The organism is Pseudomonas sp. HR1, assembly GCF_030175875.1.
Classification (GTDB): Bacteria; Pseudomonadota; Gammaproteobacteria; order Pseudomonadales; family Pseudomonadaceae; genus Chryseomonas; species Chryseomonas oryzihabitans.
The window spans coordinates 1-111,752 of sequence record NZ_JASNRF010000004.1 but is presented as its reverse complement, the minus strand read 5'-3'; the positions used below and the strand labels follow the sequence as shown (position 1 = coordinate 111,752).

102 protein-coding genes and 2 pseudogenes (1 of these 104 running past the window's edge) are annotated in these 111,752 nt (G+C 67.4%); 29 read left to right on the top strand and 75 right to left on the bottom strand.

Annotation, left to right across the window (positions count from 1 at the left end; translation table 11 throughout):
• From hscA to trmJ, 7 genes are all read right to left on the bottom strand, one after another.
• Positions 1 to 1,572: the 5' portion of a Fe-S protein assembly chaperone HscA gene (gene hscA, locus QKY98_RS15805; protein WP_284671219.1), read on the bottom strand. It extends 288 nt beyond the left edge of the window; 1,572 of the gene's 1,860 nt are visible here — the first part of the coding sequence; it begins with the start codon at positions 1,570 to 1,572; the stop codon falls past the left edge of the window.
• A gap of 45 nt (positions 1,573 to 1,617) precedes the next feature.
• Positions 1,618 to 2,139: a co-chaperone HscB gene (gene hscB / locus QKY98_RS15800; protein WP_007162421.1), complete on the bottom strand. Its 522-nt coding sequence runs from the start codon at positions 2,137 to 2,139 to the stop codon at positions 1,618 to 1,620.
• A gap of 8 nt (positions 2,140 to 2,147) precedes the next feature.
• Positions 2,148 to 2,471: an iron-sulfur cluster assembly protein IscA gene (iscA, locus tag QKY98_RS15795; protein WP_007162420.1), complete on the bottom strand. Its 324-nt coding sequence runs from the start codon at positions 2,469 to 2,471 to the stop codon at positions 2,148 to 2,150.
• A 9-nt stretch (positions 2,472 to 2,480) separates the two neighbouring features.
• The gene (gene iscU, locus QKY98_RS15790) at positions 2,481 to 2,867 is read right to left on the bottom strand and encodes a Fe-S cluster assembly scaffold IscU (protein WP_007162419.1); all 387 of its coding nucleotides are present in this window, start codon (positions 2,865 to 2,867) and stop codon (positions 2,481 to 2,483) included.
• A gap of 29 nt (positions 2,868 to 2,896) precedes the next feature.
• Positions 2,897 to 4,111 carry an IscS subfamily cysteine desulfurase gene (locus QKY98_RS15785; protein WP_144948228.1) on the bottom strand — a complete coding sequence of 405 codons (1,215 nt, stop codon included), beginning with the start codon at positions 4,109 to 4,111 and terminating at the stop codon, positions 2,897 to 2,899.
• A gap of 31 nt (positions 4,112 to 4,142) precedes the next feature.
• A complete protein-coding gene (iscR, locus tag QKY98_RS15780) occupies positions 4,143 to 4,640 on the bottom strand; it encodes a Fe-S cluster assembly transcriptional regulator IscR (protein WP_027598345.1) in 498 nt (165 codons plus the stop codon).
• A gap of 84 nt (positions 4,641 to 4,724) precedes the next feature.
• Entirely contained in the window at positions 4,725 to 5,513 is a 789-nt protein-coding gene (trmJ, locus tag QKY98_RS15775) for a tRNA (cytosine(32)/uridine(32)-2'-O)-methyltransferase TrmJ (RefSeq protein WP_027598346.1), read from the bottom strand.
• A gap of 140 nt (positions 5,514 to 5,653) precedes the next feature.
• Here trmJ and suhB point away from each other — a divergent pair, with 140 nt between their 5' ends.
• On the top strand, positions 5,654 to 6,469 hold the full coding sequence (gene suhB, locus QKY98_RS15770; RefSeq protein WP_027598347.1) for a type III secretion system regulator SuhB: 816 nt from the start codon (positions 5,654 to 5,656) through the stop codon (positions 6,467 to 6,469).
• A 94-nt stretch (positions 6,470 to 6,563) separates the two neighbouring features.
• Here suhB and QKY98_RS15765 read toward each other — a convergent pair whose 3' ends face one another.
• The 16 genes from QKY98_RS15765 to QKY98_RS15690 all read right to left on the bottom strand — a co-directional run bounded on the left by QKY98_RS15765 (position 6,564) and on the right by QKY98_RS15690 (position 20,338).
• Positions 6,564 to 6,968, bottom strand: a complete 405-nt coding sequence (locus QKY98_RS15765) for a ClpXP protease specificity-enhancing factor (RefSeq protein WP_007162414.1) — start codon at positions 6,966 to 6,968, stop codon at positions 6,564 to 6,566.
• Between the two features lie 11 nt (positions 6,969 to 6,979).
• The gene (locus QKY98_RS15760) at positions 6,980 to 7,594 is read right to left on the bottom strand and encodes a glutathione S-transferase N-terminal domain-containing protein (protein ID WP_027598348.1); all 615 of its coding nucleotides are present in this window, start codon (positions 7,592 to 7,594) and stop codon (positions 6,980 to 6,982) included.
• A gap of 72 nt (positions 7,595 to 7,666) precedes the next feature.
• Entirely contained in the window at positions 7,667 to 8,329 is a 663-nt protein-coding gene (locus tag QKY98_RS15755; RefSeq protein ID WP_284671218.1) for a cytochrome c1, read from the bottom strand.
• Entirely contained in the window at positions 8,326 to 9,519 is a 1,194-nt protein-coding gene (locus QKY98_RS15750; RefSeq protein WP_284671217.1) for a cytochrome b, read from the bottom strand. The genes QKY98_RS15755 and QKY98_RS15750 overlap by 4 nt, the downstream gene beginning before the upstream one ends.
• Complete coding sequence (gene petA, locus QKY98_RS15745) at positions 9,516 to 10,088, bottom strand: ubiquinol-cytochrome c reductase iron-sulfur subunit (protein ID WP_145248565.1); 573 nt, start codon at positions 10,086 to 10,088, stop codon at positions 9,516 to 9,518. Before petA ends, QKY98_RS15750 begins: the two co-directional genes overlap by 4 nt.
• Complete coding sequence (murB, locus tag QKY98_RS15740; RefSeq protein ID WP_042138173.1) at positions 10,085 to 11,107, bottom strand: UDP-N-acetylmuramate dehydrogenase; 1,023 nt, start codon at positions 11,105 to 11,107, stop codon at positions 10,085 to 10,087. The genes petA and murB overlap by 4 nt, the downstream gene beginning before the upstream one ends.
• Positions 11,097 to 11,564: a low molecular weight protein-tyrosine-phosphatase gene (locus QKY98_RS15735; protein ID WP_284671333.1), complete on the bottom strand. Its 468-nt coding sequence runs from the start codon at positions 11,562 to 11,564 to the stop codon at positions 11,097 to 11,099. The genes murB and QKY98_RS15735 overlap by 11 nt, the downstream gene beginning before the upstream one ends.
• Before the next feature lie 6 nt (positions 11,565 to 11,570).
• Positions 11,571 to 12,335 (bottom strand): 3-deoxy-manno-octulosonate cytidylyltransferase, encoded by a 765-nt coding sequence (gene kdsB, locus QKY98_RS15730; protein ID WP_284671216.1) that lies wholly within the window; start codon positions 12,333 to 12,335, stop codon positions 11,571 to 11,573.
• Positions 12,332 to 12,517 (bottom strand): Trm112 family protein, encoded by a 186-nt coding sequence (locus QKY98_RS15725; protein ID WP_007162406.1) that lies wholly within the window; start codon positions 12,515 to 12,517, stop codon positions 12,332 to 12,334. Before QKY98_RS15725 ends, kdsB begins: the two co-directional genes overlap by 4 nt.
• A 14-nt stretch (positions 12,518 to 12,531) precedes the next feature.
• Positions 12,532 to 13,539, bottom strand: a complete 1,008-nt coding sequence (lpxK, locus tag QKY98_RS15720; protein WP_284671215.1) for a tetraacyldisaccharide 4'-kinase — start codon at positions 13,537 to 13,539, stop codon at positions 12,532 to 12,534.
• Entirely contained in the window at positions 13,536 to 13,976 is a 441-nt protein-coding gene (gene pocB / locus QKY98_RS15715) for a flagellar polar localization protein PocB (protein WP_027601470.1), read from the bottom strand. Before pocB ends, lpxK begins: the two co-directional genes overlap by 4 nt.
• A complete protein-coding gene (gene pocA, locus QKY98_RS15710) occupies positions 13,973 to 14,608 on the bottom strand; it encodes a flagellar polar localization protein PocA (RefSeq protein ID WP_007162403.1) in 636 nt (211 codons plus the stop codon). Before pocA ends, pocB begins: the two co-directional genes overlap by 4 nt.
• 191 nt (positions 14,609 to 14,799) lie before the next feature.
• The gene (locus QKY98_RS15705; protein ID WP_284671214.1) at positions 14,800 to 17,040 is read right to left on the bottom strand and encodes a DNA internalization-related competence protein ComEC/Rec2; all 2,241 of its coding nucleotides are present in this window, start codon (positions 17,038 to 17,040) and stop codon (positions 14,800 to 14,802) included.
• Positions 17,041 to 17,144: 104 nt separating this feature from the next.
• A complete protein-coding gene (locus tag QKY98_RS15700) occupies positions 17,145 to 18,386 on the bottom strand; it encodes a lipoprotein-releasing ABC transporter permease subunit (protein ID WP_027601468.1) in 1,242 nt (413 codons plus the stop codon).
• A gap of 7 nt (positions 18,387 to 18,393) precedes the next feature.
• Positions 18,394 to 19,095: a lipoprotein-releasing ABC transporter ATP-binding protein LolD gene (lolD, locus tag QKY98_RS15695; RefSeq protein WP_026083696.1), complete on the bottom strand. Its 702-nt coding sequence runs from the start codon at positions 19,093 to 19,095 to the stop codon at positions 18,394 to 18,396.
• Positions 19,088 to 20,338, bottom strand: a complete 1,251-nt coding sequence (locus QKY98_RS15690) for a lipoprotein-releasing ABC transporter permease subunit (RefSeq protein ID WP_284671213.1) — start codon at positions 20,336 to 20,338, stop codon at positions 19,088 to 19,090. Before QKY98_RS15690 ends, lolD begins: the two co-directional genes overlap by 8 nt.
• A gap of 107 nt (positions 20,339 to 20,445) precedes the next feature.
• Here QKY98_RS15690 and QKY98_RS15685 point away from each other — a divergent pair, with 107 nt between their 5' ends.
• The 3 genes from QKY98_RS15685 to QKY98_RS15675 are packed head-to-tail and all read left to right on the top strand — an operon-like array spanning position 20,446 to position 22,016.
• On the top strand, positions 20,446 to 20,997 hold the full coding sequence (locus QKY98_RS15685; RefSeq protein ID WP_027598360.1) for a PilZ domain-containing protein: 552 nt from the start codon (positions 20,446 to 20,448) through the stop codon (positions 20,995 to 20,997).
• Complete coding sequence (locus tag QKY98_RS15680) at positions 20,994 to 21,284, top strand: phosphodiesterase (protein ID WP_042138153.1); 291 nt, start codon at positions 20,994 to 20,996, stop codon at positions 21,282 to 21,284. Before QKY98_RS15685 ends, QKY98_RS15680 begins: the two co-directional genes overlap by 4 nt.
• Before the next feature lie 15 nt (positions 21,285 to 21,299).
• The gene (locus QKY98_RS15675; protein ID WP_042138151.1) at positions 21,300 to 22,016 is read left to right on the top strand and encodes a glycerophosphodiester phosphodiesterase; all 717 of its coding nucleotides are present in this window, start codon (positions 21,300 to 21,302) and stop codon (positions 22,014 to 22,016) included.
• 358 nt (positions 22,017 to 22,374) lie between these two features.
• Here QKY98_RS15675 and sthA read toward each other — a convergent pair whose 3' ends face one another.
• A complete protein-coding gene (gene sthA, locus QKY98_RS15670; RefSeq protein WP_027598363.1) occupies positions 22,375 to 23,769 on the bottom strand; it encodes a Si-specific NAD(P)(+) transhydrogenase in 1,395 nt (464 codons plus the stop codon).
• A gap of 209 nt (positions 23,770 to 23,978) precedes the next feature.
• Positions 23,979 to 25,421, bottom strand: a complete 1,443-nt coding sequence (locus tag QKY98_RS15665; protein WP_007162394.1) for a glyceraldehyde-3-phosphate dehydrogenase — start codon at positions 25,419 to 25,421, stop codon at positions 23,979 to 23,981.
• Positions 25,422 to 25,575: 154 nt separating this feature from the next.
• Here QKY98_RS15665 and mfd point away from each other — a divergent pair, with 154 nt between their 5' ends.
• On the top strand, positions 25,576 to 29,025 hold the full coding sequence (gene mfd, locus QKY98_RS15660; protein WP_284671212.1) for a transcription-repair coupling factor: 3,450 nt from the start codon (positions 25,576 to 25,578) through the stop codon (positions 29,023 to 29,025).
• Positions 29,026 to 29,070: 45 nt separating this feature from the next.
• Here the strand turns inward: mfd and QKY98_RS15655 are convergent, their stop codons facing one another.
• The 3 genes from QKY98_RS15655 to QKY98_RS15645 all read right to left on the bottom strand — a co-directional run bounded on the left by QKY98_RS15655 (position 29,071) and on the right by QKY98_RS15645 (position 31,606).
• Positions 29,071 to 29,811, bottom strand: coding sequence for an S-methyl-5'-thioinosine phosphorylase (locus tag QKY98_RS15655; protein WP_284671211.1), 741 nt, complete (start codon positions 29,809 to 29,811; stop codon positions 29,071 to 29,073).
• Positions 29,812 to 29,822: 11 nt separating this feature from the next.
• Positions 29,823 to 30,815: a beta-N-acetylhexosaminidase gene (gene nagZ, locus QKY98_RS15650; protein ID WP_284671210.1), complete on the bottom strand. Its 993-nt coding sequence runs from the start codon at positions 30,813 to 30,815 to the stop codon at positions 29,823 to 29,825.
• A gap of 80 nt (positions 30,816 to 30,895) precedes the next feature.
• Entirely contained in the window at positions 30,896 to 31,606 is a 711-nt protein-coding gene (locus QKY98_RS15645; RefSeq protein ID WP_007162390.1) for a TetR/AcrR family transcriptional regulator, read from the bottom strand.
• 235 nt (positions 31,607 to 31,841) lie between these two features.
• On the opposite strand from QKY98_RS15645, the gene lexA reads away from it, so the two are divergent.
• Positions 31,842 to 32,453 carry a transcriptional repressor LexA gene (gene lexA / locus QKY98_RS15640; RefSeq protein WP_007162389.1) on the top strand — a complete coding sequence of 204 codons (612 nt, stop codon included), beginning with the start codon at positions 31,842 to 31,844 and terminating at the stop codon, positions 32,451 to 32,453.
• 182 nt (positions 32,454 to 32,635) lie between these two features.
• Positions 32,636 to 33,136 (top strand): SOS-induced cell division inhibitor SulA, encoded by a 501-nt coding sequence (sulA, locus tag QKY98_RS15635; protein WP_284671209.1) that lies wholly within the window; start codon positions 32,636 to 32,638, stop codon positions 33,134 to 33,136.
• 66 nt (positions 33,137 to 33,202) lie between these two features.
• Here sulA and QKY98_RS15630 read toward each other — a convergent pair whose 3' ends face one another.
• The 6 genes from QKY98_RS15630 to fadB all read right to left on the bottom strand — a co-directional run bounded on the left by QKY98_RS15630 (position 33,203) and on the right by fadB (position 40,568).
• Positions 33,203 to 33,439, bottom strand: a complete 237-nt coding sequence (locus QKY98_RS15630) for a hypothetical protein (protein ID WP_007162387.1) — start codon at positions 33,437 to 33,439, stop codon at positions 33,203 to 33,205.
• Between the two features lie 130 nt (positions 33,440 to 33,569).
• Entirely contained in the window at positions 33,570 to 34,088 is a 519-nt protein-coding gene (locus tag QKY98_RS15625) for a DUF6586 family protein (RefSeq protein WP_007162386.1), read from the bottom strand.
• A 58-nt stretch (positions 34,089 to 34,146) separates the two neighbouring features.
• Positions 34,147 to 36,753, bottom strand: coding sequence for a type I DNA topoisomerase (topA, locus tag QKY98_RS15620; protein WP_027598369.1), 2,607 nt, complete (start codon positions 36,751 to 36,753; stop codon positions 34,147 to 34,149).
• Positions 36,754 to 36,902: 149 nt separating this feature from the next.
• Positions 36,903 to 37,154 carry a DUF1653 domain-containing protein gene (locus tag QKY98_RS15615; protein ID WP_027598370.1) on the bottom strand — a complete coding sequence of 84 codons (252 nt, stop codon included), beginning with the start codon at positions 37,152 to 37,154 and terminating at the stop codon, positions 36,903 to 36,905.
• A gap of 72 nt (positions 37,155 to 37,226) precedes the next feature.
• On the bottom strand, positions 37,227 to 38,405 hold the full coding sequence (fadA, locus tag QKY98_RS15610; protein ID WP_007162383.1) for an acetyl-CoA C-acyltransferase FadA: 1,179 nt from the start codon (positions 38,403 to 38,405) through the stop codon (positions 37,227 to 37,229).
• Between the two features lie 15 nt (positions 38,406 to 38,420).
• Positions 38,421 to 40,568, bottom strand: coding sequence for a fatty acid oxidation complex subunit alpha FadB (gene fadB, locus QKY98_RS15605; RefSeq protein WP_284671208.1), 2,148 nt, complete (start codon positions 40,566 to 40,568; stop codon positions 38,421 to 38,423).
• Between the two features lie 359 nt (positions 40,569 to 40,927).
• On the opposite strand from fadB, the gene QKY98_RS15600 reads away from it, so the two are divergent.
• A complete protein-coding gene (locus QKY98_RS15600) occupies positions 40,928 to 41,368 on the top strand; it encodes a universal stress protein (RefSeq protein ID WP_007162381.1) in 441 nt (146 codons plus the stop codon).
• Positions 41,369 to 41,527: 159 nt separating this feature from the next.
• Here QKY98_RS15600 and QKY98_RS15595 read toward each other — a convergent pair whose 3' ends face one another.
• Entirely contained in the window at positions 41,528 to 43,438 is a 1,911-nt protein-coding gene (locus tag QKY98_RS15595; protein WP_284671207.1) for an ATP-binding cassette domain-containing protein, read from the bottom strand.
• Between the two features lie 220 nt (positions 43,439 to 43,658).
• Between QKY98_RS15595 and QKY98_RS15590 the strand changes: the two genes are divergently transcribed.
• The 5 genes and pseudogenes from QKY98_RS15590 (at position 43,659) to phnE (ending at position 49,035) form a co-directional block, all read left to right on the top strand.
• A complete protein-coding gene (locus QKY98_RS15590; RefSeq protein ID WP_027598374.1) occupies positions 43,659 to 45,587 on the top strand; it encodes a transglycosylase SLT domain-containing protein in 1,929 nt (642 codons plus the stop codon).
• A 198-nt stretch (positions 45,588 to 45,785) separates the two neighbouring features.
• Complete coding sequence (locus QKY98_RS15585; RefSeq protein WP_007162378.1) at positions 45,786 to 46,634, top strand: putative selenate ABC transporter substrate-binding protein; 849 nt, start codon at positions 45,786 to 45,788, stop codon at positions 46,632 to 46,634.
• On the top strand, positions 46,631 to 47,446 hold the full coding sequence (locus QKY98_RS15580; protein WP_284671206.1) for a phosphonate ABC transporter ATP-binding protein: 816 nt from the start codon (positions 46,631 to 46,633) through the stop codon (positions 47,444 to 47,446). The genes QKY98_RS15585 and QKY98_RS15580 overlap by 4 nt, the downstream gene beginning before the upstream one ends.
• A pseudogene (locus QKY98_RS15575) lies at positions 47,440 to 48,252 on the top strand (PhnE/PtxC family ABC transporter permease); the annotation flags it as partial. The gene QKY98_RS15580 and the pseudogene QKY98_RS15575, both read left to right, overlap by 7 nt.
• A 51-nt stretch (positions 48,253 to 48,303) precedes the next feature.
• Positions 48,304 to 49,035, top strand: a complete 732-nt coding sequence (gene phnE / locus QKY98_RS15570) for a phosphonate ABC transporter, permease protein PhnE (protein ID WP_284671332.1) — start codon at positions 48,304 to 48,306, stop codon at positions 49,033 to 49,035.
• Here the strand turns inward: phnE and selA are convergent.
• Complete coding sequence (gene selA / locus QKY98_RS15565) at positions 49,032 to 50,441, bottom strand: L-seryl-tRNA(Sec) selenium transferase (RefSeq protein WP_284671205.1); 1,410 nt, start codon at positions 50,439 to 50,441, stop codon at positions 49,032 to 49,034. The genes phnE and selA overlap by 4 nt on opposite strands.
• 276 nt (positions 50,442 to 50,717) lie before the next feature.
• On the opposite strand from selA, the gene QKY98_RS15560 reads away from it, so the two are divergent.
• Both QKY98_RS15560 and QKY98_RS15555 read left to right on the top strand, forming a co-directional pair.
• The gene (locus QKY98_RS15560) at positions 50,718 to 51,809 is read left to right on the top strand and encodes a hypothetical protein (RefSeq protein WP_145248582.1); all 1,092 of its coding nucleotides are present in this window, start codon (positions 50,718 to 50,720) and stop codon (positions 51,807 to 51,809) included.
• Positions 51,810 to 51,926: 117 nt separating this feature from the next.
• On the top strand, positions 51,927 to 52,451 hold the full coding sequence (locus QKY98_RS15555) for an ankyrin repeat domain-containing protein (RefSeq protein ID WP_007162373.1): 525 nt from the start codon (positions 51,927 to 51,929) through the stop codon (positions 52,449 to 52,451).
• Here the strand turns inward: QKY98_RS15555 and QKY98_RS15550 are convergent, their stop codons facing one another.
• The 7 genes from QKY98_RS15550 to fdnG form a co-directional block, all read right to left on the bottom strand.
• Positions 52,452 to 53,375, bottom strand: a complete 924-nt coding sequence (locus QKY98_RS15550; RefSeq protein ID WP_042138130.1) for an SdiA-regulated domain-containing protein — start codon at positions 53,373 to 53,375, stop codon at positions 52,452 to 52,454. It lies immediately after the preceding gene.
• Between the two features lie 67 nt (positions 53,376 to 53,442).
• Positions 53,443 to 57,438 (bottom strand): Pls/PosA family non-ribosomal peptide synthetase, encoded by a 3,996-nt coding sequence (locus QKY98_RS15545; protein WP_284671204.1) that lies wholly within the window; start codon positions 57,436 to 57,438, stop codon positions 53,443 to 53,445.
• Between the two features lie 231 nt (positions 57,439 to 57,669).
• Positions 57,670 to 59,931, bottom strand: a complete 2,262-nt coding sequence (katG, locus tag QKY98_RS15540) for a catalase/peroxidase HPI (RefSeq protein WP_027598381.1) — start codon at positions 59,929 to 59,931, stop codon at positions 57,670 to 57,672.
• A gap of 495 nt (positions 59,932 to 60,426) precedes the next feature.
• The gene (fdhE, locus tag QKY98_RS15535; RefSeq protein WP_144962251.1) at positions 60,427 to 61,344 is read right to left on the bottom strand and encodes a formate dehydrogenase accessory protein FdhE; all 918 of its coding nucleotides are present in this window, start codon (positions 61,342 to 61,344) and stop codon (positions 60,427 to 60,429) included.
• A 174-nt stretch (positions 61,345 to 61,518) separates the two neighbouring features.
• Complete coding sequence (locus QKY98_RS15530) at positions 61,519 to 62,142, bottom strand: formate dehydrogenase subunit gamma (RefSeq protein ID WP_007162369.1); 624 nt, start codon at positions 62,140 to 62,142, stop codon at positions 61,519 to 61,521.
• 46 nt (positions 62,143 to 62,188) lie between these two features.
• Positions 62,189 to 63,148 (bottom strand): formate dehydrogenase subunit beta, encoded by a 960-nt coding sequence (gene fdxH, locus QKY98_RS15525; protein WP_007162368.1) that lies wholly within the window; start codon positions 63,146 to 63,148, stop codon positions 62,189 to 62,191.
• On the bottom strand, positions 63,148 to 66,228 hold the full coding sequence (fdnG, locus tag QKY98_RS15520) for a formate dehydrogenase-N subunit alpha (RefSeq protein ID WP_284671203.1): 3,081 nt from the start codon (positions 66,226 to 66,228) through the stop codon (positions 63,148 to 63,150). The genes fdxH and fdnG overlap by 1 nt, the downstream gene beginning before the upstream one ends.
• A gap of 459 nt (positions 66,229 to 66,687) precedes the next feature.
• Here fdnG and QKY98_RS15515 point away from each other — a divergent pair, with 459 nt between their 5' ends.
• Positions 66,688 to 68,148 (top strand): SulP family inorganic anion transporter, encoded by a 1,461-nt coding sequence (locus QKY98_RS15515; RefSeq protein ID WP_007162365.1) that lies wholly within the window; start codon positions 66,688 to 66,690, stop codon positions 68,146 to 68,148.
• Positions 68,149 to 68,208: 60 nt separating this feature from the next.
• A complete protein-coding gene (locus QKY98_RS15510) occupies positions 68,209 to 69,054 on the top strand; it encodes a universal stress protein (RefSeq protein ID WP_027598385.1) in 846 nt (281 codons plus the stop codon).
• Positions 69,055 to 69,072: 18 nt separating this feature from the next.
• On the opposite strand, the gene arfB is transcribed toward QKY98_RS15510, so the two are convergent.
• From arfB to QKY98_RS15485, 5 genes are all read right to left on the bottom strand, one after another.
• Entirely contained in the window at positions 69,073 to 69,483 is a 411-nt protein-coding gene (gene arfB / locus QKY98_RS15505) for an alternative ribosome rescue aminoacyl-tRNA hydrolase ArfB (RefSeq protein ID WP_037007065.1), read from the bottom strand.
• A 2-nt stretch (positions 69,484 to 69,485) separates the two neighbouring features.
• Positions 69,486 to 70,121, bottom strand: a complete 636-nt coding sequence (locus QKY98_RS15500; protein WP_042138117.1) for a DsbA family protein — start codon at positions 70,119 to 70,121, stop codon at positions 69,486 to 69,488.
• Position 70,122: 1 nt separating this feature from the next.
• Positions 70,123 to 71,076: an oxygen-dependent tRNA uridine(34) hydroxylase TrhO gene (gene trhO / locus QKY98_RS15495; RefSeq protein ID WP_058792193.1), complete on the bottom strand. Its 954-nt coding sequence runs from the start codon at positions 71,074 to 71,076 to the stop codon at positions 70,123 to 70,125.
• 123 nt (positions 71,077 to 71,199) lie between these two features.
• Positions 71,200 to 71,511, bottom strand: coding sequence for a BolA family protein (locus QKY98_RS15490; RefSeq protein WP_007162358.1), 312 nt, complete (start codon positions 71,509 to 71,511; stop codon positions 71,200 to 71,202).
• Between the two features lie 122 nt (positions 71,512 to 71,633).
• Positions 71,634 to 72,170 (bottom strand): DUF2059 domain-containing protein, encoded by a 537-nt coding sequence (locus QKY98_RS15485; RefSeq protein ID WP_037006907.1) that lies wholly within the window; start codon positions 72,168 to 72,170, stop codon positions 71,634 to 71,636.
• 171 nt (positions 72,171 to 72,341) lie between these two features.
• Here QKY98_RS15485 and QKY98_RS15480 point away from each other — a divergent pair, with 171 nt between their 5' ends.
• From QKY98_RS15480 to QKY98_RS15470, 3 genes are all read left to right on the top strand, one after another.
• On the top strand, positions 72,342 to 73,736 hold the full coding sequence (locus QKY98_RS15480; protein ID WP_007162356.1) for a class II fumarate hydratase: 1,395 nt from the start codon (positions 72,342 to 72,344) through the stop codon (positions 73,734 to 73,736).
• A complete protein-coding gene (locus QKY98_RS15475; RefSeq protein ID WP_007162355.1) occupies positions 73,723 to 74,343 on the top strand; it encodes an NAD(P)H-dependent oxidoreductase in 621 nt (206 codons plus the stop codon). Before QKY98_RS15480 ends, QKY98_RS15475 begins: the two co-directional genes overlap by 14 nt.
• Positions 74,344 to 74,561: 218 nt before the next feature.
• Positions 74,562 to 75,122, top strand: coding sequence for an RBBP9/YdeN family alpha/beta hydrolase (locus QKY98_RS15470; protein ID WP_267401426.1), 561 nt, complete (start codon positions 74,562 to 74,564; stop codon positions 75,120 to 75,122).
• A 17-nt stretch (positions 75,123 to 75,139) separates the two neighbouring features.
• Here QKY98_RS15470 and QKY98_RS15465 read toward each other — a convergent pair whose 3' ends face one another.
• The 12 genes and pseudogenes from QKY98_RS15465 to QKY98_RS15410 form a co-directional block, all read right to left on the bottom strand.
• Positions 75,140 to 75,832, bottom strand: a complete 693-nt coding sequence (locus tag QKY98_RS15465; RefSeq protein WP_284671202.1) for a hypothetical protein — start codon at positions 75,830 to 75,832, stop codon at positions 75,140 to 75,142.
• Entirely contained in the window at positions 75,829 to 76,251 is a 423-nt protein-coding gene (locus QKY98_RS15460; protein ID WP_044342617.1) for a hypothetical protein, read from the bottom strand. Before QKY98_RS15460 ends, QKY98_RS15465 begins: the two co-directional genes overlap by 4 nt.
• Positions 76,248 to 77,285 carry a type II secretion system protein GspL gene (locus QKY98_RS15455; RefSeq protein ID WP_284671201.1) on the bottom strand — a complete coding sequence of 346 codons (1,038 nt, stop codon included), beginning with the start codon at positions 77,283 to 77,285 and terminating at the stop codon, positions 76,248 to 76,250. The genes QKY98_RS15460 and QKY98_RS15455 overlap by 4 nt, the downstream gene beginning before the upstream one ends.
• A gap of 649 nt (positions 77,286 to 77,934) precedes the next feature.
• A pseudogene (locus tag QKY98_RS15450) lies at positions 77,935 to 78,006 on the bottom strand (prepilin-type N-terminal cleavage/methylation domain-containing protein); the annotation flags it as partial.
• Complete coding sequence (locus tag QKY98_RS15445; RefSeq protein ID WP_007162349.1) at positions 78,003 to 78,344, bottom strand: prepilin-type N-terminal cleavage/methylation domain-containing protein; 342 nt, start codon at positions 78,342 to 78,344, stop codon at positions 78,003 to 78,005. The gene QKY98_RS15445 and the pseudogene QKY98_RS15450, both read right to left, overlap by 4 nt.
• On the bottom strand, positions 78,341 to 78,799 hold the full coding sequence (locus QKY98_RS15440) for a GspH/FimT family pseudopilin (protein WP_284671200.1): 459 nt from the start codon (positions 78,797 to 78,799) through the stop codon (positions 78,341 to 78,343). Before QKY98_RS15440 ends, QKY98_RS15445 begins: the two co-directional genes overlap by 4 nt.
• Positions 78,800 to 78,805: 6 nt before the next feature.
• On the bottom strand, positions 78,806 to 79,246 hold the full coding sequence (gene gspG, locus QKY98_RS15435) for a type II secretion system major pseudopilin GspG (protein ID WP_007162347.1): 441 nt from the start codon (positions 79,244 to 79,246) through the stop codon (positions 78,806 to 78,808).
• Positions 79,247 to 79,269: 23 nt separating this feature from the next.
• Entirely contained in the window at positions 79,270 to 80,475 is a 1,206-nt protein-coding gene (gene gspF, locus QKY98_RS15430) for a type II secretion system inner membrane protein GspF (RefSeq protein WP_145248596.1), read from the bottom strand.
• Between the two features lie 24 nt (positions 80,476 to 80,499).
• On the bottom strand, positions 80,500 to 81,957 hold the full coding sequence (locus tag QKY98_RS15425) for a GspE/PulE family protein (protein WP_284671199.1): 1,458 nt from the start codon (positions 81,955 to 81,957) through the stop codon (positions 80,500 to 80,502).
• Positions 81,957 to 83,963 carry a type II secretion system secretin GspD gene (gene gspD / locus QKY98_RS15420; protein WP_284671198.1) on the bottom strand — a complete coding sequence of 669 codons (2,007 nt, stop codon included), beginning with the start codon at positions 83,961 to 83,963 and terminating at the stop codon, positions 81,957 to 81,959. The genes QKY98_RS15425 and gspD overlap by 1 nt, the downstream gene beginning before the upstream one ends.
• Positions 83,960 to 84,727 carry a hypothetical protein gene (locus QKY98_RS15415; RefSeq protein ID WP_052382688.1) on the bottom strand — a complete coding sequence of 256 codons (768 nt, stop codon included), beginning with the start codon at positions 84,725 to 84,727 and terminating at the stop codon, positions 83,960 to 83,962. The genes gspD and QKY98_RS15415 overlap by 4 nt, the downstream gene beginning before the upstream one ends.
• Entirely contained in the window at positions 84,727 to 86,397 is a 1,671-nt protein-coding gene (locus QKY98_RS15410) for a bifunctional UDP-sugar hydrolase/5'-nucleotidase (protein WP_042138099.1), read from the bottom strand. Before QKY98_RS15410 ends, QKY98_RS15415 begins: the two co-directional genes overlap by 1 nt.
• Before the next feature lie 199 nt (positions 86,398 to 86,596).
• Here QKY98_RS15410 and QKY98_RS15405 point away from each other — a divergent pair, with 199 nt between their 5' ends.
• Positions 86,597 to 88,633, top strand: a complete 2,037-nt coding sequence (locus QKY98_RS15405; protein ID WP_007162340.1) for a PhoX family protein — start codon at positions 86,597 to 86,599, stop codon at positions 88,631 to 88,633.
• A 524-nt stretch (positions 88,634 to 89,157) separates the two neighbouring features.
• On the opposite strand, the gene gspK is transcribed toward QKY98_RS15405, so the two are convergent.
• From gspK to QKY98_RS15365, 8 genes are all read right to left on the bottom strand, one after another.
• Positions 89,158 to 90,177 carry a type II secretion system minor pseudopilin GspK gene (gspK, locus tag QKY98_RS15400; RefSeq protein ID WP_284671197.1) on the bottom strand — a complete coding sequence of 340 codons (1,020 nt, stop codon included), beginning with the start codon at positions 90,175 to 90,177 and terminating at the stop codon, positions 89,158 to 89,160.
• A 134-nt stretch (positions 90,178 to 90,311) separates the two neighbouring features.
• The gene (locus QKY98_RS15395; RefSeq protein WP_007163030.1) at positions 90,312 to 90,527 is read right to left on the bottom strand and encodes a TOBE domain-containing protein; all 216 of its coding nucleotides are present in this window, start codon (positions 90,525 to 90,527) and stop codon (positions 90,312 to 90,314) included.
• A gap of 23 nt (positions 90,528 to 90,550) precedes the next feature.
• Positions 90,551 to 91,360: an aliphatic sulfonates ABC transporter ATP-binding protein gene (gene ssuB / locus QKY98_RS15390; protein ID WP_027598405.1), complete on the bottom strand. Its 810-nt coding sequence runs from the start codon at positions 91,358 to 91,360 to the stop codon at positions 90,551 to 90,553.
• The gene (gene ssuC, locus QKY98_RS15385; RefSeq protein ID WP_017639828.1) at positions 91,357 to 92,145 is read right to left on the bottom strand and encodes an aliphatic sulfonate ABC transporter permease SsuC; all 789 of its coding nucleotides are present in this window, start codon (positions 92,143 to 92,145) and stop codon (positions 91,357 to 91,359) included. The genes ssuB and ssuC overlap by 4 nt, the downstream gene beginning before the upstream one ends.
• Before the next feature lie 10 nt (positions 92,146 to 92,155).
• On the bottom strand, positions 92,156 to 93,304 hold the full coding sequence (gene ssuD / locus QKY98_RS15380) for an FMNH2-dependent alkanesulfonate monooxygenase (RefSeq protein WP_064309466.1): 1,149 nt from the start codon (positions 93,302 to 93,304) through the stop codon (positions 92,156 to 92,158).
• A 24-nt stretch (positions 93,305 to 93,328) separates the two neighbouring features.
• Positions 93,329 to 94,294 carry a sulfonate ABC transporter substrate-binding protein gene (locus QKY98_RS15375; RefSeq protein WP_007163026.1) on the bottom strand — a complete coding sequence of 322 codons (966 nt, stop codon included), beginning with the start codon at positions 94,292 to 94,294 and terminating at the stop codon, positions 93,329 to 93,331.
• Positions 94,295 to 94,309: 15 nt separating this feature from the next.
• Positions 94,310 to 94,897: an NADPH-dependent FMN reductase gene (gene ssuE / locus QKY98_RS15370; RefSeq protein WP_027598408.1), complete on the bottom strand. Its 588-nt coding sequence runs from the start codon at positions 94,895 to 94,897 to the stop codon at positions 94,310 to 94,312.
• A 163-nt stretch (positions 94,898 to 95,060) separates the two neighbouring features.
• The gene (locus QKY98_RS15365; RefSeq protein ID WP_027598409.1) at positions 95,061 to 95,699 is read right to left on the bottom strand and encodes a peroxiredoxin; all 639 of its coding nucleotides are present in this window, start codon (positions 95,697 to 95,699) and stop codon (positions 95,061 to 95,063) included.
• A 297-nt stretch (positions 95,700 to 95,996) separates the two neighbouring features.
• On the opposite strand from QKY98_RS15365, the gene QKY98_RS15360 reads away from it, so the two are divergent.
• Both QKY98_RS15360 and mnmC read left to right on the top strand, forming a co-directional pair.
• Positions 95,997 to 96,212 carry a DUF6316 family protein gene (locus QKY98_RS15360; protein ID WP_007163023.1) on the top strand — a complete coding sequence of 72 codons (216 nt, stop codon included), beginning with the start codon at positions 95,997 to 95,999 and terminating at the stop codon, positions 96,210 to 96,212.
• 55 nt (positions 96,213 to 96,267) lie between these two features.
• Positions 96,268 to 98,205, top strand: coding sequence for a bifunctional tRNA (5-methylaminomethyl-2-thiouridine)(34)-methyltransferase MnmC2/FAD-dependent 5-carboxymethylaminomethyl-2-thiouridine(34) oxidoreductase MnmC1 (mnmC, locus tag QKY98_RS15355; RefSeq protein WP_284671196.1), 1,938 nt, complete (start codon positions 96,268 to 96,270; stop codon positions 98,203 to 98,205).
• Here the strand turns inward: mnmC and QKY98_RS15350 are convergent.
• Positions 98,202 to 99,035, bottom strand: a complete 834-nt coding sequence (locus QKY98_RS15350; protein ID WP_027601428.1) for an aldo/keto reductase — start codon at positions 99,033 to 99,035, stop codon at positions 98,202 to 98,204. The two genes, mnmC and QKY98_RS15350, sit on opposite strands and share 4 nt — an antisense overlap.
• A 166-nt stretch (positions 99,036 to 99,201) precedes the next feature.
• On the opposite strand from QKY98_RS15350, the gene QKY98_RS15345 reads away from it, so the two are divergent.
• Positions 99,202 to 100,185: a DctP family TRAP transporter solute-binding subunit gene (locus tag QKY98_RS15345; protein WP_027598412.1), complete on the top strand. Its 984-nt coding sequence runs from the start codon at positions 99,202 to 99,204 to the stop codon at positions 100,183 to 100,185.
• On the opposite strand, the gene QKY98_RS15340 is transcribed toward QKY98_RS15345, so the two are convergent.
• Positions 100,182 to 100,382, bottom strand: coding sequence for a hypothetical protein (locus tag QKY98_RS15340; protein WP_007163019.1), 201 nt, complete (start codon positions 100,380 to 100,382; stop codon positions 100,182 to 100,184). The two genes, QKY98_RS15345 and QKY98_RS15340, sit on opposite strands and share 4 nt — an antisense overlap.
• A gap of 109 nt (positions 100,383 to 100,491) precedes the next feature.
• Here QKY98_RS15340 and QKY98_RS15335 point away from each other — a divergent pair, with 109 nt between their 5' ends.
• The gene (locus QKY98_RS15335; protein WP_027598414.1) at positions 100,492 to 101,598 is read left to right on the top strand and encodes an alpha/beta hydrolase; all 1,107 of its coding nucleotides are present in this window, start codon (positions 100,492 to 100,494) and stop codon (positions 101,596 to 101,598) included.
• A gap of 51 nt (positions 101,599 to 101,649) precedes the next feature.
• On the opposite strand, the gene QKY98_RS15330 is transcribed toward QKY98_RS15335, so the two are convergent.
• The 5 genes from QKY98_RS15330 to QKY98_RS15310 form a co-directional block, all read right to left on the bottom strand.
• Positions 101,650 to 102,087, bottom strand: coding sequence for an HhH-GDP family DNA glycosylase (locus QKY98_RS15330; RefSeq protein ID WP_058792857.1), 438 nt, complete (start codon positions 102,085 to 102,087; stop codon positions 101,650 to 101,652).
• Positions 102,088 to 102,165: 78 nt separating this feature from the next.
• The gene (locus QKY98_RS15325; RefSeq protein ID WP_284671195.1) at positions 102,166 to 102,591 is read right to left on the bottom strand and encodes a group I truncated hemoglobin; all 426 of its coding nucleotides are present in this window, start codon (positions 102,589 to 102,591) and stop codon (positions 102,166 to 102,168) included.
• Positions 102,591 to 103,442, bottom strand: coding sequence for a DUF3034 family protein (locus QKY98_RS15320; protein WP_058792856.1), 852 nt, complete (start codon positions 103,440 to 103,442; stop codon positions 102,591 to 102,593). The genes QKY98_RS15325 and QKY98_RS15320 overlap by 1 nt, the downstream gene beginning before the upstream one ends.
• The gene (locus QKY98_RS15315) at positions 103,439 to 105,757 is read right to left on the bottom strand and encodes a putative bifunctional diguanylate cyclase/phosphodiesterase (RefSeq protein WP_058792855.1); all 2,319 of its coding nucleotides are present in this window, start codon (positions 105,755 to 105,757) and stop codon (positions 103,439 to 103,441) included. The genes QKY98_RS15320 and QKY98_RS15315 overlap by 4 nt, the downstream gene beginning before the upstream one ends.
• Positions 105,741 to 106,406, bottom strand: a complete 666-nt coding sequence (locus QKY98_RS15310; protein ID WP_027601421.1) for a methylamine utilization protein — start codon at positions 106,404 to 106,406, stop codon at positions 105,741 to 105,743. Before QKY98_RS15310 ends, QKY98_RS15315 begins: the two co-directional genes overlap by 17 nt.
• A 228-nt stretch (positions 106,407 to 106,634) precedes the next feature.
• Between QKY98_RS15310 and lon the strand changes: the two genes are divergently transcribed.
• The 4 genes from lon to cmoB all read left to right on the top strand — a co-directional run bounded on the left by lon (position 106,635) and on the right by cmoB (position 111,245).
• The gene (lon, locus tag QKY98_RS15305; protein WP_027601420.1) at positions 106,635 to 109,025 is read left to right on the top strand and encodes an endopeptidase La; all 2,391 of its coding nucleotides are present in this window, start codon (positions 106,635 to 106,637) and stop codon (positions 109,023 to 109,025) included.
• Between the two features lie 61 nt (positions 109,026 to 109,086).
• The gene (locus tag QKY98_RS15300; RefSeq protein ID WP_284671194.1) at positions 109,087 to 109,479 is read left to right on the top strand and encodes a protease inhibitor I42 family protein; all 393 of its coding nucleotides are present in this window, start codon (positions 109,087 to 109,089) and stop codon (positions 109,477 to 109,479) included.
• A 63-nt stretch (positions 109,480 to 109,542) separates the two neighbouring features.
• Positions 109,543 to 110,280 (top strand): carboxy-S-adenosyl-L-methionine synthase CmoA, encoded by a 738-nt coding sequence (gene cmoA, locus QKY98_RS15295; protein WP_027598420.1) that lies wholly within the window; start codon positions 109,543 to 109,545, stop codon positions 110,278 to 110,280.
• The gene (cmoB, locus tag QKY98_RS15290) at positions 110,277 to 111,245 is read left to right on the top strand and encodes a tRNA 5-methoxyuridine(34)/uridine 5-oxyacetic acid(34) synthase CmoB (protein WP_284671193.1); all 969 of its coding nucleotides are present in this window, start codon (positions 110,277 to 110,279) and stop codon (positions 111,243 to 111,245) included. Before cmoA ends, cmoB begins: the two co-directional genes overlap by 4 nt.
• Positions 111,246 to 111,752 lie beyond the last annotated feature (507 nt).

Below are 111,752 nucleotides of genomic sequence, written 5' to 3'. Positions count from 1 at the left end.
CATGTCGTCTCCGGCATGGCGGAAGGAGTCCTGCAGCATGTTGGCGATCTCGCCATCGGTCAGGCCATAGGACGGCTTGACCTGGACGCTGGCTTCCACGCCGCTGGACAGCTCGCGGGCGCTAACGCCGAGCAGGCCGTCGGCATCGACCTGGAAGGTGACGCGGATCTTGGCGGCCCCGGCGACCATGGGCGGAAAGCCACGCAGCTCGAAGCGCGCCAGGGAACGGGCGTCCTTGACCAGTTCGCGCTCGCCCTGCAGCACATGCACCAGCATGGCGGTCTGGCCGTCGCGATAGGTGGTGAAGTCCTGACCCCGCGCCACCGGAATGGTGGTGTTGCGCGGAATGATCTTTTCCATCAGGCCGCCCATGGTCTCGAGTCCCAGGGACAGCGGGATGACGTCCAGCAGCAGCAATTCTTCGCCCGCGCGGTTGCCGGCCAGGGAATCGGCCTGCAGGGCGGCGCCGATGGCGACCACGCGATCCGGATCGATGTCGGTGAGCGGGGTGCAGTCGAACAGCTCGCCCACGGCTTCACGGACATAGGGCACGCGGGTGGAACCGCCGACCATGACCACGGCGCGGATATCCGCTGGCTCCACGTCCGCATCGCGCAGGGCACGGCGACAGGCCTTGAGGCTGCGCGCGACCAGGGGTGCGATGAGGTCCTGGAAGGTGCTGCGGTCCAGCACGCCCGACCAGTCGCCGTGACTCACCTCGACGCGCTCGGCGGCCGACAGGGCTTCCTTGGCGGCGCAGGCGCTCTGCAGCAGGCGGCGCTGGGTGCCCGGATCCAGATCGCTGGACAACCCGGCCTGCTGGACGATCCAGCCGGCGATGGCGTGATCGAAGTCGTCACCGCCCAGGGCACTGTCGCCACCGGTGGCCATGACTTCGAAGACGCCGCGAGTCAGGCGCAGGATGGAGATGTCGAAGGTGCCGCCCCCCAGGTCGTAGATGGCGACCACGCCCTCCTCGCCCCGGTCCAGCCCATAGGCCACGGCCGCCGCGGTGGGTTCGTTGAGCAGGCGCAGGACATTCAGGCCGGCGAAGCGGGCCGCGTCCTTGGTCGCCTGGCGCTGGGCATCGTCGAAGTAGGCCGGCACGGTGATGACGGCGCCGACCAGCTCGCCACCCAAGGTGGCTTCGGCGCGCTCGCGCAGCACCCGCAGGATGTCGGCGGAGACCTCTACCGGACTTTTGCGCCCGGCAGCGGTATCGATGAAGGGCATTTCCGATTCACCGGCGACGAAGCGATAAGGCAACTGCTCGCCCAGCTGCTTGACGTCGGCGATGCCACGCCCCATGAGGCGCTTGACGGAAAGAATGGTATTGAAGGGGTCCTGGGCGGCAGCGGCCTTGGCGCCCGCCCCCACCTCCACGCCAGCGGCGGCGTAGCGCACGGCGGACGGCAGGATCACCTCGCCCTGCATATCGGGCAGGGTCTCGGCCACGCCACTGCGGACGGCGGCCACGAGGGAATTGGTGGTGCCCAGATCGATGCCCACCGCCAGCTTGCGCTGGTGCGGCTTGGGCGCCATTCCGGGTTCGGCTATCTGCAATAGAGCCATTGGCTAGTCGGCTTATGGTTGTCGGTGCCGGAGCGACACCTGTGATTAATCGTCCAGACGCTCTTCGAGCTGGCGGATCTCGCTGGCCAGCTTGTCGAGAAACTGCATGCGACGGACCAGGCGCTCGGCAGACTCGCGTTGGGCGGGATCCTGCCAGATCGCGGCGAAGGCCTGCTCGATGTCACGCTGCGCATCCTTGAGGCGCTGGCGGAAGGCGGGAATGCCCGCGCTGTCGCCGGCGTCCTGCAGGTCTTCCAACTCCTCGCGCCACTGCAATTGCTGCATGAGGAAGTCGGTGTCCTGGATGGTCGCCTCGAGCGGCATCTCGTGCCCTTCGAGCTCCAGCAGATAGCGCGCGCGGCGCGACGGAGCGCGCAGCACGTGATAGGCCTCGTTGAGCTCGGCCGACCGCTCCAGCGCCTGGCGTCTTTCGCGCTCCGGCGCATCGGCGAAGCGATCCGGATGGACCGTGCGGGCCAGATCGCGATAGCGCGAGGCCAGACCCGCCTGATCGATCTCGAAGGCGGGCTTGATCTCGAACAGGGCGAAGTGACAGGGCTTACCCATGGCGGGCCTCAGATGTTGAAGCTTTCGCCGCAGCCACACTCGCCACGCACGTTGGGATTGTTGAACTTGAAGCCCTCGTTGAGGCCTTCACGCACGAAATCCAGCTCGGTGCCGTCCAGGTAGACCAGGCTCTTGGGGTCGATGATGACCTTGACGCCATGGCTTTCGAACACCTGGTCCTCGGCCGCGAATTCATCGACGAACTCGAGTACGTAGGCCAGTCCCGAGCAGCCCGTGGTACGAACGCCCAGGCGGATGCCTTCACCCTTGCCGCGTCCGTCGAGGGAACGCTGCACGTGGCGGGCGGCGGACTCGGTCATGCTGATCGCCATGGTTCCTCCTCAGAGCAGGCCTTTCTTCTGCTTGTAGTCGCTGACCGCCGCCTTGATGGCGTCTTCGGCGAGTACCGAGCAGTGGATCTTCACCGGCGGCAGGGCCAGTTCTTCGGCGATCATGCTGTTCTTGATCGACGCCGCTTCCTCGATGCTCTTGCCCTTCATCCACTCGGTGGCCAGGGAGCTGGAGGCGATGGCGGAGCCGCAGCCGTAGGTCTTGAACTTGGCATCTTCGATGATGCCCTGCTCGTTGACCTTGATCTGCAGGCGCATCACGTCGCCGCACGCGGGAGCGCCGACCATGCCGGTGCCGACATCCGGATCAGCCGCGTCGAACTTGCCGACGTTGCGCGGATTTTCGTAGTGGTCGATGACCTTTTCACTGTATGCCATGGTTCAATCCTCACTCATCAGGGGGTGGGTCAGTGGGCTTGCCACTCGACCTGACTCAGGTCTACGCCTTCTTTGAACATGTCCCACAGCGGAGACAATTCACGCAACTTGTTGACGGCTTCGGTGACCTTGCTCGCGGCATAGTCGACGTCTTCTTCGGTGGTGAAGCGACCGAAGGTGAAGCGGATGGAGCTGTGCGCCAGCTCGTCGTTGCGGCCCAGGGCGCGCAGGACGTAGGACGGCTCCAGGGAGGCCGAGGTACAGGCCGAACCGGACGAGACCGCCAGGTCCTTGAGCGCCATGATCAGCGACTCGCCTTCGACGTAGTTGAAGCTCAGGTTCAGGTTGTGCGGCACACGGTGGATCAGGCTGCCGTTCAGGTAGACCTCTTCCAGGCCTTCGAACTGCCGGTAGAAGCGATCGCTCAGGGCCTTGATGCGGGCATTTTCCTGGACCATCTCTTCCTTGGCGATGCGGAAGGCTTCGCCCATGCCGACGATCTGGTGGGTCGCCAGGGTACCCGAACGCATGCCACGCTCATGACCGCCACCATGGGTCTGGGCCTCGATACGCACGCGCGGCTTGCGGCGGACGTAGAGAGCGCCGATGCCCTTGGGACCGTAGGTCTTGTGCGCCGAGAAGGACATCATGTCGACCTTGAGCTTTTCCAGATCGATCTCGACCTTGCCGGTGGACTGGGCGGCATCGACGTGGAAGAGCACGCCACGGGAACGGGTCAGCTCGCCGATGGCGGCGATGTCGTTGACGGTACCGATCTCGTTGTTGACGTGCATGATGGACACCAGGGTCGTGTCGTCACGCAGGGCCGCCGCGACCATCTCGGGGGTGATCAGGCCGTCTTCGCCCGGCTCGAGATAGGTGACCTCGAAGCCTTCGCGTTCGAGCTGGCGGGTGGTGTCCAGCACCGCCTTGTGCTCGATCTTGGAGGTGATCAGGTGCTTGCCCTTGTTCTGGTAGAAGTGCGCGGCGCCCTTGATGGCCAGGTTGTCGGACTCGGTGGCACCGGAGGTCCAGACGATCTCGCGCGGGTCGGCGTTGACCAGTTCGGCCACCTGACGACGGGCGTTTTCCACGGCTTCCTCGGCCTTCCAGCCGAACAGGTGGGAGCGCGATGCGGGGTTGCCAAAGTTGCCGTCCACCAGCAGGCACTCGCTCATCTTCTGAGCGACGCGCGGATCGACGGGTGTGGTGGCGGAATAGTCTAGGTAGATCGGCAATTTCATCGGTTACTCCTAATCAGACGGGCGTCTCTGCTCAGTCGATGGTGGACGCTTCGATTTTTTCGACCGCTAAAGGCGATTGCTTGCTGGCACAGACCTTGGTGTCCTGACGCTTGGCAACCTGCTGGATCTCGTTGCGGGCGACCAGGTCGGCCAGGGTGATGCCACTGAGGAAGGTGTGGATCTGATCGCTCAGGTCGCACCAGAGGTGGTGGGTCAGGCAGGTATCACCCTGGTGACAACCCCCACTGCCCTGGCAGCGGGTGGCATCCACGGATTCGTTGACGGCATCGATCACCTGGGCGACATGGATACCGCCCATGTCGCGCGCCAGCTGGTAGCCGCCGCCGGGACCGCGCACGCTGTTGACCAGCGAGCCGCGGCGCAGCCGGGCAAACAGCTGCTCCAGATAGGACAGCGAAATGCCCTGCCGCTCGGAAATGTCGGCCAGCGACACCGGGCCCCGCTGGGCATGCAGCGCCAGGTCGAGCATGGCGGTTACGGCATAGCGGCCTTTGGTGGTCAGTCTCATGACGAACTCGAGCGGGTTGCATCGGATGACCCCGATTATCGGATTCCCGACAAAAAAGGTCAACTTTAAAACCGACCAAATCACTCAGGCATTATCTATCGGGGGGATAGTCCGCGGATGGGATTCGCCCCGGGCGGCCTTCTGGGTTTCGGTGAGGATGCCGCGCAGGATGTTCATTTCCAGCTTGCTGATGCCGGCCCGGCCATAGAGGCGGCGGAGGCGACTCATCAGGTGACGCGGCTTGGCAGGATCGAGGAAGCCGATCTCCACCAGGGTCTGCTCCAGGTGCTCGTAATAGAGCTCCAGCTCCTCCACCGTCACCGGCTGAGTGTTGAGCATGGCGGTGGCCTCGACCTTGTTCATCTTGGTCGGCTGGTTCTGCGCCGCGAGCCAGGCCATGCGCACCTCGTACACCAGCACCTGGACCGCTGCGGCGAGGTTGAGCGAGCCGAAGGCCGGGTCCGAGGGGATGTGCACATGGTAGTGGCAGCGCTGCAGCTCCTCGTTGGTGAGGCCGGCGTATTCGCGACCGAACACCAGGGCTACCTCGCCACCCTGCTCCACCTGGGCCAGGGAGGTGGTGGCGCATTCGCGCGGATCCAGCAGCGGCCAGGGGATGCGGCGATCGCGGGCGCTGGTGCCCAGCACCAGACTGCAGCCGGTCAGGGCCTCTTCCAGGGTGTCGACGACGATGGCGGCGTCGAGCACGTCGTTGGCCCCGGAGGCGCGGGCATTGGCCTCGCCGCTGGGAAAGTCCTCGGGATCGACCAGATAGAGGCGCGACAGCCCCATGTTCTTCATTGCCCGGGCGGCACCGCCGATGTTGCCGGGATGGCTGGTATTGACCAGAACGACGCGGATGTTGTTCAGCACGTGGCTATCCTCGAGCGGACGCGGGAAATCGGCGCCGTATACTACGCCCACACGCGCCCGCTTGCCACGAATACCCCTTCCAGCGCCGCGAAGTCTGCTATCATTGCCGGCTTTCCTTATACAACCCAGGTGATTTATCCATGCAGCCCATGCTGAACATCGCACTGCGCGCGGCCCGCAGCGCCGGTGAACTGATTTTCCGTTCGATTGAGCGCCTGGACGTGATCGCCGTCGACGAAAAAGGCGCCAACGACTTCGTCTCCGAAGTCGACCGGGCCGCCGAGCAGACCATCCTCGCCACCCTGCGCAAGGCCTACCCCACCCATGGTTTCTACGGTGAGGAATCCGGCTACCTGGCGGGCGAAGGCGAAGGCGCCGACTACGTCTGGATCGTCGACCCGCTGGACGGCACCACCAACTTCCTCCGTGGCGTCCCGCACTTCTCGGTGAGCATCGCCTGCAAGTACAAGGGCCGCCTGGAGCACGCCGTGGTCCTGGATCCGGTGCGTCAGGAAGAATTCACCGCCAGCCGTGGCCGCGGTGCCGCCCTGAACGGTCGCCGCATCCGCGTCACCAACCGGCGCAGCCTGGAAGGTGCCCTGCTGGGTACCGGCTTCCCCTTCCGTGCCAATGACGTCGATCACCTGGACAACTACCTGGGCATGTTCCGCAGCCTGATCGGTCAGACCGCCGGCATCCGCCGCGCCGGCTCCGCCGCCCTGGACCTGGCCTATGTCGCCGCCGGTCGTTTCGACGCCTTCTGGGAAATGGGTCTGTCGGAGTGGGACATGGCCGCAGGCGCCCTGCTGGTGCAGGAAGCCGGTGGCCTGATCGGTGACTTCAACGGCGGCCACGACTTCCTCGAGAAGGGCCACATCGTCGCCGGCAACCCCAAGTGCTTCCGCGGCCTGCTGACCCAGATCCAGCCGCACCTGCCGGCCTCGCTCAAGCGCTGAGTCCGCCTGGCTTACGAAAAAGCCCCTGCCGGCCATGCCGACAGGGGCTTTTTCTTGCCTGCCGCAAAGAGACTTCGCAGCAGGCCGGCGGGGATCACTTGACCACTTTCAGACTCGGCCGCGCCGGTGCCGGCTTGGGCGCCTCGGGCTTGCTGCCGCCAGTGTCCGGACCCTGGTCATCCGGCGGGCTGGGCTCGCTGTCGAAGACCATACCCTGGCCGTTCTCCCGGGCGTAGATGGCCAGGATGGCGCCGATCGGGACGTAGAGGTTGTAGGCCACGCCGCCGAAGCGGCCATTGAAGCTCACCGCCTCGTTGTCCATGTGCAGGTCGCGCACGGCACTGGGCGAGGCGTTCAGCACGATCTGGCCGTCGTTGGCATAGCCCGGCGGCACGCGCACCTCGGCGTAGTCGGCATTGACCAGCAGATGGGGCGTGCAGTCGTTGTCCACGATCCACTCGTAGAGCGCGCGGACCAGGTAGGGGCGACTGGAATTCATGGGGTTCTCCTCTAGCGCATCTCACGCTCGGTGACCGAAAGACTGGATCGGAAACTGTCGCGCGCGAACATGCGATCCATGTAGTCCTGCAGCGGCTTGGCGGCCCGGGGCAATTCGACGCCCAGGCGCGGCAGGCGCCACAGGAGGGGGAGCAGGCAACAGTCCACCAGGGAAAAGTCGTCGCTCAGGAAAAAGGGTTTTTCCGCGAAGATCGGCGCCACGCCGGTCAGGCTCTCCCGCAATTCCTTGCGTGCGGTGGCGAGGTCGGCGCCCGGCGCGGCCTGCAGGATGGCGTCCACCAGGCTGCACCAGTCACGGCCGATGCGGTGCATCAGCAGTCGCGACTGGCCGCGGGTGACCGGATAGGCCGGCAGCAGCGGCGGATGCGGATAGCGTTCCTCGAGGTACTCCATGAGCACCTCAGTGCCATAGAGCACCAGGTCGCGATCCATCAGCGTCGGCACGGTGCCATAGGGATTGTGCTCGGCCAGCTGCCGCGGACACTCGCCCCGGCGCACGGCGATCAGCTCGCACTCGACGTTCTTTTCCGCCAGGATCAGACGGATCCGGTGGCTGTAGTGATCCTCGGGATCATGGAAACAGGTCAGGCGGGTTATGGCGCCCATGGGTCCCTCCCCGGTTGGGGGCGAAGCTGCAAAGGAGGGATTATCTCGCACCTTGCCGCCCGCCACCTAGTCTCATCGCTCACTGTCGGGCAATCGCCGCCAGAATTCGCGCTTGAGCCAGAAGGCCAGGACGGCGAACAGCAGCAGATAGCCCAGCACCCAGGGCGCGAGGCGCCAGGCCAGGCTGCGCTCGGGCGCGGCGGAATAACCGAGGTAGGCGACCAGATCGTCGACGGTACGCGCGAACTGCTCGGGCGTTTGGGCGCCGCTGCCGGGTTCCAGGCGCAGCACGCAACGCCCCGCGCTGCAGTCGCGCACCTGGCGGCCGCGCAGGGCGGCCAGGACATCGGGCATGCGCGTGCCGGGTGCCCTGAGGTTGTCGACCCCGAGTGGCCGCCCGGGCGCCACGTAGAATTCCTGCAGGAAGGCGCGCAGCCAGGCCTCGCCGCGTACCGCGGCGATCAGGGTGAGATCCGGCGGCACGCTGCCAAAGGCACGCCGGGCATCCTCGGGCTTGAGCAGGCCGAGCATGGGCGCGCTGGGGGTGCGTCCGGGCGCCCAGCTGGCGAGGTCGAGGTGAAGATCGGCGGCGACCCGGTCGAAGCGCTGGTACTCCTGGCCATGGCAGGCCAGGCAATAGCGGCCGAAGCTGATGGCACCGGCCCGGGGATCACCTTCGGTGCCCATGGCCAGACCACTGCACAGCAGCAGGACCAGCAGCAGAACGCGATTCATGACCGGGACTCCGCTGGCGTACGCGGACGACCCAGCCTGCTGTACCAGGGCATGCCCAGCAGGCCGATGAAATAGACACCCGCCGCCAGACGCGCCAGCAGCAGGCGCCCATCGGTCAGGGCGACTACGCCCAGCACGCCCAGGGCGACAAAGGCCAGGCAGGCCAGGTACAGCCCCAGTCGCGCCGGCCAGGCCTTGTGGCGGACCGAGCGGACCGGACTGCGATCCAGCCAGGGCAGCACGAACAGCAGGGCGATGGCCAGGGCCGCCAGGCCGAGACCGCCGGCCTTGCTCGGCACCGCGCGCAGCAGCGCATAGAAGGGTGCCAGGTACCAGGGCGGCGCGATATGTGCGGGAGTCACCAGCGGATCGGCCGGTTGCTGGTTGGCCGGTTCCAGCACCAGTCCGCCCAGGTCAGGCGCCAGCAGCACCACGGCGAGAAAGACCAGCAGGAAGACCGCCAGGCCGCAGAGGTCCTTGAGCGTCAGATAGGGATGGAAAGGCACCCCGGCGGCACCGCTGACATCGCGCTCGTCACCCTCGGGATTGTTCGAGCCGGTCTGGCGCAGGGCGACGACGTGCAGGCTCACCAGTGCAAGGATCAGCAGTGGCAGCCCGACCACATGCAGGGCCTGGAAGCGGCGCAGGCTGGCATCGGACAGCACTATCCCGCCGCGCAGCAGGTCGGCCAGTGTCGGGCCGATCAGGGGCACGGCCTCGACGGCACTGAGGGACACCTGGGCGCCCCAGTAGGAAAGTTGTCCCCAGGGCAGCAGATAGCCGAAGAAGGCCTGGGCCAGCAGCAGCACATAGAGCAGCACGCCGAAGCTCCAGACCAGCTCGCGCGGGGCGCGGTAGGAGCCGTACAGCAGGCCGCGCAGCATGTGCAGATAGAGGCAGACGAACAGCGCCGAGGCGCCCACCGCATGCAGATAGCGGATCAGCCAGCCGAAGGGCACCTCGCGCATGAACAGCTGGACCGAGGCGAAGGCACCCTTCACGGTGGGTTCATAGCCGAACAGTAGCCAGAGTCCGGTCAGCACCTGCAGCGCCAGGATGAAGAGCAATAGCGAGCCGAACAGATAGAAGACGTTGAGGTTGCGCGGCACCCGGTAGTCGCTGAGGTGTCGGCGCCAGAAGGCGCCGATCGGCAGCCGTCGCTCCAGCCAGCCGGGCTCCCTGTCCCTCATGCCACGCCCTCCCCGTCGCTGCCGATCACCAGCAGGCTCTCGCCTTTGAAGTGATAGGGAGGCACGGCCAGATTCAGGGGTGCCGGCTGGTCGCGATAGACCCGCCCAGCGAGATCGAAATGGGAGCCATGGCAGGGACAGAGATAGCCTTGGTTCGTCGTTGCGGTGTCCAGGGAGGGAATACAGCCCAGGTGGGTGCAGATAGCGGTGACCACGAAGATGTCCGGCCGCCGCGATCTCAGCCGTGGATCGACATAGGGTGGCTGGCTGGATTCCCGGGAATCCGGGTCGGCGAGGCCGGCCTGGTCGGCCAACAGCCGGGCCTGGTCCGCCGCGCTGCGGCGCAGCACGCAAACCGGCTGGCCGCGCCACTGCACCGTGAGTTGCTCGCCTTCGCGCAGGGTTTTGAGATCCACCTCGACCGGCGCCGCCGCCACCTCCGCCGAACGACTGGGCCGCAGGGCGCAGACGAAGGGCACGCTACCCGCCACCAGTCCCAGGCCGCCGACGGCGGAGGTGGTGGCGATCAGCAGGCGGCGGCGTTGGGCATCGGGGGCGTCGTCGGTCACGTCAGGCTTCCCGGCTCCATCTCCAGCGTCACGCCGAAGCGCTCGCGCACCGAGGCGCGGATGCGCTCGGCCAGGGCCAGGACGTCGCGACTGCGGGCGCCGCCGAAGTTGACCAGCACCAGCGCCTGGGCGGCATGCACCCCCACGGCGCCATCGCGATGACCGCGCCAGCCGGCCTGGTCGATCAGCCAGCCGGCGGCCAGCTTGACGCTGCCATCGGCCTGCGGATAGGTCGGCAGACCTGGATAGCGGCCCTGCAGCGCGGCGGCTTCGGCAGCGGTCACCACCGGATTCTTGAAGAAGCTGCCGGCATTGCCCAGCACCGCCGGGTCGGGCAGTTTGCTCTGGCGGATGCTGCAGATGGCCGCGCTGACGGCCTCGGGGGTCGGCTGCGTGACGCCCGCCTCGGTCAGGGCCTGGCGCACCGGACCGTAGTCCAGCACTAGCTGCGGGCGCCGACTGAGATGGAAGCGCACCCGCAGCACGATCCAGCGTCCGGCCTCGGCCTTGAAGCGACTCTCGCGGTAGGCGAAGGCGCAATCGGCCGGACTGAGGTCATGGAGTTCGCCGCTGTGGCGATCGAGCGCCGTGACGCCCGCACATCTGTCCTTCAATTCGACGCCATAGGCGCCGATGTTCTGGATCGGCGAGGCGCCCACGGTGCCCGGGATCAGGCTGAGATTTTCCAGGCCGTACCAGCCGTTGGCCAGGGTGGCCATGACGAAGGGGTGCCAGGGCTCGCCGGCTTCGGCTTCCACCAGCAGGGCATCGCCCTCCTCCGCCAGCAGACGGATACCGCGCGAGGTCAGCCGCAGCACCAGGCCCTCGACCCGTTCGGGCAGGACCAGATTGCTGCCACCGCCCAGCACCCGCAGGGGTACGCCCAGCTGCCGGGCCAGCGCCAGGGCCGCGCGGACCTCGGCGTCACTGGCGGCTTCCAGATAGCGATCGGCTTCTGCCACCAGACCGAAGGTATTGAGGCCCTGCAGCGGAACCAGCTGTTGCAGCTCAGCGACCATGACGGGCAGCCACCTCGGCGACCAGGCCATCGCAGGCGCTTTCCAGCAGGTCGAGGACCCGCTCGAAGCCAGCTGCGCCGCCGTAATAGGGATCGGGCACCTCGTCCACCGCCAGGCCCTGGCGCGCCAGGAAGAGTTCGGGCACGGCGCCCTCGTCCGGACGCAACTGTTCCAGCCAGGCGAGGTTGTCCTGGTCCATGGCCAGGATCAGGTCGAAGCGCTGGAAATCGTCCTCAGCGACCTGGCGCGCGCGCAGGTTGGCGATGTCATAGCCGCGACCGGCCGCGGCCTGGATGGCCCGGGAATCCGGTGCCTTGCCGACATGCCAGTCGCCGGTGCCGGCCGAGTCCAGCTCCACCGCCTCGGCAAGGCCGGCGGCGTCCAGCTTGGCCCTGAGGATGCCTTCGGCGGTGGGCGAGCGGCAGATGTTGCCCATGCAGACGAACAGGATGCGCAGGGTCATCTAGGCTCCCAGCAGGCGACGGACGCGTTCGAGATCTTCCAGGGTATCCACGCCGGCCTGGGGCGCTTCCAGGGCATCGGCGACATGGATGCGCACGCCGTGCCAGAGAGCGCGCAATTGCTCCAGGGCTTCGGTCTCTTCCAGGGCGCAGGGGCCCCAGCTGACGAAATCGGCAAGGAAGCCGGCGCGGTAGGCGTAGATGCCGATGTGGCGACGATAGGGAAAGCCCTGGGGCAGCTGCGCGCGATCGCTGGCGAAGGCGTTGCGCGCCCAGGGCAGCGGTGCCCGGCTGAAGGTCAGCGCCAGGCCGTTCACGTCGGTGCTCACCTTGACCACATTGGGATTGAACAGGCTATCGACGTCACTGATCGGCTCAGCCAGGGTGGCTACCCCGGCTTCGGGATGGGCGGCGAGGTTGGCCGCCACCTGGTCGATCACCGCCGGCGGAATCAGCGGCTCGTCGCCCTGGACGTTGACCACCAGGGCGTCGCTGGCCAGGCCGAGCAGCTCGGCCACCTCGGCCAGGCGATCGGTGCCCGAGGCATGGTCGGCGCGGGTCAGCAGGACCCGGGCGCCAAAGCCTTCGCAGGCACGCAGGATGTCGTCGTGGTCGGTCGCCACCACCACCTGCTCGGCGCCGCTGCGGCGGGCCTGCTCCCAGACGTGCTGGATCATCGGCTTGCCGGCGATGTCGAGCAGCGGCTTGTTGGGCAGCCGGGTGCTGGCCATTCGCGCCGGAATGACGACGGTGAAGGCGGCGCTCATTTATCCAGACGCTCGTCCGTGGTGATGATGCGCGCCTCGCTTTCCAGCATCACCGGGATGCCGTCGCGAATCGGGAAGGCCAGGCCGGCGGCCTTGCTGATGAGCTCGGTCTTGTCGTCGCTCAAGATCAGCGGGCTCTTGGTCAGGGGGCAGGCGAGGATGTCCAGCAGCTTGAGATCCATGGGCAGAGGTTCCGTCAGTGAGAGTGTTCGGGCAGGAGTCGGTCGAGACGCCCGTCCAGCCAGGCGACGAAGGCGGCCGAGGGCTGGGCGTCCACCGCCAGGTACCACCAGTCGGCGGCGGCGAAGGACCGGCACTTGACCGCGTCCTTCTCGGTCATCACCAGCGGCAGCGCGGGGGTGAAGGTCAGGTCCGCGGCGCTGTAGGTGGCGTGATCGGCGAAGGCATGGGGCAACGGCTGCCAGTGTAGTCCTTCGAGGGTGGCGAAGAAACGCCCGGGGTTGCCGATGCCGGCCAGGGCGTGCAGGCGCTGCCCCGGCGGAAAGAAATCCAGCGGTCGCGTCTCGCCGCTGTGCAGATTGACCAGGGCACTGGGCTGCAGGGTCAAGCCGAAGCCGTCGGCCGGATCGACCGCGGCGCCGTTGTGGATCACGGCGTCCACCTCGGCCAGGCGCTCCAGGGGTTCGCGCAGGGGGCCGGCCGGCAGGCAGCGACCGTTGCCGAAGCCGCGCGCCGCATCGACCATCACCAGCTCCAGGTCGCGGGCCAGGCGATAGTGCTGCAGGCCGTCGTCGCTGAGGATGACGTCGAGCGATTCTTCGGCGAGCAGGCGTTCGACGGCGCGACCGCGGTCGGGATCCGTCACCAGCGCCACCCCGGTGCGCTGCACGATCAGCAGCGGCTCGTCGCCGGCGACGGCGGCGGTGTCGCTGGCCCGCACCCGCCAGGGCAGACTCGGCGGCGTGGCGCCATAGCCGCGGCTGACCACCCCGACCTTGAGCCCACGGGCGCGCAGGTGGCCGATCAGCCAGAGGATCATGGGCGTCTTGCCGGTACCGCCCACGGTGAGATTGCCCACCACGATGACCGGTACCGGCGCGCGATGGATGCTGCCCTGCCCCGCCAGGAAACGCTGGCGCTTGCGCCGGGCGACCTGGCGATAGAGGGCTTCGAGCGGCGCCAGCAGGCCCAGGGCCGGATGCCCCTGGTACCAGGCGCGGACCAGGCGCTCGCCCAGGCTCACGGCCGTTTCGCCTGGGCCTCGAGGGTGGTGATGCGCAACTGGCTGAAACCCAGCTTGCCGGCGGCGTCCATGGCCATGACCACCGCCTGGTGGGTGGCGCGGCCATCGGCGGTGATCACCAGCGGCAGGCTGTTGTCGCCGCCGGATTCCCGCTGCAGCGCGGTGGTCAGGCCGGTCAGGTCGTTGCGCGCCAGGGTCTGGCCGTTGAGCGCCATCTGGCCTTCGGCGGTGATGCTGATTTCCAGGATCCTGCCCTGGTTGGCGGCCGCGGCGGCGCTATCGGCCTCGGGCAATTCGATCTTCAGCTGGCTGGGCTTGCTGAAGGTGGCGGTCACCACGAAGAACAGCAGCAGGACGAAGATGACGTCGATGAAGGACGCCAGGTTGATATAGACCTCTTCGCGAGCGGCGCCCCCGGCGCGGCGACGGAATTTCACGCCGGGGCTCCTTCGCGGACGTCCACCTCGCGATCGCCGTGAAGGATGTCCACCAGCTTGACCGCTTCCTGCTCCATGCCCACCACCAGCTCATCGACCCGGCGCAGCAGGTAGCGATGGAAGAACACCGCGGGAATCGCCACCAGCAGGCCGGTGGCGGTGGTGACCAGGGCCTTGGAGATGCCACCGGCGAGGATGGGCGCATTGGCCATGCCGTCGTTCATGAAGGCGCTGAAGATGTCGATCATGCCGAACACCGTACCCAGCAGACCCATCAGGGGCGCCAGGGCGGCGATGCTGCCGAGGGTGTTGAGGTAGCGCTCGAGGTCGTGGACCACGCGGCTGCCGGCTTCCTCGATGGCTTCCTTCATGATGTCGCGGCCATGGCGGGAATTGGCCAGGCCCGCGGCGAGGATGTCGCCCAAGGGCGATCCGGCGCGCAATTCGCGCAGCCGCTCGGCATTGAGCTGCTTGTCCTGGATCCAGCGCCAGACCTGGGCGAGCAGCGTCGGCGGTGCGACCCGGCTGCGCCTGAGGGTCCACAGCCGCTCGGCGATGATGGCCGTGGCCAGGATGGAACTGAGAATGATCGGCAGCATCATCCAGCCGCCCGCTTTGACCATTTCGAACACGAGACCGTTACCCCTGCCGCAAAATGCGGCCACTCTAGCACGAACGCCGGAGAGCCTGTTCAAGGGCTCGCGAGCTAGAGACAAACAAGGCGACAAGACCTGAGGAAGCGGAGTTTACGAATGGTAAATGAGCATTCCGAAGGTCTTTTCAACGCGGTTTGGCCGACGCGCAGCAGCCTTTGAATAGGCTATCAGGGTGTCGGCGGGCCTATCCGCCACCAATGCCGCACCTGGCGTTGCCCGCGTGGTGCCTCCCAGCGACCCAGGGTCCAGCTCAGGGCGCCCCGCTCGGCGGTGTCGTAGGGCAGCACGCCGCGCTCGCGATAGCGCGCCAGTACCTGGGGATGGGGATGGCCATAGCGATTGTTCAGCCCTCGGGAGATGAGCACGCCACGTGGCTGGACGGCGTCGATGAAGGCGGCGCTGGAGCCGCTGCGACTGCCGTGGTGCGGCGCGACCAGCCATTCCGCCGCCACGGGCACACCGCTGGCCAGCAGTTCGGCTTCACGGCGGGCGTCGATGTCGCCGGTCAGCAGCAGGCGCTCGCCCCTGGCCACGACGCTGAGCACGCAGGAGGACGCGTTGGAATCCGCCGCGGGGTGCCACCAGGTGGTGAAGGCGACCTCGTTCCAGCGCCACTCGGCCCCATCCGTGCAGTCCCGGGCGTGCAGTTCCGGCGTGAGGCGTCCCGCCTCGCCACTGAGCACCTGTCCTGGCGGCAGTCCCCTGGCCACGGCCGGCGCACCACCGGCGTGGTCGGCATCGGCATGACTGAGCAGCATGACGTCCAGGGCGCCGATGCCGAAGGCCTTCAGGTTGGGCAGGACGACCCGGGCGCCGCTGTCGTAGCTGCCCTGGCGCGGACCGGCATCATAGAGCAGCGCATGGTCACGGGTGCGCACCAGCACCGCCAGGCCCTGCCCCACGTCCAGCACGGTGATCCGTGCCAGGCCCTCCGCGGGTAGCGGTGGCGGGGGAAACAGCCCCGGCAGCATCAGCAGCGCGCCGAAGACTCGCAGCGGCACCCCCGCGGGCAGCAGGGCCAGCAGCGCGCCCAGCCCCGCCAGCCATAGCGCCCAGGTCGGTGCCAATACCGGTTGCCAGGCCGCCCCCAGGTGCGCCAAGCCGCCCAGCAGCCAGAGCAGTCCCTGCAGCAGGCCACCCGCCAGCAGCAAGGCCGGAGTTCCCAGCGGCGACCAGAGCAGGGACAGCAGCGTCCCCGCCAGGGCCAGGGGCACGATGGCCAGGTCCATCAGCGGCACGGCCAGGGCATTGGCCAGCGGGCCGCTCAGACTCAGGGGCAGGCCCAGCGCCAGCAGCAGCGGCGCCAGGCCCACGGCCATGCACCACTGGGCGCGTCCGAGGGTGAGCCACCAGGGCAGGCGGCCCAGGCGGCCAGCAAAGCTCCACAGCAGCAACAGTACGGCGCCAAAGGACAGCCAGAAGCCGGGCAGCAGACTGACCAGCGGATTGGCGGCCAGCACCAGCACCAAGGCCAGCAGCACGGCATCCGCCAGCCGCACCTGCTGGCGCCCGAGTTGCCAGACCAGGCCCAGGGTGACCATGACGCAGGCCCGCTGCACCGGCACCTCGAAGCCGGCCAGCAGTCCGTAGCCCAGCGCAGTGGCGATGGTCAGCACCGCCGCGGACAGGCGCCAGGGTAGCCGGCGCGGCCAGCAGCCATGCCGCGCCAGGAGGACCACTCCGGCATAGACGCCCAGGGCGATCAGGCCGATGTGCTGCCCGGAGATGACCATCAGGTGCACGGTGCCGGTGTCCTGGAACAGCTGCCACTGGGCATCGGTGATGCCCGAGCCGTCACCCACCACCAGGGCGGCGAGCAGGCCGCCCTGCCCGGCCGGATCGCGCCTCTGCAGGTATTGCCGGATGCCGTCGCGCCAGGTCGCCAGGCCACTGGCGGCGGCCAGGCGCTGGCCATCCTTGACGCTGCCGGTGGCGCCTATGCCCTGGGCCAGCAGCCAGGCTTCGCGGTCCTGGCCGAGGGGGTTGACCAGGCCCGCAGGGCCGCGCAGCTCCGCGGCCAGGCGCCAGCGTTCGCCGGCCAGCGGGCGCGGCCCGCCGTGCCAGCTCAGGCGGATCCGCGCCGGCAGCTCAAGCGCGCGGCGGCTGGTCGCCCCGGCGAGCACGAAACTCACCGAATCGGCGTCCACCGTGGGCAGCCCGCTGATCTGGCCGTCGATCCACAGCACCCGCTGTTCCAGCGCCGGATCCAGGCGATCGTCCAGCGCCCAGTGGCCATTGAGCAGCGCCCAGGCCAGACCCAGCCCGAGGGCACCGAGCGCCAGGAAGCGGGTGAACAGCAGTGCCAGGGCCACGGCCGCGAGGGCCGCCAGCAGCGGTAGCGACGGCAGCGTGGCGAAGGCGCGCAGGAGCAGCACGCCCAGGGCGAAGGACAGCAGAGCGGCGCGCATCAGGACTCCATCCATGGAGAGCCGAAAGGGCTTCAGAAGCGCGGATTAGAGCAGTTTGGACGCCACAGGACCAGGGGCATGGCGCCCCCTGGCCCGGCAGGAGATCAGTCGTAGCGCAGGGCTTCGGCCGGTGAGGTGCGCGAGGCGCGCCAGGCGGGATAGAGGGTTGCCAGGAAACTCATGCTCAGGGCGGCCACGGCGATGAGCACCACGTCTTCCAGCTCCAGCCGCGACGGCAGGTTGCTGATGAAGTACATGTCGCCGCCAAACAGCTTGTGGCCGACCAGGCGCTCCAGGGCGGCGATCCAGCTGCTGACGTTGAGCGCCGCGATGACGCCCAGCACGCCGCCGATCAGGGTACCGACCAGGCCGATCACCGTGCCCTGCACCATGAACACCGCCATGATCTGCCCGGGCGTGGCGCCCAGGGTGCGCAGGATGGCGATGTCGGCCTTCTTGTCGGCCACCACCATGATCAGGGTGGCGATGATGTTGAAGGCGGCCACGGCGACGATCAGCAAGAGCAGCAGGCCGATCATGGTCTTTTCCATCTGCATGGCCTGGAACAGGCTGCCCTGGGAGATCGTCCAGTCGCGCGCCTGGTAGCCGTCGCCGAGGGCCTTGGCCACGTCGCGGGAAATGCGCGGCGCCTGGAACAGATCGTCCAGCGCCAGGCGGATGCTTTCCACCTGGCCCGGCTGCCAGCCCTTGAGCGGCGCGGCATCGGCGACGTTGATCAGCGCCAGGGAGGCATCCAGTTCGGCGCCGACCTTGAAGGTGCCGACCACGGTGAAGCGCCGCAGCCGCGGGGTGATGCTGCCGGTGGCGCCGACCTCGGGGATGATCACCGTGACCTGGCTGCCCAGCTCCAGCTGGAAGCGCCGCGCGGCGATCTCGCCCAGCACGATGCCGAATTCGCCAGGCTTGAGGGCGTCGAGACTGCCCTGGGTCATGCGCTCGCCGACGATGGACACGCGTTTTTCCTGGGCGGGATCGATGCCGTCCACCAGCAGCGGCTGCATGCGCCCCCGTACCGAGAGCATGCCCTGCAACTGGGTATAGGGCACCGCCGCCAGCACATGGGGCTGCTGCTCGGCCTTGGTTGCCAGCGGGCGCCAGTCGTCCAGCGGCTGGGCCGCGCTGATGAAGGCATGGGGCACCATGCCGAGGATGCGGCCACGCATTTCCTCCTGGAAGCCGTTCATCACCGACAGCACCAGGATCATGGCCAGCACGCCCAGCGCCAGGCCGAACATGGAGACCAGCGAGAAGAAGGAGATGAACGACTTGCGCCGCTTGGCGCGGGTGTATCTCAGGCCGATGAACAGCGAAAGCGGTCTGAACATGGCGACCTCAGACCTGCCGGGCCGGCGTGGCGTCGACCAGATGGCCTTCGTCCAGGCGCAGCATCCGGTCCATCTGGCCGGCCAGCACCTGGTCGTGGGTCACCACCAGGAAGGCGGTGCGCAGCGAGGTGGACAGCTCCAGCATCAGATCCTGGATGCCGTGGGCGGTGTGCTGGTCGAGGTTGCCGGTGGGTTCGTCGAGCAGCACCAGCTTGGGCTGGTTGACCAGCGCCCGGGCGATGGCCACGCGCTGGCGCTCGCCACCGGACAGCTCGGCCGGCTTGTGGCCCAGGCGATGGCCGAGACCGACCCGCTCCAGCAGCTTGGCGGCGCGCTCGCGGGCCTCGCCGATGGAGGCCTTGCCGATCAACAGAGGCATGCAGACGTTTTCCAGGGCGCTGAATTCGGGCAGCAGGTGGTGGAACTGGTAGACGAAGCCCATGGCGCGATTGCGCAGGAGGCCGCGGGCCTTCTCGTTGAGCGCCGACAGCTCCTCGCCGTCGAGCCAGACACTGCCGCTGCTGGGGGTATCCAGGCCGCCGAGCAGGTTCAACAGGGTGGTCTTGCCCGACCCCGAACTGCCGACGATGGACACCCGCTCGCCCGGTTGCAGGGTCAGCTGGACGTTGCTCAGCACCTCGACGGTCTGGGGGCCTTCCTCGTAGCGCTTGCCCAGGTCCTGGCAACGCAAAACGGCTCGATCATTCATAACGCAGGGCCTCGGCGGGTTGGGTACGGGCGGCGCTCCAGGAGGGATAGAGCGTGGCCAGGAAGCTCAGGGCAAAGGACGCGCCGCAGACCAGCAGGACGTCGTGCAGCTGCAGCTGCGCCGGCAGGTAGTCGATGAAGTACACCTCGGCGTTGAGGAACTGGTGCCCGGTGACCCGCTGCACCCAGGCCAGGGCGGCGCTGACGTTGAGCGCGGCGAGCACGCCCAGCAGGCAGCCGATGGCGGTGCCGATGACGCCGATGAAGGTCCCCTGGACCATGAACACCGCCATGATCTGCCGGGGCGTGGCGCCCAGGGTGCGCAGGATGGCGATGTCGGATTTCTTGTCGGTCACCACCATCACCAGGGTGGAGACGATGTTGAAGGCGGCCACGGCGACGATCAGCAGCAGGAGCAGGCCGATCATGGTCTTTTCCATGCCGATGGCCTGGTAGAGATTGCCGTGGGTGCGGGTCCAGTCGCGGGCGTACCAGTCGTTGCCCGGCAGCTGGCGAGCGATGTTCCAGGACACGTCCGGCGCCTGGAACAGGTCGTGCAGCTTGAGGCGCACGCCCTGCACCGCGTTCGCCGGCCAGCGCTGCAGCCGCGCGGCGTCCTCGATGTCGATCAGGCCCACCGAGCCGTCCAGCTCGCCGGCGCCGACGCTGAAGATGCCCACCACGGTGAATCTCTTCATGCGCGGAAACATGCCGGCCGGGGTCACGGCCACTTCCGGGGCGATATAGGTGAGCTTGTCGCCGACCTTGACGCCCAGTTTCTCGGCGGCCAGAGAGCCGATGATGATGCCGAATTCGCCCGGCTTGAGGTCGTCGAGCCGGCCCTCGCGCATGAAGCTGGGGATGATCGAGACCTTGGGCTCCTCGGCCGGATCGATGGCGTTGAGCAATACCGTCTGCACCGCCTTGTCGTGGGCCAGCATGCCCTGCAACTGGGTGAAGGGCGCCACCGCGGTCACCTGGCTGTTCTGCAGCGCCAATTCGCGCACGCTGCGCCAGTCGTTGACCGGCTGGTAGGACTCCACCGTCGCATGGGGAATCATGCCGAGGACACGATCGCGCATCTCGCGGTCGAAGCCGTTCATGACCGACAGCACCACGATCATCACGACCACGCCGAGGGCCAGGCCGATCATGGAAGTGAGCGAGATGAAGGAGACGAAATGGTTGCGGCGCTTGGCGCGGACGTAACGCAGGCCAAGGTAGATCGGCAGGGGTCTGAACATAGGCTCGCTTGCACGGCGGAAAGACGTAGGCGCCCTGCGGGTTGGACGGCGACACCGTGCCGGCTCGCCGGCTACACTCGGGGCCATCACCCACGGAGCGGCCCGACATGACCACCCCAGACGCGCGTGAACGGCGGGAATACTATCGCATCACCGACCGTATCGCACTGCAAATCAGCCCTGCCGACGGGGTCCCCGGCGAGACCGCGCCGCTGTTCGCACTCCTGAGCGAACTGCATCAGCTGGAATTCGAATCCCGTCACCTGCTGCGCAATCTGGACGAGCGCGACCGCGCCGTCACCGCCTGCCTGCGCCTGGTGCACAAGCGCCTGGACCTGCTCGGCCAGGCCTTTACCTGGAATCTCCTGCACGACAGCGGCGCCACCCGCGACGTGGTGCTGTCCGAAGGCGGCCTGGCCTTCGTCGATGCCGAGCCCTATGCCCTGGGCACCCGGCTCGACCTGCGCATGGCACTGCCGCCCCAGGGCCTGGGCCTGCAGGTGCTGGCCGAGGTGACCGGCTGCCAGGCCGTCAAGGGCGGGTACGAGATCGGCACCAGTTTCATCGACCTGGAAGACGCCCAGCGCCAGCTGCTGGCGCGCCACGTCTTGCGTCAGCAGGCCCGGGTGCGCCGCGCCGACCGTGGAGACGAGGCGTGAAACGCCCCTGGCTGGCGCTCCTGCTGCTCGGCGCCGCCCTGCCCGGCTGGGCCGAGACCCTGCAGATCCCGCTGGGCCAGCAGGGCGATGGCAGTACCCCGCTGCCTCTGCGTGGCGACAGTCGCAGCCAGGTCCTGGAGCGCTTCGGCCTGCCCGATCAGGAGCACCCGCCGGTCGGTCGGCCAGCCATCCGCCGCTGGGACTACAGAGATTTCAGCGTCTATTTCGAAAACGACCGGGTGCTGGATGCGGTTCGCGAACCGCGGCGTCCGGTCCCCTCACCCTAGCGCCTAGGAGCCCTCATGACCCTTATTTACGGACACCGCGGCGCCCGCGGCGAAGCCCCGGAAAACACCCTGGCCGGTTTCGAGCTGTGCCTGGAACTGGGCGTCACGCGCTGCGAGCTGGACCTGCACCTCTCCCGGGACGGCGAGCTGGTGGTGATCCACGACCCGACCCTGAAACGCACCACCGGGCGTGGCGGCAAGGTCAGCGAAAAGGCGGTCGCCGATCTGGTCGCCCTGGATGCCCGCCAGGGGGGGCCGGTGTGGCCGCGCCCCTGCCCCATCCCGACCCTGCGCGAGCTGTTCGAGAAGTGTTCCTTCGAACACTGGCAGCTGGAGGTGAAGAGCGCCTCGCGAGTGCGGGCGGCGCAGACCGTGAGGGCCATCGCCCAGCTGGTCGAGGAATTCGGCCTGCAGAACAAGGTGACCGTCACCAGCTCCTCGCGCGAGGTCCTGCGCGCCCTGCAGCGCGACACCCCACAGCTGGCGCGTGGACTGGTGGCGGAATACGCCTGGCTGGATCCGCTCAAGGTGGCCGCTCACTACGACTGCCACCTGCTGGCGCTGAACTGGACGCTGTGCACCCCGGAACGGCTGCTCAAGGCTCAGCGCCAGGGCCTGCACGTCTCGGTCTGGACGGTGAACGACGCCAGCCTGATGCGCCGCCTGGCCGACTTCGGCGCGGACAGCCTGATCACCGATTTTCCGAGTCTGGCGCGACGGACGCTGGGGTAGGCTCCTGCCTGCCCCAGCAGTCGCGGCCATGGGGTCCGTCGCTGCGGCCGCCTCTGCGGGACTCTGATGCTTCACTGATCGCGGCCATGGGCCGCTCCTACAGGCTCGATGTAACCGTAGGAGCGGCCCATGGCCGCGATAAAGACAGCGCTCCTACCTCTAGGCAAACACCCGTAGGAGCGGCCGCAGCGGTGGACCGCCATGGCCGTGATGCGAGCCGACTCCGTAGCGTGGAAAACGGCGCAGCCTTTTCCACTGGAGACTGCTACGGGGAGCACCCTCACCCCAGCCCTCTCCCGAGGGGAGAGGGGGGCTAGCCGAGCGGACATTCGCCTCCGTCCGCTCAACCTGGGCCGACTCAAAACAACCGATTCAAGCCATCGAAAGCCGCTACCCGGTAGGCCTCGGCCATGGTCGGGTAATTGAAGGTGGTGTTGACGAAATAGCGGATGCTGTTCGCCTCGCCTTCCTGGTTCATGATCGCCTGGCCGATGTGCAGGATCTCCGAGGCCTGGTCGCCGAAGCAGTGCACGCCCAACACCTGCAGGGTCTCGCGGTGGAAGAGGATCTTCAGCATGCCCACCGGTTCGCCGGAGATCTGCGCCCGCGCCATGCTCTTGAAGAAGGCCTTGCCGACCTCATAGGGCACTCGCTCCTGGGTCAGCTCGCGCTCGGTCTTGCCCAGCGAACTGATCTCGGGAATGGTGTAGATGCCGGTGGGGATGTCGTTGACCACCCGCCCGTTGTTGTCGTGCAGGATATTGTCCGAGGCCGAACGCCCCTGGTCGTAGGCGGCACTGGCCAGGCTTGGCCAGCCGATGACGTCGCCCGCCGCATAGATGTTGGCGACCGAGGTCCGGTAGTTCTCGTCGACGGTGACCTGGCCCCGGCTGTTGACCGAGATGCCCACGTTCTGCAGGCCCAGCTGGTCGGTGTTGCCGGTCCGGCCGTTACACCACAGCAGGGCATCGGCGCGCAGCTTCTTGCCGGACTTCAGGTGCAGGACGACGCCGTTTTCCTGGCCTTCGATGCGCTCGTATTCCTCGTTGTGACGAATGAGCACATTGTTGTTCTGCAGGTGATAGCTCAGGGCGTCGGAGATCTCGTCGTCGAGGAAGCTGAGCAGCTGGTCGCGGTTGTCGATCAGGTCCACCAGCACGCCGAGACCACTGAAGATGGAGGCGTATTCGCTGCCGATCACCCCGGCACCATAGATGATCAGCCGGCGCGGGGTATGGGTCAGCGACAGGATGGTGTCGCTGTCGTAGATGCGCGGATGGCTGAAGTCTACGTCCACCGGGCGATAGGGTCGCGAGCCGGTAGCGATGACGACCTGCTTGGCCACCAGGCGCTCCAGATCGCCACGCAGGTTGACGATCTCGATGGTGTTCTCGTCGGCGAAGCTGGCGGTACCGAAGAACAGGTCGACGCGATTGCGCGCGTAGTAGCTGGTGCGGGACGACACCTGGCGGGCGATCACCCGCTCGGCGCTGCGCAGCACATCGGGAAAGGAGAACCAGCGCGGCTCGCCGATGGAGCGGAACATCTCGTTGGTGTTGAACTGGATGATCTGCTTGACCGAATGGCGCAGCGCCTTGGAGGGAATGGTGCCCAGGTGGGTGCAGTTGCCGCCGACCACCTGGCGATTGTCCACCACCGCCACGCGACGGCCATTCTTGGCGGCGTTCATCGCCGCGCCCTCGCCTGCCGGTCCCGAACCCAGTACCACCACGTCGTAGCTATAGACCGCCATGCTTTCTCCTCAGAAGGTTAGCCGTCCGCAGGCGACGGCTGGAGCCGGACCGCCTCGCGAGAGGTCGGATCCGGCGCGAGATCGCCCCAGGGGGCTGCGACCTCTTGTCACGGGTCGCTATTGTGGCGCAAAACCCGGTCAAAACGAAAACGGGAGCCACGCGGGCTCCCGTTTTTTCTTGCAAGTCAGCCTTGCCTAGGACGCAAGACTCAGGCCGGGAAGGCCGGCGGATTGACGCCCGCCATCTCTTCCAGCACCCGCACGACCTGGCAGCTGTAGCCGAACTCGTTGTCGTACCAGACGTAGAGGACGACACGGTTGTCGCTGACGATGGTGGCACCGGCATCGACCACACCCGCATGGCGGGAGCCGACGAAGTCGCTGGACACCACTTCCGGCGAGTTCACGAAGTCGATCTGCTTGTGCAGCGGCGAGTGCAGCGCCATCTCGCGCAGGTACTCGTTGATCTCGTCCTTGCTGGTGGCGTTTTCCAGGTTCAGGTTGAGGATCGCCATGGAGACGTTGGGCGTCGGCACGCGGATGGCGTTGCCGGTCAGCTTGCCAGCCAGTTCCGGCAGTGCCTTGGCCACGGCCTTGGCGGCGCCGGTCTCGGTGATGACCATGTTCAGCGCGGCGCTGCGGCCACGGCGATCGCCCTTGTGGAAGTTGTCGATCAGGTTCTGGTCGTTGGTGTACGAGTGCACGGTCTCGACGTGACCGTTGACGATGCCGTACTTGTCGTTGACCGCCTTCAGGATCGGCACGATGGCGTTGGTGGTGCAGGAGGCCGCGGTGACGATGGTGTCTTCGGCGGTGATGGTGTCATGGTTGATGCCATGCACGATGTTCTTCAGGCTGCCCTTGCCGGGTGCGGTCAGCACCACGCGGGAAACGCCCTTGCACTTGAGGTGCTGGCCCAGGCCTTCGGCATCGCGCCACTTGCCGGTGTTGTCGACCACGATGGCATCCTGGATGCCGTACTGGGTGTAGTCGACGGTGGTGGGATCGTTGGAGTAGATCACCTTGATCAGGGTGCCGTTGGCACACAGGGTGCTATTGGCTTCGTCGACGGTGATGGTGCCGTCGAAGGAACCGTGCACGGAGTCGCGACGCAGCAGGCTGGCACGCTTGACCAGATCGTTGTCGGCGCCCTTGCGCACGACGATGGCGCGCAGGCGCAGGCCGTCGCCGCTACCCTGGTGCTCGATGAGGATGCGCGCCAGCAGGCGGCCGATGCGACCGAAGCCGTAGAGGACCACGTCCTTGCCCTTGCGCTGCTCGACGCCCTGCTTGCCGACCACGGCGGACAGCTCGCTGCGCAGGAAGTCCTTGAGGTCGCGACCGGCGCCTTCGGCCTTGAATTTAAGGCTCAGGCGGGCGAGGTCGATGGAGGCGGCGCCCAGTTCCAGCTCGCTCAGGGCCTTCACCAGCGGGTAGGTGTCCTGCACGGACAGCTCGACGTTGTCGATCTGGCGGGCGAACCGGTGGGCCTTGAGAATGGAGATCACCGAACGGTTGACCAAACCGCGACCGTAAATGGAGGTCACAACATTGTTGTTACGGTACAGCTGACCAATCAGGGGAATCATGGCCTCGGCGAGCGCTTCGCGATCGATCCATTCTTCAAGGCACTGCTCAGGCTTCTGACTCACGACAAATCCTTCCCTATGTAGGAGCTGAAAAAAGGAACTACATTATGACCGCGCTGCCTGTCCCAGGCAATCTACGCGCGTCGCTGCACTGACAGCGTGAAAGCCCGGTCGTTACAATCCCAACCCTCCCGAAATCCACCGGAGTTCCGCCCGCGTGTCAGTTTTGCGTACCCCGTCAATTCCTGAAACCGCCGGCCGCCAGCAGTGGGGCAATCTGCCCGGCGCCGCGCTAGCCCTCGCCATCGCTGAAGCCGCCAAGGCCGCGACCCGCCGCTTCATCCTGCTGATCACCCAGGACAGCCAGACCGCTGATCGCCTGGAGCAGGAACTGCGCTTCTTCGCCCCTGAACTTCCGGTACTGAATTTTCCCGATTGGGAGACGCTACCCTACGATGTCTTCTCGCCCCACCAGGACATCATCTCCCAGCGTGTCGCTACCCTTTATCGGCTGCCGGAGCTGTCCCACGGCATTTTGGTAGTCCCTCTGGCGACTGCCCTACACCGCCTGGCGCCCACGCGCTTCCTGCTCGGCAGCAGCCTGGTGCTGGACGTCGGCCAGCGGCTGGACGTGGAAGCCACCCGCGCGCGCCTGGAAGCGGCCGGCTATAGATATGTGGATACGGTGTACGAACACGGCGAATTCGCCGTGCGCGGCGCCCTGATCGATCTCTTTCCCATGGGCAGCAACCTGCCTTACCGGATCGACCTGTTCGACGACGAGATCGAGACGCTGCGTACCTTCGATCCGGAAACGCAGAGATCCATCGACAAGGTCGACAGCATCCGTCTCCTGCCGGCGCGGGAATTCCCGCTGCATAAGGAGGCGGTGACCGGCTTTCGTGCGCGGTTCCGCGAAAGATTCGACGTGGACTATCGCCGCTGCCCCATCTATCAGGATCTGGCCAGCGGCATTACCCCGGCAGGCATCGAGTACTACCTGCCGCTGTTCTTCGACGAGACCTCGACCCTCTTCGACTATCTGCCGGCCAACACCCAGGTGTTTTCCCTGCCGGGTATCGAACAGGCCGCCGAGCAATTCTGGACCGATGTCCGTAATCGCTACGAAGACCGCCGGGTCGATCCGGAGCGGCCGCTGCTGCCGCCGGCCGATGTCTTCCTGCCGGTGGAAGACTGCTTCGCCCGGCTGAAGGCCTGGCCACGGGTGGTCATCGGCGCGGACGACCTGGAAGCCGGCGTGGGCCGCGAGCGCTTCGCCGCACGCGCCCTGCCGGACCTGGCCATCGACGCCAAGGCCAGCCAGCCGCTGGCGGCCCTGGAGCACTTCATCACCGATTTCCCCGGTCGCGTGCTGTTCACCGCGGAAAGCGCCGGTCGCCGCGAGGTGCTGCTGGAGCTGCTCGCCCGACTGAACCTGCGCCCTGGCCAGGTCGACGGCTGGGCGGCCTTCCAGGCCAGCGCCGAGCGCATCGCCATCGCCCTGGCGCCGCTGGACGAAGGCCTGGTGCTGGATGACGCCGGGGTCGCCCTGATTCCGGAGAATCCGCTGTTCGGCCAGCGCATCATGCAGCGCCGCCGGCGCGAGAAGGGCCGTGACGCCGGCGAGAATGTCATCAAGAACCTTACCGAGCTGCGCGAAGGCGCGCCGGTGGTGCACATCGACCATGGCGTCGGCCGCTACATGGGCCTGATCACCCTGGAGCTGGACGACCAGCCCCAGGAATTCCTGCTGCTCGAATACGCCGACGACGCCAAGCTCTATGTGCCGGTGGCCAACCTGCACCTGATCGCCCGCTACTCGGGCACCGACGACGCCCTGGCGCCGCTGCACAAGCTGGGGTCCGAGACCTGGCAGAAGGCCAAGCGCAAGGCCGCCGAACAGGTGCGCGACGTGGCTGCCGAACTGCTCGACGTCTATGCCCGGCGCGCCGCGCGCAAGGGCTATGCCTTCAAGGACCCGGCGGCGGACTACGCCACCTTCTCCGCCGGCTTCCCCTTCGAGGAGACGCCGGACCAGCAGGCCGCCATCGAGGCGGTGCACCGGGACATGCTGGCGGGCACGCCCATGGATCGCCTGGTCTGCGGCGACGTGGGCTTCGGCAAGACCGAGGTGGCCATGCGCGCGGCCTTCATCGCCGTGCACGGTGGCCGCCAGGTGGCGGTGCTGGTCCCCACCACCCTCCTCGCCCAGCAGCACTACAACAGCTTCCGCGATCGCTTCGCCGACTGGCCGGTACGCGTCGAGGTGATGAGCCGTTTCAAGTCGGCCCAGGAAGTCGCCGCCGCCGCGCGCGAGCTGGCCGAAGGCAAGATCGACATCATCATCGGCACCCACAAGCTGTTGCAGGGCGACGTGAAGTTCAAGGACCTGGGCCTGGCCATCATCGACGAAGAGCACCGCTTCGGGGTGCGCCAGAAGGAACAGCTCAAGTCGCTGCGCAGCGAGGTGGACATCCTCACCCTCACCGCCACGCCGATCCCACGCACCCTGAACATGGCCGTGGCCGGCATGCGCGACCTGTCCATCATCGCCACCCCGCCGGCTCGGCGTCTCTCGGTGCGCACCTTCGTCATGGAGGAGCAGAACGCGGTGATCAAGGAAGCCCTGCTGCGCGAACTGCTGCGCGGCGGCCAGGTGTACTTCCTGCACAACGAGGTCAAGACCATCGAGAAGCGGGCCCGCGAACTGGCCGAACTGGTGCCGGAGGCCCGCGTCGGCATCGGCCACGGACAGATGCGCGAACGCGATCTCGAACAGGTGATGAGCGACTTCTACCACAAGAGATTCAACGTGCTGGTGGCCTCGACCATCATCGAGACCGGCATCGACGTGCCCAATGCCAACACCATCATCATCGAGCGCGCCGACAAGTTCGGCCTGGCCCAGCTGCACCAGCTGCGCGGCCGGGTCGGCCGTAGTCACCACCAGGCCTATGCCTATCTGCTCACCCCGCCGCGCAAGGGCATGACCCCGGACGCCGAGAAGCGCCTGGAAGCCATCGCCGGTGCCCAGGACCTGGGGGCCGGCTTCATCCTGGCGACCCACGACCTGGAGATCCGCGGCGCCGGCGAACTGCTCGGCGAAGGCCAGAGCGGCCAGATCCAGGCGGTCGGCTTCACCCTCTACATGGAAATGCTCGAGCGCGCGGTCAAGGCCATCCGCAAGGGCGAGCAACCCAACCTGGAACAACCCCTGGGCGGCGGTCCGGACATCAACATGCGCGTGCCCGCGCTGATCCCGGAAGACTACCTGCCCGACGTCCATGCGCGGCTGATCCTCTACAAGCGCATCGCCTCGGCGGCGGACGAAGACGCCCTCAAGGAATTGCAGGTGGAGATGATCGACCGCTTCGGGCTCCTGCCGGAACCGACCAAGAACCTGGTGCGCCTGACGCTGCTCAAGCTGCGTGCGGAAGGCCTGGGCATCGTCAAGGTGGATGCCGGGCCCCAGGGCGGACGGCTGGAATTCGCCGCCGACACCCAGGTGGATCCGCTGGTGCTGGTGAAGATGATCCAGGCGCAGCCGAAGAAGTACCGGCTGGAAGGCGCGACCCTGTTCAAGTTCCAGGTACCCATGGAGCGGGCGGAAGAGCGCTTCAACGTCCTGGAAGCCCTGTTCGACCGCCTGACGCCCGCCGCCAGCTGATCGAAGAGCCGCTCCCGGTCGATCCCGGGAGCGGCTTGAGCGCTATCAGCCCGCCAGCACCTCGGCCAGCACCTGCCGCACCTCGTCGATGCCGCTGGCCAGGACGGCTTCGATCTCGGCCATGGTGATTTCCCGCTGCACCTTGCCGGCCGCCGGATTCACCACCAGCGCCAGGCAGGCGTAGGGCAGGCCCAATTCGCGGGCCAGGGCCGCCTCCGGCATCCCGGTCATGCCGACGATGTCGCAGCCGTCGCGCTCCAGCCGGACGATCTCCCCCGCCGTCTCCAGGCGCGGCCCCTGAGTCGCGGCATAGATGCCATGGTCGCTGTGCGGCAGCTGCAGCCTGCGCAGTGCCCCGAGCAGACGCTGCCGCAGGGGCTCATCGTAGGGAAAGCTGAAGTCGATGTGGGTGACGTGCGCAAGGTCGGCCCCTTCGAAGAAGGTATGGCCGCGCCCCCAGGTGTAGTCCACCAGTTGATGGGGCACGCACAGATGGCCGCTGCCCATGGCGGCATGGATACCGCCCACGGCGTTCACCGCGACGATGGCCTCGGCACCGGCCTCCTTGAGCGCCCAGAGATTGGCGCGGTAGTTGACCTGATGCGGCGGAATGCGATGGGGATGGCCATGGCGCGCCAGGAACAGCACCGGGCGCCCGGCATAGTGGCCGCGCTGCACGGGCGCCGAGGGCGCGCCCCAGGGCGTCTCGAAGGTCTGGGCCTGGTCCAGCTCCAGACCCGCGAGCGCGGTGAGGCCGGTACCGCCGATGATGGCGTAGGTAGTCATGGGAATGTCCTTTAGATGAGGTCAGCCTGGCGCAACCGCCGCAGGGCAAGACTCCACTGCGGTTGCTGCCGGTAATCGAGATCGACGTGGCGGCGGGCCCTCATGCTGGCCAGCCGCGGCGCGGGCGAGACGCCCAGCTGCTGCACCCGCGTCAGGGCCAGCTCGGCCGCTGCGCGGTCATTGCACACCAGCCCCATGTCGCAGCCGGCGCTGAGCGCGGCCTCGACGCGCTGGCCGGCATCGCCCGCCACGTGGGCGCCCGCCATCGACAGGTCGTCGCTGAAGATCACGCCCTGGTAATCCAGTTCGCCGCGCAGGATGTCCTGCAGCCAGCGCCGGGAAAAGCCGGCCGGCTGGGGATCCACCGCGGGATAGATGACATGAGCGGGCATCACCGCGCCCAGGGTCGGCAACAGGGCCTGGAAGGGGCGCAGGTCGGTGTGCAGCAGAATGTCCAGATCGCGCTCGTCGGTGGGAATGGCATAGTGGGAATCGGCTTCGGCCCAGCCATGGCCGGGGAAATGCTTCCCGGTCGCGGCCATACCGGCGTCGCCCATGCCGGCGATGAAGGCACCACCCAGTTCGATCACCTGCTCGGCTTTGCCGAAGGAACGTGCGCCTATGACCTGACTGCGCCCATGGTCGACGTCCAGCACCGGTGCGAAGCTGAAGTCCAGGCCCACCGCCAGGATCTCGGTCGCCATCAGCCAGCCGCAGAGGCGGGCCAGTTCCGCGCTGTCCGCGCGACCGCCCAGTTGCCCCATGGCCGGCAGGCGGACCACGTCACGACGCAGGCGCTGCACGCGACCGCCTTCCTGGTCCACGGCCAGCAGCAGTTCCGGCCGCAGGGCGCGGATGGCACGGCATAGCTCGCGAACCTGGCCCGGGGTTTCGATGTTGCGGGCGAACAGGATCAGTCCGCCCACCTCCGGCTGACGCAGCAGCTGGCGATCCTCGGCGGTGAGCCAGGTGCCAGCGATATCGACCATCAGGGAGCCTTGCATGGGTACCTCGTCCGAATGCTCCGGCGCACGGCGCCGTGAAAGGGACGCAAGCTTACCCCAGCCACCCTTGATGCCGCAGCCTAGTAGGTCTCGGCCGTCTCCACGGCGACCGGCCGCCGCGGCCGATACTGGGCCTGGGCCAGTTCCGGTGCGTGCATCGCCGTGGGCGCCCGCATGCCGGTGGCGAGAAAGGGCACCATCAGCCGCAGCACCTGGTCGGTGTGGGTATCGACGCCGAAGTCGTTCTCGCCGATTGCCCGCAGCGCCTTGATGCCGGACATGCTGAACACCGCTGCGCCGAGCATGAAGTGGGCGCGCCAGAACAGCTCCAGGGGCGGAATCTCGGGAACTGCCCGGTTCACCAGCAGCAGGAAGCGGCGGAAGGCACGGCCATAGGTCTGCTCCAGGTATTTGCGCAGGTGGCCCTGGCTCTGGCTGAACGCCAGTCCCAGCAGCCGCATGAACACCGAGAGGTCATTGCCATGCCGCGGCTTGATGGCCAGGGAGTGATCCACCAGCAGATTCAGCAGCGCCTCCAGGCTCACCTCCTCGCCATTCCTGGGCTGCCACTGATCCAGATCCCGCTCCAGGTTGAAGCAGAAGGGATCGAGAAAGCGCGAGAACACCGCCTGGATCAGGGCCTTCTTGGACCCGAAGTGATAGTTGACCGCCGCCAGGTTGACCCCGGCTCTGGTGGTGATGAGTCGCAGCGAGGTCTCGGCAAAGCCGCGCTCGGCGAACAGTTGCTCGGCCGCATCCAGAATGCGCTCCACGGTATCCGACTGCGCCATGACCTTCCCCGGTAGATGAATTCCGTTTGAAACATATGTTTCAAACGCTATCGAAGTCAATCGCGGTTCGGCCGGCGAGCGGCCAGCCAATGGCCTGGAAGCCGCGTCGTTCCACCCTCTGCGGGCTTTTGGTCACGATCGCGGCCTGTCGTCCGAAGTCGAGGTCGGCGGCCTTGCCTACAACCCGGAGTTACTGTATATAATCACAGCATCATTAGACGACGCGACGTGCATCATGCTGAAACTGACACCGCGACAAGCCGAGATCCTGGCCTTCATCAAGCGTTGCCTCGAAGCCAATGGCTTTCCGCCTACCCGCGCGGAGATCGCGCAGGAGCTTGGTTTCAAATCGCCGAATGCGGCCGAGGAGCACCTCAAGGCGCTGGCCCGCAAGGGTGCCATCGAGATGACGCCGGGCGCCTCCCGGGGCATCCGCATCCCGGGTCTGGATACTTCGCGCAAGGCCGACGAGAGCCTGCCGGTCATCGGTCGGGTCGCTGCGGGCGCTCCCATCCTGGCCGAGCAGAACGTCGAGGAAAACTGCGCCATCAACCCGGCCTTCTTCCAGCCGCGTGCCGACTACCTGCTCAAGGTCAAGGGCATGAGCATGAGAGACGTCGGCATCCTCGATGGCGACCTGCTGGCCGTCCATGTGACCCGCGAGGTGCACAACGGCCAGATCGTCGTGGCCCGGGTGGGCGACGAAGTCACCGTGAAGAGATTCAAGCGCTCGGGCAACCAGGTCACCCTGCTGGCGGAAAATCCCGAGTTCTCCCCTATCGAAGTCGATCTTTCCACTCAGGAATTCGCCATCGAAGGGTTAAGCGTTGGCGTCATCCGCCGCTAACGTCTAAGGCTGGCCTTCGGGCCAGCCGTTATCACGCCTTTATGCCTTACGCCGAAGTCTTGATCGGGGGTATCTGTTCGCGCTCCGGAAAGCGCTCAAGACCAGGCTGAGCACAGTGACGTCATGTATCCGTGGTACATGATCTCGAGTGGATTTGATCGAGTCGCCTCCAGGAGGTCGCCATGCAATTTCCCCTGATGTTCGATGCGCCGCGCTCGTCGGTTCAAGAGCTGGATCTGGCACCGGAGTTCCTGCTGCAGGAGCTGACCGCCTTTCTGCCCAAGCCCGGCAAGCCGGCCCGGGAACTGCCCGCCGCTCCACTGCCGGACACCTTCAGCGAGATGTCCCTGCACGGCAGCCAGGAACAGTGCCTGCAGTTGCTGGCGCCCATCCTGCGCCAGCTGAGCGACAAGGACGATGCCCGCTGGCTGACCCTGGTCACGCCGCCGTCGCTGCTCAGCAACGCCTGGTTGCGCAGCACCCATCTGAATCCGGAGCGTGTGCTTCTGCTGCAGACGCCGAGCGCTGCCAAGACGCTGCAACTGGGCTGCGAGGTGCTGCGCAAGGGGCAGAGCCATACTGTGATCAGCTGGTTGCACGACCTGAGCGATGCGGGCAAGCAGCAGCTGGCACGTGCCGCGGCCCAGGGCAACAGCCAGAGTCTGAACGTCAGATTCGCGTAGGAAGCAGGCGGCGGGACGGGATGTAGCGGCGGCATTCCAGGACGGAATGCCGGATCTGGAAAAGAATCAGTGCAGGACGCGCGGTTGATCGTCGCGCTGGAGGCTATCGCCTTCGGCCAGGCGCCCGGCCATCTGCACACCCAGGTTGAACATGGCCTTGGCCACCTCTATCTGCTGTCCATGCAGGAAATCCTTGGCATCGCTGGAAAACTCCAGGGTAACGAGGGCTTCCTCGTCGTCCGCACGGCGCAACACGATGCGACCATCGGAGAGTTCAACGATTTCCAGGTAGGCAGTAGTCATTCAGTATCTCCACAGCTAAGCGGACAGTGTAACAGCGTGGGGTCTGAGAGGCTGACTTGCCTGAGCCTTTTTCGACGGTCTGCAAGGCCATCGTCCTGACGGCCTCTACGGCATTGTAGCGAGAACTACCCTACCACTCGGTCATGGCGCCGCGGAATCTGAGCGCCGTCTGCTTGAGGCTTTCACGCCAGGCTTCCACCTCTTCGAGACCCAGCTCCGGCTCGGCCGGCTCCAGGCTGACCGCCTCGATCAACGGCAGCGTCGGATCCTGCTTGGGTCGCCGGGGTGCCTGGGGCGGCTGCAGCAGCCGCTGGTACTCGGCGATCAGTCGCGCCAGCCAGGTCTCGGGGTTACCGGCCAACTCGATCAGCTCGCCCATTTCCGGGCTGGGCGCTTCATTGAGCGCCTCGGGAGCGAGCAGAACGGCCAGCGAGGTGGCCTCCATGGTGGGGTGGCGGTAAAAGCCCGCCACTTCCTGACAGAGTCCCAGCAAGGCGCCGTGCAGGTGAAACAGGCAGGCTTCCCGCTCGGCCATGATCCGGCCCTGGCTTTGCGCGGCGGGCGCAGCCTGGGCCAGGCGCCAGCTTTCCAGGGCCAGACCGGCGAAGTACAGCTTCTGGTTGGTGCGGGTATAACGCTCGTTGGCCATGCCCTTCTCCTGGAGCCGGCTCACGCCGGCCTCCTGTCTGCAGTTGGCGCTAGAGACGCTAGCGCTTTTCTTCCACCTGCCACTTCTTGCCGTCGTAGAAGGCCTTCCAGCCGGTGGGCTTGCCCTCGACCTCGGTCTGCACGTACTGCTCCTTGGTCTTGCGGCTGAAGCGGATCACCGCCGGACGGCCTTCAGAGTCCTTCACCGGGGCACTGAGCAGATAATGGTACTTGGGATCAATCTCGTCGCGATGGGGCAGCAATTCGCTGACCAACGGCGCGCGGGTCTCGCGATTCTTCGGGAAGCCACTGGCAGCCAGGAACAGCCCCGAGGCGCCATCGCGCAGCACATAGGTGTCGTCGACCTTTTCGCAGCGCAGCTCCGGCATGGGCACGGCGTCCATCTTCGGCGGGGCCGGCTCGCCGTTCTTGAGCAGCTTGCGGGTGTTCTTGCAGGCCGGATTGGTGCAGCCGAAGAACTTGCCGAAGCGCCCGGTCTTGAGCTGCATCTCGCTGCCGCACTTGTCGCATTCCAGCGAAGGGCCTTCATAGCCCTTGATGCGATAGCTGCCCTCTTCGATCTCGTAGCCCGGGCAGTCCGGGTTGTTGCCGCAGACGTGCAGCTTGCGGTGCTCGTCGATCAGGTAGGCATCCATCGCCGTACTGCAGATCGGGCAACGGTGCTTGCCGCGCAGGACCAGGGACTCGGATTCGCCCTCGTCGTCTTCGGCAATCTCGTCGCCCGGCACCAGGTTGATGGTGGCCTTGCAGCGTTCCTTGGGCGGCAGGGCATAGCCCGAGCAGCCTAGGAACACCCCGGTGGACGCGGTGCGGATCATCATCGGCCGGCCGCAGACCTGGCAGGGAATGTCGGTCAGGGTGGGCTGGTTGGCCCTCATGCCCTTCTCGCCGGCCTCGGCGGTCTCCAGCTTCTGCTTGAAGTCGCCATAGAATTCGTCGAGCAGGTTCTTCCAGTCCCGCTCGCCCTGGGCAACGTTGTCCAGGTTGCCTTCCATGTTGGCTGTGAAGCTGAAGTCCATCAGGTTGGCAAAGCTTTCGTTGAGGCGATCGGTGACGATGTCGCCCATCTTCTCGGCATAGAAGCGGCGGTTGTGCACCGTCACGTAGCCACGATCCTGGATGGTGGAAATGATGGCCGCGTAGGTGGAGGGTCGGCCGATGCCGCGCTTCTCCAGTTCCTTGACCAGGCTGGCTTCCGAGAAGCGAGCCGGCGGCTTGGTGAAATGCTGGCTCGGGTCGAGCTTGACCAGGCCGAGGTCCTCGCCCTGCTTCATCTCGGGCAGGACGTCGTCGTCGCCCGGCTTGCTCTGCTGCGGCAGGACGCGGGTGTAGCCGTCGAACTTGAGGATGCGGCCGCGGGCACGCAGCTCGAAGTCACCCGCCGCGGCGGTCACCGTGGTGGACAGGTACTCGGCCGGCGGCATCTGGCAGGCCAGGAACTGGCGCCAGATCAGTTCGTACAGGCGCTCGGCGTCACGTTCCATGCCCGACAGGCTGTTGGGCTTGACGTTGACGTCGGACGGGCGGATGGCCTCGTGCGCCTCCTGGGCGCCTTCGCGGCTGCCGTAGACATTGGCCTTTTCCGGCAGGTACTGCTTGCCGAATTCGCTCTCGATATAGCCGCGGGCCATGGCGATGGCATCGCCCGACAGGTTGGTCGAGTCGGTACGCATGTAGGTGATGTAGCCGGCCTCATAGAGACGCTGGGCCATCATCATGGTCTTCTTCACCCCGAAGCCCAGGCGATTGCTCGCCGCCTGCTGCAGGGTGGAGGTGATGAAGGGTGCCGAGGGCCGGCTACTGGTCGGCTTGTCTTCGCGCTTGGCGATGCGATAGGCGGCCTTTTCCAGCTTGGCCAGGGCGGCCTTGGCCTGGGCTTCGTTCAGCGGCTTGAAGGCTTCGCCCTTCTCGCGCACCACTTCGAAGCGCACCTGGGCCTTTTTCGGCGTGGCCAGGTCGGCATGGATCTCCCAGTATTCCTCGGGGACGAAGGCGCGGATCTCGCGCTCGCGCTCCACCACCAGCTTGACCGCGACGGACTGCACCCGACCGGCGGACAGGCCACGGGCGATCTTCGACCACAGCAGCGGCGAGACCATGTAGCCGACCACGCGGTCGAGGAAGCGCCGCGCCTGCTGGGCGTTGACGCGATTGATGTCCAGCTCGCCGGGCTGGGAGAAGGCTTCCTGAATGGCCTTCTTGGTGATCTCGTTGAAGACCACGCGCTTATAGCGCGAGTCGTCGCCACCGATGGCTTCCCGCAGGTGCCAGGCGATGGCCTCCCCTTCGCGGTCCAAGTCGGTTGCGAGATAGACGGTGTCGGCGTCCTTGGCCAGGCGGCGCAGCTCCTCGATCACCTTTTCCTTGCCGGGCAGGATCTCGTAGTGGGCCTTCCAGCCGTGCTCGGGGTCGACGCCCATGCGGGCGAACAGCTGGCGCCGGGCCTTTTCCTTGGGTGACAGCGCGGGCGCCTCGGCGGCGGTCTTGCGCGTCTTGGCGGCGGGCTCCTTGGCGGTGCCGGCGCCGCTGGTGGGAAGGTCGCGGATGTGGCCGATGCTCGACTTCACCACGTACTGGTTGCCCAGGTACTTGTTGATGGTCTTGGCCTTGGCCGGGGATTCCACGATGACCAGCGATTTACCCATGGGAGAGTCAGATTCCTGCTTGAAAGCGATGAGCGAGCGAAAGGCGAGCGCCGGAACGGCGAATGGAGGACCAGAACGTCTTCAGTCTGGTGCGCCGGGGGCGGTCGGCCAACGCGGCACCGCTATATATAGTGGCGATGTCGGCAAGGTCAAGGCTGCGGCGTGGCATCCAGACCCAAGGGATCGGCTTCGACGCTGATCAGCGCGAAGCGCGGCACCTGCTCGCCATCGACCTGGACGCTCTCGCGAAACATGCTCAGAGGCCGGGCCCAGAGTCCGTATTCGCCGTACAGCGCCTGATAGATGACCAGCTCTTCCTCGGTCTCCGAATGCCGGGCCACGCCCAGTACCCGATACTGCTGACCCTTGTAGTGCCGGTAGAGTCCCGTCTGCAATGCCATGTTCCACCTCGAAAAAAGAAAACCGGGGCAGCCCTGGGGGCGCCCCGGTCGGATGACGCACGCTGCGGCGGATCAGCGCAGGCGTTCGAACACCGTGGTGATGCCCTGGCCGAGACCCACGCACATGGTGGCCAGGCCGAAGGTGCCGTCATTCTGTTTCATGACATTTAACAGCGTGCCTGAAATTCTGGCGCCAGAGCAACCGAAGGGGTGACCCAGGGCGATGGCACCACCGTGCAGATTGACCTTTTCCTCCATCTTGTCGAGCACCTTGAGGTCCTTGAGCACCGGCAGGGCCTGGGCCGCGAAGGCTTCGTTGAGTTCGATGAAATCGATGTCGGCGATGGTCAGACCGGCGCGCTTGAGCGCCTTCTGCGACGCCGGGACCGGACCGTAGCCCATGATCGCCGGATCGACACCGGCCACGGCCATGGCGCGGATCCTGGCCAGCGGCTGCAGGCCGAGGTCCTGGGCGCGCTGGGCCGACATGACCAGCATGCAGGAGGCGCCGTCGGTGATCTGCGAAGAGGTACCGGCGGTCACGGTACCGCCCTTGGGGTTGAAGGCCGGCTTCAGCGCCGCCAGGCCTTCGAGGGTGGTTTCCGGACGGATGGTCTCGTCATGGCTGAAGACCTTGAGGAAACCGTTCTCGTCGTGACCTTCCAGGGGAATGATCTCGTCCTTGAACTTGCCTTCCTGGGTGGCCTTCCAGGCCAGCTGGTGCGAGCGATAGCCGAACTGGTCCTGGGCCTCGCGAGTGATGCCGTGCATCTTGCCCAGCATCTCGGCGGTCAGGCCCATCATGCCGGACGCCTTGGCGGCATGCAGCGACAGCTGGGGATTCGGGTCGACGCCGTGCATCATGCCGACGTGACCCATGTGCTCCACCCCGCCGACGACGAAGACGTCGCCGTTGCCGGTCTGGATCGCCTGGGCGGCGGTGTGCAGGGCGCTCATGGAGGAACCGCACAGGCGGCTCACCGTCTGGGCGCCGCTGGTGTGCGGGATGCGGGTCAGCAGCGACGCCATGCGGGCGATGTTCCAGCCCTGCTCCAGGGTCTGGTTGACGCAGCCCCAGATCACGTCTTCCACCTCGGCCGGATTGACCTGGGGATTGCGGTCGAGGACCGCGTCGATCAGCCGCGCGGACAGGGTCTCGGCGCGGGTGTTACGGTGCATGCCGCCCTTGGAGCGACCCATGGGCGTGCGGGCGAAGTCGACGATGACGACGTCTCTCGGATTCAGACTCATTTCTTTACTCCAGGCTCAACCGAAGAAGCGTTGGCCAGCGGCGGCCATTTCGCGGAGTTTGGGGGTCGGGTGGTACAGCGGCCCGAGGTCGGCGTACTTGTCGGCCATGGCGACGAATTCGGCCACGCCCAGGCTGTCGATGTAGCGCAGCGCACCACCGCGGAAGGGCGGGAAGCCGATGCCGTAGATCAGGCCCATGTCGGCCTCGGCGGCGCTCTCGACGATGCCGTCCTCCAGGCAGCGCACGGCTTCCAGGCACAGCGGCACCATCATCCGCTCGACGATCTCCTCGTCGGTGAATTCACGCTGCTCGTAGGTGACCGGTGCCAGCACCTCGGCCACGGCCGGGTCGGCGACCTTCTTCGGCTTGCCCTTCTTGTCGGTCTCGTAGACATAGAAGCCCTTGCCGTTCTTCTGGCCGAAGCGCTGGGCTTCGTAGAGGGCGTCCACCGCGGTCTTGCGGCTTTCCTTCATGCGCTCGGGGAAGCCCTCGGCCATGACGTCGCGGGCGTGGTGGGCGGTGTCCATGCCGACCACGTCCATCAGGTAGGCCGGGCCCATGGGCCAGCCGAACTTCTCCATCAGCCGGTCGACGCGCTGAAAATCGGCCCCCTGGGCCAGCAGCGCGGCGAAGCCGCCGAAGTACGGGAAGAGGATGCGGTTGACCAGGAAGCCGGGGCAGTCGTTGACCACGATGGGGTTCTTGCCCATCTGGCGGGCATAGGCCACGGTGGTGGCGATGGCCTTCTCGCTGGTCTTCTCGCCGCGGATCACCTCGACCAGGGGCATCATGTGCACCGGGTTGAAGAAGTGCATGCCGCAGAAGTTTTCCGGACGCTTGAGCGCCTGGGCCAGCAGGCTGATGGAAATGGTGGAGGTGTTGGAGGTGAGGATGGCGTCCTCGCGCACCTGGCCTTCCACCTCGGCCAGCACGGCCTGCTTGACCTTGGGATTCTCGACCACGGCTTCGACCACCAGGTCGACGTTCTTGAAGTCGCCATAGGACAGCGTCGGGCGGATGCGATTGAGCGCCTCGGCCATCTTCGCCGGCTCCAGGCGGCCCTTCTCGACGCGCTTGTTGAGCAGCTTGCTGGCTTCGCTCAGGCCCAGCTCCAGGGCTTCGTCGCGAATGTCCTTCATCAGGATCGGAGTGCCCTTGAGCGCGGACTGGTAGGCGATGCCGCCACCCATGATGCCGGCGCCCAGCACGCTGGTCAGCTTGACCGGCGCGGCCTGCTTCTCCAACACCTTGGCCTTGCGCTTGAGCGCCTGGTCATTGAGGAACAGGCCGACCAGGCTGGCGGAGACCGAGGTCTGGGCCATCTTGGCGAAACCGGCGCCTTCGACTTCCAGTGCCTTGTCGCGGCCGTAGTTGGCGGACTTCTGGATGGCCTTGATGGCTTCCAGCGGTGCTGGATAGTGCGGACCGGCTTGGCTGGCGACGAAGCCCTTGGCCGATTCGAAGGCCATCATGGCTTCGATGGCATTGAGCTGCAGCTTTTCCAGCTTGGGCTTGCGCTTGGCGCGGTAGTCCAGCTCGCCGGCGGCGGCGCGGCGGACCAGGTCCAGGGCGGCGTCGAACAGGTGCTCGGGGGCGACCACGGCATCGGCCACGCCGACCTTGAGAGCGGTGGCGGCGTCGTTTTCCTTGCCGGACGCGATCCACTCGATGGCGTTGTCGCTGCCGATCAGGCGCGGCAGGCGGACGGTACCACCCCAGCCCGGATAGATGCCCAGCTTGACTTCCGGCAGGCCGATGCGCGCTGCGGTACTCAGCACCCGGTAGTCGGCGGCCAGGGTCATCTCGCAACCGCCACCCAGGGCGATGCCGCCCACGGCGGCCACGGTGGGCACCGGCAGGTCTTCGAAATCGTTGAAGATGCGGTTGATCTCGGCGATGCCGGCCTGCAGCTCTTCGGTCGGCCGACCGAACATCTCGACGAATTCGGTGATGTCGGCGCCGACGATGAAGACGTCCTTGCCGCTGGTGACGATGACGCCGCGCAGGCCGGCGTGGGCTTTCAGGGCATCCACGGCCTGGCGAAAATCGCGCAGGGTGATGGCGCTGAACTTGTTGACCGATTCGCCTTGGAGGTCGAAGCGAAGTTCGGCGATGCCGTCCTCCACGTCGCGCACCGAAAGGGCTTTGCCTTCGAAAATCATCAGCGGGTCTCCCTTGAGTCCTGGTCGCGAAGCGGGCGGCGGCTTGGGTGGAAGCCGAGAATCGCCAGCCCCGATATTGTTCTGTGGAGGGCACCGGCCGGGCCGGGGCGAAAATTCATACAACCGTTTGAACGGCTCGCACAACCTTCTGGCAAAAGCGGGCGCTTGTCAATTGGGACGCACGGGGAAAGCGCGAGCGGGGTTCGCGTGGCGGGCGCTTGAGCTTGGCGCGCTTCTGTGCAAGATAGCCGTGGAGCTATCCCCGACTCCTGGAGTCGAAACTACAAGTGGGCTAGAGCCTGCGAATCGAGCGCCAGCCACGGTACGGTCTGGCGCCCCATCATGAAGGAGAGATGTGTATGGCCTACCAACACATATTGGTTGCCGTCGACCTGACCGAAGATTGCCAGCCGGTGATCCGCCGTGCGGTTGCCCTGGGTCAGTGCTGTGGCAGCAAGGTGTCGCTGGTGCACGTGGTCGAGCCCATGGCCATGGCCTTTGGCGGCGACGTGCCTATGGACTTGTCGTCGCTGCAGCAGCAGCAGATCGAGCAGGCCCGCGAGCGACTGGATGGCTTCACCACCCAGTATGCGGAGCTGGCCGGCAATTGCGTGCTGGCCTACGGCCAACCGCGCCAGGAAATCCACCGCATGGCCAAGGAACAGGGCTGCGACCTGATCGTGGTCGGCAGCCACGGTCGTCACGGCCTGGCGCTGCTGCTGGGCTCGACGTCCAACGACCTGCTGCACGGCGCGCCCTGCGATACCCTGGCGGTAGCCCTGAAGAAAGACAAGGCCTAAGAGCCTGTTCAAAGTCTGCTGCGCGTCGGCCAAACGGTGTTGAAATGGCTTCGGAATGCTCATTTACCACGCGTAAACTCCGCTTCCTCAGCCATTTTCGCCTTGTTTGGCTCTAGCTCCGAGACTTTGAACGGGCTCCAAGTCCGCGGCCGGGCTGAATTACTCCAGTTCGGCCCAGCGTTCGATGAGGCGATCCAGTTCGGCCTGCAGCGCGTCCATTCGGGCGAGCTTGGCCTGGGTGACCTCGTTCGGCAGCTGGTAGAAGCCCGGATCGGCAATGGCGGTCTGCAGGGCCTCCAATTCGATCTCCACGGTTTCGATGGCGCCCGGCAGGGCGTCCAGCTCACGCTGTTCCTTGTAGCTGAGCTTGCGCTTGGCCGGCGCGGCGGCAGCGGCCACGGGTGCCGCAGCGGGCACGGGTTCGGCCTTGGCCGGCGCCGGCTTGCTGTCCTCCCGGGTCTGCACGCCGAGCAGACGCGGCGAGCCGCCCTGGCGCAGCCAGTCCTGGTAGCCACCGACGTATTCGCGGACCCGCCCTTCCCCCTCGAACACCAGGGTGCTGGTCACCACGTTGTCGAGGAAGGCCCGGTCGTGGCTGACCATCAGCACGGTGCCCTCGAAACTCAGCAGCACCTCTTCCAGCAGCTCCAGGGTCTCGACGTCGAGGTCGTTGGTGGGTTCGTCCAGCACCAGCAGGTTGGCCGGCTTGCTGAACAGCTTGGCCAGCAGCAGGCGCGCGCGTTCGCCACCGGACAGCGCCTTGACCGGCGTGCGGGCACGCTGGGGGCTGAACAGGAAGTCGCCCAGGTAGCTCAGCACATGCCGATCCTGGCCGTTGATGGTGATGAATTCGCGACCCTCGGCGAGGTTGTCGATCACCGTCTTTTCCGGTTCCAGTTGCAGGCGCAGCTGGTCGAAATAGGCGATCTCCAGCTTGGTGCCGTACTGGATCTTGCCGGCGGTGGGCTGGAGGTCACCCAGCAGCAGCTTGAGCAGGGTGGTCTTGCCCGAGCCGTTGGGGCCGAGCAGGCCGATGCGATCGCCGCGCTGGATCAGCAGGGTCAGGTCGCGGATCAGGGGTTCGCCGCCGGGATGGGCATAGCTCATGTGCTCGGCGAGGATGACCTGCTTGCCGGACTTGTCGGCGGTTTCCAGCAGCAGATTGGCCTTGCCCTGGCGTTCGCGGCGCTCGCTGCGTTCGTTGCGCATGGCCTTGAGCGCACGGACCCGACCTTCGTTGCGGGTACGGCGGGCCTTGATGCCCTGGCGGATCCAGACTTCTTCCTGGGCCAGGCGCTTGTCGAACAGGGCGTTGGCGGTCTCTTCGGCCGCCAGTTGCTGCTCCTTGTGCACCAGGAAGCTGGCGTAGTCGCCCTGCCAGTCGATCAGGTTGCCGCGATCCAGTTCGAGGATGCGGGTGGCCAGGGCCTGGAGGAAGGCGCGGTCGTGGGTGATGAACAGTACAGCACCGGGATAACCGCGCAGGGCGTCTTCCAGCCAGGCGATGGCGCCGATGTCCAGGTGGTTGGTGGGCTCGTCGAGCAACAGCAGATCCGGCTCGGCCACCAGCGCCTGGGCCAGCAGCACGCGCCGCCGCCAGCCGCCGGACAGTTCGGCGAGGGTCTTTTCCGCCGGCAGCTGCAGCCGGCTCAGGGTGCTTTCCACCAGTTGCTGCAGGCGCCAGCCGTCACGGGCCTCCAGCTCCTGCTGGACGTGCATGAGCCGCTCCATGTCCAGTTCGCCGCTGGTGTCCTGGGTCAGGTGGTGGTACTCGGCGAGCAATTCGCCGACGCCGGCCAGGCCTGCGGCCACCACGTCGAACACCGAGCGGTCGTCGGCGCGCGGCAATTCCTGCGGCAGTTCGCCGATCTTCAGCGCCGGGGCGCGCCAGACCTCGCCGTCATCGGCCTGCTGCTCGCCCTTGACGATGCGCAGGAGGCTGGATTTTCCGGTGCCGTTGCGGCCGATGATGCATACCCGCTCGCCCCGCTCGATCTGCCAGGACACCCCGTCCAGCAAGGGGGTGACGCCAAAGGCCAGGGATACGTTGGTGAACTTGAGCAGCGCCATGGGTTTCTCCGCGAAAAAGGCCAGCCAGTCTAGCAGAGACGCCCACCCCGGCGCCGGTCGACACGAGCCGGCGAAACGCCCGGACCGCCCGACGGCAGGCCATGGCCGACGCTTTCGCCGCCTGGCGCCGGCACGTAAGCTAGACTGCCCCGTGACGGTCGGCCGCCTGCCTTGCGCAGTGCGCGCCGCCCCCTCCGCATCCAGCTTTTACGGAATTCCCATGCGCGGTCGCCTGTTCGTCATCCTGCCCCTGCTCCTCGCTCCCCTGATCGGCTCCACCACCTCGCAAGCCGCTCCCCTGGAGCAGCAGCGGCAACTCTACGACCAGGCCAAGGCGGCGCTGGACCGCGGCGATGCCAGTGTCTACCTGGCCAATCGCGGCGAACTGCGCACCTATCCGCTGGAGCCCTATCTGGCCTATGACGAGCTGATCAAGCGCGTCCCCGGGGCCAGCGATGCCGAGATCGAGACCTTTCTCGCCGAGCACGGCGATCTGCCGCAGTCCAACTGGCTGCGCCTGCGCTGGCTGCGCAGCCTGGCCGATCGTGGCGACTGGAATCGCTTCGAGAAATACTATTCGCCGGACTTCAACTTCACCGAGCTGGACTGCCTGCACGGCCAGTACCTGATCGCCCAGGGCAATGCCAGCGAGGGCTTCAAACTGGCGGAGAAATACTGGCTGGTGGGCAAGGCCCAGCCGACCACCTGCGACGGCCTGTTCCAGGCCTGGGCGGCGCGCGGGCAACTCACCGAGGAGCGCGTCTGGGAGCGTGCCAAGCTAGCCGCCGACAAGGGCGAGTACGGCCTGGTGCGCACCCTGTCCGCCCAGTTGCCGACGCTGTCCGGCCAGGCCCAGCGGCTGATCGACGTGGCCCAGAAGCCGCAGCAGATCGCCAATGTCCAGGCCTTCGCCCCGGCCAGCGAGAGTCTCGCCGACGTGGTCGGCCTGGGCCTGCGCAAGCTGGCGCGCCAGGACCCGGAACAGGCCATGAGCCTGCTCGAAATCTACAGCCAGCGCATGCCCTTCACCCGCGATGAAAAGGTCGCCATCGCCCGCCAGATCGGCCTGACCCTGGCAAAGAATTTCGATCCCCGCGCCCTGCCGCTGATGGAGCGCTATGATCCCGAGCTGCGGGACGACGACGTCAGCGAATGGCGAGCCCGCCTGCTGCTGCGCCTGGGTCGCTGGAGCGATGCCCATGCGCTGATCGAGCGCTTTCCGCCGAGCCTGGCCAAGGCCAATCGCTGGGAATACTGGCGCGCCCGCACCCTGGAGCTGATGCAGCCGCAGAGTCCGGCGGTGCTGCGGGAATACGCCGAGGTCAGTCGCGAGCGCGACTACTACGGCTTCCTTGCCGCGGACCGCAGCAAGGCGCCCTATCAGCTCAACAACAAGCCGCTGATGCTCAGCGACGCCCTCAAGCGCAAGGTGCGCAACACCCCCGGCGTGCAGCGGGCCCTGGAATTCATCGCCCGTGGCGAGCCGATCAATGCTCGCCGCGAGTGGTTCTATGTCAGCCGTCACTTCAACCGTGACGAACTGGTGGCCCAGGCACGCATGGCCTACGACATGCAGTGGTACTTCCCGGCGATCCGCACCATCAGCCTGGCCAAGTACTGGGACGACCTGGACATCCGCTTCCCCATCGCCTATCGCGAGAGCTTCGTGCGCGAGGCCCAGACCCGCGGTCTGCACAGCAGCTGGGTGTTCGCCATCACCCGCCAGGAGAGCGGCTTCATGGCCGATGCGCGCTCCGGGGTGGGCGCCATGGGGCTGATGCAGCTGATGCCGGCCACCGCCAGCCATACCGCCAGCAAGTTCGCCATTCCCCTGGCCTCGCCGCAACAGGCGCTGACCCCGGAGAAGAACATCCAGCTGGGCACCGCCTATCTGTCCATGGTCCATGCCCAGTTCAACGGCAACCGGGTGCTGGCCTCGGCGGCCTACAACGCCGGTCCCGGCCGGGTGAAGCGCTGGCTGACGGGCGCCCGCCACCTGGCCTTCGATGTCTGGGTGGAGACCATTCCCTTCGACGAGACGCGCCAGTACGTGCAGAACGTGCTGGCCTATGCGGTGATCTACGGGCAGAAGCTCAATTCGCCGCAACCCCTGGTGGACTGGAACGAGCGTTTCTTCGACGAGACCTGAGTGCTCGCCGACCCGTCCTGACACCACCGCAGCGGACTCGCATGCCGGGTCGCGTCCGCTGCCTAACCCCTTCCCAGAGCCGTCGCGCCACGCCGCAGCTGCATCCTGCCAGGCCCGCGGCCTCGTGGCGGCTGCGCAAAACAGCGCCACCCCCTATACTGCAGCCCCTTTTTTTCCGCTATTGAACCGGAGAAACCCATGCTCAAGCGTTCGCTGGCCCTGGCAGCAGGCCTGGCCCTGTCCCTGACTTCCCTGCTCTCCCACGCCGCCGACGAACTGCGCGTCTCGGCCATTCCCGACGAGGCGCCCACCGAGCTGATCCGCAAGTTCAAGCCGCTGGGTGAATACTTGGAGCAGCGTCTGGGCATGCCGGTGAAATTCGTCCCGGTGTCCGACTATGCCGGCGTGGTGGAAGCCATGGCCTCGGATCGCCTGGACCTGGCCTGGTTCGGCGGTTTCACCTTCGTCCAGGCGCAGCGCAAGGCGCCGATGACCCCCCTGGTGCAGCGCGCAGAAGATCAGCAGTTCACCAGCAAGTTCATCACCGCCGACCCGGCCGTGAAGACCCTGCAGGACCTCAAGGGCAAGACCTTCGCCTTCGGTTCGGTCTCTTCCACCTCGGGCAGCCTGATGCCGCGCTACTTCATGCAGCAGGACGGCATCGTTCCCGAGCAGTTCTTCTCGCGGGTGGCCTATTCCGGCGCCCATGACGCCACCGTCGCCTGGGTCGCCGCGGGCAAGGCCGATGCCGGCGTGCTCAACGCCTCGGTGTGGAAGAAGCTGGTCGACGCCGGCAAGGTCGACACCAGCAAGGTCCGGGTCATCTCCACCACCCCGGCCTACTACGACTACAACTGGACGGTGCGCGGCAATCTGGATCCGCAACTGGCGGCCAAGATCAAGCAGGCCTTCCTCGACCTGGATCCGGCCAAGCCAGCCGACAAGGCGATCCTCGACCTGCAGGCGGCCAGCCGCTTCGTGCCGACCTCGCCGGACAACTACAAGAGCATCGAGGCTTCCGCCCTGGCGGCCGGCCTGCTCAAGTGAGTCTCGCCCTCAGGGGCGTGACGCTGGTACACGCCGACGGGTCGCCCGCCCTGGCCGATCTCGACCTCAACCTGCAGCAGGGTGAGCAGGTCGCGCTGATCGGTCCGTCCGGGGCGGGCAAGACCAGCCTGCTGCGCCTGCTGGCCACCGGGCTGCGGCCGCTCGCGGGTGAGCTGGAGCTGCTCGACCAGCAGCCCTGGAGCCTGGGCAACCGGGCGCGGCGCCAGTTGCGCGCCCGCATCGGCCTGATCCACCAGGCGCCGCCCTTGCCGGCGCGCCAGCGCGTCATCACTGCGGTGCTGGCCGGACGTCTCGGCCAGTGGTCGCTGGCGCGCAGCCTGGTCAGCCTGGTGCATCCGCTGGATCGCGCCGGCGCCGCGGCGGCCCTGGCGCCGCTGGATCTCGCCGATCGCCTCTACTCCTCCTGCGATCAGCTGTCCGGTGGCCAGTTGCAGCGAATCGGCATCGCCCGGGCGCTCTACCAGCAGCCGCAGCTGCTGCTCGCCGACGAACCCGTGTCGGCCATGGACCCGGTGCTGGCCGCCCATACCCTGGAGGTGCTGAGCGACGCCGCGGCGCGCCAGGGCACCACCCTGGTCACCAGCCTGCACAACGTCGAACTGGCGTTGCAGCGCTTTCCGCGCATCCTCGGTCTGCGGGCCGGGCGGCTGCTGTGGGACAAGCCCGCCAGCGCAGTCACCCCGACCGACCTCGCCGACCTTTATGCCAATGAAGGCCTGAGCACCACCCTCAAGCCTGCCGCCCCGGCCCCGGCCCCGGCCGAGACGCCGCTCGACCTGCCGCGATGCTGACCTCGCCTCGCCAAGACCCGGCCGCCCGGCCCCGGCTGCTGCTCACCCTGCTGGCCCTGCTGCTGGCCTGGCCGACGCTGCGCCTGGCGGAATTCGATCTGCTGGGTCTCTTCACCGGCGACAACGCCCGCACCATGGGCAACTTTCTCGCCGGCTTCTGGCCGCCCGCCCATGACGCCGACTTTCTCGCCGTGCTCGGGCGCGCCACCCTGGAAACCCTGGCCATCGCCACCCTGGGCATGGCCCTGGCGGCGCTGATCGCCCTGCCCGCCGCCCTGCTCGCCACCCGTGTCCTGTCGATCTCCGCCCTGCCCCGCGGCGGACGTCCAGGCCGCCTGCCGCGCCTGCTCCGCGGACTGGTGCGCGGGGTGCTGATCGTCCTGCGCAGCGTGCCGGAGATCGTCTGGGCGCTGCTGTTCGTCCGCGCCGTAGGCCTGGGTCCCACCGCCGGGGTGCTGGCCATCGCCATCACCTACGGCGGCATGCTGGGCAAGGTCTATGCGGAAATCTTCGAATCGGTCGATCCCCGCCCGGCGCGGGCCCTGCTGCTACAGGGCGCCAGTCGCCTGCAGGCCTTCGTCTATGGCGTGCTGCCCAACGCCGCGGGCGAGATGATTTCCTACAGCGTCTATCGCTGGGAGTGCGCCGTTCGCGCCTCGGTGGTGATGGGCTTCGTCGGCGCCGGCGGGCTCGGCCAGCAGGTCGATCTGTCGCTGCGCATGTTCGCCGGTGGCGAGGTGGCCAGCCTGCTGCTGACCTTCCTGGTGCTGGTGCTCCTGGCCGATGTGCTCAGTCGCCTGCTGCGCCAGGTGGAGCGTGGTCCGGGCCGGGGCCGGGGCGCTCTGACGGTGCTGGCCATGGGCGCCGCCCTGGTGGCGTCCGCCAGCTACCTGGGCACCGCCTTCGGCGAATTGCTGAGCGCTCGCGCCCTAGGCCAGATGGGCAGCTTCCTGGCCGACTTTCTCCAGCCGGACTTCTCCCTCGCCCAGCTGTCGGCCGTGGCCCACGGCGCCTTAGAAACCCTGGCCATGTCGGCCCTGGGTACCCTGCTCGCCGGGCTGCTCGGCATCCTGCTGGCGCTGCCGGCGGCCGGGCGCCTAGGCCTGGGCGCCCTGGCGCTGGCGCGGCTGCTGCTCAATGCCCTGCGCGCCGTGCCGGAACTGGTCTGGGCGGCGCTGATGGTGCTGGCCGCCGGCCTGGGACCCAACGCCGGCACCCTGGCGCTGGCCCTGCACACCGCCGGGGTGCTCGGTCGGCTGTTCGCCGAAGCCCTGGAAAACACCCCCAAGGCGCCCGCCGAAGCCATTCGCCTGGCCGGCGGTGGCGCGCTGGCGGCCTTTCTCTACGGCACCCTGCCGGCGGTCTGGCCGCAGTTGCTGGCCTATCTGCTCTATCGCTGGGAAAACAATATCCGCATGGCCAGCATCCTCGGCTTCGTCGGCGCTGGTGGCCTGGGGCAGCAGCTGTACTTCAGCCTGAGCCTGTTCCAGCAGGCCCAGGCCGCCACCGTGATCCTCGGCATGCTGGTGCTGGTGCTGGGCGTGGATCTGCTGAGCAATTGGGCCCGGCAGCGCTGGGTCGTCCGTTAACGAATCTCCGGCAGCAGCAGCGCTGGCAATTGCGCGAGAAAGGCGGCTTCGTCGTCGAGCTGGCGCAGGTCCAGCCAGAGCGCATCGGCGTCGATGCGCCCCACCACCGGGATGGGTAGCTGGCGCAGGCCTTCTTCCAGTTGTCGCAAGGCGCGCCCACGCAGGCGCTTGCTGACCTGGGGGCGACAGCACAGCGCCGCCCCGGGCAGGCGGGCCACCGGCTGGGCGCCACTGCCGATCATGCCAAGCGCCGGCTCCACGCTGACCGCATAGGTCGTGCCCAGCACGGCGGCGAAGGCCGGTAGCAGCCGCTCGGCCTGGGTGGTGATGGCCTCGGCCGGGCGCGACAGCAGGCGCAGGCTGGGCAACCGCTCGGCCAGTCGATCCGGATCGCGATAGAGCGCCAGGGTCGCCTCCAGGGCGGCCAGGGTCAGCTTGTCGACCCGCAACGCCCGCTTGAGCGGATTCTTCTTGATGCGCTCGATGAGGTCGCGGCGACCGACGATGAGGCCGCACTGGGGACCGCCGAGCAGCTTGTCGCCACTGAAGGTCACCAGGTCGGCGCCGTCGCGCAGGGCCTGCTGCACCGTGGGTTCGGCGGGCAGTCCCCAACGGGTCAGGTCCACCAGGGTGCCGCTGCCCAGGTCTTCCAACAGCGGCACTTTATGGGCGCGGGCGATGGCGGCCAGCTCCGCCGTAGCCACGCTGGCGGTAAAGCCCTGGACGCTGTAGTTGCTGGTGTGCACCCGCATCAGCAGCGCGGTGCGCGGGCCGATGGCAGCTTCGTAATCGCGGGCATGGGTACGGTTGGTGGTGCCCACCTCCACCAGCTTGACCCCGGCGCGGACCATGATGTCGGGGATACGAAAGGCGCCACCGATCTCGATCAGCTCGCCGCGGGACAGCACCCCTTCCTTGCGTGCGCCTATGGCATGCAGGGCCAGCAGGACCGCCGCGGCGTTGTTGTTGACCACCGTCACCGCCTCGGCGCCGGTGAGTTCGCGCACCAGGTCGGCGACCAGGTCGTCGCGATCGCCGCGTTTGCCAGTGGCCAGGTCGAATTCCAGATTCATCGGCTGACGCGCGGCCTCGGCTACCGCGGCGATGGCCTCTTCCGCCAACAGCGCCCGCCCCAGGTTGGTGTGCAGCACCGTGCCGGTGAGGTTGAACACCCGCCGCACCCGCGGCTGGCTGTGCAACGCCAGGCGCTCGCCCAGGCGCCCGGCCAGCACGCCCTCCTCCACCTCCACCGCGGTCAGGGTGCCGGCCCTCAGGGCCTCGCGCAGATCGTCCAGCAGCAAGCGATAGCCGCCAAGGACCTGCTCGCGACCGTGGCGTTCCTCCAGCGGACGCGAAGCGGGATGGCGCAGCAGGCGGTCGATGGACGGCAGGCGGATGGCGGTCATGGGAGCCTCTTGGGTCGAGTCGACCCCCAGTGTAGCCCGAACCCGCGGCGGGTCGACCAGGGGCGCCGGACTGCCGCAGGCTCGTCCCGCCCTGGGAGAGAGCGGCCCGAACCCGGACCCGGGGCGTCCGGAAATGACCCCCGGGTTCCCGGTTTGCCGCGTGCCAGAGCCCGTCCTAGGATGGTTTCGCGGGCTCTTCCCAGCCACCTGCCGCGGTCCTGGTGTGGAGGGCCCTGGCCACCACGTCCACCTCACGACAATAACAAAGGTGCCGTCATGTCCAAGAAATCCTCCCTCTGGGCCAGCGATGGCCTGCTCGACAACAGCGACATCGTCAGCCTCGGCAACTTCACCTACCTGCACACGCTGAAGAGCGCCGCGGCCACGCCGCTGGCGCAGACCCACTCGGCCAGCACCCCTACCGTCAGCGAATTCCTCAACGGCGCCATCAGCGAGTACGTACTGGGTGGCACGCCCGACGGCATGCGGCCGTTCCTCGTCGATGGCCATCAGCTGACGCTGCACAACTCGCTCAACGGCGCCACGGCCCATACCTGGATCACCGCCGAGAACCAGGTGCTTATCACCTATGCCGGCACCACTAGAGGCGAGAATCTGCTGATCGATCCCCTCTCCACCGCCGGTGGCCTGCTGAGCGATCTGCAGATCCTCGGCCAGCAGGTCTCCAGCGCCCAGCGGCAGTCGCTGGACTTCGCCCACCAGGTCATCGAGGCGGCGGCCAAGCAGGGTTATGGCACCCAGGACATCTTCGTCACCGGCCACTCCCTGGGTGGCATCTCGGCGGCCTACGTCGCCCAGCAGACCGGTCTCGGCGGCATCAGCTTCGAGGCCTCGGGCATTCCCCGCGATGCTCAGGCCGTGGGCCATGGGGGCAATTTCGTCAATGTGGTCACCCTCGGCGATCCGGTAGCCAACTACAGCTCCGACATCCGTGGCGAACAGCCCTTCGCGCCCAGCTTCGTCAGCCAGGCCGAGGGTGGCGGCAGCCTGCCCCACTATGGCTCGCTGTTCCTGATCGGTGCCCAGGCCGACCAGCACGACCTGACCCAGGCGGCGGCCAAGGTCGGCCACCTGTTCAACGGCGACAACGGTGGCCAGGTCAATCCGCTAGGGGCGGCCCTGCATCCGCTCAGCGTGGCCGCCGGAATCGCCGAAGCGGCGCGCCTGATCGCCGAATTCCATCTGCCGGCCGCCGAATACACCAACCTCGGGGTGACCCCTACCGGTGGTTTTCTGGACACCCTGCCGGCGCAGATCGGCACGGCCCATGGCCCGGTGCTGATGGTCGGCAACTACAGCGTGGCGGAATTGCAGGCCTTCGCCGAGACCCACGCCACCTTCGGCTAGCCGGCTCGCGGCGGCCTTGTTTCGCCGCCGCGAGAGAACTCCCTCCTGCCGTTCGGGTCTGCCCTCCTATCGCCCGGGACCCCGAGGGTCCCGCCCGCCTTAGCCCAGGAGAACCCCATGACCGCAGACGGTCCCCAGCGCATGACCGATGAAGAAGCCCAGGAATTCGCCACCGAGGTGTTCAACCTCGCGCGCACCGGCAATGCCGAGGTGCTGGCCCTGGTGCTGGAAAAAGGGCTGACGCCCAATCTGCGCAATCACAAGGGCGACAGCCTGCTGATGCTGGCCAGCTACCACGGTCACCTGGAGGCCAGTCGTGTCCTGCTGGAGCACCGGGCCGATCCGAATCTGGCCAACGACATGGGCCAGTCGCCCCTGGCCGGGGCGGCCTTCAAGAACAACCTACCGATGGCCGAACTGCTGCTGGAGCACGGCGCCGCCGTGGAGGGCGCCATGCCCGACGGCAAGACCGCGCTGATGATGGCGGCCATGTTCAATCACGTGCAGATGGTGGAATTGCTGGTCGCCCGCGGCGCCGATCCCAAGGCCCGGGACGCCGCCGGCAACACGGCGCTGAGCGTAGCCCGCGCCATGGGCGCCCAGGACACCCCTGCCGTGCTGGAGCGACTGGGCGGCGTCTGATCAGCGCTTCTGGTAGCGATAGAACAGATTGGGTTCGCTGACCACATAGAGGTTGCCGGCGGTATCCAGGGTGACGCCCTCGGGCTGGCGGATCCGCCGTGACAGGCCGCCGAAGGGCGCCACCAGGGAACGGGTATCCAGGGTATGGCCCTGGTCATCGAGCTCGATCAGCACCCGCGACTCGTCGCTGAGCAGCAGCAGGTGACCGGTGCGGCGATCGACATGGACCGCGGACAGGTCACCGGTGCTGGGCGCCTGGTCCAGCCAGGCCTGGCGATCGATGATGCGCAGGGCGAAGTCGCCGTCGAAGCTCCTGAGCAGGCCACGGATTTCATAGAGCTTGCGCGGCGAGTGCTCCTTGACCACGAACAGGCGATCGCGGGCGGCGTCGTAGTCCAGGCCTTCGAAGCCCTGGTTGGCGCGGGGGAAGAGATCCAGGGTCAGGCTGCGATAGTCCTTGCGCCGGAGCACGTCGTCGCCCTCGGGGATGCCTACCAGGGTCAGGGCGTTGGCGCCCTCTTCCGCCAGCAGCAGGCGGTCGTTGCCCAGATAGGTCACGCCTTCGACATCATCGAAGCCTTCCAGGCGATGGCGTTGCAGCAGCTCGCCGTCCCGGCTCAGCGCCAGCAACTCTGGCGGATTGTTTACCACCGCCCAGAGGCGATCCCGCTCCGGGTCATAGCTGAGGTCGGACAGATTCTCGGTGACGCCGGCCACCGGCTTGGCTTCCACCGCCACCCGGTAGCGACCGAGTTCCAGGGAGGCTCGGGGTTCGCTCTGCCACTGCTGGCCGACCCAGAACAGCAACTGGCTGTCCAGATGGCTGCTGCGCAGGCCCTGGGTCACCCCCAGTGCCAGCAGCAGGGCCAGGCCCAGCAGCCAGCCGGTCCGTCCGATCCTGATCCGTCGTACCCACGCCGTCATCGCCTTGCCCCGTCATCGTTGTACGGGGCGGAGTATCCAGGGCTGTCTTTATGGTTGTGTGACAGTCCTAGCGCCGGGGCTGAACGGGGTTACCCTCCCAGCGCGAGCGACCCGGCAGGGTTTCGCCCTTCATCACCAGCGACAGCGGACCCAGTTCCACGTCGTCGCCGACGCGGGCGCCATAGAGCACCACGCTGCGCGGCCCCAGGTTGACGCCCTTGCCCAGCTCCACCTCGCCGACCTTCATCACCCGGTCTTCGAACAGATGGGTCTGGGGCCCGGCCAGGGCGTTGAGTTCGCCGTGGTCATCGAGGCGCACGCAGTCGAATTCGGTGAGGTCGGTGGTATCCAGGTAGGTGCCGCGACCCAGGCGGGCGCCGAGCAGGCGCAGCGCCAGCGGCAGCCAGGGCGTGCCGCGCAGGGTGCCGAGCAGATTGGGCACCGCCAGGGTTTCGTAGAGGCTGGTGATGGCTTCGCTGCGCCAGACGAAAAAGGTCCACATGGGCGCCGAACGCGGACGATAACGGCCTACCACCAGCCACTTGAGCCCCAGCACGACCAGGAAGCTGGCCAGGGCGAAGGCGCTGCCGGCCAGCAGCGTTTCGCCGAGCAGCTGCAACCAGGCGCCCTGCTGCCACAGCGGCACCAGGGCCTCGGCGATGGCGCAGCCGGCGGCCACGGTGAACCCGGTGGGCAGCACGATGCGCAGGGCCTCGATCAGGCCACGCGCCACCCGGCGCCAGGGGGTCGGGTGGAAGGTCAGGCTTTCCGGGTAGCCGGTGAGGGTTTCCCGCGCCGGCAGCCGGACCGCCGGCGAGCCGAGCCAGGTTTCGCCCTGGCGCAGGGGCACACCCTCGTCGAGTCGACCCAGGACACCGATCAGGGCGTCTTCGGGGATGTGGCAGCCGTCGGCGACATAGGCGCCGTTGCCGACGAAACTGCGCCGGGCGATGGAGGTGCGTCTGAGGGTCATCCAGCCCTGGGCGACCTGTTCGTCACCGAGCATCACGGCATCGGCGATAAAGGTCTCGGCGCCCAGTTCCAGCAGCGAGGAGACCGGACCCTGGGCGGTGGATATCTCGGCATCGCGACCGACCCGGGCACCCAGCAGGCGATACCAGAGCGCCGAATAGACGGTGGCATAGAGGCCCTGCAAGCTTTGCAGCGCCGACTCCTGGATCAGATTGGCCAGCCACTTGCGCCAGTAGAAGAGGCTGTCGATCGACCACTGGCCTTCTTCCAGCTGCGGCAGGATCAGCCGCCGCGCCAGGGCGCAGCCGAGCAGGGTCAGGGCGACGCTGACCACGCCCAGCGGCAGGGCCAGGACGCCGTATTGCAGGGCATCGAACAGCAGCGAAGAGGTGTGCCACCAGGGTAGTCCACCAAAGCTTTCCAGTTCGTCGATCAGCAGCGCCAGGGGAAACAGCGGCATGAAGAACAGCACCGAGACCACCAGGCCGCTGAGGGCATAGAGACCTTTCAGCAGGGCACGTTGGGCGCGGGACACCGGAGCCGGCGGCAGCACGCGGGCACCGGCGGCCCCCTGATCGCGGGCCGGCGCGCCGCCCCAGTGGCGACCGGCCGGGATGCGCTGACCGCTGCGCAGGGCGGATTGGGCCTGCAGCCGCGCACCGTCACCGAGGGCGGTGTCGCCTTCGAGGATGGCATAGGAGCCGACCTGGGCTTCGCGCCCCAGGGTCACGGCGCCGAGCAGCAATTCGCCGCGCAGCACCCGGGCATTTTCGAAATTGACGCCGTTGCCCAGGCTGGCGCCATGCCCCAGGGTCAGCAACTCGGGGACGCGCAGGGTCAGAGTGCCGACGAAGGCTTCGGCGCCGACGCGTGCGCCCAGCAGGCGCAGCCAGCCCCGCGCCAGGGGCGAGCCGCTGAGCAGGTAGGCCGGCGCCAGGGCGAGAAAGCGCTCACCCAGCCACCAGCGGTAGTAGGTCAGACCCCAGAGCGGATAGCGACCGGGCTGCAGGCGGCCGGTGAGGCGCTTGCCCACCACGGCCACGGCGAATTCCAGGCCGATGGCCAGGACGAACAGACTGAGGGCGGTCAGCATCGCCAGGGGCAGCGCGGTGCCGGAATGGATCAGCAGCGGGAAGGCCAGGAAGGGCGCCAGCCAGCGGCCCAGGCGCAGGGTCAGCAGCGGCGGCAGGGCTACCGCCTGGGCCAGGCCACAGCGCCAGCGCCGCCAGCGGCTGGGTGGCGCCCAGGCCTCGGTGGCCGTCGTTGCGCCCGCTTCGGCGGCGTCGGCCTCCAGGGCCTCGGCGATGGCGCCCAGGGTGCGGCCGGCATAGACCGCCTTGACCGTGGCACTGGCATAGCGCGGATCCTGGCGCAGGCGCGAGACCAGCCGGGCGGCGAACAGCGAGTGCCCGCCCAGGTCGTCGAAGAAATCCATCTCGGCGTGCAGCGGCTGACCGGGGAAGAGTTCGGCGGTGGCCGCCAGCAGCGCACCCAGGGCGCCGCTGGCCGGAGCGACCGGCGCCACCGCAGCGATGGCCAGGGGGCGGGCCCGCAGTTGCTTGCGATCGATCTTGCCGGAATTCAGCCGTGGCATCTCGCCGAGCCATTCGAAGCGGCTGGGCACCATGTACAGCGGCAGGCAGCCGGCCAGTTCGGTGCGCAGCAGGTCGCTGCGTGGCAGCGGGCCGCCATCGCCGACCAGGAAGGCCACCAGTTGCTCCACGCCGCCCTCTTCGCGCAGCACCACGGCCACGGTCCCGACCCCGGGTTGGCGGGCCAGGGTGGCTTCGATCTCGCCCAGCTCGACGCGATAGCCGCGGATCTTCACCTGGTCATCGACCCGGCCCAGGCAGTGCACCTGGCCGTGTTCGTCGACCCGCGCCAGGTCACCGGTGCGATAGAGCTTGAGATCGTGACTGCCGGTGCTCCAGGGATTGGGCAGGAATTTCTCGGCGGTCAGCTCCGGGCGGCCCAGGTAGCCATCGGCCACGCCGGGACCGGTGATGCAGAGTTCGCCCACCTGGTCGCGCGGCAGCAGCGCCAGCGGCTGGCTGGCATCGGCAGGCACCACCAGCAGGCTGTAGTTGGGCAGCGGCCGGCCGATGGTCACCGGCTCGCCCGGTTGCAGCGGCGCCAGACTCGCCGAGACGGTGGCCTCGCTGGGGCCATAGGTGTTGAACAGCCGCCGTTGCGGCCGGCTCCAGCGCGCCACCAGGGGCTCGGGGCACATCTCGCCGCCCAGGTTGATCAGGCGCAGGCTGGGGACGTCTTCCGGCAGCAGCGCCAGCAGGGTCGGCACCACGTGCAGCACGCTGATGCGATTGGCGCTCAGGGCGCGGGCCAGGGCCTCGGGATCGGCGGTGATCTCGCGCGGGGCCAGCCAGAGGGTGGCGCCCACCAGGTAGCTGATCCAGATTTCTTCGAAGGACATGTCGAAGGCCACCGAGAAACCCTGGTAGACCCGATCGCCGGCTTCGATGCCGAGCAGCGAATTCTCGCTGCGCAGGAAGTGGCAGATGCTGTCCTGGCGGATGCCGATGCCCTTGGGCTTGCCGGTGGAGCCGGAGGTGTAGATCAGGTAGGCCAGATTGTCCGGAGAGACCAGGCCGCGCCGGCGCAGGGTTTCGCCGCTGCCCAGGGCGACGCTCAGCGCGTCGGGGGTCCAGCAGTGCAACCCGGGGCGCGCCAGCAGATCGGCGAAGGGCGCCCCGGTGATCACGCCTACCGCCTGGGCGTCTTCCAGGCACAGGGCCACGCGGTCGGCCGGGGTTTCGGCATCGCAGGGCAACCAGGCGGCGCCGGTCTTGGCGATGGCCAGCTGCATCACCAGCAGCTCGATGCCGCGCGGCAGCCAGAGGCCGACCACGCGGCCAGGCCCGGCGCCGGCGGCCAGCAGCCGCGAGGCGGCGCGGTCGGCCCAGGCGTTTAGTTCGCCGTAGCTCAGGCTGCGCTCGCCTTCGAGCAGGGCGGGTCGCTCCGGCGCCCGCGCCGCGGTGGCCTCGAACAGATCGGCGAGGACTTCATCGCGGCACAGATCGGGGCGGATGGGGCCTTCGACCAGACTGAGGGAGAGTTCGGCAAGCGCTTCCATGGGGGACAGCCTCTGGGTGTTTAGCGCAGTTTGTATCTCCCGGGTTACGCGCTCCTTAAGGGGCGCTTAGGGTTTGCTTAAGGCTGGCGGACCCTCGCGCCGGGGGCGCCGGAATGGCTCCAGGCTGTGGCCTCCGCGAGACTCGCCACTGATCGGGGATGAACGGCGGGTCGCTGGCGAGGCCAAAAAAAACGCCTCCCGAAGGAGGCGTTTTCCGTCACCGCATGGCGATCAGCGCAGATCGAAACGATCCAGCTCCATCACCTTGGTCCAGACCTTGACGAAGTCCTTGACGAACTTCTCCTGGGCGTCGGCACTGCCGTAGACCTCGCTCAGGGCGCGCAGCTGGGCGTGGGAGCCGAACACCAGATCGACCCGGGTACCGGTCCACTTCACGGCACCGGTCTTGCGATCGCGACCTTCGAAGGTGGCCTTGTCCGGACCGGTGGCCTTCCATTCGGTGGCCATGTCCAGCAGGTTGACGAAGAAGTCGTTGGTCAGGGTCTGCGGCCGCTGGGTGAAGACGCCGTGCTTGGCGCCGCCCACGTTGATGTCCAGCACGCGCAGGCCGCCCAGCAGCACCGTCAGTTCCGGCGCGGTCAGATTCAGCAGATGCGCCTTGTCCACCAGCAGGAATTCCGGCTTGACCTTGAACTCCCCGCCCACATAGTTGCGGAAGCCGTCGGCCCAGGGCTCCAGATGCCCGAAGGATTGCACATCGGTCTGTTCCTGGGAGGCATCCACGCGACCCGGGGTGAAGGGCACGCTGATCGAGTGCCCCGCCGCCTGGGCGGCCTTTTCCACCCCGACGCTACCGGCCAGCACGATCAGGTCGGCGATGGACACCTGCTTGCCCTGCCCTTGGAAGTCACGCTGGATACCCTCCAGCACACCCAGCACCTTGGCCAGTTGCGCCGGCTGGTTGACGGCCCAGTCCTTTTGCGGCGCCAGGCGCAGCCGGCCGCCATTGGCCCCGCCGCGCTTGTCGGAACCGCGGAAGGTGGAAGCCGCCGCCCAGGCGGTGCCGACCAGTTCGGACACGCTCAGGCCGGACGCGGCCAGCTTGTCCTTGAGCGCCTTGACCTCGGCCTCGCCCAGGGGCGCACCTTCAGCCTTGGGCAGCGGGTCCTGCCAAAGCAGCTCCTCGGCCGGGGTTTCCGGGCCCAGGTAACGGGCCAGCGGCCCCATGTCCCTGTGGGTCAGCTTGAACCAGGCACGGGCGAAGGCATCGGCCAGCTGGTCCGGATTTTCCAGGAAGCGGCGGGAGATCTTCTCGTAGGCCGGATCGAAGCGCAGCGCCAGGTCCGAGGTCAGCATGGTCGGCTGGTGACGCTTGCTGGGATCGTGGGCATCGGGCACGGCATTGGCACCGGCGCCGTCCTTGGGCCGCCACTGGTGGGCACCGGCCGGGCTCTTGAACAGCTCCCACTCGAACTTGAACATGTTCTCGAAGTATTCGTTGCTCCAGCGGGTCGGCGTGGAGGTCCAGGTCACTTCGAGGCCGCTGGTGATGGTGTCGGCGCCCTTGCCGGTGCCATAGCTGTTCTGCCAGCCGAAGCCCTGCTGTTCCAGGTCGGCCGCTTCCGGCTCGGCACCGACGCTGGTGGCCGGGCCCGCACCGTGGGTCTTGCCGAAGGCGTGGCCGCCAGCGATCAAGGCGACGGTTTCCTCGTCGTTCATGGCCATGCGGCCAAAGGTTTCGCGAATGTCATGGGCCGAGGCCACCGGATCGGGATTGCCGTTGGGACCTTCGGGGTTCACGTAGATCAGGCCCATCTGCACGGCAGCCAGCGGGTTCTCCAGCATGCGGCTGGAACCCAGGTTGCGGCTCTGCTCGACCGGATGCTGCTCGGGCTGTGCGGTCAGCACGCCGTCACCGGGCTGCTCCATCTGCTTGTGCTCGCCGTAGCGGACATCGCCCCCCAGCCAGACGGTCTCCGAGCCCCAGAACACCGCGTCGTCCGGTTCCCAGACGTCCTGGCGACCGCCGGAAAAGCCGAAGGTCTTGAAGCCCATGGATTCCAGGGCAACGTTGCCGGTGAGCACGATGAGATCGGCCCAGGAGATCTTGCGGCCATACTTCTGCTTGACCGGCCAGATCAGCCGGCGCGCCTTGTCCAGGCTGACGTTGTCCGGCCAGCTGTTGAGCGGCGCGAAGCGCTGCTGACCCTGACCGGCGCCGCCACGGCCGTCACCGACTCGATAGGTGCCGGCGCTGTGCCAGGCCATCCGCACGAACAGCGGGCCATAGTGACCGAAGTCAGCCGGCCACCAGTCCTGGGAATCGGTCATCACGGCGCGCAGGTCGGCCTTTACCGCTTCCAGGTCGAGGCTCTTGAATTCGGTGGCGTAGTCGAACTCTTCGCCCATGGGATCGGAGAGCGAGGAATGCTGGTGCAGGAAGTTGAGATTGAGCTGGTTCGGCCACCAATCCTTGTTGGTGGTACCGCCGCCGGCGGCGTGATTGAACGGGCACTTGGATTCGGTCGACATCTTCTTGGCTACCTCAGGGTCTTGTTCATCCGGTTGTCAGCCGCGACAGCAGCACGGCCTGCAGAAGGCGTGGTTCCGGTCGCGTCGGCCTAGGGGCTCGACAGACACCGATGCCGGCGTCGAGCCGGCTCCGGAGAGAGCCCCACCATGGGCGAAGCGGACGTTGCGGTCATTGTTATCCCCTCATCAGATGGGCACACCGACGAAGCGGCGCAATCTCCATACTAGACGGCTTCGCCGCCCGGCGTGATAGAAGGTTTTGTGCCCCTCGATAGACTGGCTCTGCAAGATGACCCGCAGGTGACAGGGCATCCTCGAGCGACTCTTGGCGCGATAAGCAAAGTTGGCGACCGCTTCGCCGAGGTTCGCGCGGCTTGGCTTCACGAAGCGCAACCGGAGAGCGTGTGCCTACAGAGGCCCGGGCGGAGCAGCGCGCCATATGCGGAAACAGAAGGAACGGCGACCGCCCTGCCCCGGGCGGTCGCCATGCCCGGTCTAGCCCGGGGCGAAGAGCAGGTTGGGCGCGTGGCGCTCGTAGCCCTCTTCCGCCAGGCGCACGTCCAGCGCCAGGCTGGCGAGGTCGGCGGACAAGGGTTCGCTGCGGGCGTCGTGGTCGCGATAGAGGTGCTTGAGATAGGTCTTGCAGTGGGCACAGGTCTCGGCGCGCAGCGGGGCCTTCTGGGCGTTGGCGTCGTCGGTGGTCAGGGAGTAGTAGCCCAGCCCCTTGCCGGTCTCGCAGTGGCTGCACTTGACCCGCACGAAGTGCCATTCGCAGGCGCACAGCGAACAGGTGAGGTACCTCAGGCCATTGGCCTTGCCCAGGTGATGGATGACGCCGGCCATGGGCGGCGCACCGCAGCAGGGGCAGGCCGTCTGGCTGCCCTGTTCGCGCAGGGCGCTGAAGTCGCTGCGCTGCAGCCAGTGGGTCCAGGCCACCTGCAGGGCGGCGCCGAGAAAGGGCACCACGCCGGCCGGCACCAGCTCGTAGCTGCCCGCCAGCAGGGCAATGGCCCAGGCCTTGCGCTGGCCCGCGTCGGCCTGGCGCAGTTCGTCCAGGGCGGCCTGCACCGGTGCCTGAGAGAGCGTGAGGGTCTCCAGCAGGGCATCCAGGGCGGGCAGCCAGTCGCCTTCGCGGACCAGGGTGTCGTAGCCCAGGGGCGGCAGACCGTGCTGCAGACTCCGGGCGCTACGCGCCTCGTCCAGCGGCAGGGGCGCGAGGCGGTCGAAGACCCCTTGCTGGGCCTCGCACACCTCGGCCATCAGCAACAGGTAGTCGCCCAGGGCATTGCCGGTGGCCAGCAGGCGCAGGCGGTCGGCGCGATAGCCGAACAGCTCGCCACCGGGCAGCAGGATGAAATCGGGATTGACGGCCGCGGCTTCGATTTCGCCGGGCTCGAGGATCTGGCCCGCCATGGCAGGGCTCCTTAGCAGAACGGTGGAAGAGAGGATTCAGGATAGCGGGCGGGTTGGGGTGCGGGCTTCGCTACCCTCACCCCAACCCTCTCCCGGAGGGAGAGGGGGCAAAAAATGCCGCGTACCTCATCCGGTAGGTTGGGTTGAGCGTAGCGAAGCCCAACAGCAAAGGGCTCACTTCTTCTCGCGGGTGACCTTCTCGTACCACAGCGAGTGGTGCTTCTTGGCCCAGGCCCGGCTCACCCAGCCGGTCATCATCGCGGTCACCGAACCCTTGATCCAGATCCCGGCATAGATGTGCACGATGATCGACAGCACCAGCACGAAGGCGGCGACGGCATGGGCCAGGGCGCCCAGGCGGATCACCGGGATGGGGAACAGGTGGGCGAAGTACTGCCGCCAGATGACCACGCCGCTGACCAAGAGGACCAGCATGCAGGCCAGCAGCACCCAGAACAGGATCTTCTGCCCGGGGTTGTACTTGTCGATCGGCGGCAGCTTTTCCTCGCGGTTGTTCAGGACGTCGTTGATCTGCTTGAGCCACTGGGCGTCTTCGCGACCGATCTTGTTGTGCCGCCAGAAGCGGATCACCAGAAAGGCGAAGAACACGAACATCGCCACACCCATGAAGGGATGCAGGATGCGCGTCCAGGTGCCGCCGCCGAACAGGTTCGACAGCCAGAACAGCGCGGGATGGAACAGCGCCAGCCCCGACAGCCCGGCCATGAAGAACAGGATCGCCACGATCCAGTGGTTGGTCCGCTCGTTGGCGTTGTAACGCTGGATTTCAGGTTTCATCTCGATCTCCCAGGACGCCCCCGGCCAAGCCGGGGGCGTACGCCTGCTAGGGCTGCTTGTCGTGCGGATCGAAGATCTGCACGGACGGACTCAGCTGCTTGACCTCGCCCCTGGGCGCATCGCCCTCGGGACGGGGCGGCGCCTCGACCACCTCGTCGTCGTCATCGGTCCGGTTGGGGCCGACACGCACGTAGTGGAAGAAGCCGGCCAGCACCGCCGCGCCCATGGCGAACAGCGCCAGGGGCTTGGTGAAGCCCTTCCACAGGCCCACGGTGGGGCTGATGGTCGGGTCCTTGGGCAGGTGGTTGTACAGCTGCGGCTGGTCGGCATGGTGCAGCACGTACATGACGTGGGTGCCCCCTACCCCAACCGGGTCGTACAGACCGGCGTTCTCGTAGCCGCGACTCTTGAGATCGACGATGCGCTCGGCGGCGTGCTCCTTCATGGCGTCCTTGGTGCCGAAGGTGATGGCGCCGGTCGGGCAGGTCTTCACGCAGGCCGGCTCCAGGCCGACTCCGACCCGGTCCGAACACAGCGAGCACTTGTAGGCCTTGTTGTCCTTCTTCGAGATCCGCGGGATATCGAAGGGGCAACCGGCGATGCAGTAGCCGCAACCGATGCAGTGGTCCTGGTTGAAGTCGACGATGCCGTTGGCGTACTTGACGATGGCCCCCGGACTCGGACAGGCCTTGAGGCAACCCGGCTCGGCGCAGTGCATGCAGCCGTCCTTGCGGATCAGCCACTCCAGCTTGCCGGCCTCGTCCTCGTGCTCGGTGAAGCGCATCAGCGTCCAGGAGTCCGCGGTGAGGTCCGCCGGGTTGTCGTAGGTGCCATGGGTATGGCCCACCTCATCGCGCAACTCGTTCCATTCCGAGCAGGCGACCTGGCAGGCCTTGCAGCCGATGCACTTGGACACGTCGATCAGCTTGGCCACTTCCGCCTGGGTGCGCACCGAGGTGTAGGCCGTGGTGGTCGCGGAGCGGGCATAGATATCCTGACTGGCCATCACGCTTTCTCCACGTTGACGAGGAACGACTTGAACTCGGGCGTCTGGGTGTTCCCGTCACCCACGAAGGGGGTCAGGGTGTTGGCCAGATAACCCATCCGCGCCACACCGGAGAAGCCCCAGTGGATGGGGATGCCGACGTGGTGCACCGTCTCGCCGTTGACCTGCAACGGACGGATCCGCTTGGTCACCACCGCCTTGCAGACGATGTGGCCGCGCTTGGAGGTGACGCGCACCAGATCACCGGCGGCGATGCCCTTCTGCTTGGCCAGCACCTCGCCGATCTCGACGAATTGCTCCGGCTGGATGATGGCGTTGAGGCGGCAGTGCTTGCTCCAGTAGTGGAAGTGCTCGGTCAGGCGGTAGGTGGTGGCTGCATAGGGGAAATCCTTGCGATCACCGAAGTCCGCCCAGTCATCCTTGAGCACCCGCGCCGCCGGGCTGTTCAAGGCCTTGCGGTTGTTGGGGTGCAGCGGGTTGACGCCGATGGGGGTCTCGAACGGCTCGTAGTGCTCCGGGAAGGGCCCTTCAGCCATCTTGTCCAGGGCGAAGAAGCGCGCCACCCCTTCGGGGTTCATGATGAAGGGACTCATGCCATCGGCCGGCTTGGCGTCGATCTTGTAGTCGGGCACGTCGGTACCGCCCCACTTCTGCGCCTTGTCGTTCCACCACACCAGCTTCTTGCTCGGGTCCCAGGGCTTGCCCTGGAGATCCGAGGAAGCGCGGTTGTAGAGGATGCGTCTGTTGTTCGGCCACGACCAGGCCCAGCCCAGGGTCTGCCCCATGTGGAAGGGATCGCTGTTGTCGCGCCGCGCCATCTGGTTGCCCTGCTCGGTCCAGGACCCGCAGAAGATCCAGCAACCCGAGGCCGTGCTGCCGTCGTCCATCAACTGGCCGAAACCGGCGAGCTGCTGCCCGGCCTTGGCCGAGACCGCACCCTTGGCATCCAGCACATCGGTGACGGCGTAGCCGTTGAACTCCTTGGCGAGTTCTTCCGGTGCCGGCTCTTCGGGCTTGGCGTAGGGCCAGGACAGCCCCAGGATGGGATCGGGGAAGGCCCCGCCCTCCCTGGCATAGGCCTCGCGCAGCTTGAGGAACAGCTCGGACATGATGGCGATGTCGCTGCGCCCTTCGCCGGGTGCCTCGGCGCCCTTGTAGTGCCACTGCAGCCAGCGGCTGGAGTTGACCAGAGAGCCATCTTCTTCGGCGAAGCAGGTGGTGGGCAGGCGGAACACCTCGGTCTGGATATCGGCGGTGTTCACATCATTGTGATCGCCGTGGTTGCGCCAGAACTCGGAGGTTTCGGTGGCCAGGGGGTCCATGATCACCAGCCACTTGAGCTTGGACAGCCCGCGCATCACCTTGGCCTTGTTGGGGAAGGCGGCGATGGGGTTGAAGCCCTGGCAGACATAGCCGTTGACCTGGCCCTTGCCCATCATGTCGAAGTAACGCAGGACGTCGTAGCCGGCGCCGGTGACATCAACCTTGGGCAACCAGTGGTAGCACCAGTCGTTGTCCTTGGTGGCCTTGTCGCCGTACCAGGCCTTCATCAGGCTGACGTGAAACTTGCCGTAGTTCTGCCAGTAGCTCAGCTGCCCCGGGCGCAGCGGCTTGCTGGCGCGCTTGGTGATGAAGGCGTTGTAGTCCTGCTCGCCGTCACCGCCGATGGTCAGGTAGCCGGGCAGCTGGATCGACAGCAGACCCAGGTCGGTGAGGCCCTGGATGTTGGAGTGACCGCGCAGGGCGTTCATGCCGCCACCGGGCATGCCGATGTTGCCCAGCAGCAACTGCACCATGGCACCGCAGCGGATGATCTGCGCGCCGATGGAGTGCTGGGTCCAGCCCAGGGCATAGAGGATGGTCATGACGCGACCGGGCGCCGAGGTCTCGGCGATTTCCGCCCAGACTTTCTGGATCGCCTCGGGCGGCGTGCCGCAGGTCTGGCTGGCCACCTCCAGGGTGTAGCGGCTGTAGTGCTGCTTCATCAGCTGGAAGACGCAGCGCGGATCCTGCAGGGTCGGATCGATCTTGACGAAGCCGTCGTCGCCGATCTGATAGCCCCAGTTCACCTTGTCGGTGTAGGTGCGCTTCTCCGCATCGTAGCCGTTGTACAGGCCGTCCTCGAAGGTGAAGCCTTCCTTCACCAGGAAGCCGGCGTCGGTGTAGTTGCGGACGTACTCCTGCTGGATCTTGTCGTTCGTGATCAGGTAATTGATCAGCCCGCCCAGGAAGGCGATGTCGCTGCCGGTACGGATCGGCGCGTAATAGTCGGCAACCGAAGCGGAACGGGTGAAACGCGGATCGACCACGATCAGCCGGGCGTTGTTGTGCGCCTTGGCTTCGGTGACCCATTTGAAGCCGCACGGATGGGCTTCAGCGGCATTGCCGCCCATGATGAGGACGAGATTGGCGTTCTTGATGTCGCTCCAATGATTCGTCATCGCACCACGGCCAAACGTCGGGGCAAGACCTGCCACCGTCGGGCCGTGTCAGACGCGCGCCTGGTTGTCGAAGGCCAGCAGGCCCAGACTCCGTGCGATCTTGTGCGTCAGATAACCGGTTTCATTGGAGGACGCCGAGGCGGCCAGGAAGCCCGTGGTCAGCCAGCGATTGACCGTCTGGCCCTTGTCGTTGGTGGCGATGAAGTTGGCATCGCGGTCTTCCTTCATCAGGGTGGCGATGCGCCCGAGCGCCTCGTCCCAGCTGATGCGGGTCCACTCGTTGCTGCCGGGCTTGCGGACTTCGGGGTACTTGAGGCGATTGGGGCTGTGGATGAAATCCAGCAGGCCAGCGCCCTTCGGGCAGAGGGTGCCGCGATTGACCGGGTGGTCGGCGTCGCCCTCGATGTGAATGATGTTCTGGGCCACGTTCTTGGCCCGGTCGCCCATGCTGTACATGATCAGGCCGCAGCCGACCGAGCAGTAGGGACAGGTGTTACGGGTTTCCACGGTGTGCGCCAGTTTGAAATGGCGCACCTGGTCGGCAAAGGCGGCTGTGGGAGCCATGCCTAACGCCGCCAGGCTGGATCCCGCAAGGCCGACTCCAGCGACCTTGAAGAATTGCCGACGGTTCATATCCACGGTTCTTATCCTCGTTCAGGCTGGGTCCGGTGCGTAGCCGGACCCTGCACAGAGAGTAACTCAACCGTTTGGCTTATCGAGCGCTTCGCTGTTGTCGCCGATCAATGGAAGTCGGCCTTCCGTCTCCTGATCCGCCGCGGTCTGACGAACGGGGTGGCGAGTGGGCAGCGGATCGCGACTGCTTATCCAGCGGATGTGCAAGGTCAGGGCCTGGCGAAAGGCGTCCGGTAGAGCGGTCCGCCGATCCCGTCGATTCGGCAGCGCCGGAAAGTCATGCTAAGCTCGCTAACTTTCCTCGCGATGCCTCGGACCCCTTCACCATGTCCAAGCGCCTGCCGACGCCGCCATAGCACCACCCCTCCCCCGGTAACCGCCCCTGCGGCGGCTGCCCGTGTCTTGCTGCCCTGTCGTCTCTCCGCGATCGCGCCCCGCCGCGCCATCGCCCGTTCTGGATACGCCATGAAAAGTGTCTCTCCCCGCGCCGACATCCTGGCCGGTCTCACCACGTCCTTTGCCCTGGTGCCCGAGTGCATCGCCTTCGCCCTGGTCGCCCATCTCAACCCGCTGATGGGGCTCTATGGCGCCTTCTTCATCTGTACCCTCACCGCCCTCTTCGGTGGCCGCCCCGGCATGGTCTCCGGCGCCGCCGGCTCCATGGCGGTGGTCATCATCGCCCTGGTGGTGCAGCACGGCGTGCAGTACCTGCTGGCCACGGTGGTGCTCGGCGGCCTGCTGATGATCGGCTTCGGTCTTCTGCGCCTGGGCAAGCTGATCCGCATGGTGCCGCACCCGGTGATGCTGGGGTTCGTCAACGGCCTGGCCATCGTCATCGCCCTGGCCCAGCTGGAGCACTTCAAGCAGGGCGAGACCTGGCTCAGCGGTACCCCGCTGTATCTGATGATCGGCCTGACCGCAGCGACCATGGCCATCATCTGGCTCCTGCCGCGCCTGACCCGCGCCGTGCCGCCGGCCCTGGCCGCCATCCTCGGCGTCGGCCTGGCGGTGCACTTCCTCGACCTGCCGACCCGTACCCTGGGCGACATGGCCCATATCGCCGGCGGCCTGCCGCGGCTGGCGCTGCCCGACATCCCCTGGAGTCTGGAAACCCTGCAGATCATCCTGCCCTATGCGGTGCTGATGGCCCTGGTCGGCCTGCTGGAGACCCTGCTGACGCTGAATCTCACCGACGAAATCACCGAGAGCCGCGGCCGCCCCAATCGCGAGTGCGTGGCGCTCGGCGCGGCCAACCTGGCCTCGGGGCTGTTCGGCGGCATGGGCGGTTGCGCCATGATCGGCCAGACCATGATCAACCTGAGTTCGGGTGGCCGTGGCCGGCTGTCAGGGGTGGTCGCCGGCGTGCTGATGCTGCTCTTCGTGCTGTTTCTCTCGCCGCTGATCGAGCGCATTCCCCTGGCGGCGCTGGTCGGCACCATGTTCGTGGTCGCCCAGCAGACCTTTGCCTGGGCCTCGCTGCGGGTGCTGCACCGGGTACCGCGCAGCGACATGCTGATGATCGTCGCCGTCACCGTGATCACCGTCTTCGCCGATCTCGCCACCGCGGTGCTCTGCGGCATCGTCCTGGCCGCGCTCAACTTCGCCTGGCAGCACGCCCGCCGGCTCTATGCCGACAGCCACCTGGAGGCCGACGGCAGCAAGAGGTACCAGGTCCACGGCACCCTGTTCTTCGCCTCCACCGCCACCTTTCTCAACCAGTTCGATCCGGCCGGCGATCCCGCGAAGGTCGTGGTGGACTGCCGCCACCTGAGTTTCGTCGACTATTCCGCGGTGGCGGCGCTGCATACCCTGCACGAACGCTATGCCAAGGCCGGCAAGCGGGTGCGGGTGCTGCACCTGTCGCAACGCTGCAAGCAGCTGCTGCGTCGCGGCGGGGTGACGGACGACCTCGCCCTCGGCGATTGAACCCCGGACGGCGCCGCCGGGTCTCTCCCAGCAATGTCCTGCTCCCGGAGATCCGCGGCCATGTCCAAGATCCTTGCCTGCCTCGACGGCTCGGCCGTCAGCGCCGCCGTCTGCGACTTCGCCGCCTGGGCGGGTCTCGCCCTGGATGCCCCGCTCACCCTGCTGCATGTACTGGATCAGCGCCGCTTCCCACGGCCGGGCCAGGCCACGCCGCCGCTGCTGGTCAACCGCGAACACCTGCTCACCGAGCTGGCCGCCCTGGACGCCCAGCGCGGCAATCTCGCCGAAGACCAGGGTCGGCTGCTGCTCGATGCCGCCCAGTTGCGGGTAGAGGAGCAGCAGGCCCGCTGCGCCGGCGCCGTGCTGCAGCACGGTGACCTGATAGGTTCGCTGGAGAGTCTGCAGGAGGATTTCGACCTCATCGTGCTGGGCCGCCAGGGCGAGGACAGCCCGCCCAAGCGGCTGATCGGTCGCCATCTGGAGAGCGCCATCCGCCTCCTGCATCGCCCGCTGCTGGTGGCCGGCCACCTGTTCGTCAAACCCGACGGCGTGCTGCTGGCCTATGACGACAGCAGCAGCGCCCGCAAGGCGGTGACCTGGGTGGCCAACTGCCGACTGTTCGACGGCCTGGCCTGCCACCTGGTGACGGTTGGCCGCGACCGCGAAGAACGCCGCGTCGCCCTCGCTCGCGCCGCCGACGAACTCAGAGCCCGGGGCCGCACGGTCACCACCGCCATCACCGACGGCGACGTGGAGCTGGGCCTGGAGCGTTATCGCAAGCAGCACGGTCTCGAGCTGGTGGTGATGGGCGCCTTCGGCCACTCCCGCCTGCGCCACTTCTTCATGGGCAGCAACACCCGCAACATGCTGGAAGCCGCCGGCAGCGCGCTGATCGTGGTGCGCTAGTTAAGGCTCGCGCGCACCCTAGAAATCCACCCGTCCGCGACTGGCCTTGAGGCCGCTGCGACGCGACTTGCCTTCCAGGCGGCGCTGCTTGGAGCCGTAGGTGGGCTTGGTGGGTCGCCGTGGCTTTTCCTGGACGTTGGCGGCGGCGATCAGCGCGGCCAGGCGCTCCAGGGCATCGGCGCGATTCTGCTCCTGGGTGCGGTATTGCTGCGCCTTGATCACCACCACGCCGTCGCGGCTGATGCGCTGGTCGCGCAAGGCCAGCAGGCGCGCCTTGAGCGCTTCCGGCAGCGACGAGGCCTGGATGTCGAATCTCAGGTGGACGGCGCTGGAGACCTTGTTGACGTTCTGGCCACCCGCGCCCTGGGCGCGCACCGCGGTGAGCTGGATTTCCTGCTCCGGCAGCGTCAGACGCTCGTCGATGACCAGGGTCACGCCGGCTGCGCGCCGCGGCTGAGCCAGGCGTCCAGCAGCGGCTCCAGTTCGTCCAGCGGCTGGTAGCCGTTGGTGATCAGCGCCAGCTGGCCGTCCCGCTCGGCCAGCAGCGTGGGGAAACCGGCGATGCCCAGATTGAGTGCCCAGTCGAAGTCGGCCTGGGTGGCCTGGTGCGCCGCCTCACCGTCGAACAGCGGGGCGAATTCGATGCGCGGCAGGCCACAGGCCTCGGCCAGTTCCACCAGCAGCGCCGGCTGGGTGACGTCGCGGGCTTCGACATAGAAGGCTCGCTGGATGCGCTTGGCCAGCGGCCAGACGGCCTCTTCGTCGAGTTGGCGCGCAGCGACCAGGGCGCGGCAGGCCGGCTCGGTGTCGTACACCAGGCCTTCCGGCGGGCCCTGGTCGAGGGCGAAGGGCTGGCCAGTGGTCTCCTGTACCGCCTGCCAGTAGGCCAGGGTGCGTACCCGGCTGGCGGTGTCCTGGGCCACCCGCTCGCGGCGCAGGCCGCCGACCACCAGCTGCAGGGGGATGTCCTGGGCAGCCGCCCGCTCGGCCAGGCGCTCGACCACCGGGGCGAAGCCCCAGCACCAGGAGCACATGGGGTCCATCACATAGAGCAGGCGACCGGTCATCCTAGACCTCCTCGAGGCTGGGCGTGGCGTTGAGCCGCGGATCGCGGCCGATGGGGTGGGGTTCGTTGCGCAGACGCGCCAGTTCGATCTGCTTCTGCCGCTCGCGAGCGCCAGCGCGGGTCTTTTCCGACAGCGAATCCCAGCAGTGCGGGCAGCTGATGCCGGGGCTGTAGTGCGGCGACTGCATGTCTTCCGGCGAGACCGGCGTGCGGCAGGCATGGCACTGGTCGTAGACCCCTTCGGCGAGGTCATGGGTCACGGTCACCCGGTTGTCGAAGACGAAGCACTCGCCCTCCCAGCGCGACTCGGCCGCGGGCACCTCTTCGAGGTACTTGAGGATGCCGCCCTTGAGGTGGAAGACCTCGGGAAAGCCCTCCTGAAGCATGAAGCTCGACGCCTTCTCGCAGCGGATGCCGCCGGTGCAGAACATGGCGACCTTCCGGTGCCGGGCCGGATCGAAGTGCTCGCGGATATAGGCCGGGAAATCGCGAAAGCTCTTGGTCTTGGGATCGATGGCGCCCTTGAAGCTGCCGATGCCCACCTCGTAGTCGTTGCGGGTGTCGATCACCAGCACCTCGGGATCGTCGACCAGGGCATTCCAGTCCCGGGGTTCGACATAGGTCCCCACGCGGCGGTTGGGATCGACGCCAGGCACGCCCAGGGTGACGATTTCCTTCTTCAGCTTGACCTTGGTGCGATAGAAGGGCTGCTCGGCGCAGTAGGATTCCTTGTGGTCGATGTCGACCAGGCGCGGATCGGCGCGCAGCCAGGCCAGTACCGCATCGATGCCTTCGCGGCTGCCGGAGACGGTACCGTTGATGCCTTCCTCGGCCAGCAGCAGGGTGCCCTTGACGTCGTTCGCCAGGAGGGTCTGCAACAGGGGTTCACGCAATTGGACGTAGTCGTCCAGGGTGACGAACTTGTACAAGGCCGCCACGACAATCTTGTCGGTCATCTTCGGGTTCCCAGGGGTCGCCCTCGCAAAGGGCGGACCGGTTAGACGAAAACGCCGGCAAGGATGCCGGCGCCGATCAAATTTTAACCAATACAGGCTATCGCTGAACAGGGCTGGCGGGACTCAACCCGCCAGGTCGTGCTTGCTGCCGCCGCGGCAGGTGGGCGAATCCGGTGCCTGCCCCTGGGCCGCCCACTCTTCCGGGGTGTAGGTGTGCAGCGCCAGGGCATGGAACTGGCCCATGAGTTCGCCCAGGGTGCCGTAGACCTTCTGGTGGCGCTTCACCGCGTTGAGACCGGCGAAGTGCGGGCTGACCACCACCGCCTTGTAGTGGGTCTCCTGGCCGCGACTGTGCATGTGGCTTTCGTCCAGCACCTCCAGGTGCTCGGGTTGCAACAGGCCCAGGCTGGACTGGATACGTTCGCGCATGCTCATGGGGATACCTCGACTGTAAGAACCCGCATTCTAACGGGCTGGCGGCCCGCCCGGAATCGCTCCGGTCGGCCCTCAGACGACAAAGCCCGGAACAGGTCCGGGCTTCGTGGCAACGGCGGGAATCAGCGCTTGGCGGGCGGCGGCGCGTTCTCGGCACCGGCCGGCGGCTTCACGCCCAGCTCCTTGTCCATCTCGGCGAGGATGCCGTTGACCTTGGGTACCGCCTGCTCCAGCTTGGCCTGGGTCAGCTGGGCGGACTGCGCCGACAGGCGCGGCAGGGTGGCGATCATCTTCTTGCCCAGATCGGACTGGTAGAACTTGATCAGACCTTCCAGCTCATCTTCGGTGAAGTTGTCGGTGTACAGCTTGACCATCTCGGGCTTGATCTTTTCCCAGCCGATGGTGCTGTCCAGCGCCTGGTTGGCGCGGGCGGTGTAGCTTTCCAGCACGGCCTTCTTGGCCGGCGCCTTGGCCTGCTCGAAGTGCTGGGCGAAGAGTTGCTGGACCTGGGCATAGACCGGCGTGGTCAGCTTGTCGGCGTTGGCCAGCTTGAGAAAGCGCTCCGCGTCGGCCGCGTGGCTCTTGGCATCGGCCAGGGCGAAGCTGCTGGCGCTGGCGAGCACAACGACGGCGCCAAGCGTACGGAGGGTCTTCTTCATGGGCATCCTTCAGGAGGCTGAAAATGGACCGCGAGTGTGCCACAGAGCGGCTGAACCTGGCCTGAACTTGGCGAGGATCCGCAGCTATTTGAGAACACTTCCCATTTGGGAACCCTGGCGCTAACCTGCTGCCCAAGTTAGCTGGACCCTACCTCATCAACGGAGACCGCCATGAGCCGCACCGAAACCGATAGCATCGGCCCCATCGAAGTAGCCGACGACGTCTACTGGGGTGCCCAGACCCAGAGGTCGCTGGAAAACTTCGCCATCGGCAACCAGCAGATGCCGCTGGCGGTGGTGCATGCCCTGGCGACGGTGAAGAAGGCGGCCGCGCGGGTCAATCTGCGCCTCGGCGAGTTGCCGGAAGACGTCGCCACCCTGATCGAGAAGGCCAGCAGCGAGATCCTCGACGGTTTCCATGACGACCAGTTCCCCCTGGTGGTCTGGCAGACCGGCAGCGGCACCCAGAGCAACATGAACGTCAACGAGGTCATCGCCGGGCGCAGCAACGAGTTGGCCGGCAACGGCATGGGCGGCAAGAAGCCGGTCCATCCCAATGACCACGTCAATCGCGGTCAGAGCTCCAACGACTGCTTCCCCACCGCCATGCACATCGCCACCGCCCTGGCGGTGCAGAACGACCTGCTGCCGGCCATCGCCGAGCTGTCCGGCGGCCTGGCGCTGCAATCGGCACGCTACCAGAACCTGGTCAAGACCGGCCGCACCCACATGATGGACGCCACCCCGGTGACCTTCGGCCAGGAGCTGTCGGCCTTCGTCGCCCAGCTGGATCTGGCCGAACGGGCCATCCGCAACGCCCTGCCGGCGGTCCTGGAACTGGCCCAGGGCGGCACCGCCGTGGGCACCGGTCTCAACGCGCCCAAGGGCTTCGACGAGGCCATCGCCAAGGAAATCGCCGAACTCACCGGTCTGCCCTTCGTCACCGCACCGAACAAGTTCGCCGCCCTCGCCGGCCATGAGCCGCTGGTGGCCCTGCACGGCGGCCTCAAGACCCTGGCCGTGGCCCTGATGAAGATCGCCAACGACCTGCGCCTGCTGGGTTCCGGTCCGCGCGCCGGTTTCGCCGAGGTCAAACTGCCGGCCAACGAACCGGGCAGCTCCATCATGCCGGGCAAGGTCAATCCCACCCAGTGCGAGGCCCTGTCGATGCTGGCCTGCCAGGTGATCGGCAACGACGTCACCGTGGGTTTCGCCGCGAGCCAGGGCCATCTGCAGCTCAACGTCTACAAGCCGGTGATCGCCCACAACGTGCTGGAATCCATTCGCCTGCTGGCCGATGGCTGCCGCAACTTCAACACCCATTGCGTCACCGGCATGGAACCGGACGAGCACAAGATGGCCGAGCACCTGGAGCAGGGGCTGATGCTGGTGACCGCGCTCAATCCGCACATCGGCTACGACAAGGCCGCCGAGATCGCCAAGAAGGCCTATGCCGAGAACAAGACCCTGCGCGCCGCCGCGCTGGAGCTCGGCTACCTGACCGATGCGCAGTTCGACGAATGGGTACGTCCGGAAACCATGCTGGAAGCCGGTGGCCGTGGCTGAGGCACGCGGCGCCACGCCGCTGGAAGGGGATGGCCGGCGCCTGCTGGTCATCCAGGGCAATCCCAAGCGCACCAGTTTCTGCCAGTCGCTGGCCGATGCCTATGTCCAGGGCGCCCAGGCCAGTGGCCAGGTGGTACGCCAGCTCAAGCTGGCCGACGCCCAGTTCGATCCGGTGCTGCGCGAGGGCTATGACCTCTCGCAGACGCTGGAGCCGGATCTGCTGGAAGCCCAGCGGCAGATCCACTGGGCCGAGCACCTGGTGTTCATCTACCCGGTGTGGTGGAACGGCCTGCCGGCGGTGCTGGCGGGCTTTCTCGAGCGCGTGCTGCAACCGGGCTTCGCCTTCGCCCAGCGCGATCAGACCTGGGGCGGCGAGCCGCTGCTGACCGGCCGCAGCGCCGAGCTGCTGGTCACCTCCGACACCCCGCCCTCCCCCTGGCAGCGCCTGCGCAACCAGGCGCCCCATCGCCAGGGCATCCAGGAAGGCCTCGAAGCCTGCGGCATCCAGGTGCTGCAGGTGCACGAGTATTCGCCGGTGCGGGCGGCGGACGAGGAGCAGCGGCTGCGCTGGCTGCAGGAAGTGGAGCGGTTGGGGCGGAACGAGTAGTTGGGTTTTTTGATCGCGGCCATGGCGGTCCGCCGACGCGGCCGCTCCTACACAAGACAGATATTTCCGTAGGAGCGGTCGCATCGGCGAACCGCCACGATCGCGATTCCGCCACTGCATACCAAGGCGTAAGGCATAACCAAAGCGCCTTTTATTCTTTCTCCTGCGGATCAACCGTCGGCACTATCGATGCTCCCCTTCCCCCGCGGAGCACCGCCATGACCCGCTATCTCATCCTTCCCGGTTGGCAAGGCTCCGGTCCCGAGCATTGGCAGACCCACTGGCAACACCGCCTGCCGGATGCCCGTCGGGTCGAACAGGACGACTGGCAGCGTCCCGATCCGCAGCGCTGGGTCGCCGCTCTCGACGCGGCCATCGCCCAGGCCAATGCGCCGGTGGTGCTGATCGCCCATAGCCTGGGGTGCGTGACCGTCGCCCGTTGGGCGGCCAGCGCGCCGGTGGCCCGCCGGCAGCGGGTGCTGGCGGCCTTGCTGGTGGCGCCGGCCGATGTCGAACGTCCGGGTTGCCCCGTGGAGCTAGTGGGTTTCGCCCCCTTGCCACGCCAACCGTTACCCTTCCCCTCGCGGGTGGTGACCTCGGACAACGACCCTGCCATCAGCCTGCCGCGGGCGGAAGCCCTGGCCCAGGCCTGGGGCAGCGAACTGGATATCCTGCCCGGTGCCGGCCATATCAACACACGCTCCGGGCATCGGCAGTGGGAGGAAGGCTTGCTCCACCTGGCGAAGCTGGGGTCGAGCCAGGGCCTGCGCGTCGCCTGATCCCTGCCCTTCCAGATTCAGAAGCGCCCCATCACCTGGCTCTGCCCGGGCCTGAGCCAGCCGATGCTCTGCAGCACCGACGCCATGTCGCTGCCGGGCTGCGCCGTGCCCTGCACCTGCCCGCGCCAGTTCGCCAGGCTCAGGCGCAGTTCCAGGCGATGCTGGCCGGTGCGCTCGAAGACGCCCTGCAGCCAGGGCGCCGTCTGGCAATCCACCTGCAACCGGGACTCGCCCAGGGCGAGACGCCGGGGCGCCAGGAGCTGCAGGCCATCGCCCTGCCATCCGCCACCCGCCGCCTGGCAACGTCGCCAACTGCCTGCCAGGCGTACCTCGCCCACCAGCCGACCGGCGAGCAGCGCGCTGCCCGGCGCCTGCAGCCAGCGCAGGTCACCTCCGGCGAGATCGGCCTGCCACCGCCAGGGCCAGCCGCTGAGGACCATGCCCCAGGGCGCAGCCTCGGCCTCGCCGATCCTGACCTGCAACCGGCCCGGCCAGCGCAGCTGCCATTGCCAGGGTCCGGCACCGCCGCCCGGCCAGTCGAGGCGCTGCATGCCGCCGCCCAGCAGGGAACCCTGCAGCCCCACCGGGGTGACCTGGGGCGGTAGCAGCCGCGGCAGCCAGTCCGCCGCGGGCCAATAGAGCAGGCAGCCCAGGGCGAAGATCAGCAGGGCGAACAGGGCAACGACCAGGCGCGCGAGCCAGCGGATCATGGCGTCCGCCCCACCAGCACCGCCAGGACGTCCAGTTCGAAGGCCACGCCCCCTGACTGGCTGCGAATCCTGAGGGTCTGCGGCAACCAGCCGCGTGCCCGCGCCCAGGCCTGCAGCCGTTCCACCGCAAAGATATCGGCCGCCTCGCCACGCAGGTGCCAGACCGGCTCGGCCAGGGTCAGGGCGCTGAAGGTCACCCCACCTACCGCAGCGCGCCAGTCCGCTTCCTGCAGCGGCTGGGCGACCGGCAGTGCCCGGGCCTCTGCGGCAAGGCGGACCCAGTCCACCGAAGCCGGTCGGCCGCCGGGTGTGGGGCGCATCCAGAGGGTGGCGGCCAGCAGCAGAATGAGCAGACCGCCGAGGGCCAGTCGCTGGCGGTCGGCAGGCAGCCGCTGCCAGCGCTGCAAGAGGGTGCTCATGGTCGTTTCTCCGTCGGGACTGCCAGGCGCAGGGTCAGACGTCCGGCCTGCCGTTGCCACTGCAGGGTAGCGAATTCCTCGCCGAGTCGGCTGCGCAAGGTGTTGTCCAGACTGGCGGGCCCTTCCAGCACCAGCTGGATGCCCTGCTCATCGAGCGACCACTCCACCAGACGCAGCCCTGGTGCGCTGGTCAGGGCGGCGCCAAGGGGCTCCCTGAGGCGCTGCCAGAGGCGCCACTGGCCCTCCAGCTGCCGCCGGGTGCGGCTGGCCAACTGGAGTTCGCGTTCGGCGCGGCCGGCCTCGAGACGGTCGCTGGCCAGACCCAGCCGTTGGGCGACATAGGCCCGGTCGAGCTGGGCCAGTCGCCACTGCTGGACCTGTTGCAGGCCCAGGTGCAGGATCGCCAGCACCGCGGCAGCGGCCATGCCCAGCACCAGCGGACGCGGCAGGCCCAGCGCGGGCCGACTGCGACGCTGGCCCTGGCGCGGCCAGAGATCCAGGGGCGCGACACCTGCGGCGGGCCGGGGCCAGAGCGGATCGCGGGAGGCCTCGGGCCCGGCTTCGAGCAGCGCGGCCAGGGCGGGCGGCAGACTGGCTTCGAGGGCGTGCGGCCAGGTCAGCCAGACCTCGTGGCCCTCGAGGCGGGTCTTGAATCTCAGGCCTTCGCCCAGGCGCAGGCCGATCCCGCTCTCGGCGGTGGGCTCGGGCAGCAGCTGGAAGTCGACCCAGCAGGCCGCCACCGTCCAGCCGCAGGCGGCGCAGTGCTCACGCCAGGCCTCCAGCAGCGCCCGATCCAGGGCCAGCAGGCGCAACCGACCCGGGCTGCGCCCCAGGCAGACCAGGTGCTGGTCACTGGCGTCCGCCAGCAGCTGGTCCTCCAGCAGCAGGCCCCATTCGTGCGGACGCAGCCCCTTGGGTGCGGCGACATCGAACAGGCTGCAGTCTTCGCCATGCAGCAGCAGGGTCACCGGCTGGGCGGACGCGGGCAGCGCTGCCGCGGCTTGCAGCTGGCCGTCCTGAAGGCGCGCGGCCACCAGCGGATTGTCCGGGCCCGGCGGACCGGGTCGCCGCGTACGCAGGAGCAGCCGCGTGGAGCTGTGGGCGGGGCTGAGGTCGCGGCGCAGCAGGGGCAAAAGGCGCCCGAGCGGGAGGGAGGCGAGCATGGGGGCAACCTGTCTGAGGCAGGGCGAAGGTACAGACATAGCCGGCACCCTGCAGGGTAAAGGTCAGCCGTACCCCGTTGGCGGGTTCGGCCGGGGGCGGATAGGCGAGCCAACGACCGCCGCCGTGGAATTCCAGTTGCAGGCGCTCGATGCCGGGCTGATCGAACACCGGTTGCCAGACCGGGGCCTCCACCGCATCCAGCTCGGCACTGCGCCAGAGTCGCAGCCGTTCCTGGGCGGCATCCCATTCCAGGCGTTGGCGGCGCAGGCGACCGGCGCCCTGCCCCGCACTCAGCGGCAGGCTGTCCAGGGCGACCCAGTCCAGGCGGTTCTCGGCGGGGCGCCAGTCCAGCAGGGCGTTGTGCAGCGGCAACCGGTGCTCCTGCAGCGGGCGCAGGACCAGACCACCCAGGCGCCGCTCCAGCAGGCCGCAGAGGTCCAGCACCCGGGCGTTGGTCGATTCCCGCGCGGCCAGGCGACCGCGGGCGTCGAGCCAGAGATTGACCAGACTGCCGAGCAAGACGGCGAGCAGCGCCGTGAGGGCGATGGCCAGCAGCACCTCGATCAGGGTCATGCCCGCCTGGTTTCTCATGGCTGGACTCCGGCCTGGATCGGCCAGTCGCCCAGGCTTCGACTGAGCGCGGCATCGGCATAGAGCGTCAGCCGCCCGCCGAGGGGGCCGCTTGCGCCCTCCAGGCGCCAGTAGCAGCGTTCGCCACCCTGGTTCAACTCGCCCTGGCCGGTGGCCAGGCCCTCCACCTGCGCCCGGGCAGTGAGTTCACGTGCGCACAGCTGGGCCAGCTCGCGGGACTGGGCGACCCCGGCGATGTCCAGTCGCTGGCCGATCACCTGGCTGACGCCCACCGCCATGAAGGCGACGATGGCCAGGGCCACCAGCACCTCCAGCAGGGTGAAACCGGTCTGCTTCATGGCTGCTCCACCGAGGCGCGGCCGCGCCCGTCGACCACCAGCAGCCACTGCCGCTCGTCTTCGGCAAAGGCCAGGCGCTGGCCCTGGGTATCGCCATTCGGCCACCAGATCAGCCGCGGCTGGGCACTCACCGGCTCGGCCAGTTGCAGACCACTCGGCCAGCGCCCGTCCGGCAGATCGGCACTGGCCAGGGGTTGCCAGCGTGGCCCGCGGGTGTCGGCCACCAGTTGCAGATAGCGAAAGCCGGTGGCGTCGGCCTGCCAGCCGAGGATGCGGCCGCTGCGGCGGGCGGTGTCCCGCGCCAGCTGGAAGTCCCCTGCCAGGCTTTCCAGGCGCCACTGCCCGGCCGGAGTGCCGCCGCCCAGGCGTGCCACGCCCACCGCGGTGAGCAGGCCGACGATCAGCAGCACCACCATCAGCTCCAGCAGGGTGAAACCGCCCTGGCGCCCCGGCATGGCAGCTCAGAGGGTCCAGTTGCCGATGTCGGCGTCGCTGCCCTCGCCGCCTTCGCGACCGTCGGCGCCGAGGCTGTAGAGATCCACTCGGCCATGTTCGCCGGGGATGCGATAGCGATAGGCGGCGCCCCAGGGGTCTTCCGGCAGGCGGCGGATATAGCCGTCGGCGCGGTAGTTGCGCGGCTCGGGGGCCTGGGTCGGCTTGCTTACCAGGGCGGCCAGGCCCTGCTCGGCGGTGGGATAGCGCAGGTTGTCCAGGCGGTACATGTCCAGCGCCTGCTCCAGGCTGGCGAGATCGGCGCGAGCCTTCTGCTGCATGGCCTTGTCCTGGTTGTCCAGCACATTGGGCGCGACGATGGCCACCAGCAGGCCGATGATGAAGATCACCACCATGATCTCGATGAGGGTGAAGCCGGCCTGGCGGGCGGGTACGGCGTGAGAGCGCATCGCGAAAGTCTCCTTGGGGTGCATCAGAGGTTGAGCGCCTGGTTGAGCTGCATGATGGGCAGCAGGATGGCGAGGACGATGGCCAGCACCACGCCGCCGAGGATGAGGATCAGCACCGGTTCGAACAGCGCCAGGGCCAGGTCCACCTGCTGGTTGAAATCCCGCTCCTGAGCATCCGCAACCCGCTCCAGCATGGCGTCGAGGGTGCCGCTGGCCTCGCCGCTGGCGACCATGTTCACCAGCAGCGGCGGAAACACCGCGGTGCGATCCAGCGCCCGGCCGAGGCCGGTACCGGCGGTGACCTGCTCGATGGCGGCGTCCAGGGCGTCACCCAGGACCTGGTTGCCCAGGGTGGCGCGACTGACCTGCAGGCCTTCGAGCACCGGGATGCCGCTGCCGACCAGGATCGCCAGGCTGCGGGTCAGGCGGGCGCTGTCGAGCGTGCGCAGCAACTCGCCCAGGCGCGGTAGACGCAGCAGTTGCCGATGCCAGCGTCGCCGCCACAGGACCTGGCGTAACAAGCGCTGCAGACCGACACCGGCCAGCACCAGCAGACCCAGCAACCAGGGTCCGAAGACCAGCAGGCCATCGCTGACGGCCACCAGGGCGCGGGTGATCCAGGGCAATTGCAGGCCACTGTGGATGAATTGCTCGGTGAGCTTGGGCACCACGAAGGTCATCAGACCGGCCACCACGGCGATGGAGACCAGGGCCAGCGCCAGGGGATAGATGAGCGCGGTGCGCGCCTTGTGGCGCTGGCGCTGCACCCGTTCGAGATAGTCGGCCAGGCGTTCCAGCACCGGGCCCAGGCGCCCGGCCCGCTCGCCGGCGGCCACCAGGGTCAGGTACAGCGGATCGAAGGTGCCGGGATGGCGGCCCAGGCTGTCGGCCAGGGTGTAGCCCTCGCGCACCTGGCCCAGCAGATCCAGCAGCAAGGCCTTGAGCGCCGCCTGGCGACTCTGGCGCTCGAGCATCTGCAGGGCCTCGGCCAGGGGAATGGCGGCGCCCACCAGGGTCGCCAGCTGGCGGGTGAAATCGGTGCGACTGTTGGCGTCCAGCCGTGCGCCGCGACCGCGCGCGCCGCGCACCGGACCGCTCGCCTGCACCTCGCGGGGAAAGAGGCCGCGCTCGCGCAGTAGCTGGCGGGCGTGGCGCTCGCTTTCGGCCTGGATGACATCGCGCTGGCGACGCCCGTCGCCGTCCAGCGCCAGGTAGCGGTAGGCCGGCATCAGCGCAGCGCTCCGTCGAGGGCGTTACTGGTGCACCGCACGCAGCACCTCCGCCAGGCTGGTCTCGCCCGCCGCCAGGCGCGCCAGGGCGCCCTCGGCCAGGGTCGCGCGGCGGCCTTCCAGCAGTCGCGCCATCTCGCCTTCACCGGCGCCGCGATAGATGAGTTCGGCCAGTTCGGCGTCCAGGGCGACGAATTCATAGAGCCCCAGGCGACCGCGATAGCCACTGCCGTTGCACGCCGCGCAGCCCTGGGGTTCGCGCAGCCGTTCGAGGCCGGCCAACCCCGGCAGGAGCGCCTGCTCGGCCGGGCGCAACGGACGCCAGGCGGCGCAGCCACAGAGCCGCCGCACCAGCCGCTGGGCCAGCACCCCCTTGAGGCTGGAGGCCAGCAGGAAGGGCTCCACGCCCATGTCGCGCAGGCGGGTAATGGCGCCCAGGGCGCTGTTGGTGTGCAGGGTGGAGAGCACCAGGTGACCGGTGAGACTGGCCTGCACGGCGATGCCGGCAGTCTCCACGTCGCGGATCTCGCCGATCATGATGACGTCCGGGTCCTGGCGCAGGATGGCCCTCAGGCCGCTGGCGAAGGTCAGGCCGGCGCGGGGGTTGACCGGGGTCTGGCCGATGCCGGGCAAGGCGTATTCCACCGGGTCTTCCACGGTGAGGATGCTGCGGCTGCCCTCGTTGAGCAGGCCCAGGCTGGCATAGAGGGTGGTGGTCTTGCCCGAGCCGGTCGGCCCGGTCACCAGCAGGATGCCGTTGGGCTGGGCCAGGGCACCACGCAGGCCAGTGTCTATGGCCGGCGGCAGGCCGAGGCGCGCCAGCTCCAGCAGGCTGGCCTGCTTGTCGAGGATGCGCATCACCACCCGCTCGCCGTGGACGCCGGGCAGGGTCGAGACGCGGATGTCGACGTCCCGGCCGCTGGCCCTCAGGGTGATGCGGCCATCCTGGGGCTGGCGCTTCTCGGCGATGTCCAGCCGCGCCATGACCTTGATCCGCGACACCAGCATGGCCGACAGGGCCCGCGGCGGGCGCAGCAATTCGCGCAGCACCCCATCCACCCGCACCCGCACCACCAGCGCCTGCTCGAAGGTCTCCACGTGCAGGTCGGAGGCGTCCAGGCGCAGGGCCTCGGCGAACAGGGCGTTGATCAGGCGGATCACCGGCGCCTCGCCAGCGCTGTCGAGCAGGTCCTCGACCCGCGGCAGCTCCTCCATCAACCCGGCCAGGTCGACGCTCTCGCCCAGGCCTTCCACCAGGGCTTCGGTCGTGGCCTGGCCGGCTTCGTAGAGCGGTCCCAGGCGCTGTTCGAAGACCTCGCGGGGCAGCCAGTCACAGCCCAGGGGGGGACCATGGCGACGCTGTACTTCCTGCAGCAGGGCCAGGTCGGCATCCGTACGGCACAGCAGCCGATAGCCGTCGGGCGCGGCGGCCAGGGCGATACCGGCCTGGCGCGCCAGGCGATAAGGCAGCGTCGGTGTCATCAGAGGCCGTCCAGGCGCGCCCGCGCCGAGGGATAGAGACTCTGCAGGGTGGGCGCGCCGCGACTGCCCGGCGGGGTGGCCGGCAAGGCAGCGGCCGGGGCGGCGGCGCGCATGCCGCGATACTTGTCCTCGCTGATCTGCTGCACCAGCGCCGGATCGCGCAGGATGCGCGGGCGGATGAACACCACCAGATTCTGCTTGGTGCTGGAGCGGGTGCGCGACTTGAACAGATTGCCCAGCACCGGCACGTCGCCCAGCAGCGGCACCCGCTGGTCGCTGTCGTTGCCTTCGTTGCTGATCAGGCCGCCGAGGACGATGAGGCCGTTGTCCTCGACCATCACCGTGGTCTTGATCTCGCGCTTGTTGGTGACCACGTCGCTGGCGCGCACGTTGTCGGCCAGCGACGAGACCTCCTGGACGATCTCCATGCGCACGGTGTCGCCTTCGTTGATCTGCGGCTTGAGGCGCAGCTTGACCCCCACCTCGCGGCGCTCGATGGTCTGGTAGGGATTGGCGTTGTTGCTGGTGACCGAACCGGTGACGAAGGGCACCTCCTGGCCGACCATGATCGAGGCCTCGGCGTTGTCCAGGGTCAGCAGCGTCGGCGTCGACAGCAGGTTGAAACCGCTCTCGCTGCGCATGGCCTGCAGCAGGGTGACGAAATTCAAACCGCTGCCACCGATGCGCCCGACCCCGGCGGAGATGCCCTGCATGCCCGACAGCAGACTGCCCAGGGCGGTGGTGTCCTGGTTGGCCGCGGCGGCGGCGATGCCGTTGATGGGCGTGCCGTTGGTGAAGTTGACGCTGCCCGCCGGCAGGTTGCCGTTGCGGTCGAGAAACAGCCACTGGACACCCAGCTGGTTGGCCTTGGTGTCGGTGATCTCGGCGATGATGGCTTCCACCACGACCTGGGCGCGGCGGATATCCAGCTGGCTGATGATGCGCTTGTAGCCGGCGAGCTCCCGTGGCGGACCGATCAGCACGATGGAGTTGGTCCCCATGTCCGCTTCCAGACGAATACCGGGCGCCCCCGGCGCCAGCGTCCCGCCGCTCTTGGGCAGCGGGGCTTCCCCTTCCGCCCCACCCTCCACAGGGGTGGTATTACCAGCAGCAGGCGCCACGGGAATCTCCACCCGTGCCTCCTGGGTGACCTCGCCGCTCAGGCCGCGCAGCACCTTGACCACCTCGCCGGCCTTGGCGTGGTGCAGATAGACCACCTCGGTGTCGCTGGCCGCATCGCGAGAGACGTCCAGTTCGGCCACCAGCCGGCGCACCTGGCGGCGCACGGCCTCGTCGCCGCGCACCATGAGAGCATTGCTGCGGGCGTCCGCCAGCACCTGGACACCACCACCGGCCTGGCCGCGACTGGCCAGCAGCCGCTCCACCAGCGGCGCGGTGTCGCGCGCCTGGGCATGGCGCAGGGTGATCATCTCCACCGGCTCGTCGCGGCCGCGGTCCAGCCGCGTCAGCAGTTGACCGATGCGACTGAGGTTGCTGCGCCAGTCGGTCACCACCAGCAGGTTGCTGGCCGGATAGGGCGTGGCCACCCCGACCCGGGCGTCCATCAGCGGACGGACGATGCCCAGCAGCTGTTCGAGATTGCCACCGCGCACGGCGAACACCCGGGTCGCCACGGTATCGCCGGCCCCGGCCTTGGCCGGGGCGCCGTCATCCAGCTCCACCGGCAGCGGCTCGGTACGGGCGGCCTGGTCCGGCAGGATCTTCACGCTGCCGTCGTCCAGCTCCACCGCGGCGTAGCCGTTGGCGCGCAACTGGGCCAGGGCCAGGGCATAGACATCGTCGGCGGCCAGGGGCTGGGCGCTGCGCACCGTCAGGGTGCCGCGCACCCGGGGGTCGATGACGAAGTTGGTGCCGGTGATGCGCCCGACGCTTTCGATGAACAGATCGATCTCGGTGTTCTCGAAGTTGACCTCGAAGCGTTGTTCGGCCTGGGCGCCGAGCAGGCAGAAGGCGAGGAGCAGGCCGCAATAGCTGCGTTTCTTCACAGGGACAGTCTCACGGGTAGGGCCAGGGCACGCCCCTGACGTTCCAGTTCCAGGGTCAGGGCGCCGGTGGCGCGCCAGTGCGGCAGGCGTTGCAGGAGCGCCCGGGTATCGGCCACGGGGACGGCGTCCACCCGGCGCAGGACGTCGCCGGGCTCCAGGCCCAGGCCACTGAAGAAGGCCGGCTCGGCGCCGGGTTGCAGGCGGTAGCCGGTCAGCTCGCCATGCTCGCGCACCGGGGTGGCGCGAATGCGCCTGAGCAGAGTGGCCAGGTCACCCTCCTCCGCGCTCGGCAGGGGCGCGGCCTTGATCGGCGCCGGCTTGGCCGTACCGCTGGCGGCGAGCCCGACGAGTTCGCGCGGCGCCGGCCAGGGCAACCGCTCTTCGCGATCGCCGCGGGTAAAGACCAGGCCCTGGGCGTCGATGGCGGTCAGCACCAGACCGGGCGCCAGGCTGTCGCCCAGCACCAGGGACAGCTGGCGATCGCCGTGGCGCAGCACCACCACCGAGCCGTCGATGGGCACCGCCTTGATCGCCCCGACCCACTGGATCGGCAGGCTGCTGGGTGCGGCCTGGCTGGCGGCGCGCCAATGGCCGGCAAGCAGATCGGCCGCCGGTGCCGCCTCGACCTGGGCGCTGGGCGCGGGCGTCGGCAGCCACAGCAGGCGCAGGTCGCAGACCACCCGGGCCGCCAGCCAGGCGGCGATGCCCAGCCACAGCAGGGTCAGCAGCCGCAGCGCCAGGGGATGGATGAGCAGGCGCGCCATCAGGCCAGCGACTCCAGACGGCGGCGCAAGGCAGCCAGCGGATGCCAGCCCGGATGACCCTCGACGAACTCCAGGCGTGGCGGCGCCAGGGGTACCAGGCCCCAGTCGGCGGGCCGGGCGCGCAGATAGGCTTCGAGGCGCTGCCACAGCGCCTCGCCGGTGCCGAGTTCACGCCCCAGGGCAAAGGTGCGACAGGTAAAGGAGGCGCCCAGGGGTGCCTGCAGCGGTCCGATGCGCTGGCCGCGCGGCGCGCCGTAGCGGCAGGTCCACTGAACGCCCAGCAGCCGCGGCAGATCCTGGCTGTTGTCCAGCAGCAGGGGTTCGCCGAAGCGGTTGTCGGCGGCCTCTTCCAGAAGCGTGCGCAGGCCGTCCGCCGAGGTGGGCAGATCCAGCACCGTGGCCTCGTGGCCGCCACAGAGGGCGATCAGGTGCTCGCGGGTGATCCAGTCGCCCCGCCGCAGGGGCAGGTCATATCTGAGCCCTGGCAGCAGCACCGGCTGCGCATCGCCACCGCCCAGGGCCGCGGCGATCAGGGCATCCCAGCTGCCGCCGAGCAGGTCGCGGCGCCAGAGGTCCACCGGCGCCCGTGCCAGGCGCTGGTCGAGCCAGCCGGCATGGGGCGCCCGGGCCCGCGCCAGTTGCCGCTGATAATGTTCCAGCAGGGCTCGATCCGAGACGCGCTCGGCCTGCACCGGATGGAAGACGGCGTCCAGGCGCCAGCCGTCGCGACCGCCCCGGCAGCGGATCTCGAAGATACCGACGCCGCGGCAGCCCGGCAGGCACACCGGCAGCGGACGCCCGCTGCCGCGCATCACCGGGATCAGTTCCGGCCAGAGATCCTGGCCGCGGGCGCAGAGCAGCAGGTCCGCTTCCTCCAGCCGCTCGGCCAGCCACAGGCCCGGCCCGCTGCCGACATCGGCCAGCACCACCAGCAGATCGGCCTTGCCCCGGGCCTCGGCCAGCACCGGGCGCAGTCGGGCATACCAGTCGGCCAGCGGCGCCTGCTGGTCGCTGGCATAGGGATCGGTCACGCCGACCAGGGCGATGCGCACCCCGTCGCGCTCGATCAGGGCGAAGGGGGCGACGCCCAGGGCGGTGCGCTGGTCTTCGGTAAGGGTGGCGCCCAGCACCGGGCGACCATAGCGGCGATAGAGGGCGGCGCTGCGCTCGGGCCAGAGCAGGCGCTCGTCGCTGCTGACACGGACCTCGCTGCCCAGCAACTGGCTGCCCTCGACCCCGGCCTCGCCGCGGGTCAGCTGGGTCAGGCCGCTGCCGTTCCAGCTTTGGCCGTTTTCCAGGGTCAGGCTACGGATCGCGCCCTGGCGGGTGCGCAACTGGGTCAGCTGGCAGGCCAGGGCGGCATAGCCACCATAGCGCTGGCCGTCGCCACGCCCGGCATCCAGCAGCGGTGCCAGCGCGGGAGCGAGACGAGCCGCGTCGGCGCCGGTACGCCAGGGCGCGGCGCCGATCCGCCCGGCCGGCCCGAGCCGCACCCGCGGCACCACCGGCCAGCCGGGTTCGCGGGCATCCAGGGTGTCGGCGACATAGAGCAGCTGCAGATCGGTGTCCGCCGGACTGGCGGAAAAACCCCGGGCACAGCCACCCAGCAGGGGTGCCGTGGCGCCCGCCGCGAGCCAACCCAAGACCTGGCGTCGTGCCCAGTTGCCCATCCGATGTCTGCCTTACGCGCTTAAATGAGGGCGGCATCCTAGGCGGCGAAAAGCTACAAATTCATGACAAAACAGCAGGTTACAAACTGTTACAGCGCGACTGCCGGGAAATGACCGGCTGTAACCTTTCAGTCACCAGACCATCACAGAGGCTTCCTAAAGTCGCCGGCTCCCGTGATCAACCAAGGAAGCTTTGCGCATGAGCACTTTCACGAGCGACGACCGTAACCGCAACGAAAGCGGCAACGAACCGCTGGATGCCGTCGTCGACCGTTATCTGTCGCGCCGCAGTGTCATGAAGGGCGGTCTGGGTGCCGCCATCGCCATGATCGCCGGCGGTGGCCTGACCGCCTGCTTCGACGGCGGTGGCGGCTCGCACGACGATCCGGCCCCCAGCCAGCCGGCCCCGGCGCCGCAGCTCAAGCTTGGCTTCGAATCCATCCGCGGCGCCCGACTCGACGCCATCGTCCTGGCCTCTGGCTACAGCGCCCGCACCCTGGCGCCCTGGGGCACCCCGCTGAACAACCTGGCCAACGCCTGGCGCAGCGACGGCAGCAACACCTCCACCGACCAGGCCAATGCCGCCGGCATGCACCACGACGGCATGCACTTCTTCCCGCTGAACAACTCCAGCAGCGACGGCCTGCTGGCCATCAACTACGAATACATCGACCAGAAGGTGCTGCACCCCAACGGCCCGACCACCACCAACGGCAAGCGTCCGGCCGAGGAAGTGCGCAAGGAGATCAATGCCCATGGCGCGGCGGTGATCCGCATCCGCAAGGTCAACGGCATCTGGCAGGTGGTCACCAACGACGCGCTGAATCGCCGCTTCACCAGCGCCACGCCCATGGAAATCGCCGGTCCGCTGCGCGGCAACGCCAATCTGGTCACCCCCTACTCCCCCGACGGCACCCGCACCCGCGGCACCAACAACAACTGCGGCAACGGCTTCACCCCCTGGGGCACCTACCTCACCTGCGAGGAGAACTGGCCGGGCATCTTCGTCAACAAGGGCACCCTGCCGGTCGACCAGAAGCGCATCGGCATCACCAACAAGAGCAACTACGGCTGGGAGACGCCGGCGGGTGACGCCAGCGAGGTGGACAACGAATTCCGCCGCTTCGACCTGACCCCCACCGGCGCCAGCGCGACCCAGGACTTCCGCAACGAAGCCAGCGGCTACGGCTACATCGTCGAGATCGACCCCTACAACAGCGCCGCGCCGGCCACCAAGCGCACCGCCATGGGTCGCTTCCGCCACGAGGGCTCGGCCTACGGTATTCCGGTCGCCGGCCAGCCGCTGGCGTTCTACATGGGCGACGACTCGCGCAACGAATACATCTACAAGTTCGTTTCCGCCGCCGCCTGGGATCCGGCCGACGCCAACTCGGCCAATCGCCTGGCCATCGGCGCCAAGTACCTGGACAACGGCACCCTCTACGTCGCCCGCTTCGATGACGGCGGCAACGGCAAGTGGCTGCCGCTGACGGTCAATGCGCCGACCAAGGATGGCCGTACCCTGGGCGCCCTCTACGGCGACCTGGCCGGCATCATCCTCAACACCCGCGGCGCCGCCGACGCCGTGGGCGCGACCCCGATGGACCGCCCGGAGTGGACCACGGTCAACCCCTTCACCGGCGAGGTCTACGTCACCCTCACCAACAACTCGGCACGCACCTCGGCCAATGCCGCCAACCCGCGGGTGCCCAACGTCAACGGCCACATCGTGCGCTGGAAGGACAACAGTAACCAGACCGACTTTACCTGGGACATCTTCGTCTTCGGCTCGGACGCCGGTGCGGCCCCAGATATCAATCGCTCAGGCCTGACCGAACTCAACCAGTTCGCCAGCCCCGACGGCCTGGCCTTCGACAGCCGCGGCATCCTCTGGATCGAGACCGACAACAGCGACAACGCCGTGGCCGAGTACACCAACGACCAGTTGCTGGCGGTCATTCCGGCCCAGGTTGTGGATGGCAGCGGCAAGCAGGTCGCCATTTCCGCCACCAACCAGACCGCGCTACGCCGCTTCCTGGTCGGACCCAATGGCTGCGAGATCACCGGCATCACCTGGACCCCGGACCTGACGACCATGTTCATCAACGTCCAGCACCCGGACAACTGGCCGTTCAGCGAAGTCGCCACCGACGCCACCCCGGCCGGCACCAAGGTGCGTCCCCGCGCCTCCACAGTGGTGATCCAGAAGCTCGACGGCGGCCCCATCGGCGTCTGATCGCGTCGGCGAGAGCCAGGCTCCCCCGGTTGGCGACGACCGCGGGAGCCTTTTGCCTTCCGGCGGCTTTGAGATCCTTCCCGTCGAGCAGGGAGCCGCGCAGCGTTTTCTACGCTACGGCTCTGGCGTTGATGGAGCGGATCACCTGCTCCGACAGCCCCCTCTCCCCCTGGGAGAGGGTTGGGGTGAGGGCATGCCCCGCGCATCGGAGCCACCTGTGGAAAAGGCTGCGCCGTTTTCCACGCTACGGCTCTGGCTTTGATGGAGCGGCTCGCCTGCTCCGATAGCCCCCTCTCCCCCTGGGAGAGGGTTGGGGTGAGGGCATGCCCCGCGCTACAGAGCCACCTGTGGAAAAGGCTGCGCCGTTTTCCACGCTACGGTTCAAGCGTTGATGGAGCGGATCACCTGCTCCGACAACCCCCTCTCCCCCTGGGAGAGGGTTGGGGTGAGGGCATGCTCCGCGCTACGAAGTCACCTGTGGAAAAGGCTGCGCCGTTTTCCACGCTACGGCCCGGACCGCAAGGCTACTGCAACACCTCCGCCCCACCCGGGCCTGGTACCCACAGCGTGGTGTCCCGTGTCGCCAGCCAGCGCACCCGTTGCGCCGGCACCGCGGCATGCCAGCGACTCACGCCCTGGGCCGCCAGCTGCCGCACCTGACGAAAGACCTGGCTGTCGCGACTCACCTCGACCCCGAGCAGGAAGTCGCCGCTGTTGAGGATCAGCCGCTGGGTCAGCAGGCTGAAGGTCTCCTCCCCCACCCCCGGCAGCGCTTCGCGCAGGCTCTCGACCGTGGCATAGCCCTGGGCGGGCCGCGCGGTGATCAGCAGTTGCAGCGTCTCGCGCGGCACCTCATCGAGAAACAGCGCCTCCAGCAGCGCCAGCTGACCCAGCCCCAGGGCATTGGCATTGAGGCGCCAGCCGGAGGTTTCCGGCAGGGCACAGAGTTCACGCAGGTGCAGATGCCGACCAGGGCGCGCCGGCTCCAGCCGATCCAGTTCGCCGATCTCGGCCAGCGGCAGATTGGGCACCAGCAGCGGCGGCGCCAGCCGCAGGGCCTCGGCACTCTCCAGACCGAATTCACGGGTCTCGCCGTCGGCATCGACCCAGTCGGCGAGGCGCTCGGCAAAGGCCGCAGCCGTCAGTCCGGGCTCGCCCAGGCCGCCCGGACGCTGCGCCAGCAGCTGCTTCAGCTGCCGCAACGCCAGGTCCCGCTCCGGGCCGGCCAGGGCGTTGACGTTGAAGCAGCCGTGCAGATCGCGCAGCTGGGCACGGACCTGGGCCCCCTCCACCTCATAGGCCAGCACCTCCCCCCTCAGGCTCTGCCAGAACTCGGGACGCTGGCGGGCCCCGGCCTGTATCAGGCCCTGGGTGACTACCTGCTCGGCGCCCGCCGCCAGCGCCCGCGCCAGGGTCTCGTGCTCCAGCAACCGCGCCCGCTGCAGTTCGGCCCGCCCTTCGGCCAGCAGCACCGGCAACAAGGCCGCCACCAGGGCCAGCGCCCAGAGCGCCATCAGCAGGGCCACGCCCCTTTGTCGCCGCACCCGCATTCCTCCAGGCAAAAGCGGCATTGGAACCGACCCAGGTTGCAGAATCGTGGCAGTGACGCGGATGCACAACACCAGGCCCCAACAAAAAACCCGCCACCAGGGCGGGTTTCCTCACCAGCAGGGCCGCCTCACAGCTTGGCGATGGACACCTCGGTGGATTTGACGAAGGCGATCACCTCGCTGCCCACCTGGAGTTCCAGCTCCTTGACCGAGCGGGTGGTGATGACGGAGGTGACGATGCCGGCGGCGGTCTGGACGTCGATCTCGGAAAGCACCGAGCCCTCGATGATTTCCTTGATGGTGCCCTTGAACTGGTTACGAACGTTGATGGCCTTGATGGTCATGGCAGAACTCCTCGGGTGATCAATCAGTAGGCCCAGCGCAGTTGCGTGGGCAGGGGTTGCACGATTTCGGGTAGATCGGGGTTGAGCGGCTGCTGCAGCACCCGGGCCAGTACCTCGGCTTCCAGGCGGGCCAGCTGGGCATCGCCGGCGGCCCGGGGGCGCGCCAGATTGACGTCGAGATCCAGGCCGACATGGCCGTCTTCGATGAGCACCACGCGGTCGGCCAGGGCCACCGCCTCGCCCACGTCGTGGGTCACCAGCAGCACGGTGAAGCCGTGGCGCTGCCAGAGGCCTTCGATGAGTTGCTGCATCTCGATGCGGGTCAGGGCATCCAGGGCGCCCAGCGGCTCGTCGAGCAGCAGCAGGCGCGGCTGGTGGATCAGGGCGCGGGCCAGGGCTACGCGCTGCTTCTGGCCGCCGGACAGCGCCGAGGGCCATTCCTGGGCGCGATCGGCCAGGCCGACCGCTTCCAGCGCTTCCAGCGCCTTGGGCTTCCAGTCGCCCTTGAGACCCAGGCCGACGTTGTCGATGATGCGTTTCCAGGGCAGCAGGCGCGCGTCCTGGAACATCAGCCGGGTGTCTTCGCGGTGCGCCGCCAGGGGTTCGTCCTGCCCCAGCAGGGTGCCGCCACTGGCGCGGTCGAGTCCGGCCACCAGGCGCAGCAGGGTGCTCTTGCCGCAGCCACTGCGGCCCACCACGGCGACGAACTGGCCGGCCGGGATCTCCAGATCGATCCCATGGAGCACGGTGCGCTCGCCAAAGGTCTTGACCACCTGTTGCAGCTTCAGGGCGATGCCCCGCGCCAGCGGTGGAACGGCTTGCAGACTGGTCATGCGTGGGCTCCCTTCTGATAGGCCGGATGCCAGCGCAGCCAGGCGCGTTCCAGGCCGCGGGCGGCGAGATCCGCCAGCTTGCCGAGGACGGCATAGAGCAGGATGGCCAGCACCACGATGTCGGTTTGCAGGAATTCCCGGGCGTTCATCGCCAGGTAGCCGATGCCGGAGCTGGCGGAAATGGTCTCGGCGACGATCAGCGTCAGCCACATCAGGCCGAGGGCGAAGCGCACCCCCACCAGGATGGCCGGCAAGGCGCCCGGCAGTACCACGTGCCAGAACAGCCGCGCCCCGGAGAGGCCGTAGCTGCGGGCCATCTCCACCAGCGCCGGATCGACGTTGCGGATGCCGTGGTAGGTATTGAGGTAGATGGGGAAGAACACCCCCAGGGCCACCAGGAACAACTTGGCCGACTCGTCGATGCCGAACCAGAGGATCACCAGCGGGATCAGCGCCAGGTGCGGCACGTTGCGCACCATCTGCAGGGTGCTGTCGAGCAGGCGCTCGCCCCATTTCGACAGCCCGGTGATGAAGCCCAGCGCCAGGCCGATGCTGCCACCGATGGCGAAGCCGATACCGGCACGCCAGCCGCTGATGGCCAGGTGTTGCCAGAGCTCACCGCTCTTGACCAGGCTCCAGCCCGCTTCCAGCACCGCCGCCGGCGACGGCAGGATGCGGCTGGACAGCAGGCCGCTGCTCACCGACAGCTGCCAGGCGACGATCAGGGCCACCGGCACCACCCAGGGCGCCAGGCGCTGGAGTTGACGTTCAGTCGTACTGCTCATGCCCGCCCCCTCAGCTCTGCGCCGCTTTCTGCGGCAGGATGTCGTTGGCCACCATCTCGCCGAAGGGACTCACGTAGTTGGCGCCCTCCACCTGGGTCGGCCGCTTGACCGGCAGGTGCGGGAACAGCAGTTCGGCCACCCGGTAGGATTCTTCCAGGTGCGGATAGCCGGAGAAGATGAAGGTATCGATGCCCAGGGCGGCGTATTCCTTGACCCGCGCGGCCACGGTGGGACCGTCGCCGACCAGCGCGGTCCCGGCGCCGCCCCGCACCAGGCCGACACCGGCCCAGAGGTTGGGGGCGATCTCCAGGTTGTCGCGGCGGCCCCCGTGCAGCGCGGCCATGCGCTGCTGGCCGACCGAATCGAAGCGGGCGAAGGCGGCCTGGGCCTTTTCGATGGTGGCATCGTCCAGGTTGGCGATGAGCCGGTCGGCGGCCTTCCAGGCCTCTTCGTTGGTCTCGCGGACAATCACGTGCAGGCGGATGCCGAAGCGCACCGTGCGGCCCTGGGCGGCGGCCTTGGCCTTGACCGCCTCGATCTTCTCGCGCACCGCGTCCAGGGGTTCGCCCCAGGTCAGGTACAGCTCCACCTGCTCGGCGGCCAGGTCCTGGGCGGCATCGGAGGAGCCGCCGAAGTACAGCGGCGGGCGCGGTTGCTGCAGCGGCGGATAGAGCAGCTTGGCGCCCTTCACCTGGATGTGCTTGCCGTCATAGTCCACCGTCTCGCCCTCCAGCACGCGACGCCAAATGCGGGTGAACTCCACCGAGGCTTCGTATCTTTCGCTGTGGGACAGGTGCAGGCCGTCACCGGCCAGCTCGTCGGGATCGCCGCCGGTGACCAGGTTGAACAGCGCCCGGCCGCCGGACAGACGATCCAGGGTGGCCGCCTGCCGCGCCGCCACGGTGGGCGAGATGATCCCCGGGCGCAGGGCCACCAGGAACTTGAGTTTCTGGGTGACCGGGATCAGCGAGGCGGCCACCAGCCAGGAATCCTCGCAACTGCGACCGGTGGGGATCAGCACCCCGCCGAAACCCAGGCGATCGGCGGCCTGGGCGACCTGGGTCAGGTAGCCGTGGTCGACGGCGCGGGCGCCTTCGGCGGTACCCAGGTAGTGACCATCGCCGTGGGTCGGCAGGAACCAGAAGATATCGAGACTCATGGGGACTTTCTCCAGCAGGCGAATTCAGGGTTTGGCGGCAGCGGTCTGCAGACTGGCGGGCGGGGTCCACACCACGTCGCGGATAACCAGCGGCTTGGGAATCAACTTGAGGGCGGTGAAGGCGTCGGCGATCTTCTGCTGCTGCGCCGCCACCTCGGGACTGATGAACCGGGCGCCATAGCCCTGGCGCTTGACCACCCGTTCGGCGGTGTCCAGCGGCAGGTTCAGCAGCGGCGCCACCTGGGCGGCGACCTGGTCGGGGTGGGCCTTGGCCCACTCGCCCACCGAGCGCACCTCGTCGACGATGGCGCCGACCTGTTCGGGATGGGCCTTGGCGAAGCTGCGGGTGGCCAGATAGAACTGATGGTTGTCGGCGAGGCCGGTGGCATCGGTCAGGGTGCGCGCCTGCAACTGGGTCTCGGCGGCGGCCTGATAGGGATCCCAGATCACCCAGGCATCCACCGCGCCGCGCTCGAAGGCGGCGCGGGCATCGGCGGGCGGCAGGTAGACCGGCTGGATGTCCTTGTAGGGGATGCCGGCCTTGGCCAGTGCCTGCACCAGCAGGTAGTGGACGTTGGAACCCTTGTTCAGGGCGATCTTCTTGCCCCTGAGATCGGCCAGCGACTGGATGGCCGAATCCTTGGGCACCAGGATGGCTTCGCTGGTGGGCGCTGGCGGCTCGTGGGCCACATAGACCAGATCGGCCCCGGCGGCCTGGGCGAACACCGGCGGGGTCTCCCCGGTCACGCCGAAGTCGATGCTGCCGACGTTGAGGCCTTCCAGTAGCTGCGGGCCGCCGGGGAATTCGGTCCACTGCACCTTGACGCCGTCCTTGGCCAGGCGCTGCTCCAGGGTGCCGCGGGCCTTGAGGGTGATCAGGGTGCCGTACTTCTGGTAGCCGATGCGCACCGTCTCTTCCGCCTGCGCCAGGCCGGCGGCCAGGGTCAGCAGGGAAACGGCGAGCAGCGAACGGGTGAAGGAGAACTGCATGACTAACGCTCCTGGTCAGATGCCCCAGCGCGCCTGACCGATGCGATCGGCCAGCAGCTCGGGGGTCAGGGGTTGGGGACGCCGCACCAGGGCCGCGTGGAATTGTTCGAGGGATTCGTGCAGGCGCTGCTCCAGCGCCGGGGTCAGGGCGACGCCGGTCTCGGTGTAGCTGACCTGGCTGTCGTCGGCGAAGACGCCATTGAGGATTTCCTGAGCCTTGAGCGCCGAGAGCACCGGCTTCAGCGCGTAGTCGATGGCCAGCAGGTGGCCGCTGGAACCGGCGGTGGCCAGGGGCAGCACCACCTTATGGGTCAGGGCGCGTTCGGGCAGCAGGTCCAGCAGGGTCTTGAGGGCGCCGGCCAGGGAGGCTTTGTACACCGGGGTGGCGATCACCAGGCCATCGGCGGCCTGCAACTGGGCGATCAGTTCCACTACTGGCGGACTGTCGAAACGGGCACCGATGAGGTCGGCGGCGGGAAAGTCCTGGATACGCCAGCGCGACAATTCCACGCCGCGCGCCTGCAGCCAGTTCGCTGCCAGATCCAGCACGCCGGTGGAGCGCGACCGCGCTCCCGGACTGCCCGCCAAAGTCACCACCTGCATCGCCGCCTCCAGGATAAAAAGGAGCGGTGTCGCGCCGCTCGAAAAGGAATGAGCGGACCTTAGCAAGGGGTGCTTATTCCCTAAAAATATCCTTTAGGCACTTGGTTATAACCAGAAAACAAAAACCCCGGCCGGAGCCGGGGTTTTCTTGTCACCGCAGGTGTCAGCGATTGGGCTGCGGGGTCAGGCGCAGATAGGGCTTCACCGCGGTGTAGCCCTTGGGAAAACGGCGCTTGAGTTCTTCTTCGTCTTTGAGCGACGGCACGATGACCACGTCATCGCCATCCTTCCAGTTGCCCGGGGTCGCCACCTTGTGATTGTCGGTGAGCTGCAGGGAGTCGATCACCCGCAGGATCTCGTCGAAGTTGCGTCCGGTGCTGGCCGGATAGGTGATCGACAGCCGCACCTTCTTTTGCGGATCGATGACGAACAGCGAGCGCACCGTGAGGGTGTCGTTGGCGTTGGGGTGGATCATGTCGTAGAGGGTCGAGACACTGCGATCGGCGTCGGCCAGGATCGGAAAGCCCACGGCGGTCGCCTGGGTTTCCTCGATGTCCTTGATCCAGCCCTGGTGCGATTCCAGGCCGTCCACCGAGAGGGCGATCACCTTGACGTCGCGCTTGGCGAATTCGTCCTTGAGCTTGGCGGTGAGGCCCAGTTCGGTGGTGCAGACCGGGGTGAAGTCGGCCGGATGGGAGAAGAGCACGCCCCAGCTGTCGCCCAGCCACTCGTGGAAGCGGATGCGACCCAGGCTGGAATCCTGTTCGAAATCGGGGGCGATGTCGCCCAGACGGATGGTCATTGGCAGTTCTCCTGATGCAGGTAGGGATAGCGGCACTATGCCGCCCACCAGAGCGGGCGGGAAAGATCGGATCACGCTGTGGTTATAACGCGAAAGACGACCCGTCCAGGGCCATCGTCCGGCGGCTACGCCCTGTGCTGCGTGATGCCTCTCACAATTTCGTCGCGCTTTTTCCACCCAGGCGCCGCGGCCGCTAGGGTGCTACACCTAAGGAAGATCGACGGACCGCCATTTGGCCGAGCGGGGCAACCCGCAGCGCTCGCCATGGTCTGTTGGCAAGACGAGGAGGAGATTCTCATGTTAGGCAAACGTAATGACGACCCCGGTGCCAGCACCCATTTCCGTAGCGAGCGCGTCAGCGTGGTCAACGGTCAGTTTTTCTTCACCACCCGCGAGGGCACCCTGGAAGGCCCCTTCTTCAGCCGCGAAGAAGCCCTCAACCAGATCGATCGCTACGTCGAACGGCTGCAGACCTCTCAGGGCCTGATGCGCCAATCCGTCAGCAACGTCTGACCGCCTGCGCTCGATCCTTTAGACTGCGCGCCCTGAATCCCAGGCCGCGCCGCTCATGACCGATTTCCAGCACGCCCAGCTCGACTGGGATGCCTCCGGGCAACCCCTCTCCCGCACCTATGGCGACGTCTACTTTTCCCGCGCCAGCGGTCTGGAAGAGACGCGCTATGTCTTCCTGCAGCAGAATCGCCTGGCCGAACGCTTCGCCGCGCTGGTGCCGGGCGAAGTCTTCACCATCGGCGAGACGGGTTTCGGCACCGGCCTCAACTTCCTCTGCGCCTGGCAACTCTTCGACGCCCTGGCACCACAGGAAGCGCGCCTGCATTTCGTCAGCGTCGAGCGCTTTCCGCTGACCGCTGCCGATCTCGCCCAGGCGCTGAGTCTCTGGCCGGAACTCGCCCCCTACAGCGCAGCGCTGCAGCGGCAGTACCAGGCGATCCATCCAGGCTTCCAGCGGCTGATCCTGGGCGACGGGCGCATCACCCTGACCCTGCTGGTCGGCGATGTGCTGGAGCGCCTGCCCGAACTGGATGCCCGTTGCGATGCCTGGTTCCTGGACGGCTTCGCCCCGGCCAAGAACCCCGAGATGTGGACGCCCGCGCTGTTCGCCGAGCTGGCTCGGCTGTCCCATGCCGGCACCACCCTGGCGACCTTTACCTGTGCCGGCTTCGTCCGCCGTGGTCTCAACGAGGCCGGCTTCGCCATGGCCAAGGTGCCCGGCTTCGGCCACAAGCGCGAAATGCTGGCCGGCAAGCTGGAACGCCCCGTCGCCCCTACCCCCATGCCCTGGTATGTCCGCCCAACGCGCCCCCAGGGCCCGCGCACGGCCCTGGTCATAGGCGCCGGCCTGGCCGGTTGCGCCACCGCCGCCAGCCTGGCCCGCCGCGGCTGGCAGGTCCGGATCGTCGAGCGCCACGGGGCGCCCGCCCAGGAGGCCTCCGGCAATCCCCAGGGCGTGCTCTATCTCAAGCTGTCGGCCCATGACACCCCGCTCAGTCGGCTGATCCTCGATGGCTTCGGCCTGACCCTGCGCGAATTACAGGCTCTGCCACCTGGCGCAGCCTGGTCACCCTGCGGGGTGCTGCAACTGGCGCTGACGGACAAGGACGCCCAGCGGCAGGCGCAACTGGCCGCGCACTTCCCCGCCGATCTGCTGCAGCCGCTGGACAGCGAAGCCGCCAGTGACAGGGCCGGAATCGGTCTGACGGCGGGTGGCCTGTTCTTTCCGGAAGGAGGCTGGGTACATCCGCCGGCGCTGTGCGCGCACTGGCTGACCCATCCGAATATCGAGCTGGTCACCCATACCGAGGTGATCGCCCTGCAGCAGACCGAGCACGGCTGGCAGGCCAGTACCCGCGGCGAGCCGCTGACGGCGACGGTGGTAGTAGTGGCCAGCGCCGCCCAGGCCCGAACGCTGCTGCCCGGCCTGCCACTGAAGGCGATCCGCGGACAGCTGTCCGCGCTGCCGGAAACCCCGGACAGCCAGGCGCTGGCCACCGTGGTCTGCGGCGAAGGCTATCTCGCCCCGGCGCGGGAAGGTCGGCACTGCCTGGGCGCCAGCTTCGTGTTCGACCGGAGCGACACCGAACCCAGCCAGGCGGAACACCAGAGCAACCTGCACCTGCTCGCCGAATTGTCACCCGCGCTGGCTGTCGGCTATGAAGCCGAGAAACTGGAAGGTCGCGTGGCTTTCCGCTGTACCTCGCCGGATTACCTGCCCCTGGTCGGCCCGGTGGTGGACGAAGACCTCTTCGTCCAGCGCTACCAGGCACTGGCCTACGACGCCCGCCAGGTACCCGAGCAGACGGCGCCCTGGCGCGAGGGACTCTATGTCAATCTGGCGCACGGCTCCCGTGGCCTGGTCACCACCCCGCTGGCCGCCGAACTGCTGGCGGCCTGGCTGGAAGACGAGCCCCTGCCGGTGGCGCGGCAGGTGGCCGAAGCCTGCCACCCCAGTCGTTTCCCCCTGCGCCGGTTGATTCGCGGCGGCTAGATGATCGCCAGCGGACTCTTGGCTTGCGGCGGCGGAAAGGCGCCGTCGAGCAGGGCGAAGTCCTCTTCACTCAGGCGCAGATCCAGGGCCCGCGCATTCTCTTCCAGATGTCCGGCATCGCCGGCCTTGGGAATGGCGATCACACCCGGCTGACGCAGCACCCAGGCCAGGGCGATCTGCGCCGGGGTGGCCTGATGCCGTTCGGCCAGGGTAGCCAGGGCCGGGTGGCGCAGCAGATCCCCGCCCTGCCCCAGCGGACAATAGGCCATCAGGGGCATCTGCTGACGCTGGCACCAGGGCAGCAGGTCATGCTCGATACCGCGCTGTTCCAGGTTGTAGAGCACCTGATTGGCGCTGCAGCGATCATCGTTCAACTCGAGCATGTCGCTGGTGTCGAGGTTGGAAACGCCCCAGTGGCGGATCTTGCCTTCGTCGCGCAGTTTCTCCAACGCCATGACCGTCTCGATCAGCGGCACCTGGCCGCGCCAGTGCAGCAGATAGAGGTCGATGACATCGGTGCCCAGGCGTTTCAGGCTGCGTTCGCAGGCCAGGGGTACGCCGGCTTCGGTGGCGTTCTTCGGATAGAACTTGCTCACCAGGAAGACCTCGTCCCGCCGCCCGGCCATGGCCTCGCCCACCAGTTCCTCGGCGCGGCCTTCGCCATACATCTCGGCGGTGTCGATCAGGGTGAGTCCCAGGTCCAGCCCCTGGCGCAGGGCACTGACCTCCTGGCGATGCAGATCCGCGTTCTCGCCCATGCGCCAGGTACCCTGGCCCAGCGCCGGAACGGTAGTGCCATCGGGCAAACGAACGGTTTGAGCGGTATTCATGGGCGCTTCCTTCTCTTGGATGTGGTCGTTAGAACGCCAGCGCGACGCCGATTCTCCCGGTCATCCGCCAAACGGCAGCCAACGCCTTCCCACAGGCCCTGCGACCTGACGTCGCACTGGTAAAGTACGCCTACAAGGATTCCAAGAAAAATCACCAGGACCTGCCATGAAGTCGTCGATCCTGGGCCTTTGCGCCCTGCTCTCCGCCGCCCTGCCCATGACATCCAGCTACGCTGACGTCATTACTCTGAGGTTTTCCCATGTGGTAGCGCCGGAGACCCCCAAGGGCAAGGGTGCTCAGCTGTTCCAGCAGCTGGTGGCGCAGCGTCTCGCCGGGCAGGTCCAGGTGGAGGTGCTGCCCAGCGGCACGGCCTTTACCGATGCCAACGAACTCCAGGCGCTGCAGGACGGCAAGGTCGACATCCTGGCGCCGGCGATCAGCAAACTCACCGAACTCAGTCCCAAGCTCAAGCTGTTCGACCTGCCCTTCCTGTTCGAGAGTCGTGCGGCCCTCGATCACTTCCAGGCCCGGCCCAGCGGTCGCCAGCTGCTGCAGAGCCTGGAGCCAGCCGGGGTCATCGGCCTGGCCTACTGGCCCAACGGCCTCAAGCAGCTGTCGGCGCGCAAGCCCCTGCGCGAACCCGGCGATGCCAAGGGACTGGTGTTCCGCATCCAGAATTCCGACGTCCTGCAGAGCCAGTTCGAGGCCCTGGGCGCCACGGCGGTCAGGCTGCCCTTCAACCAGACCCTGCAGGCGCTCACCACGGGCACCGTCAATGCCACCGAGAACACCTGGTCCAATTACTGGAGCCAGCGTCTCGACCAGCAGCAGCGCTATTTCACCGAGAGCAACCATGGCGCCCTCGACTACATGCTGATCGTCAAGGCGGATCGCTGGCGCACCCTGCCCTTCGCCGTACGCAGTACCCTGGAAGAGATCATCGACCAGGTGACCTTCGAGGTGAAAAAGCAATCCGAGGCGGAAAACCAGCGTGATCGGGCGCGCATCGCCGCCGCGGGTGGCAGCGAGATCATCACCCTCACTCCCGAACAACGGGCGCGCTGGCGGGACGCCATGCGCCCGGTGTGGCAGCGTTACGAAGGCGAGCTCGGCGCCTCGCTGCTCAAGGCGGCGGAAACCTCGAACTAGCGGGACTGTTGCGGCGGCGCGGCCCAGCGGCGCAGGGGCAGACTGCCCGCCTCGCGACACTGCAGATCGCGAAAGGGCCCCGCGATCCGGACCCAACCCGGCCCCGGCGGCGTCTGGGTACAGAAGTCCTGACCATCGGTGTTGCTGCGCCAGCGCCAGTAGGCCGCCGGCTCGGCGACGGCCTGGCTACCCAGCAATCCCAGCAGGCCGATCGCCAGGTACCTGCCAGCGGTCCGCCGGAACCTATCGCGCGATAAGCATGTCGGTTTGGTGGTAGGCCCTCTGAATTCGCACAGGATTTCCGCCATGCCGCTGTCCGTCTTGCGTAGCAAACCCACCCTCCTCGCCCTCGCTCTGGTTGGCGCCGGTCTGGCCCTGACCGGCTGCGCCCGCGATCCGGAAAAACGTTCTCTGGGTGCCGAGGCGATCAGCAATGCCAAGAGCATGGCGCGCACCGATGCCGACATGCAGAAGGTGCTGAACAAATACGCCAGCTTCGATCCCAAGGCCGTGGAAAAACTCACCGCTCAGCAGGCCCGCCAACAGCCTACCATCGCCGATGCGGTCAAGGGTGTCCTGCAGGACGAGGGTCGTCCCACCCAGCCCGAGGCGCTGGTACCCGGCGTGACCAGCGTCGACCGCGCCGTCGACGGGGCCGCCGGTGTGCTGCCCGCCCGCATCTACACCCCCGAGGGCCAGGGTCCCTTCCCGGTCATCCTCTACTTCCACGGCGGCGGCTGGGTGTTCGCCGATCGCAACGTTTACGACGGTGGCGCCCGCGGTCTGGCAAAGCAGGCCAATGCCATCGTGGTCTCGGTGGACTATCGCCAGGCGCCCGAATACAAGTTTCCCGCTGCCCATGATGACGCCCTGGCGGCCTATCGCTGGGTGACCACCCACGCCGGCTCGCTCAACGGCGATTCCCAGCGGCTGGCCCTGGCCGGTGAAAGCGCCGGGGGCAACCTGGCGGTGGCGACCGCCGTGGCCGCCCGCAAGGCCGGTCTCACCGCACCCAAGCACGTGCTGTCGGTCTATCCGGTGGCCCAGACCAACACCCATACCCCGTCCTACGAGCAGTATGCGGACGCCAAGCCGCTCAATCGGCCGATGATGCTGTGGTTCGTCGAACAGGTGACCCGTACGCCCGCCGATCTCAAGGATCCGCGCCTGGACCTGACTCGCGCCGACCTCGCCGGCCTGCCGCCGGTGACCATCGTCAATGCCGAGATCGATCCCCTGCGTGACGACGGTGGCTTCCTGGAGACCGCCCTGCGCCAGGCCGGTGTCCAGGTGGAGCGCAAGGTCTATCCGGGCGTCACCCACGAGTTCTTCGGCACCGCTGCGGTGGTGCAGAAGGCCAAGGACGCCCAGGCTTATGCCGGCAGCCGTCTCAAGACGGACCTGGGCAAATAACAGTCTTCCGTCCGTCGTGAACACCGCCGGCCCCATGCCGGCGGTGTGCATTCAGTCGGGAAACAGCAAGGGCCCGGCCTCGCGCATGAAGATCTCGCAGGTCTTGGGGCCCACCCCCTTCAGGGTCTGCAGGCGGCGCTCGAAATCCGCACGATCGGCACTGGCGTTACGTAGCTTGAGAAAACTGCCGCCATAGTCTTCCTGCAGATGACGACAGACATCCAGCAGGCGCGTGGCGGTGCTCTCGTCATAACGCCGGTAGTGGCCCTCGCCGAGATAGTTGACCAGTTGCTGCCAGCTCAGATTGAGCAGCTTGCGCGGCGTGTCGCGGCCGTATTTGCGATAGAGCACCGTCCAGGCCTGGGCAGCGATGCTCTGGGAGATGCGCTTGCCGAACAGGTAGCTGGCCAGGAACCAGCCGAACAGCGCCAGCTCGTCGCCCGGCGCCAGGGTCAGACCGAGATCGGCCGCAGAAGTCGTCTTGCTCAAGCATCATCCCTCTCGTAGGCATCTTGCCTAGGGAGGATCTGGCGCGGATGAGGTTCGAAACCAGCGACAGCCGGCAGGCTACTGGCGGATCACCTCGCCGCGTTGCAGCGCCAGCCGCGCCAGCAGGGCATTCTGCGCCCGCTCCGGGATGCCCTCGCGCCGCATGGCCAGTTGCAGGTCTTCCACCAGGGCATTGAAGTCGGCGGGTTGCAGATTCAGACCGCGATGACTTTCCGCCATGCTCGCCCCTTCATAGCGACAGGGACCGCCCGCATCGGCACAGAATTTCTGGATGAGCAGCTTGCGCAGCCGCGCGATGTCGACATTGGCGAAGTAGTGCCGGATCCGCCCGTCGCGCGCCACGTTGAGCAGCATGCCCTCGACGATTCGGGTGATGCCGGGCTGGCCACCCAGCTCCTGATAGAGCCGATCGCCCACCGGCGGCTGGGGCGTGCAACCCAGCATCAGCAGCAGTGCCGCCAGCACCAGAGGCTTCGCCTGCATCAGTAGCTCCCCTGCAGCGACAGGTAGAGGCCCTGCTGATCGTCCAGGGTGGCGATCTCGCCCAGCCAGGCATAGGCCAGCACCAGCGACAGATGCTTGTTGGGGAAATAGCCGACGAAGGTATCCACCCAGTCACTCTCCCGGGTAAAGGACAGATTCTGCGGCTTCTCGCGATATTCCATGCCCACCGCCCACTGGGGATTGAAGAACACCGCCGCCGAGCCCTCCTTGAGCCACTGACGGCTGTCGTTGCGATCGCCACCGAAGCCCAGCAGCCCCATCTCGTTGGCGCGGCTGTACCTGAGACCGACGTTGAGCAGCAGGTTGTAGCCGAAGGCGCCGCCCAGAAACAGCCGGCTGGCACCCAGGTAGCCCTCGACATCGCTGTCGCGCCGCGCCCCCACGGCCGCGGGAATGCCAAAGTCGCGCTGATGCTTGTACTGCACGCCCAGGGCGATCTGCGGCAGTCGGTCGTAGATCAGGTCTCCCGCCAGGCGCACCTTGGCGCCGACGATGTCCTGGCTGAGGCTGTCTTCCTCGAGCTTCATCAACCGCCGCAGGGTCGGCATGTCCAGGCGCTGGCGGGCATAGGAGACCTCCACCCGATTGTCATAGGCCGCCGCCACGCCGGTGGCATCGAGCCGATAGTCACCGGTCCATACCCGGGTGGCAAAGGCGGTGGCGCCGGCCTGGCCGCTTTCGCCATAGCCGCCGATCACCGCCCAGGGCGTGATGCCCCCACCCGCCGCGCCTTCCAGACTGCTGGCGCCACCGGTGGCCAGCAGCTTGCCGCCGTCGGCCTGCACCCCGGTCGCCAGCAGCAACCCCGCTAGCAGCCAGCCACGCTTCATGACAGCGCCTCCAGCACCGGCTGGCTCTGCCGTTCCATCCAGGCCTCGAATTCCACGGCCGGTACCGGGCGGCTGATGTAGTACCCCTGGATCACATCGCAGCCCCAGCTGCGCAACAGCGCCAGGGCTCGGGCTTCCTCGACCCCTTCGGCTACCACCTCCAGACCCAGGTTGTGGCCCATCTCGATGGTCGAGCGGACGATGACGGCGTCATCGTTGCCCGGTGCCAGCTCCTTCACGAAGGACTGGTCGATCTTCAATTCGTCCACCGGCAGCCGCTTCAGGTGCGCCAGGGAAGCCTGGCCGGTGCCGTAGTCGTCCACCGACAACCGGATGCCCAGCACGGAGAGCCGGGTCAGCAGCGCGATGGCCGCTTCCGGATCGGCCATGATGGCGCTCTCGGTGATCTCGAAGGTCAGCTGCCGCGCCGAGACGCCGGCGTCATCCAGCCAGCCCATCACCCGCTCGGGCAGTCGGGCATCGGCCAGGTCGACCGCCGAGACGTTCAGCGACACCTTGACCTCGCGGCCCTGGGTCTGCCAGAGCGCCAGTTGCCGGATCGCCGCCTGGATCACCCAGCGGGTGAGTCCGGCCATGCTGCCACTGCGCTCGGCCAGGGGAATGAATTCACCCGGCGAGACCATGCCCAGTTCGGCGTGCCGCCAGCGCAGCAGCACCTCGGCCTGGTGCGGCCCATTACCTTGCAAGGCCACCTTGGGTTGGAACACCAGCATCAATTCACCCCGCTCGCCCGCCAGCGGCAGATCGTGGACCAGTTGCAGACGCCGCTGCTGGGCCGCATCCCGACCTTCATCATAGACCCGCAGGCGATCCGGCAACTGCCCGGCATCGAGCATGGCGCTGCGCGCGCGCTCGATCAGCTGGGTCGGATCGTCGCCATGGCGCGGATACTCGACGACGCCGATCCGGCAACTGAGACGATACAACTGACCTTCCCACTCGATGGGTTCGGCGAGCGACAGACGCAACTGCTCGGCGAGCCCCACCGCGCCTTCCAGGCCGACACGGCAGAACTGCACGAGAAATTCGTCCCCTACCGGTCGCGACACGCAGCCACGCCCGGCCAGCAGTACCTGAGCGCGCTCGGCCACCATCCTGAGGATGCGATCGCCGCCGGCGACCCCGGCGCTTTCATTGATCGCCTGGAAGCCATCCAGCCCCAGGTACAGCAGCGAAACCTGGGACTGGGTGGCGATAAAGACCCGCAGGCGTTCCTCGGCCAGGATGCGATTGGGCAATCCGGTCAGGGCGTCGTGCAAGGCATTGTGATTGAGCCGCTGCTCGCGCTCGGCGATGCCCTGGCGCATCTCTTCGAGCACCTGCGCCAAGCGGCCGAATTCGTCCCGGCGCTGGACCTCCACCTTGACCCCGTAGTCCCCCTGGCCGATCCGCCAGGACATCACCGACAGCTGCCGCAACGGCAGGGCCAGGTTGCGCGCCAGCCACAACGCGCCCAGCAGCGCCGCCAGCAGGGCACCGCCGGCGATCAGCGCCAGTTGCCTGAGCAGGGGTTCGAACTCGACCATGGCCAGATCGAGCGAACGCAGCAGATAGACCTGTACCGGATGGTCGGCGGTGCCGAGGGTCAGCCGCTTGACCTGATAGCGGCGATCACCCAGGGCCAGCTGCCAGCTATCGCTGCCCCGGGGCGCGTTCGCCAGCTCAGGCAGCAGCCGCCGTCCCTGCTCCTCAGGCAGGGTACTGGCCATCAGCGCGGCTTCGCCGAGAAACACCACGTCCAGGTTGATCAGCGAGCGAAATTCCTCGGCCATGGCCTGATCCATGGCGAAACTCATCACCACCTGGGCAATGGGTACAGGAGCCCGGACCGGCACCGTGACCCGCAATTGCGGCAGGCCGGTACCCGCCAGCACACAGCTGCCGTCATTGCCCGACGCCACCGCGACGGGCAGCCGCTCGCCTTGGCTGTGCGCCGCCACGGTGCTGGCGATCAGCCGGCCGTCCAGATCCAGCAGATAGGTATCGCCCGCGCCCACCCGGGCGCCATGGTTGGCCAGCGCTGACCTCAGGGTCGGCACATCGCCACTGGCGACGGCATCGCGAAAGCCGAAATCGGCGGCGAGCACCCGCACGGCATCGTTCAGCCGGCGGCAGCGCCCGTCCAGCACCTGGCGAAAGACCCGCGCCCCGGTGTCGAGCTGGTCATAGGACTGGCGCACCGCACTGGCTTCGGTGGCGGCCTTGACCGTCAGATAGACCAGGGTGATGACCACCAGCATCAGCAGGAAGAGACTGCCGGCGATGCGGGTCTGGAAACTATGGATGAGCTTCATCGTGCGTGGCCTTGTGGAAGGCATCCTCGAAAGCCGAGCTCGCCGGCTCCGCGGACTGCGGCTTCGGCTGAACCGCCAGCTGGAGTTTCAGGGTCACCGGCTTGCCCGCCACGTCCAGCGCAGGCTGGGCGACCTCCTGCTTGTCGCTGAGGTCGGGGTGCCACAGTGCCAGCTGATAATGACCGTCCGGCGCCTCCAGGCGGGCCTGGCCCTGACTGTCGGTCACCGCGGAGCGCCCGGCGGTGGTCACGTAGACGTATCCCACCATCCAGTCGTGGATATTGCAGCCCACCACCACCACGCCCGGTTGGTCGAACACCACCGGCGTGCTGGGAAGCCCGTGGTAGAGCGGCAGCTCGAAGCGCTTCGGGCTGGAAAAGGAATAGACCTGATGGCGGATGTCGTCGGTATTGGGAAAGCTCACCGCCGTCCCGGTGGCCACCGCCAGGACATGGGGGACGAAGCGCCGATTCTGCTGGTCGATGGCCGCGGGCCGCCGCTCGGGCACCAGTCCCGGCGCCGACAGCATCACCACCGCATCGGCCAGGGGTGCTCCCTGGCTGTCCACGACCTGCACGGCGACCGGCGCCGCCTGCGCGGTGCCGAGGCCCAAGACCAGCAATCCCGTTACTAGATGTCGCTTGTTCACCCGCTGTTCTCCACCGCGCGCCCTTGGAAACTCTCGCCGGCTTCGCGGCGTGACTTCAGCTTTAGCGGCAGTCTCGGGGGAATCTTTATCGTCGCGACGGCCAGTCGTTGCCCCGGTCGTCGCACTTCAAGCGGTGCCCGGCGGTCAAGAAGGACAGGTCTTGGCCTGCGTTGAAAAAGCAGCGCCCTCGCCCCATGTTGGCCCTACATCCAAGCCCAAGGTACGCCAATGAGCGATCAGGACAATCAAGCGGACATTCTCAGCGAAGAAGCCGGCCAGACCGGTCTGGTGCTACCCGGCCAGAATCTTCCCGACAAGCTGTACGTCATCCCCATTCACAACCGCCCCTTCTTCCCGGCGCAGGTACTGCCCGTCATCGTCAACGAAGAGCCCTGGGCGGAAACCCTGGAGCTGGTGGCCAAGACCGACCACCATTGCCTGGCGCTGTTCTACATGGAGCAGCAACCCGGCGATGCCGACGGCTTCGATCCCGACCAGTTGCCGCAGCACGGCACCCTGGTGCGCATCCACCATGCCACCCGCCAGGACGGCAAGCTGCAGTTCGTGGCCCAGGGCCTGTCGCGGGTGCGCATCCGCGGCTGGCTGCGCCGGCAGCGTCCGCCCTATCTGGTGGAAGTCGAGCACCTGCGCCCCAGTCCTGATCCCAGCGACGAGGTGAAGGCCTACGGCATGGCGCTGATCAACGCGATCAAGGAGCTCTTGCCCCTCAACCCGCTGTACAGCGAAGAGCTGAAGAACTATCTCAATCGCTTCAGCCCCAACGATCCCTCGCCGCTCACCGACTTCGCCGCCGCCCTCACCACCGCGCCGGGCGATGAACTGCAGCAGGTGCTCGATACCGTGCCCATGCTGCAGCGCATGGAAAAGGTCCTGCCGCTGCTGCGCAAGGAGGTAGAGGTCGCGCGCCTGCAGAAGGAGCTGTCCGCCGAGGTCAATCGCAAGATCAACGAGCGCCAGCGCGAATTCTTCCTCAAGGAGCAACTCAAGCTGATCCAGCAGGAGTTGGGCATCACCAAGGACGATCGCAGCAGCGACATCGAAGGTTTTCGCCAGCGCCTGGACGGCAAGATCCTGCCCGAAGCCGCGCAGAAGCGCATCGACGACGAGCTGAACAAGCTGTCCATCCTCGAGACCGGCTCGCCGGAATACGGCGTCACCCGCAACTACCTGGACTGGGCCACCGATCTGCCGTGGGGTATCCACGGCCAGGACAAGCTCGATCTCAAGCACGCGCGCAAGGTGCTCGACCGGCACCACGCCGGGCTCGACGACATCAAGAATCGCATCCTCGAATTCCTCGCGGTGGGCGCCTTCAAGGGTGAGGTGACCGGCTCCATCGTGCTGCTGGTGGGTCCGCCCGGGGTGGGCAAGACCAGCATCGGCAAGTCCATCGCCGAATCCCTCGGCCGCCCCTTCTATCGCTTCAGTGTCGGCGGCATGAGGGACGAAGCCGAGATCAAGGGCCACCGCCGTACCTACATCGGCGCCATGCCCGGCAAGCTCGTCCAGGCCCTGCGCGACGTCAAGGTGATGAATCCGGTCATCATGCTCGACGAGATCGACAAGATGGGCCAGAGCTACCAAGGCGATCCCGCCTCGGCACTGCTGGAGACCCTGGATCCGGAACAGAACGTCGATTTCCTCGACCACTATCTGGATCTGCGCCTGGACCTGTCCAAGGTGCTGTTCGTCTGTACCGCCAACACCCTGGACTCCATTCCCGGGCCTCTGCTGGACCGCATGGAGGTCATCCGCCTCTCCGGCTATATCGCCGAGGAAAAGCAGGCCATCGCCAAGCGGCACCTTTGGCCCAAGCAGCTGGACAAGGCCGGGGTGCCCAAGGATCGCCTGACGCTCACCGACAGTGCCCTCAAGGCCCTGGTGGAAGGCTATGCCCGGGAAGCCGGCGTACGCCAGCTGGAGAAGCAGCTGGGCAAGCTGGTGCGCAAGGCGGTGGTCAGGCTCATCGAGGACCCCAAGCTCAAGATCAAGATCGGCGCCTCGGATCTCGAGGACTATCTGGGCATGCCGCCCTTCCGCAAGGAGCAGGTGCTGTCCGGGGTCGGCATCATCACCGGGCTGGCCTGGACCAGCATGGGCGGCGCCACCCTGCCGATCGAGGCGACGCGCATCCATACCCTGAATCGCGGCTTCAAGCTCACCGGCAAGCTGGGTGACGTCATGAAGGAATCCGCCGAGATCGCCTACAGCTACGTCACCGCGCATCTCAAGGACTTCAAGGGCGATCCGAACTTCTTCGACCAGGCCCTCGTCCACCTGCACGTACCCGAAGGCGCCACGCCCAAGGATGGTCCCAGTGCCGGCATCACCATGGCCTCCGCCCTGCTGTCGCTGGCGCGCAACCAGGCGCCCAAGAAGAACGTGGCCATGACCGGCGAGCTGACCCTGACCGGCCAGGTGCTGCCCATTGGCGGGGTACGGGAAAAGGTCATCGCGGCGCGGCGGCAGAAGATCAGTGAACTGATCCTGCCGGAGCCCAATCGCGGTGATTTCGAAGAGCTGCCCGCCTATCTCAAGGAGGGGCTGACCGTCCACTTCGCCAAGCGCTTCGCCGACGTCGCCAAGGTGCTCTTCTAGTCTGACCGTCCGACCTCTTGGGGTATGCTCTGCGTTTTGCCGTCATACCCCGGAGGTTTCCATGTCCAACCGTCTTCTGTTCTGCGGCTGTCTGCTCCTGGCCGGCTGCAGCAGCACCCAGCCGAGCGGCAACCTCATCCTGGGTGACGACAGCGACTGCACCCCGCTGGCCATGCACATCGGCCAGGAACTGACCCTGACCCTGCCCAGCGATCCCACCAGCGGCTATCGCTGGAACATCCTTCAGCGCAGCGACAACCTCAGGCAACTCGGCCCGGAAGTCTTTCGCGAACAGCGCCAGGACCAGGGCGGCATCGGCAGCGCCGGTCAGTCCCTCTGGCGCTTCCGCGCCCAGAGCGCCGGCAGCGCCCATCTCGAACTCCAGGCTCGCCAGCCCTGGGATGCCGATGCCGAGCCCCAGGCCCGCTTCGACTGCCGTATCGAAATCCGCTGAGCCCACGTCCAGCGGTGCCTGCCGGGGGTACAATGCCCCCTTTCGATTTTCCAGGTACCGCCCATGAGCGAAGCCGACCGCCTGTTCGCGTCGCCGCAGCCTCCTGCCGACTTCACCTTCAACGAAGACGTGGTGCGCGTCTTTCCCGACATGATCAAGAGATCCGTGCCGGGCTATCCCACCATCGTCGAGAATCTCGGTGTCATCGCCGCACGGTTCGCCCAGCCCCATAGCCGCCTCTATGACCTCGGCTGCTCCCTGGGCGCCGTGACCCAGGCGCTGCGCCGTCATGTCCGCGCCGAGGGTACCCGGGTGGTGGCCATCGACAACTCCACCGCCATGGTTACCCGCTGCCGCGAATACCTCAGCGCCCAGGACTCCATGCATGAGGAGTTGCTCCCGGTAGAGGTGGTGGAAGCCGATATCCTCGAAGTCCCGCTCGAACCGGCTTCGGTGATCGCCCTCAACTTCACCCTGCAATTCATCGCCCCGGAACAGCGCCTGGGCCTGCTCAGCCGACTGCGCGCCAGCCTGCTGCCCGGCGGCGCCCTGCTGCTGTCGGAAAAGATCCGTTTTCCGGAGACCGAGACCCAGGCCCTGCTCAACGGCCTGCACCTGGACTTCAAGAGAGCCAATGGCTACAGCGAGCTGGAAATCGCCCAGAAACGCACCGCGCTGGAAAACGTCATGCTCACCGACACTCTGGACGAACACCGTGCGCGCCTGCAGGCCGCCGGCTTCACCACCGTCGTGCCCTGGTTCCAATGCCTCAACTTCACCTCCCTGATCGCCCTGCCATGACCCAGCCGTCCTACCTCGCAGCCCTGCAACAGGCGCTGGCGGATACTCCGCTGGCCACCTGGTCCCAGTCCCTCGAAGCCGTCCTGGCCGCCAAGTACGCCCGCGGCCACGGCGATCTGCAGCGCTGGCAAGCGGGTGTCGATGCGCTCCCCGAAATCGCTGTAGCGGCTGTCGAACTGAGTGAGGCCGTGCGCCTCCTCGGTGCTCCTACCGCGGAGCAGCACCAGGCCCTGCGCGAGGCACTGCTGCAACTGCGCCCGTGGCGCAAGGGCCCCTTCCAGCTGTTCGATCTCCACCTGAATACCGAATGGCGCTCCGACTGGAAGTGGGACAGGGTCTCCCCTCACCTGGATCTGCAGGGCAAGCGCGTCCTGGATGTCGGCTGCGGCAATGGCTACTACCAGTGGCGCATGCTTGGCGCCGGAGCCAGCCTGGTCCTAGGGGTCGATCCCAACTGGCTGTTCCACTGCCAATTCCAGGCCCTGCGCCGCTATCTGCCCGACCTGCCCACCTGGCACCTGCCACTGACACTGGAAGAACTGCCCGTACTGGACGGCGGTTTCGATACCGTCTTTTCCATGGGCGTGCTCTACCATCGTCGTTCGCCCATCGACCACCTGCTGGATCTGAAGAACTGCCTCGACAGCGGCGGTGAGCTGGTCCTGGAAACCCTGGTGGTCGAAGGCGATACCACCACCGTTCTGGTACCCGAAGACCGCTATGCCCAGATGCGCAACGTCTGGTTCCTGCCCTCCGCGACCGCCCTGCAACTCTGGCTGCAACGCGCCGGCTATCGTGACGTCCGCCTGGTGGACCTCACCCCCACGACGGTAGACGAACAGCGCTCCACCGAATGGATGGGCTTCCAGTCGCTACCGGACTTCCTGAATCCGGAAGATCCAGGCCTGACCGTCGAAGGCCTCCCCGCTCCCCTGCGCGCCACCCTGATAGCCCGCAAACCCTGAACGCAAAAAGCCCGGCACATGCCGGACTTTTTCTTGCTCTTGTAACGCTGCGGTAGGTTGGGTTGAGCGCAGCGAAGCCCAACATCCGACCATCCGATCGCGGCCATGGGCCGCTCCTACTGCATGCCTTCTAGCAGGAGCGGCCGCATCGACGGACCACCATGGCCGCGATAGCCCGGCGCAGCCGGGCTGTTGTGGCTCTTGTGCTCTTTGCGGAGTGTCAGCAGCACCGTCTAGCAGGCCCTGCGCCAACCTCTCCGCCACTCCGCTCCTAGTCCCCTCTCCCCCCGGGAGAGGGCTAGGGTGAGGGCAACCTCAGCTACGCAGTCTCAGGCCTTCGCTGGCCGTTCATCCGCTCCCAGCGCCTAGGCATGCTGACGCCCCGGCCAAACTTTTCCCGCCCCAAAGACAACACCCCCGCCAGAGTGATCTGAGCGGGGGTGCTGGGTGTTAGGCGCTTGACGATGACCTACTCTCACATGGGGAAGCCCCACACTACCATCGGCG

Excerpts from the sequence above, each read along its gene's own strand:
- hscB (WP_007162421.1), bottom strand. The coding sequence starts at position 2,139 with ATGGGTAAGCCCTGTCACTTCGCCCTGTTCGAGATCAAGCCCGCCTTC.
- iscA (WP_007162420.1), bottom strand. The coding sequence starts at position 2,471 with ATGGCGATCAGCATGACCGAGTCCGCCGCCCGCCACGTGCAGCGTTCC.
- iscU (WP_007162419.1), bottom strand. The coding sequence starts at position 2,867 with ATGGCATACAGTGAAAAGGTCATCGACCACTACGAAAATCCGCGCAAC.
- QKY98_RS15785 (WP_144948228.1), bottom strand. The coding sequence starts at position 4,111 with ATGAAATTGCCGATCTACCTAGACTATTCCGCCACCACACCCGTCGAT.
- iscR (WP_027598345.1), bottom strand. The coding sequence starts at position 4,640 with ATGAGACTGACCACCAAAGGCCGCTATGCCGTAACCGCCATGCTCGAC.
- suhB (WP_027598347.1), top strand. The coding sequence starts at position 5,654 with ATGCAGCCCATGCTGAACATCGCACTGCGCGCGGCCCGCAGCGCCGGT.
- QKY98_RS15765 (WP_007162414.1), bottom strand. The coding sequence starts at position 6,968 with ATGAATTCCAGTCGCCCCTACCTGGTCCGCGCGCTCTACGAGTGGATC.
- QKY98_RS15760 (WP_027598348.1), bottom strand. The coding sequence starts at position 7,594 with ATGGGCGCCATAACCCGCCTGACCTGTTTCCATGATCCCGAGGATCAC.
- QKY98_RS15755 (WP_284671218.1), bottom strand. The coding sequence starts at position 8,329 with ATGAATCGCGTTCTGCTGCTGGTCCTGCTGCTGTGCAGTGGTCTGGCC.
- QKY98_RS15750 (WP_284671217.1), bottom strand. The coding sequence starts at position 9,519 with ATGAGGGACAGGGAGCCCGGCTGGCTGGAGCGACGGCTGCCGATCGGC.
- murB (WP_042138173.1), bottom strand. The coding sequence starts at position 11,107 with ATGGTCGCTGAGCTGCAACAGCTGGTTCCGCTGCAGGGCCTCAATACC.
- kdsB (WP_284671216.1), bottom strand. The coding sequence starts at position 12,335 with ATGAGCGCCGCCTTCACCGTCGTCATTCCGGCGCGAATGGCCAGCACC.
- QKY98_RS15725 (WP_007162406.1), bottom strand. The coding sequence starts at position 12,517 with ATGGATCTCAAGCTGCTGGACATCCTCGCCTGCCCCCTGACCAAGAGC.
- QKY98_RS15705 (WP_284671214.1), bottom strand. The coding sequence starts at position 17,040 with ATGCGCGCCGCTCTGCTGTCCTTCGCCCTGGGCGTGCTGCTCCTGCGC.
- QKY98_RS15700 (WP_027601468.1), bottom strand. The coding sequence starts at position 18,386 with ATGTTCAGACCGCTTTCGCTGTTCATCGGCCTGAGATACACCCGCGCC.
- lolD (WP_026083696.1), bottom strand. The coding sequence starts at position 19,095 with ATGAATGATCGAGCCGTTTTGCGTTGCCAGGACCTGGGCAAGCGCTAC.
- QKY98_RS15690 (WP_284671213.1), bottom strand. The coding sequence starts at position 20,338 with ATGTTCAGACCCCTGCCGATCTACCTTGGCCTGCGTTACGTCCGCGCC.
- QKY98_RS15685 (WP_027598360.1), top strand. The coding sequence starts at position 20,446 with ATGACCACCCCAGACGCGCGTGAACGGCGGGAATACTATCGCATCACC.
- QKY98_RS15675 (WP_042138151.1), top strand. The coding sequence starts at position 21,300 with ATGACCCTTATTTACGGACACCGCGGCGCCCGCGGCGAAGCCCCGGAA.
- sthA (WP_027598363.1), bottom strand. The coding sequence starts at position 23,769 with ATGGCGGTCTATAGCTACGACGTGGTGGTACTGGGTTCGGGACCGGCA.
- QKY98_RS15655 (WP_284671211.1), bottom strand. The coding sequence starts at position 29,811 with ATGACTACCTACGCCATCATCGGCGGTACCGGCCTCACCGCGCTCGCG.
- nagZ (WP_284671210.1), bottom strand. The coding sequence starts at position 30,815 with ATGCAAGGCTCCCTGATGGTCGATATCGCTGGCACCTGGCTCACCGCC.
- QKY98_RS15645 (WP_007162390.1), bottom strand. The coding sequence starts at position 31,606 with ATGGCGCAGTCGGATACCGTGGAGCGCATTCTGGATGCGGCCGAGCAA.
- lexA (WP_007162389.1), top strand. The coding sequence starts at position 31,842 with ATGCTGAAACTGACACCGCGACAAGCCGAGATCCTGGCCTTCATCAAG.
- sulA (WP_284671209.1), top strand. The coding sequence starts at position 32,636 with ATGCAATTTCCCCTGATGTTCGATGCGCCGCGCTCGTCGGTTCAAGAG.
- QKY98_RS15630 (WP_007162387.1), bottom strand. The coding sequence starts at position 33,439 with ATGACTACTGCCTACCTGGAAATCGTTGAACTCTCCGATGGTCGCATC.
- QKY98_RS15625 (WP_007162386.1), bottom strand. The coding sequence starts at position 34,088 with ATGGCCAACGAGCGTTATACCCGCACCAACCAGAAGCTGTACTTCGCC.
- topA (WP_027598369.1), bottom strand. The coding sequence starts at position 36,753 with ATGGGTAAATCGCTGGTCATCGTGGAATCCCCGGCCAAGGCCAAGACC.
- QKY98_RS15615 (WP_027598370.1), bottom strand. The coding sequence starts at position 37,154 with ATGGCATTGCAGACGGGACTCTACCGGCACTACAAGGGTCAGCAGTAT.
- fadA (WP_007162383.1), bottom strand. The coding sequence starts at position 38,405 with ATGAGTCTGAATCCGAGAGACGTCGTCATCGTCGACTTCGCCCGCACG.
- fadB (WP_284671208.1), bottom strand. The coding sequence starts at position 40,568 with ATGATTTTCGAAGGCAAAGCCCTTTCGGTGCGCGACGTGGAGGACGGC.
- QKY98_RS15600 (WP_007162381.1), top strand. The coding sequence starts at position 40,928 with ATGGCCTACCAACACATATTGGTTGCCGTCGACCTGACCGAAGATTGC.
- QKY98_RS15595 (WP_284671207.1), bottom strand. The coding sequence starts at position 43,438 with ATGGCGCTGCTCAAGTTCACCAACGTATCCCTGGCCTTTGGCGTCACC.
- QKY98_RS15590 (WP_027598374.1), top strand. The coding sequence starts at position 43,659 with ATGCGCGGTCGCCTGTTCGTCATCCTGCCCCTGCTCCTCGCTCCCCTG.
- QKY98_RS15585 (WP_007162378.1), top strand. The coding sequence starts at position 45,786 with ATGCTCAAGCGTTCGCTGGCCCTGGCAGCAGGCCTGGCCCTGTCCCTG.
- phnE (WP_284671332.1), top strand. The coding sequence starts at position 48,304 with ATGGGCGCCGCCCTGGTGGCGTCCGCCAGCTACCTGGGCACCGCCTTC.
- selA (WP_284671205.1), bottom strand. The coding sequence starts at position 50,441 with ATGACCGCCATCCGCCTGCCGTCCATCGACCGCCTGCTGCGCCATCCC.
- QKY98_RS15560 (WP_145248582.1), top strand. The coding sequence starts at position 50,718 with ATGTCCAAGAAATCCTCCCTCTGGGCCAGCGATGGCCTGCTCGACAAC.
- QKY98_RS15555 (WP_007162373.1), top strand. The coding sequence starts at position 51,927 with ATGACCGCAGACGGTCCCCAGCGCATGACCGATGAAGAAGCCCAGGAA.
- QKY98_RS15550 (WP_042138130.1), bottom strand. The coding sequence starts at position 53,375 with ATGACGGCGTGGGTACGACGGATCAGGATCGGACGGACCGGCTGGCTG.
- QKY98_RS15545 (WP_284671204.1), bottom strand. The coding sequence starts at position 57,438 with ATGGAAGCGCTTGCCGAACTCTCCCTCAGTCTGGTCGAAGGCCCCATC.
- katG (WP_027598381.1), bottom strand. The coding sequence starts at position 59,931 with ATGTCGACCGAATCCAAGTGCCCGTTCAATCACGCCGCCGGCGGCGGT.
- fdhE (WP_144962251.1), bottom strand. The coding sequence starts at position 61,344 with ATGGCGGGCCAGATCCTCGAGCCCGGCGAAATCGAAGCCGCGGCCGTC.
- QKY98_RS15530 (WP_007162369.1), bottom strand. The coding sequence starts at position 62,142 with ATGAAACCTGAAATCCAGCGTTACAACGCCAACGAGCGGACCAACCAC.
- fdxH (WP_007162368.1), bottom strand. The coding sequence starts at position 63,148 with ATGGCCAGTCAGGATATCTATGCCCGCTCCGCGACCACCACGGCCTAC.
- QKY98_RS15515 (WP_007162365.1), top strand. The coding sequence starts at position 66,688 with ATGAAAAGTGTCTCTCCCCGCGCCGACATCCTGGCCGGTCTCACCACG.
- QKY98_RS15510 (WP_027598385.1), top strand. The coding sequence starts at position 68,209 with ATGTCCAAGATCCTTGCCTGCCTCGACGGCTCGGCCGTCAGCGCCGCC.
- QKY98_RS15500 (WP_042138117.1), bottom strand. The coding sequence starts at position 70,121 with ATGACCGGTCGCCTGCTCTATGTGATGGACCCCATGTGCTCCTGGTGC.
- trhO (WP_058792193.1), bottom strand. The coding sequence starts at position 71,076 with ATGACCGACAAGATTGTCGTGGCGGCCTTGTACAAGTTCGTCACCCTG.
- QKY98_RS15490 (WP_007162358.1), bottom strand. The coding sequence starts at position 71,511 with ATGAGCATGCGCGAACGTATCCAGTCCAGCCTGGGCCTGTTGCAACCC.
- QKY98_RS15485 (WP_037006907.1), bottom strand. The coding sequence starts at position 72,170 with ATGAAGAAGACCCTCCGTACGCTTGGCGCCGTCGTTGTGCTCGCCAGC.
- QKY98_RS15480 (WP_007162356.1), top strand. The coding sequence starts at position 72,342 with ATGAGCCGCACCGAAACCGATAGCATCGGCCCCATCGAAGTAGCCGAC.
- QKY98_RS15470 (WP_267401426.1), top strand. The coding sequence starts at position 74,562 with ATGACCCGCTATCTCATCCTTCCCGGTTGGCAAGGCTCCGGTCCCGAG.
- QKY98_RS15465 (WP_284671202.1), bottom strand. The coding sequence starts at position 75,832 with ATGATCCGCTGGCTCGCGCGCCTGGTCGTTGCCCTGTTCGCCCTGCTG.
- QKY98_RS15460 (WP_044342617.1), bottom strand. The coding sequence starts at position 76,251 with ATGAGCACCCTCTTGCAGCGCTGGCAGCGGCTGCCTGCCGACCGCCAG.
- QKY98_RS15445 (WP_007162349.1), bottom strand. The coding sequence starts at position 78,344 with ATGAAGCAGACCGGTTTCACCCTGCTGGAGGTGCTGGTGGCCCTGGCC.
- QKY98_RS15440 (WP_284671200.1), bottom strand. The coding sequence starts at position 78,799 with ATGCCGGGGCGCCAGGGCGGTTTCACCCTGCTGGAGCTGATGGTGGTG.
- gspG (WP_007162347.1), bottom strand. The coding sequence starts at position 79,246 with ATGCGCTCTCACGCCGTACCCGCCCGCCAGGCCGGCTTCACCCTCATC.
- gspF (WP_145248596.1), bottom strand. The coding sequence starts at position 80,475 with ATGCCGGCCTACCGCTACCTGGCGCTGGACGGCGACGGGCGTCGCCAG.
- QKY98_RS15425 (WP_284671199.1), bottom strand. The coding sequence starts at position 81,957 with ATGACACCGACGCTGCCTTATCGCCTGGCGCGCCAGGCCGGTATCGCC.
- QKY98_RS15415 (WP_052382688.1), bottom strand. The coding sequence starts at position 84,727 with ATGGCGCGCCTGCTCATCCATCCCCTGGCGCTGCGGCTGCTGACCCTG.
- QKY98_RS15410 (WP_042138099.1), bottom strand. The coding sequence starts at position 86,397 with ATGGGCAACTGGGCACGACGCCAGGTCTTGGGTTGGCTCGCGGCGGGC.
- QKY98_RS15405 (WP_007162340.1), top strand. The coding sequence starts at position 86,597 with ATGAGCACTTTCACGAGCGACGACCGTAACCGCAACGAAAGCGGCAAC.
- QKY98_RS15395 (WP_007163030.1), bottom strand. The coding sequence starts at position 90,527 with ATGACCATCAAGGCCATCAACGTTCGTAACCAGTTCAAGGGCACCATC.
- ssuB (WP_027598405.1), bottom strand. The coding sequence starts at position 91,360 with ATGACCAGTCTGCAAGCCGTTCCACCGCTGGCGCGGGGCATCGCCCTG.
- ssuC (WP_017639828.1), bottom strand. The coding sequence starts at position 92,145 with ATGAGCAGTACGACTGAACGTCAACTCCAGCGCCTGGCGCCCTGGGTG.
- ssuD (WP_064309466.1), bottom strand. The coding sequence starts at position 93,304 with ATGAGTCTCGATATCTTCTGGTTCCTGCCGACCCACGGCGATGGTCAC.
- QKY98_RS15375 (WP_007163026.1), bottom strand. The coding sequence starts at position 94,294 with ATGCAGTTCTCCTTCACCCGTTCGCTGCTCGCCGTTTCCCTGCTGACC.
- ssuE (WP_027598408.1), bottom strand. The coding sequence starts at position 94,897 with ATGCAGGTGGTGACTTTGGCGGGCAGTCCGGGAGCGCGGTCGCGCTCC.
- QKY98_RS15365 (WP_027598409.1), bottom strand. The coding sequence starts at position 95,699 with ATGACCATCCGTCTGGGCGACATCGCCCCCGATTTCGAACAGGATTCC.
- QKY98_RS15360 (WP_007163023.1), top strand. The coding sequence starts at position 95,997 with ATGTTAGGCAAACGTAATGACGACCCCGGTGCCAGCACCCATTTCCGT.
- mnmC (WP_284671196.1), top strand. The coding sequence starts at position 96,268 with ATGACCGATTTCCAGCACGCCCAGCTCGACTGGGATGCCTCCGGGCAA.
- QKY98_RS15350 (WP_027601428.1), bottom strand. The coding sequence starts at position 99,035 with ATGAATACCGCTCAAACCGTTCGTTTGCCCGATGGCACTACCGTTCCG.
- QKY98_RS15345 (WP_027598412.1), top strand. The coding sequence starts at position 99,202 with ATGAAGTCGTCGATCCTGGGCCTTTGCGCCCTGCTCTCCGCCGCCCTG.
- QKY98_RS15335 (WP_027598414.1), top strand. The coding sequence starts at position 100,492 with ATGCCGCTGTCCGTCTTGCGTAGCAAACCCACCCTCCTCGCCCTCGCT.
- QKY98_RS15325 (WP_284671195.1), bottom strand. The coding sequence starts at position 102,591 with ATGCAGGCGAAGCCTCTGGTGCTGGCGGCACTGCTGCTGATGCTGGGT.
- QKY98_RS15320 (WP_058792856.1), bottom strand. The coding sequence starts at position 103,442 with ATGAAGCGTGGCTGGCTGCTAGCGGGGTTGCTGCTGGCGACCGGGGTG.
- QKY98_RS15315 (WP_058792855.1), bottom strand. The coding sequence starts at position 105,757 with ATGAAGCTCATCCATAGTTTCCAGACCCGCATCGCCGGCAGTCTCTTC.
- lon (WP_027601420.1), top strand. The coding sequence starts at position 106,635 with ATGAGCGATCAGGACAATCAAGCGGACATTCTCAGCGAAGAAGCCGGC.
- QKY98_RS15300 (WP_284671194.1), top strand. The coding sequence starts at position 109,087 with ATGTCCAACCGTCTTCTGTTCTGCGGCTGTCTGCTCCTGGCCGGCTGC.
- cmoA (WP_027598420.1), top strand. The coding sequence starts at position 109,543 with ATGAGCGAAGCCGACCGCCTGTTCGCGTCGCCGCAGCCTCCTGCCGAC.
- cmoB (WP_284671193.1), top strand. The coding sequence starts at position 110,277 with ATGACCCAGCCGTCCTACCTCGCAGCCCTGCAACAGGCGCTGGCGGAT.